This is a genomic window from Arcobacter sp. CECT 8985 (assembly GCF_004116495.1).
GTDB lineage: Bacteria > Campylobacterota > Campylobacteria > Campylobacterales > Arcobacteraceae > Malaciobacter.
Genome location: NZ_PDKC01000005.1, coordinates 1 through 104,199 on the forward strand (window position 1 = coordinate 1; position 104,199 = coordinate 104,199).

Consider the following 104,199-nt stretch of genomic DNA (forward strand, 5'->3'; position numbering starts at 1 on the left):
TGAGAACTTCTTTACCTGGTTTATATGCTGCTGGTGATGTTAGAATTGATGCTGCTAAACAAGTCGTTTGTGCTGCTGGTGACGGTGCTACTGCTGCTGTTGATATTATTGAATTTTTAGGATAAGAGGGAAAATTAGATTATGATAAATATAGGTATTGTTGGAAGTACAGGAAGAGTAGGGTCTCTTTTAATTGATGATTTAAAAAAAGATGAAGAAGCAAAATTAACAGCTGTTCATGTATTTGATAAATTAGAAAAAGATGTACCAGAAGATGTAGTTATTACAAATGATATGAAAACTTTATTAGAAAATGCAGATGTGGTAATTGATTTTTCTGCACCTGCTGCAACTGAAGAGTTATTAACTCAAGTAATAGAAAGTGATATAAAAAAACCATTAGTTATAGCTACAACTGGTTTTTCTAAGCATCAACAAAACTTATTAATTGAAGCAAGTAAAATTGTTCCAATTCTTTACTCAACAAATATGAGCTTAGGAGTTGCAGTTTTAAATAAACTTGTTTCATTAGCTTCTAAAACTTTGAAAGATTTTGATATAGAAATAGTAGAACAACACCACAGATATAAAGTTGATTCTCCATCTGGAACTGCATTGACTTTAGCAGAAAGTGCAGCAAAAGCAAGAGATTTAGATTTAGATAAGGTTAGAGTTTCAGGTAGAGATGGTGAAATTGGTGCAAGAACAAAAGATGAAATTGGAGTGATGAGTCTAAGAGGTGGAGATATTGTAGGTCGTCATACTGTTGGGCTTTATAATGATGGAGAATTTATTGAACTTCATCACACTGCAACTGCAAGAAATACTTTTTCAAAAGGGGCAATTAGAGTTGCCAAATGGCTTGTTGGTAAAGAACCAAATTTATATTCAATAAATGATGCTTTAGGTCTATAAGAATAATCAAATTTTAAAATAAAATTAAAGAGAAGAAATTTCTAGCGCATCAGGTTCACTTCTCTTTTTTTCATAAGGTTAAATAAATGTGTGCAATAGTTGGAATTTATGGTAATGAAAATGCTGCAAGGTTAGCTTCACTAGCTTTGTTTTCGATGCAGCATAGAGGTCAAGAAGCAACTGGAATATCATCTTCTTGTAATGGTAAAATTTATACTAAAAAAGATAGAGGTTTAGTATCTGAAGTTTTTGACGATGAAGCTCTATCTCATTTAAGAGGGAATATGGCAATAGGTCATAATAGATACTCAACTGCAGGTGGAGATTCTGTATTAGATGCTCAACCAGTATTTGCAAAGTATAAATTAGGAGAAATATCTATAGTTCATAATGGTAATTTAATTAATAAAAATGAAGTTAGAAAAGAATTAATTGATAATGGTGCAATATTTCAAACTGGAATGGATACTGAAAATTTGATTCATCTAATTGCAAAAAATACAAAAGATAGATTAAGAGATAGAATAAAAGAGGCTTTAAATAAAACTATTGGGGCATACTGTTTTATTATTCAATCAAGATCAAAACAGTTTGTTATAAGAGATAGATATGGAATAAGACCTTTATCTTTAGGTAAATTAAAAACTGGTGGTTATATTGTTTCAAGTGAAACTTGTGCATTTGATTTAGTAGATGCAGAGTTTATTAGAGATGTAAGACCAGGTGAGATGTTGATTTTTAGTGAAAAAAGTGATGAGCCAGAATCAATTCAACTATTTGAACCAGAATATAGACCTTGTGCATTTGAATATGTATATTTTGCTAGACCAGATTCAATGATTGATGGAAAAAATGTATACCAAACTAGACAAAATATGGGAAAAGCTTTAGCAAAAAATGATGCACAGAAAAATTTCAAAGCTGATATTGTTATTCCTGTTCCTGATTCTGGAGTTCCAGCAGCACTTGGATATGCAAGACAGAGTAATATTCCTTTTGAATTAGGGATTATTCGAAACCACTATGTAGGTAGAACATTTATTGAACCAACACAAGAGATGAGAAATATTAAAGTGAAAATGAAATTATCACCTATGAAATCGTTAATTGAAGGTAAATCTTTACTTGTAATTGATGATTCAATTGTAAGGGGAACTACATCAAAAAGAATAGTAAAAATGCTTAAAGATGCAGGAGCAAAAGAGGTTCACTTTAGAGTTGCAAGTCCAGAAATAAAATACCCATGTTATTATGGAATTGATACACCAACACAAGAAGAATTAATTTCTCATAGAATGACAAAAGATGAAATTTGTGAATATATTCAAGCTGATTCATTGGAATATTTATCAATTGAAGATTTAAAAAATTCAATAGGTAATGATAGAAATTATGCGCTTGAAAGCTTTGATGGAGACTATTTCGTAAAAAAATAATGAGTGATTTAAAAGAAGTATTAACAATAGGAAGATATTTTAGAAATAAATTTGGTGAAACTGTATATAAAGTTCCTATTTCAATTTCTGGATTTACTTGTCCAAATATAGATGGCACGGTTGCAAGAGGAGGATGTTCATTTTGTGAAAATGATTCCTTTTCCCCTAATTTACAAGGTAATAAGCCCAAATTTAAATTAAATCCAAAAGTAAAAGAGAATCCATATTTAAATAATCAATTAAAACAATTAGAAATGCAGTTTAGTGCAACAAAAAAGAGATTAGAAAATAAATTTGGTGCAAAGAAATTTTTAGTATATTTTCAATCTTTTACAAATACATATGCTCCTTTAGAGACGTTAAAATCACTTTATTCAAAAGCATTAAGTTATGAAAATGTTATTGGCTTATCAATAGGAACAAGAACTGATTGTGTAACGGAAGAAATCTTAGATTATTTAGTAGATTTATCTAAACATAAAGAAATTTGGGTTGAGTATGGAATTCAATCTTTTTATGATGAAACACTTGATGAAATAAATAGAGGTGATTCAAGTGATAACATGAGATATTGGATAAAAAGAACAAAAGAAAAAGGATTAAATGTTTGTGGACATTTGATATTTGGTCTTCCAAATGAAACTCAAGATATGATGTTAAATACTTTAGATCAAACAATAAAGTTAAATGTAGACTCTATTAAGTTTCATCCTTTGTATGTTGTTAAAAATACATTATTAACAGCAAAATTTAGGAATGGAAAATTTACACCTATTAGTGAAGATATGTATATAGATACAGTAGTTAAATCAGTAAAAAAACTACCTGGGAATATTTCAATTCAAAGAGTAACTGCTGGAATTGATGATAGTACACTATTATCACCTCAATGGTGTAAAAATAAACATCAACAAATATATAAAATTAGAGAAGCTTTATTAAAAGAAGGCTACGTTTATTAAGCTAAGAATATCTTAGCTTAATTTTAAAAGGTAATCTACTACATTTTCTACAAATGCATCGTGTTTTCTATCTTTTCTATAAGCAATATATAGTTTTCTAACCATTTTTTGTGTTCCAATTCTTGATTCATGTAGAACGCCTGCTTTAAGAAGTGATTCTATTGCATTTCTTGATACAATTGATACTGTTGGAATATCATCTTTGTCCGAGTGTAGAACTGTTTGTACAATTGTTGTTGCACTTGTTACTTCACTTGTTACATTAAAAGTATCACAATCTGGGTAATTTGCTTTTTCAAGTGAATCTTTAAAAATCAATCTAGTATGTGAATCTGGATTTCTACAAACCCATTTATAAGATAATAAATCTTTGGCTTTTGCTTTAGGTGGTAAAGGTTGATTCGAAAAAATTACTATTTCATCATTCATCCATTCTCTATATATAATATCTTCATTTGGAATATAGTTTTCAACTAGTGCCATATCAATTTTTTTATCTAATAAATCTTCAATTGCTTTATGAGAAACAGAAACATTTATTGAAACATCATTTTTTATATTCTCTTTTAAACTATTTAAAAATCTAGGTAAAATATAGTTTCCAATAATAAAAGATGCTCCAAAAACAAATGTGACATCTTTATTCATGATTTTTAATAACTCTTTTTCTGCATTATTAACACATCTTTCTATTTTTTGAGCAATAGAATAGAGCATTTGTCCCTCTTTTGTTAGCCTGATACCATTTTTCTTTCTATCAACAATTTGTACATCTAGATAATCTTCAATATATTTCATCTGTTGAGTAACTGCTGGTTGAGAAATTCCTAATTTTGAAGAAGCTTTTGAAAATGATTTTTCTCTAACTACAGTTAAAAACGTTTCGATTTTTGCAAAATCAGTTAACATTATTTTGAACCTTTAAATATTCTTTATTTAAATAATACCATTTGTTTATAAATAAATAAATTAAGTAAAAAGTTTATTTAACCAAATTATGTTATAATCTAATATAATTGGAGAGCAAATGTCAAATAATTTTTTATCATCATTAAATGAATCACAAAAAGACGCAGCCCAGCATATTGATGGCTCGTTGTTAATTTTAGCGGGTGCAGGATCTGGTAAAACCAAGACAATTACCACGAGGTTAGCTTATTTAATTTCAATTGGTATAGACCCTGCTTCTATTTTAACTCTTACTTTTACAAATAAAGCGGCAACTGAAATGAGAGATAGAGCATACTCTTTAATTGATCCTTCTATGCTCAATACACCACCGCTTTTATGTACATTTCACAAATTTGGATTGCTACTTTTAAAATTTTATATGAAAGAATTAAATAGAAATAATAATTTCATAATTATTGATACTGATGATAAAAAAAGAATATTAAAATCTATAGATAAAGAGTTGTCACTTCCTTTATTAGCAAGTGAAATTTCAAAATACAAAAACTCAATACTTTCACCAACTGAAGCAAAGGCTGCTGCTCAATTAAAAATGTATCAACAAATAGCAGATGTATATGAAAAATATGAGAACTACTTAGAAAAAAATAATTTAGTAGATTTTGATGATTTACTTTTATTACCTTATAAAATTTTATCAAAAAATAAAAAATTAGCAGAAGAAATAAGCCAAAAATACCAATACATAATGGTAGATGAGTATCAAGATACAAATGAGTTACAATATAAATTATTAAGAAAACTTTGTTGCACTCACAATAATTTATGTGTAGTAGGTGATGATGATCAATCAATTTATGGATGGCGTGGAGCTACTATTAAAAATATTTTAAATTTCACAGAACATTTTGATAATACAAAAGTAGTAAAACTTCAAGAAAATTATAGATCAACAAACACTATATTAGATCATGCAAATCAGCTAATTGAACACAATAGAGATAGATTAGGAAAAACTTTAGTTGGAACAAGAGAAAAAGGTAATAGTATTAAAGTTTATGAGTCTTCAGATGAAAATGAAGAGACAAGAAAAATTGTTGAAGATATTAAAAGCTTAATTGCAAGTGGTGAAAAAGCAAGCAATATAGCAATATTATTTAGAGTTAATGCCTTGTCAAGATCATTAGAAGAAGGATTTAATAAAGCAGGACTTGCATATAGATTGGTTGGTGGAATGAAATTCTATGAAAGAGCAGAAATCAAAGATTTGATTGCATATTTTAGAATTTTAACAAATAATAATGATAACTTCTCATTAAAAAGAATAATTAATAAGCCAAAAAGAGGAATAGGAAAAACAACAATAGAAAAACTTGATGCAAAATCAATTGAGTTACAAAAACCAATTTTTCAAATAATAGAAGAGTTTGAACCAGAAGAATTAGCTCAAGTAGTAGGTAAAAAAAATTCTAGAACATTAAAAGTATTTATGGCATCTGTTATGGATTTAAAAGATACTTTAGAAGAATCAAAAATGAGATTTTTAGATTTATTTGAAGATACATTTGATTATAGAAGTTCATATGATAATGCACCAGATGGGTTTGATAGACAATCAAATATTGATGAATTTTATGGGTATATTAGAGATTATTTTATACAAAATCCTTTTTTAGGATTAGAGGATTTTTTAAATGAAATTGCATTAGAATCAGAAAATAGTGAATTTACAGATGAAATGGTTTCAATGATGAGTATTCATGCTTCAAAAGGTTTAGAGTATAAACATCTATTTATTATTGGATTAGAAGAAGGTTTTTTCCCAATCATTGGAGATGGAAGTGATATAGAAGAAGAAAGAAGACTTGGATATGTTGCAATTACAAGAGCAATGGATAATCTTACTATGTCTTTTGTACATTCAAGATTTTACAAAGGTAAAAGAGCTCTTTTAGGTAAAAGTAGATTTTTAAGTGAATCTGGGCTTATTAAAGGTTCATTAACAATAGAAAAAAACTCGATGTACAAAAAAGGTGATTTAGTAAAACATAAAATTTTTGGTATGGGTAGAGTTCAAAAAGCTATGAAAGCTGGAAAAGATTATAAGCTTACTATTAACTTTAGTGGGCAAAGAAGAGATATTCTTTCTTCTTTTATAGAAAAAATATAATAACTTGATATTTTTCTATTAAGTATAAAAATAGATGAAAATAAAATAAAAAATTAATAATTGGAAAATTAAATAGATGCAGAAAAGACTTTATAATAAAGAGCCTTTAAATAAACTATTGGTTGTAAATAAGCCAATGCATATTAGTTCAAATTCATATTTAAATAGAATTAAAAGAAAATATAAAAATAAAAAAGCAGGTTTTAGCGGAACACTTGACCCTTTTGCTTGTGGATGTTTAATAGTAGCTTTTGGACAATACACTAAACTTTTTAACTATTTAAATAAAACACCAAAAAGATATAAAGCAGTTTTATGGCTTGGGACTACTTCTTACTCTGAAGATATAGAAAATATTATAGATATAAAAGATGAAAAAGTTTTAAATTTAAGAATACTAAAAAATGAAATCAATAAGCTAAAAGGTGATATTGAATATTTACCTCCTAAATATAGTGCAAAAAAAATAAATGGTAGAAGAGCTTATGAGTTAGTAAGAGCAGGAGTTGATATTGAGTTAAAAAAACAAATTATGACGATTTATGATATAAAATTAATTTCATATAATCATCCTTTTATTACATTCGAATCAACAGTTAGTGAAGGCTCATACATAAGAAGTTTAGCTCAAATACTTGCAAGAAATTTAGATGTAGTTGGAACTTTATCTTATCTTGAAAGATTAAATGAAGGAGAATTGTTTTTTGAAAATGAAAAAGACTTAAATCCTTTAAATTATATAAATTTGCTATATAACAAATATAGTGGAGAAAAAGAGTGGCTATATGATGGCAAAAAAATAAGTATAGAGTTTTTGGAAAATAAAAATGATGGAAAATATATTATACTATTTGAAGACTTTTTTAGTATAATCGAAATTTCACAAAATAGTGTTTCATATATATTAAATAAGGTAAAATTGTAAATGGAAGTAAGTATTAAATCTTATGCAAAAGTAAATATTTTTTTAAAAATAGCGGGCAAAAGAGATCATTACCATGAAATTGTATCTAGATTTGTAAGAGTAAAAAATTTATATGATACAATTAGATTTACCCCTGATAATAAAACTAATGAATTTAACTTAATTGGTGATTTTGGATGTGATGTTAAAAATAATTCTATATATAAAGCCTTTATAGAATTAAGAAAATATTGCCCAAAAATTGATGCATTCTTTAGAATCTATAATATAGAAGTTGAAAAAAACATTCCAGAGTTTGCTGGATTAGGTGGTGGAAGTTCAAATGCTGCTGCTTTCTTAACTTTGGCAAATAGGTATTTTAATTTATATTATAAAAAAGATAAATTAGCTAGAATAGGTGCTAAAATTGGTGCTGATGTACCTTTTTTTATTTATGAATATGATAGTGCAAATGTGACAGGAATAGGTGAAATTGTTGAAGAGTTTAAAGAAGAACCTTTAGATATTGAGGTAATTACACCAAAAATTAAGTGCCATACTGGAAAAATTTTTAATTCTTTTCGCGATAATTTTTATAAAGAGATAACAAAAGAACAAAGTGCAGAACTTTTAGTAATGAAAAGTAAAGATATTTTGAGTAAACTTTCAATTGAACAAGCAAATGACTTGTACTTACCAGCAATTAATCAATACCCCAAATTAGAAGAGTATGCAAAAAAAGATTGGTATTTTAGTGGAAGTGGAAGTTCATTTTTTAAGGTGTTATAAATGGCAAAAGAAAAAAATAAAAATTTAGTTTTTAAAAATAAAAAAGCATTTCATGATTTTTTTATTTTAGATACTTATGAAGCAGGAATAGCACTAGAAGGTAGTGAAGTTAAAGCAATTAGAGAAGGAAGAGTTAATTTAAAAGATAGTTTTGTACGAATTATCAAAGGGGAACTTTTTTTATTGAATGCCCATATTTCACATTTAAGTACTGCTCATAGCACATATAGACCAGATGAAAGAAGAAGTAGAAAACTATTACTTCATAAAAAAGAGATTGAAAAAATCTTTTCAAAAGTTACAAAAGATGGAGTTACTACTGTAGCATTAAAGATGTATTTTAATAGTAGAAATATGGTAAAAGTACAAATTGCTACTGCACAGGGTAAAAAACTTCATGATAAAAGAGAAGATTTGAAGAAAAAAACAATGCAAAGAGAAACACAACAAGCTTTGAAAAACTGGAAATAATCATTTCTTTTTGAGTAAAATCATTTCTTTTGGTATAAGTTAAAAAAACCTTAAAAAAAAATATCAATTATTAAGCTTAACTTTATGGAGTTTAGGCTAAGATTTTTTTTAAGTGACAAACCTGTGACTTGATATATAAAAAATTAGTAGGAGGAGATTGATGCAAAACGGTGCAAGAATTGAGTATGATTACTCAGTTGCAAAAGCCTTTACATTTGCAACAATTTTGTTTGGTATCATTGGTATGGTAATTGGTGTTATTTTAGCATTTCAATTAGCATTCCCTGGCTTAAATCATTTAGCTGGTGAGTATGGTACTTTTAGTAGATTGAGACCATTACATACTAATGGTGTTGCATTTGGGTTTACACTAAGTGGTATTTTTGCTACATGGTATTATGTTGGTCAAAGAGTATTGAAAGTTTCTTTAAAAGAATCTCCATTCTTAATGACAATAGCAAAATTACATTTCGTGTTATATTTCGTGACTATTCTTTTAGCAGTAGTAACTTTAATTATGGGTTATACTACATCTAAAGAATATGCAGAGTTGGAGTGGCCATTAGATATTTTAGTTGTATTATGGTGGGTACTTTGGGGTATTTCTATTTTTGGACTTATAGGTATAAGAAGAGAAAGAACATTATATATTTCGATTTGGTATTATATTGCGTGTTTTATCGCAGTTGCAATGCTTTATTTATTTAATAATATGGAAGTTCCAACATATTTTGTTTCTGGTGGAATTGGTTCATGGTTACACTCTGTATCTATGTATTCTGGTTCTAATGATGCATTAGTACAATGGTGGTATGGACACAATGCTGTTGCATTCGTATTTACTGTTCCTATTATTGCAATGATTTATTATTTCTTACCAAAAGAATCAGGTCAAAATGTTTATTCTTATAAATTATCGATCTTAGCATTCTGGGGATTATTATTCGTTTATTTATGGGCTGGTGGACACCACCTTCTTTATTCAACTGTTCCTGACTGGATGCAAACAATGGGTTCTGTAATGTCAGTTGTATTAATTTTACCATCATGGGGATCTGCTATTAATATGCTTTTAACTATGAAGGGTGAGTGGCAACAATTACAAACTAATACATTAATTAAATTTATGGTATTAGCTTCAACTTTCTATATGTTATCAACAATTGAAGGTCCAATTCAAGCAATTAAATCTGTTAATGCAATTGCGCACTTTACAGACTGGGTTCCTGGACATGTTCATGATGGTACTTTAGGATGGGTTACATTTATGGTAATGGCAGCATTATATCATATGGCACCAAGAATGTATGGAAGAGAAATTTATTCTAAATCATTAATGGATACACAATTCTGGTTACAAACAACTGGTATTGTTTTATACTTTACTTCTATGTGGATTGCTGGTATTACACAAGGTATGATGTGGAGAGCTTATGATGAATATGGTTCATTAGTTTATTCATTTATTGATACTGTTACTGTATTACATCCATATTATACAATTAGAGCTGTTGGTGGGTTATTATACCTAGTTGGTTTCTTTATGTTTGCATATAATATTTATAAAACTGCAACATCAGGTAGAATTCTTGATAAAGAACCAGTAAATGCTTCACCAGTTGCAGCTTAAGAGAAGGGGTAAATAATGTTTCATTGGTTAGAACAAAGACCGTTTTTCTTTGCGGTATTCGTATTTATATTTGTTGCATTTGCAGGTATTGTAGAAGCACTTCCTGACTTTGCAAAACAAAGTAGACCAACAGTTGGTACTAAGCCTTATACTGTATTAGAGTTAGCAGGTAGAAATGTTTATATAAAAGATTCATGTAATGCTTGTCACTCTCAATTAATTAGACCATTTAAATCAGAAACTGACAGATATGGTATGTATTCACTTTCTGGTGAGTATGCATACGATAGACCATTTTTATGGGGATCAAAAAGAACAGGACCTGATTTACACAGAATTGGTAATTATAGAACTACAGATTGGCATGAAAATCATATGTTAGATCCACAGTCTGTTGTACCTGGTTCAATTATGCCTTCGTACAAACATATGTTTAAAAATATTGCAGATTTAGACTCTGCATATGCTGAAGCTTTAACTGTTAAAAAAGTATTCAATACTCCATATGACCAAGATTTAAATGGTGATGGAAAAATTGATGTTAAATTAGGTGATTACAAATCTGCAATTGCAAATGCTAATGAACAAGCAAAAGCAATAGCAGCAGATATGAAAAACCAAAATGTAAAAGACGCCGTAGCAAACGGTAAAGTTCCTGAGATAGTTGCATTAATTGCATATTTAAATTCTTTAAAATAAGAGGATAAAATGGATTACGACGCTTTATTGAATCTTCAAGGTTATGTGAAGTTTTTTTTGGTACTTATTGTATTTATTTTATTTTATTCGTATGCTTATTCTATTTATAGAAGAGATAAGAAGGGTGAAAGAAATTTTGAAAAATATTCTGACCTTGTTCATGACGATTCTATAAAGTCAAGTCCTCTTGAAGATAGAAAAAAAGACAAAGATATAAACGAGAAGGAGAGTATCAAATGAAATCTATGGTAATAGGTGGAATTATTCTTATCGTTGCGTTAATAGCAGGAACTTACTTTATTGCAGGTGACGCTTTTAACAGCGATGATTATATTAATAGCTTAACAATGTTAGGTGCTATTGCAATTATTACTATTACAGTATTTGTAGCACTTAAATATATTAATCAAATGAAAAATGATACTGCTAGTGGTGAATTAGCAGAAGACAACTGGGATGGTATTGGTGAATATAGAAACCCTATTCCTACTGGTTGGGGATTAGCATTTATTGGTTCATTAATTTGGTTATTTTGGTATTATTCAGTTGGTTATCCAACAAATGGGTTTTCTCAAATTGGTCAATGGAATGAAGAGACAATTGAGTATAATAAAAAATTTGCTTCAAAATGGGAGAACCCTAGTCAAGATACATTAACTGCTATGGGTGAATCTATATTTTTGGTACAATGTGCACCTTGTCATGGTGTAGATGCTGAAGGTATTGAAGGTAAAGCACAAAATTTAACTCATAGAATGTCAAAAGATTCTATTATTCATGTTATTAAACATGGTGCAAATAACTTTAAGGCAAAATATCCTGCTGGAATGCCTCCAATGATGTTAACTGATGAAAAAGACATTGATGCTGTAGCTACTTATGTTGCAGGTGGATTTAAAGGTGAACAACCAGCAGCATTTGGTGTTTGTGCTGGATGTCATGGTGCAGATGGTAAAGGAATGGCTTACGTTGCTCCAAATATTGCTAATTATAGTAATGATTTAGTTCAAACTGTATTAACAAATGGTAAAAAAGGTGCAATTGGTGAAATGCCAAGTTTCAAAGGTAGATTAAATCCTACTCAAGAAAAAGCATTAGCTACATATATTAGAAGTTTAGGAGAGTAATATGTCTGGAAATACTCAAATGAATGAAAATGAAAGAGGAATTTTCTCTCTTCTTCATGGTATTACTGGAATGTTGATTGCTACTGTGTTATTACTTGCTATTTTAGTAGGTTTAACATATTTTGCTATCAATGTTCAACAAGATGAGTCAACTAATTTTTATAAAATTAATCAGAATTTGGATGGTTTAAAAGCTAATAGTCCTGATAATTATAAAGAATATAAATTAGTTGGAAAGAAATAAGGAGAAAGTTATGGACAAAATAATTGGAGTTTTACTATTAGCATCTGCATTTTATTCTATTTATCTAGCTTTCTTTGATTCTGCAAGAGTTTTTGTTGGATAAATGAAAGTTTTTAATTTTACTAAAATGATAGTGCTTTTTGCACTATCATTTTTTTTATCAACAAACTTATATGCTACAGAATATGTATTAAGTAATGATGGCTTAATAGATGAGCGTGCAGTAGGAAAGATAGATCAAATAGGTAATGAGGTTAAATCAAAGCTTGGCGTTAATATATATGTATATGTAAAAAGAAGTTTAGGTTTAAATGAAGATATATCTACAAAAGATAAAATTGATTTTATAAAAAAAGAAGAGTCAGAGTTAAAAAAGAGACTAAAAAAACCATATGTTGCATTAACAATGGCTGTTGATGAAACTCATGTAAATTTAATTGTATCTTCAAAACTAAAACAAATTGTAGATAAAGATGATATCTTAAATGGTTATGTAGTACCATTATTAGCTTCAAAAGATAAAAATACACTTCTCTCAAAAGTAAGTGCAGCAGTATTAAATGGTTATGCAGCTGTTGCTGATACTATAGCAAAAGATAGAAATATTAAATTAAAATCAAGTATTGGAAGTTCAGGAAAAGTTGCTGGAACTATTTGGAGAATATTTATGTATACTCTTATTGTGCTTGGGCTGTTAGTTTATGTGTATGCTATTTTGAAAAGAAGAAAATAATAGGATTATATAATGAAAAGAAATTATTGGCCACTGTTTTTTATAGGTATATTTAGTTTTACTTTTTTGATGATTGTATGGACTATTCATAATACATTAAAAGTACCTGTAAATGAAGATGATGCATTTTTAAGTAAATATCAATATATTGATGATAATTTTAATAATGTAGTAACATCAAATAAGAAGTTTTTATCAAAATATGATTTTAAACTATTTCTTAATGGAAAAGAAAAAAATCTTGATATTAGTGATGTTTTTTTATCTCAAAGAGTTATAGATAATAGAACAAAAAATAAAGATTTATTAAATGTTGGTAAAAATAAAATAAGAATAGAAATTTTTGATAAAAATACAAAAAAAATTGATTCTGGATTTGATATAAAATTTAGAATTACTCAAACAACAAACAATAACTCAAAAGAAGATTTTACAAATAAAAATTTCAAATTTGAAAAAGATGGGTATGTTTCTACTATTGATGTATCAAGAGTAGGATATTGGAATATAATTGCAACATTCCAAAAAAAGCAAGAAAAAGGCTACCTTTTTATAAAAACAAATGCAAAATAATCAAAGATTAATTGTATACCCAACTTCAAGGGCAATAAGACAAAATGTACTTTTGCAAAAGGATACAAATAAATTATTGCCTTTTTTTCTTACAATAGATGATTTTTTTAAAAAATCTTTCTCATACTCAAACAAAAAATCAATAGATGAAGAACAAAAGTTCATTTTTTTAAAAGAGTCAATAAAATTTGATGAGTTTAAAAAACTTGGAATATCATCAAATTTTACACAATTTTTGAAACAAAGTGATTATATATTTAGATTCTTCAATGAAATTTCAAGTGAAAAAGTATCAATTGATGATATTAAAGATGTTGATACATATGAATTTTATAATGAACACCTTGAAATTTTAAAAAAAGTTAAACAAAATTATATTGAAATTTTAGAAAAAAACAATTATATTGATAGAGTAAATGAGGTTAAATATCAAAAAATAAATTTAGATTTTTTAAAAAAATTTAGTGATATAAAATTATATTTTGAAGGGTATTTTACAAATGTAGAGTTTGATAAAATCATTGAAATATCAAAAAATATAAACTTAATAATAAATATTAATACAAATGAATATAATAAAAAGTCATATGAAATATTTAAAAATATTGGTATTGAATTAGAAAATGATTTTAATTATTCCCTAGATATAACAAATAAAAAAATTATCAAAAAACAAAAAAAAGAAAATAACTTTAGTAACTTTGAGATTAAAGGATTTAGTTCAAGAATATCACAAATTGCATATATTAAATCTTGTATTGTAAATAGTATTAACAAAGGAGTTGATCCTTCTAATATTGCTCTTATTTTACCTGATGAATCTTTTGCTACAAATCTTAGACTTTTTGATGATGAAGGTTATTTTAATTATGCAATGGGTATTGATATAAACAATTCTAATAGTTATAAATTATTATATAGTTTATATAATTATGCAAATGAAAAAGATATAAAAAATTCTCAAAGCATTGAATTTTATGCAATAGATATAAATTTTTTAAATGAAATACTATCTTTTTGGAATACACAAATAAACAAAAATAGTTTTTCAGTTTTATGTAATTATTTAATTGAGTATGAGAAAAATAAAGAAATTCTCAAAAAGTTAAAAGAAGTTATATATAAATTAGATAATTTACTATTTTCTAACAATACAAACATATTATTTAAAGAAGTAGTAAAAATCTTATTACAAAAAATATCAAATATTACAATTGATGATATTAATTCAGGTAAAATTACTGTAATGGGACTACTTGAAAGTAGAGCTATAAAATTCGAAACTGTTATAATTTGTGATTTTAATGAATCTTATATCCCTAAAATATCTTTAAAAGATAAATTTTTATCAACAAAAGTAAAAGAGTTTGCTAAACTTCCAACAGTAAAAGACAGAGAAAATCTGCAAAAATATTATTATAAAAGATTAATTGAAAACTGCAAAAATTTGTATGTTAGTTTTGTATCAAATGATACTTCAACTATAAGTAGATTTGCAAGTGAATTATTTGATAAAAGACTTGATGATTCAACTTATGACAATAACTATAAGCATATTTTATATAAAAAACAGAAAATAAATCATTTTGATAAACAAATAATTGAAAAAATTGATTTATCAAAACTTACTTGGTCAGCAACATCACTTAAAACATATTTACAATGCAAACGTAAGTTCTATTTTCAATATATATTAAGACTAAAAGAGCATGAAATATCTCTTAAGCCAAAAGGGTTTGAATTAGGTGATATAATACATAAAATACTTTATGAGTATTATGAATTAGGTTTTGATACAAAAGAGCGTTTACAGGCTTTATTTACTAAATATACAAATAAAAATCCATTTTTAACTTTAGAACTGGAAGTATGGAAGAAAAAAATAGAGCAATTTTATAATTTTGAAAAACAAAGAATTCAAAATATTCAAGTTTTACAAAAAGAGATGCCTTTTAATATTACATATCAAAATATAAATATAAAAGGTGTTATTGATAGAGTTGATAAAATAAATGATACTTATTTGGTAATTGATTATAAAACATCTGCTAATTTAAAAGTTGATTCACTGAAGAATTATGAAAAAAGTTGCGATTTTCAATTAGAATTTTATTTTCTTGCACTTCAAAATATTTATAAAACTTCAAATATTGAGAGTTACTATTATGATCTAAATAGTACAAAATTATTAAAAGAAGTTGCTATTAATGAAAAACTTGATTTATTAAATGAAACTTTTGCTGAACTTAAAACTACAAAAGTGAATTTTGAAAAATGTGAAGATAAATCTATTTGCAACTTCTGTTCATATAAAACTCTTTGCAACCGATAATTTTTTTTACTTATTAACCCACACTAAGGCCTTTTTCTGTAAAATGTTTTTTTACTTAAAGGACTATAATTGAATATAAATAAATTGATTGGTAGTACATTAATTATTGCAGGAACAACAATTGGTGCTGGTATGTTGGCTTTGCCAATTGCAAGTGCAACTTTTGGTTTTGTAACTTCTTGTATAATAATGACAATAATTTGGGCTTTTATGGCTTATACTGCATTACTTATGATTGAATTACATCAAAATGCAGATGTTGATGCGACACTGAATACTTTGGCTTATAATATACTTGGTAGAAAAGGTCAAGTAATAGCAATCTTTGCAATGCTTTTTCTTTTTTATGCTTTGTGTGCAGCATATATCTCTGGTGGTGGCGAACAAATATATGATAAAATAAAGCAGTATTTTGATTTTGAGATACCAATGCAATCAGGGGCAATACTTTTTGCTTTAGTAATTGGCCTTGTTGTTAGTACAAGTACACGAAGTGTTGATCTTTTAAATAGAGTTTTATTTTTGATTAAAATAGTTGTATTAGCAATTATGTTAACTTTTTTAATGCCTCTTACTTCAATTGAAAATTTAACTCATATGCCAACTCAACAAGCATTGGTTTTTGCAAGTTTACCTGTTATTTTTACATCTTTTGGTTTTCATGGTTCAATTCCATCAATTGTAAGATATATTGGAAAAGATATAAAAGCTTTAAGAATTATTATGATTTGTGGTTCTTTATTACCATTAATTGTTTATATATTATGGGAGTTAGTTTCACATGGCATTTTAACCCAAGAACAACTTGTAGCAAATAACTCCTTAACTTCTTTTATTAAAGCACTTAGTTTCGTTGCAAATAATGGTTATATATCAGTTTTAATCTCATTATTTGCTAATCTTGCACTTGCAACTTCTTTTTTAGGAGTTAGTTTAGGGCTATTTGATTTTTTACAAGATTTTTTATCAAAAAAAGATAAAAAAGCTTCAAGATTATTAACAGCACTTGTGACATTTCTTCCTCCTTTAGCTTTTGCTTTATTTTATCCAGAAGGATTTATAAAAGCACTTGGATTTGCTGGATTTGCATTGGTTATTTTAGCTTTGTTTTTACCTGTAGCAATGGTATATAAACAAAGAAAAACAAATTTAGATTATGAATACAAAGTATTTGGTGGAAATATAGGATTATTAGTTGTTGTATTATTTGGAAGTTTAATAATAGCTGTTCAAATTTTGCAAATGTTAAAAGTTATATAAATAAAAAAAGGTGAGATGAAATCTCACCTTTTAATAATAAACTACAAGTAGTCATGCAATATATATTCTTTATATTAGAAAGAGTATTGTACGTTTAATCTTCCAATTGTAGAATCTATATCTTTATCTGTGCTACCTCTTTCTTTATCTTTTGTAAATTGACCAAATTGTACATAAGTAGAGAAGTTTTTACTCATATCATAAGTAACTTTTGTATAAATTTCTTCTTGATCTCCAGTATCTACTGTTTTAGAACCTGTATCAATTGAAGAATATTTTAACGCAATATTTAATTTTGGTAATATTTGTGCACTAACACCAGCATAAATAGCATCTGCATCATTAATACCTGTTAAAGTAACTCTCCAGTGTGGGTCCATACCAGTTTCAGCACTATAATCTAATGCAGTTGTTCCACCATCTTCATCTGTGTGACCATAGTATAAGTATGCACCAAAGATTCCCATGTTTGCATCAATACCAATTTTAAATAATTTATTATCTTTTGATGTATCATCTAAATCTAAAGAAGAGTATCTTACAAATGGACTTAATTTTACATCACCAACATTATATGCTGCTTTTAATCCTACAGTATATGCATCAGCAATGTCTTGTAAATCAATATATGAAGCATCTACATTAATTCCAGCAAATGAAGCCATAGCACCAACAAATACTACATTCTCATCACCATTGATATCACCTATAAAATTACCTTTTGAATCTTTTCTATTTCTTGGATGTAATGTATCAGAAATTTCACCATAATCCTCACCTAAGTTTGTTTGGTTGAAATATGCTGCTGCTAATGTAACAGGTCCAACATTAGTAACTGCTAAAGCACCAGTACCTGTTTGTTCATTACCCATTGCATCTCTAGGCATTGTAAATGGAGTAGCTAAAGCTTGTTTCCCTAAAGTAATAGCAGTATTTTTAATTCCTGTATAAGTGAAGTTTACTTCAGATAAAGTTACATCAACTTGTTGATCACCATTATCATGAGTACTTAATGAAGCTTCACCAGCTTGAGCTCCACCAATAATAAATCTAGTATTTGCTGTAACATCTTCATTTACTTTTGATTTTAAATTTAATGCAATTTTGTAATTATTAGTTGATTTACTGTGATGTTTTTTTACTCCATTCACTTCACCATAGTTATCTTCATAATCATTATATCTGTATGTAACTGTACCAGATACATCTACATTTTTAATAGCATCTTCTAAAGCCTTTGCTGAAGAAGTAGTAGTTAATCCTGCAACTGCAACAGCTGCAACTAAACTCATCTTTGCGAATCTTTTCATTGTGTTTCCTTTTTGTAATTAAAGTGTAATATATTATATTTAAAATATTTTTAATATATATTAAAAAGTTGGTTAATTTTTAATCTTTTTAAATAATTTTATTTATTATTATGATTTAGATGTAGCAATTAAAACATCTTCTATTATTTTTGTTATATCACCATCTAAAATTGCAGATACATTTGAGTATCCAATATTACTTCTAGTATCTTTTACTTGTTGGTATGGTTGTAATACATATGATCTAATTTGATGTCCCCATCCAATTTCACTTTTTTCTACTCCATCACTTGCTACTTTTTGTTTTTCTAGTTCATATTCATAAAGTCTACTTTTAAGCATTTTCATAGCACTTGCTTTATTTTTGTGTTGACTTCTATCATTTTGACATTGAACTACTATATTTGTTGGAATATGAGTTATTCTAATTGCACTTTCTGTTTTATTTACATGTTGTCCACCAGCACCACTTGATCTGTATGTATCTATTCTAATATCTTTATCTTCAATATCAATATCAATATTATCATCAATTTCTGGGCTGACCATAACTGAAGCAAATGAAGTGTGTCTTTTAGCATTTGAATCAAAAGGAGAAATTCTTACTAGTCTATGAATTCCATTTTCTGCTTTTAAGTATCCATATGCATTTACACCTTTTATTATAAATGATACATCTTTTATACCTGCTTCATCACCATCTTGATGATCAAGAACTTCTACTTTAAAGTCATTTCTTTCTGCCCATCTAAGGTACATTCTATAAAGAATACTTGCCCAATCTTGTGACTCTGTTCCACCTGCTCCTGGGTGAATAGAAATAATGGCATTTAGTCCATCATCTTCGCCACTAAGCATTACTTCAATCTCAGTTTTTTTAACTATTTCTTCTATATCATTAGCCTCTTCATATAACATATTTAAAGTCTCTTCATCGTTATCTTCAAGGGCTAATTCGTAGATATCATTTGTATCTCTTAATGCATTATTTGCTTTATCGAATTTGCTTAATTTACTTAAAATTCTATTTTTTTCAATTCCTATTTTTGTTGCAAGTTCTACATTATTCCAAAAGTCTTGATCAGCTTCTTGAGCTTCTATTTCTTCAAGTCTTTTGTGTAATGCTTCAGGATTTAAAATAGACTTAATATTTTCAAGTTTTTTATTTAATAGTTTTAAAAGTTCACTATATTCGTAATTATCCATTATTTTTTAGATTCTTCTTTCTTTTTTTGATTTATACTTCTTAAGTATACATATACATTTTTTACATCTCTGTCATTCATTAGTGTAGCATAAGGTTTCATTACAAAAGCTGCTCCTCTATCATATGTTCCATTATTATAATCTCTAATAGAAATAGTAAAATCTTGAAGATTTAATTTATTTATTTGTCTAGATAGACCTTTTGCTTTTAATTCACCTTTTTTACCATGACATGATTGACATTTGTTTTTATAAAGTTTTTCACCGGATTTACTTTTTCTAATATATATTTGTTTTTTCTTTAAAGCAATCTCTTCTTTTTTTCTTTGTTCTAATCTTTGTAAGATTTTTGCTTCTAAAGCTGCTTCATCTATATTTGAAACTACAACTTGTTTTTGCATTGGCTCTTGGTGTTGTGCCATTGGTATAACTTGTTGTTTAACAGCTTGTTTTGGTTCAGGTTTTTTAAATATATAAATATAGTTATTTGCATTCTCTTTTGATGTGATTTTAATATCATCAATTTGCCAACCATCTTTTTTCATATCTTCTACTGATTTTTCACCTTTACATAAGCCTCCATCAAGCTTTGTTTTCTCAATTGTTGCCATATCTTTATGGTTCTCTTTAAAACACATAGTAGTTTGTGCTGCAGCCACACTTAAAGTTATCATTGAAGTTAAAGTAAGAGTTGAAAGTAATCTCATTTTTATCCTTTATTAAAATTAAGGATATTTTATCATAAATAAGTTAAATAAATTTTGAGTAAAAAAAAAGGTTAGGCAAAAAGCCTAACCTTTGAAGTAATATCTTTAGCTAATCAGCTGATTAGAAAGAGTATTGTACTTGAAGTCTTCCAACAGTACCATCATTGTCATTATCATGGTTATCTGCACTATTTTCAAATTCAGCGTGACCGAATCTGATATATCCACCAAAGTTTTTAGACATTTTGTAAGAAGCTTGTAAATAATAAGCTGTATCTGTTGTATCTTTTGCTCTAGAAGATGTTTCATCTTTATCTAATCTGTTATAATTAAGAGCAATGTTTAAGTTTGGTAATACTTGTGCATCTACTGATGTTTTTAAGAATTTAGCATCAGCAATACCATTTACAGTTAAAATCCATCCATTCATTGTAGTTTTAGCATCATTATCAAGTGCTGTTAAACCACCTTCTCTATCAGTCCAACCATATGCAACTTTTGCACCAAAGATACCCATGTTAGCAGCTAATTCAAGTTTTGTTAAAGAGTTATCTTCTCCATCAAATTTATGTGAATCAGTATGATCAACATTTTGTGCTAATTCTTGATCAACATCAAGTTCAGTATGTCTTGCACCAATAGATAATTTAACATCACCTACATTAAATTTAGCTAATGCTCCAATTGTATAAGTATCAAAACCTTCTGCCATATTTAAATACCAAGCATCAAGTGCAACTGGTCCAACATTTCCCATGATACCAATTGTAGCAACATCTTCGTCACCTTCAATTACATCTGTACTTTTATTTCCATCATAATATTTAGTACCATCAAGTGTTACTGCGCCAGATTCACCTAAGTTAGTTTGGTTAAAATAAGCAGCTGCTAATGTAACAGGTCCAACATTAGTTAATGCTAAGATACCAGTACCAGTTTGTTCATTTCCATCTGCATCAATTGCAACTGTCCATGGAGTTGTTAAACCTTGTTTACCTAAGTTAATAGTAGTATTTTTAAGTCCAGTATAAGAGAAATAAACATTTGATAAAGTAACATCTGCTTGTGCATCACCACCTTGAGTTGTATTTAATGATACAAAACCAGCATCAGTAGGTGAACCAACAATAAATCTTGTAACTGCAGTTACATCTTCATTTACTTTTGCTTTTGCAGTTAATGCAATTTTATAGTTGTTTTTACTTTGATCTTTATGTTGCTTATAATTACCATTTTTATCAATACCATTTCTTTGACTATTGTCAAATTGTCTATCATCATATCTATATACAACTGTACCAGATACGTCTACGTTTTTAATAGCATCTTCTAAAGCTTTCGCTGAAGAAGTAGTAGTTAAACCTGCAACTGCAACAGCAGCAACAAGACTCATTTTTGCGAATTTTTTCATTTGTTCTCCTAAAATTTCGAAATTTAATAATCAGTATTATCGGAGCGCGCGAACCATTCTAAAAAAGGGTTTAGAAACTATCCCGATACACCGTCATGCAAATTGTACATAAGTAAATTTTAAAGTTTTCTTAAAATGAGTTTTTTATGAGTCTTTAGCTGTAAATTTAAGGTATTTTTTACTTTACAACTGAAACTTTGCAATTACTTATGATATGGGGTTTGCAGATAGAAAGTTTCAATTTTGTGATATTATAGTTGTCATAAATGTGTCTTTTTATGTAAATAATAGCATCTTCAATAAGCTCAAACTTTCTTTTTTTCATAATTTTTTCTATATCATATGCTATTTTTGAATAGTCTATAAACTTTTCATTTTTAAAGTTATATTTAATTTTACAATTAATAATGACACTTTGTTCTTTCTTTCTTTCAAAAGGCAAGATTCCTATGATACATTTGAAGGTTAAATCTTCTATTTTTATTTTCATTTTCATTGTAATTAAAGGAAGAAAAAAGTTATTTAATTAAATAACTTTTTTCTCTTCTCCTTTTATTAATCTTACAATATTTGGAATATGTTTGTAGTATATTATAAAAGCTATAATATACATAGGAGCATTACTTCCTTCTTCAAGACCATTATTTAATACAATTGCACTTAATATTACAGCAGTTAATCCAAAAAGTGAAGACAATGATGACACTTTTAAAACTTTTGCACAAAACCCCCAAACTATTGCTCCAATTAAAGTAGGAATAGGAATAAGTACTATAAATACACCAAGTCCTGTTGCAACACCTTTTCCTCCCTCTAAACTTAAATAGATTGAATAGCAGTGTCCAAGTACACTTAAAACTGCAATTGCCCAAAGTGTTTCTTGTGGCATATTTAAACTTTTTGCTACTATTAAAACAAATGTACCTTTTAATGCATCAAGTAAAACTGTTGCAATTCCAAGTTTTTTTGCTAGTTTTGGATTAGTTTGTTTAACTACTCTTAAAACATTTGTTGCTCCAATAGAACCACTACCAGATTCTTTTACATTTACATTTGCAAAAGTTTTAGCAAGAATTAGACCAAATGGAATAGAACCTACTAAATATGCAAATATGTAAAATAGAACATTTGAATTTGTTAAAAAATCCATATATTACCTTTATTAATATTTTTGCTTATTTTGATTAAAAAGATTATAACAAAAATTTTGTTATATTCCCATTATCTATTTATGTAGTAAAATATAAACAAATAATATGTAATAAAAAGCCATAAAGGTTAAATTTTGAATTTAAAAGAAGAGATTTTAAAATTAAAAAAGAGACTTGATGTTACTGTAGTTGCACACTTTTATCAAAAAGATGAAGTTTTTGAACTTGCAGATATTGTTGGAGACTCTTTAGAATTAGCAAAAAAATCAATGCAAACACCTTCTAAATATATTTTATTCTGTGGTGTTGGTTTTATGGGTGAGGGAGTTAAGATTTTAAGTCCTCAAAAAAGAGTATTGATGCCAAAAATTGCATGTTGTGCTATGGCTAGAATGATTGATGGTGATTATTATGATGATAGTATCAAAAAATTAAATGAAGCTGGAATAGAAAGTGAAGATATTTTACCAATTACTTATATTAATTCAAGTGCAGCAGTAAAAGCAAGAGTTGGTAAAATGGGTGGATTAGTATGTACTTCTTCAAATGCTTATAAAATTATTGAAAAAGGTTTGCAATCAGGTAAAAAAATTCTATTTGTACCTGATAGATGTTTAGGACAAAACTTTGCAAAACAAATGAATCTAAAATCAGCAATTATAGGTGATGGATCTAATTTAAAACAAGCAGATATCATATGTTATGATGGTTTTTGTTCTGTACATCAACAATTTAGTGTAGAAGATGTAGAGTTTTATAAAGATAAATATGATGATATTTTGATAGCTTCTCATCCTGAGTGTGATCCAAGTGTTTGTGATGCATCTGATTTTGTGGGGTCTACTTCTCAATTAATTAAATTTATTAATGAATTACCAGAAGAACAAAAAGTTGCTGTGGGAACTGAATTTAATATGGTAAATAGATTAAGACAAAAAAATACATTTATCTTAAGTTCAACAAAGCCAGAGTGTCCAACAATGAATGAAACAACTTTAGAAGATTTATATAACTGTCTAAAACAGCTTGAAAATGAGCATGATGCGCCTTATGTTGGTGAAATTATTGTAGATGAAGATGACTCAAAGTGGGCAAGAATTGCTCTTGAAAGGATGTTTGAGATATGATTAATATTAAAAAGTTTGTAAAAAATGCCATCATTGAAGATAATGGTAGAGGAGATCTTTTTTTTGATGTTGCTCCAAAAGGAAGATTTACTGCAAAAGTTATATCTAAAGATGATGGAATTATAGCAGGTGTAAAATATGCAAAAATTTTGGCAAGAACAGAAAAATTTGATTGTAAGTTTTTGAAAAAAGATGGGGAAAGTGTAAAAAAAGGTGATGTAATAGCTGAAGTAGAAGGGAAAGCATCTGTTTTATTATCTAGTGAGCGAACTTTTTTAAATTTATTACAACATGCAAGTGGAATAGCAACAGTTGCAAATACTTATGCTCAAAAAATTAAAGATTATGATGTAGTTTTACTTGATACTAGAAAAACAAGACCTCAATTAAGAGATTTTGAAAAGTATGCAAGTAGAGTAGGTGGAGCAATAAATCATAGACTTGGATTAGATGATTGTTTGATGTTAAAAGATACACACTTAAAAACAATTGATAATTTAAAAGAGTTTATAATAAAAGCAAGAAAAAGAATCTCTTGGGTTACAAAAATAGAAATTGAATGCGAGACAATGCAACAAGTTCAAACTGCAATGGATGCAGGGGCTGATATTATTATGTGTGATAATATGGAAATTGAACAAATAGTTGATGTTGTTAAATATAGAGATTCAAATTACCCTCATATTTTACTTGAAGCAAGTGGAAATATAAATTTAAATACGATTGAAAATTATGCAAAAACTGGTGTTGATGCAATTAGTAGTGGAAGTATAATTCATCAAGCTACATGGCTAGATTTTTCAATGAAATTTAATTAATGATTAACTTTTTGTTAGTGAAAAATTGTTACAATCTACAAGGAGTGCAAAGATAATATGAAAAAAGATTTTATACTGGATAATAAACTGGATTTTTCTAATTATAAAGAAGCGTTAGAATTAATAGAAAATAGTAGATATATTCTAATAATTACACATGTGAATCCAGATGCGGATACGATATCTTCAGCATTAGCCCTTTCAAATCTTTTTTTTGAAAATAAAATAAAACATAAAGTTTTTAATGTAAGTAGTGATTTACCACAAAATTTAAATTTTATAAATAGATTTGATAAAATCACTGATCAATTACCAAAGTTTTATGATTTAGCAATTAGTGTAGATTGTGGTACTTCAAAAAGATTTGGATTTGAATTACCAGATAATATTCCACTTATAAATATCGATCATCATAAATCAAATGATGGTTTTGGAAAAGTTAATATTGTTGATTATCAAAAAAGCTCAACAGCAGAGATAATGTTTGATTTTTTCAAATTTAATGGATTATATATCACAAAAAATTCTGCAACAGCACTTTATACTGGAATTTATGATGATAGTCTTAGATTTAGTATAGCAAGATGTGATGAAAAGACTTTTGAAAAAGCAAATTTTTTAGTTAAATGTGGAGCAAATCCATCAGAAATTGCAAGTAAATTATTAAGAAGAGATTCTTTAGCAAAATATAGAGTTATTCCCAAAATATTAGATAGCTTAGAGTTATTTAAACAAGGAGAATTAGCTTTTATAAAAGCAGAGCCCCATTGGCTAAAACAAACAGGTGCACATCTAAGAGATTGTGAAGATGCACTTGATATGATAATGAGTATTTCAATAGTTAAAATAGCAGTATTTTTAAGGGTCTCAAATAATCATATAAGATTATCAATTCGCTCAAAAGGAGATATTGATGTTTCTAAAGTTGCTTCAACTTTTGGTGGTGGTGGCCATACAAATGCAGCAGGATGCTCTTTAGAAACAACAAATTTAGATGAAGCAAAAAATATAGTATTAAAGGAAATTCTTGAAACGAAATAAGTCGAATAGTTTAGTAAAGTTTTTAACAATTATAGTTTTAGTAGGAATAGTGGGTGTTGTTGGGTTTATATATTTATCACCACAATTTGAACAAAATAAGCCAGAGATTAAAATTACAGATAAAAAAGAGTTTTGGAATTTAAAAGATTCGTTAAATATAAACATTAGTGATGAAAGTGGAATTAAATATTATAAGATTACTTATAAAGATGATAAGAATAAAACAGTTTTAAAAGAGAAAATATTAAAAGATATAAAAAAAGATATTAATTTAAAAATAAAAGCTCCAAAATTGGATATGTTTTTTAAAGGTAAAAATGTATCAATTATAGTTGAAGCTGTTGATAAGAGTAAATGGAACTTTTTTGAAGGTAATTCAATAAAAAAAGAGTTCAAAATCAAAATTGATAAACAAGCACCAATTGCTAATGTAATAGGAAACTCTTTTGCAATAAGAAGAGGTGGAAGTGCAGTAGTAGTAGTTCAAGTAAAAGATAAAAATTTAAAAGATGCATATATATCATTTAATAATAAAGAAAGATTTGAACTAATTCCTTTTTATAAAAAAGATTATTATATTGCATTAATTGCTTGGCCAATTACTATTTCTAATTTTGATAGAGTAAATCTAGTAGCAACAGATAAAGCAAATAATAAAACATTTACAAAAGTTCCTTTATATATAAGAAAATTGAGACAAAAAGATGAAAATATAAAAATATCTGATAGCTTTGTAAATAATATAAGTAAAAATGTATTACTTAAAAGTGGACTTGAAGTTCCTGATAATATAAAAGATATTTTCATAAAAGAGAATAGAACATTAAGAAAAATGAATACTGATATTATAAAAGAAGTTAGTAGAAAATTTATGAATAAAGATAAAATTGATAATTTTTATATTAAACCTTTCAAAAGATTAAGTGGTTCAAAAACAGTTGCAGGGTATGGTGATAGAAGACACTATTATTATAATGGAGAAAAAATTGATGATGCATGGCATTGCGGTTTAGATTGGGCAAGTATAAAACATGCTACAATTAAAGTTTCAAATAAAGGAAAAGTTATTTTTAATGACTATTTAGGAATTTATGGACATGCAATTATAATTGATCACAAATTAGGTTTACAAACACTTTATGCACATACAAGTAAAAATAATGTGAGTGTTGGTGAAGAGTTAAAAGCTAATAGTGCGATTGCAAACACAGGTTCAACTGGAGCAGTTTTTGGAGATCATCTTCATTTTGGGGTTTTAATTCAAGGAATTGAAGTTAATCCTTTAGAGTGGATGGATAGAAATTGGATTAGAACAAGAATTACAGAAGTTATAAATGAAGCTAAAAAGGTAATTGATAGTAAATGAAACAAAGAACAATAGCAAAAAGTGTTGAAATTGTAGGTATAGGTCTTCATAAAGGTGTTCCTGTTAAAATGAGATTGGAACCCTTAGAAGAGAATATGGGTATAATTTTTTATAGAAGTGATGAAGGCGTATCTATTCCTTTAAAAATTGAGAATGTTGTTGATACAAGAATGGCGACTGTAATTGGAATAGATAAAGTTGTAATTTCTACTGTTGAACATATATTATCTGCAATTTATGCATATGGAATTGATAATATTAGAATTGTTGTAGATAATGATGAAATTCCTGTTTTAGATGGAAGTTCTTCTGGTTATTGTATGTTAATTGATGAAGCAGGTATAAAAGAGCTTAATGCATCAAAAAAAGCAATAAAAGTTAAAAAAGAAGTAGAAATTACAACTGATGAAGGGAAAAGAGTGGCGTTAAAGCCTTCATCTCATATAATTTATGATTTTTCTATTGATTTTGAACATCCAGTTATTGGAGAGCAAACCTTTTTATTCGATTATTCAATTGATGAGTATAAAGAGAATATTAGTAAAGCTAGAACTTTTGGTTTTTTACATGAAGTGCAATATTTAAGAAGTATGGGTTTAGCACAAGGTGCTTCAATGGAGAATGCTATTGTATTAGATAATTCAAAAATATTAAATCCTGATGGATTAAGATATGATAATGAATTTGTTAGACATAAAATTTTAGATGCTGTTGGAGATATGTCTTTACTTGGGTATACACTTGTTGGTGAATACAATGCCCATAAAGGTAGTCATCATTTAAATCATTTATTAACTAAAAAATTATATGAAAGTGCAGATAATTATGAAATAATTGATTTAGAAGAAGCAGATGAAGAGTCAAAAGTATTTGAAATTGCTTATGCAAGAGCTTAAGGAAAATAATTGATAGATATATTTGTTATTACTATTTCAAATCCTTTATTAATTGGAATTTATAAAGATAAAAAATTAATAAAACAGATAAAACAAGAGGGTAAAACATCTGATGCTTTACCTATTTTATTTGAAAGTTTATTAAAAGAGTACAAAAATATTAGTGGTTTGTATTTTATAAATGCTCCTGGATCTTATATGGCTATAAAGGTTTCTTATATATTTCTAAAAACATTAAGTATTTCAAAAAATATCCCATTATATGCTAGTAATGGCTTTAACTTTAATAAAAATTCACCAATAAAAGCATTGGGTAAAAAGTATTTTATAAAACAAAATGATACCATTAAAGTAGATTTTTTAGATAATGATATTAAAATACACGACTTTAAATTACCAGATAACTTAGATATTAAGTTATTTGATGAAAATAATACATTGCCAGAATATAATTTACCAGCAGTATAAAAAGGAAACAAGTTGAGAGTAAGTGTACCTGCTACAAGTGCAAATATGGGACCAGGGTTTGATACATTAGGTATTGCCCTTCAAATAAAAAATCAAGTAATGATTAAACCTTCAAAATTTCATAGTGTATCTTTAAAAGGTGAGGGTTCTAATAATCCGGCTTTAAAAGATAATAATATGTTCATTTCTATTTTTAATGATTTTTATCATAATTTATCTACAAAAAGAAGAAATTTTAGATTTGAATTTTATAATGAAATTCCAATGTCAAGAGGACTTGGTAGTTCTTCAGCTGTTATTGTAAGTGCAATTGCATCAGCATATGCAATTGAAGGTGTTGATTTACCAAAGAAAAAATTGTTAAACTTAGCATTAGCATATGAAAATCATCCAGATAATATAACACCAGCTGTTATGGGTGGATTTAATGTTGCTACTATTAAAGATAATGAAGTTAAGTTTATAAAAAAAGAGATGCCAAAACATCTAAGAGCAATTGTTGTTATTCCAAATAGACCAATATCAACTAATATGTCAAGAAAAACATTGCCATACAAATATTCAAAAGATGATGCTGTTTATAATCTTTCTCATGCATCTTTATTAACTGCTGCATTTATGAGTGAAAATTGGGAAATGTTAAGAGTTGCTGCATTTGATAAATTTCATCAAAAATATAGAATGAAACAAATGCCAGAACTTTTTGAAGTACAAAAAGCTTCTTTAAGAGCTGGGTCATTGATGAGTACTTTATCAGGCTCTGGATCAACTTTTTTCTCACTTGCATATGCAGATGATTGTAAAAAAATTGAAAAGGAATTAAGAACAAGATTTCCCCATTTTAAGATTTTTACAACTGATTTTGATAACTATGGTGTAAGAGTAGAAAAGTAATAATTTCAAAATTAAGAAAAAGTTGGATATAATAATTGGCTGAATTAAAAAGACCTTTGCGAACATGTATAGTTTGTAGGGCAAAATTAGAAAAAGAAGAGCTATTAAGATTAAAATGTGAAAATAAAAAACTTCTAAAATATGATAATTATGGAAGAAGTTTTTATATTTGTTACTCTTGTATGCAGCATCTAGATGCCAAAGAGCTTAATAGTAAAGAAAATAAAAAAATACAAAAAGCATTATGCTTTCAATGTAAAAATAAAGACGAGTACTTAGTACAACTTAAGGAGATATTAACAGATGTCAGATAAAGTAAGAGTATATGAAATTGCAGATGAGGCGGGAGCTAATAGTAACGAAGTTATCAGCAAAGCCAAAGAAATGGGAATAGAACTAAAATCACCTCAAAGTGCAGTATCATTAGAACAAGCAGAAGCAATTGTAAACCAGATGATGAGTAGAGCGAAAGCACCATCAAAAAACAATACTTCTGCAAAAAGTAAAAAGACTGTTTCACCAAAACAATCAGAAGAGCCAAAAGCGGCTGAAGAAACAAATAAAGAAGAAAAACAGACTGAAACAAAAGAAGATGAGAGTAAATCTAAAGCTGTACAAAAAGAAGAAGTGATAAAACAAGAAGAAAAAGAAGAAAAAAAATCTGCAGAAGATACTAAAAAGCCTGTTAATACTCAAAAAGAAGAAAAAACTAACAATAATAGAATAATTCCAAAAAGAAGAGGATTAAAAATTGTTAAAAAGAAAAAGCCAGTTAATAATCATAAAATAGAAGATGATATTAAAAGTAGTGCTACTTCTGATTCTTCAAAACATAAAATGAAATCATTAAGTGAAATTCTTGGTGGAAGTAATGAAGATGAAAAAGTAAGTACAGCAAAACCTTCTACATCAGTTCAAACAAAACCTAAAGTTAAAAAAGAGAAGAAAAAAATTCCTCCAAAAGCTCATACTCACGGTAAAAAACTTGAATTAGATAAAGAGTTTGCAGATAGTGATGATTCTTTACTTGGTGAAGAAGTTGTATTATTAGATATGGGAGTTTCAGATGAATCTAAATTATTCCAAGATCAAAAAAATAATAACAATAACAACAATAACTCTTCTCAAAAACACTCTAGAAGTTCAAAACCAGCGGCATTTGGTAATAGACCACAAGGTTTAAAAAGAAAGAAAAGAAAGAAAAGAATTAAAAGAGTTGAAGAAACAAAAGAGATAACTGAAGTTACAATTCCTGAAGATATTAGAGTATATGAATTTGCAGAAGCTTGTGGAAAATCTCCAGCAGAAGTAATTACTGTATTATTTGGTTTAGGAATGATGGTTACAAAAAATGATTTCTTAAAGCAAGATGAGTTAGAAATTCTTGGTGAAGAGTTTGAAATAGAAGTTCATGTAAAAGATGCACTTGAAGATGCAAATTATATTGAAGATTATCAAGAAGAAGAGATTGATGAGTCAAACTTTATTACAAGACCTCCAATTGTAACTATTATGGGACATGTTGACCATGGTAAAACAACACTTTTAGATAAAATTAGAAGTTCAAAAACAGCTGCTGGTGAAGCAGGTGGTATTACACAACATATTGCAGCTTATACAATTAAACAAAATAACAACAAAATTACTTTTGTTGATACTCCAGGTCACGCAGCGTTCTCAGCTATGAGATCAAGAGGTGCTAATATTACAGATATTGTAATTATTGTTGTTGCAGCTGATGATGGTGTAAAACAACAAACTGAAGAAGTTATTTCTCACGCAAAAGCTGCTGGTGGTCCAATTATTGTTGCAGTTAATAAAATGGATAAAGAGGGCGCTAACATTGATATGGTTAAAGCTCAAATGGCAGAAAGAGATATGACTCCTGTAGATTGGGGTGGAGATGTAGAGTTTATTCCAGTTTCTGCAAAAACTGGTGAAGGAATTGATGATTTATTAGAAAATATTCTATTACAATCTGAAATTTTAGAACTATCTGCTGATCCAGAAGCAAAAGCAAAAGCTACTGTTGTTGAAGCTAGTTTAGAAAAAGGTAGAGGACCAGTTGCCACTGTTATTGTTCAAAATGGTACATTAAGAGTTGGGGATAATATTGTTTGTGATACTACATACGGTAGAGTTAAAGCAATTACAAATGATTTAGGTAAACAAGTTAAAGAACTTGGTCTTTCTGAAACTGGTAGGGTTCTTGGATTAAATGATGTTCCTATTTCAGGTACTATTATGGTTGCACAAGATTCAGATAAAGAAGCAAAAGATATTGCTACTACAAGAGCTGAACATGCAAGAGCAAAAGAGTTATCAAAATCTACTAAAGTTTCATTAGAAGAGATGAGTGGACTTATTGCTGAAGGTAAAATCAAACAACTTCCAGTAATCTTAAAAGCTGATGTTTCTGGTTCATTAGAAGCAATTAAATCAAGTTTAGAAGAGATTCATAATGATGAAGTAAAAGTAAAAGTAATTCATGCTGGTGTTGGTGGAGTTACGGAATCAGATTTAATTTTAGCAAGTGCAAGTGAAGGTTGTATTATCTTAGGGTTTAATGTTAGACCTACAGGTGCAGTTAAAAATAAAGCAAAAGCTGATGGAATTACAATTAATACTTATTCAATTATTTATGATTTAATTGATGATATTAAAGATACACTTTCTGGTATGATGAGTGCAATTATTAGAGAAGAAAACACTGGACAAGCTGAAGTTAGAGATACATTTGTTGTACCTAAAGTTGGAACTGTTGCAGGTTGTTTAGTAACTGATGGTAAAGTAATTAGAGGTGGTCATGCAAGAATTATTAGAGATGGAGTTGTTACTTATACTGGTAAAATTTCAAGCTTAAAAAGATTCAAAGATGATGTTAAAGAAGTATCTAATGGTTATGAGTGTGGTGTGATGTTTGAAAAATTCAATGATATAAAAGTTGGAGATTTCATAGAAACATTTATTCAAATTGAAGAAAAAGCACATATAGACGACTAAAATGAAAAGTGTAAATTTACAAAGAACAGAGTCTTTATTAATGGAATTAGTTCCAGAGGCTCTTTCTACATTAAAAGATAGTAGAATAAATTCCCTTTCAATTACAGATGTTGATTGTAAAAATGGTAAATATGATGCAACTGTATATTATGATGGAAGTGACTATACAAAACAAGAAAAACAAGCTTTAAACTCTTTATTAAATAAAGCTAGTGGACATATTAAAACATATTGTTTAAATGCAACAGGTTGGTATAAATGTCCAAATTTCAAATTTAAAGCAGATGATACTTTAGAAAAAAGTATGAAAATAGAAGCTTTATTTGACCAAATCAAATCAAAAAAACAGGACTAATCTAAATGAGTTTAGAAGAATCTATAGAAATGACAGTAAAAAGTTGTGGTGTTGAATTATATGATATCACTACAGCTAAAGAGAATGATAAAAACATTTATAGAATATATATAACATCAAAAGATGGTGTATCACTTGATAAATGTGCTGAAGTGTCAAGACTTATCTCTCCTATTTTAGATGTTGAAGAGCCTATGAGTGGAAACTATAATCTAGAAGTTAGCTCTCCAGGAATTGAGAGAAAATTAAAAAAACTTTCTCACTTTAAAGCATCAGTTGGCGAAAAAGTAAAAGTAAAAGATATTGCAACTGAAGTTTATAAAGGTGAATTATTAACTGCAGATGATGAAAAGATTGTTATAAAAACTGAATTTGGTGACGAAACAATTTCTTATGATTCAATACTTTCTGCTGCTACATTTTTTGAATGGTAATAGAGCTTAATTTAACTCTATTACTTTATTAACTACATATTTACTACTTTTACTATATACTACAACTAAAAATTATTTGGAATAACGATGAAAATAAATGATAAATTTTTTATGAAATTAGCAATAGATGAAGCATGGAAATACCAGTTTTTAACATACCCTAATCCAGCAGTTGGTTGTGTTGTTGTAAAAGGTGATAGTGAAATATTAAGTATTGAAGCTCATAAAGAAGCAGGTAAACCTCATGCAGAAGTAAATGCTTTAAAAGAAGCATTCTTAAAATATCATCCTAATGATGTATTAAAAACATATAGTGATAGCTTTCAAATTCATGATTATTTAATTAGAAATCATAATGGTTTTTTTAATGATTGTAGAGTTTATGTAACATTAGAACCTTGTAATCATACAGGAAAAACTCCTTCTTGTGCAAATTTATTAAAAGAGTTAAAACCTAAAAAAGTAATAATTGCTCATAAAGATCTAAATGAACAAGCAAAAGATGGTCAAAAAACACTAGAAGCTGCTTCAATAGAGTGTGAAGTAGGGTGTATGCAAAAAGAAGCTTATAATCTTTTATATCCATTTTTAAAATGGAATAGCTCAACATTTATATTTTATAAAATGGCACAAACATTAAATGGCACAATTGATGGGGGAAAAATCTCTTCAAATCATGCACTTGCATATGTGCATGCTTTAAGAGACAGAGTTGATTTATTAGTTATTGGTGGTAATACTGTTAGAGTTGATAAACCGATACTTGATGCAAGGCATGTAATTGGAAGACCACCTAATGTAATGATTTATTCAAAAAGAAAAATATTTGATAAAAATATTCCTTTATTTAAAGTGCCAAACAGAGAAGTTACAATTTCAAATGATTTATTTAAACTATTAGATAATAAATTTGTTATGGTAGAAGGTGGATATAATTTATTAGAAAAATTGAAAGAAAAAATAGATTTTATAGTATTACTTGTAACACCAAAGATGAGAGCTGGTTTAAATATAGAAAATGAAATGGAAATGGATTTTGAAATTATTCATGAAAATTTTATAGGAAAAGATAAACTAATGTATTTAAAAAGAAAATAGTAAGGTATTCTTACTATTTTCCAATAAACTCTTTTTCATTTACACTAGCTAATATTTTATGTGCAATATTAGATGTTTTATGTGCAATATCTGTTGTATGTGTAGCCATAGTAGCATTTTCTTGAGTTTGTGCATCTAAGGTATTAATTGCATTGTTTATTTGCTCTATACCAATTAATTGTTCTTTTGATGCATTTTCTATATCTTTAATAATATCTATGGTTTTTTGTAAATCAGAATTTAATTCTTCATACCCTTCAATCATTTCAATACTTATTTTTTTCCCATCATTTGCTTTAACTGTTGCTTTATCAACTAATTCTTTGATCTCTTTTGCAGCTTGAGCACTTCTGCTTGCAAGGTTTCTTACTTCTTGTGCTACAATTGCAAACCCTTTGCCAGCTTCTCCTGCTGTTGCTGCTTCAACTGCTGCATTTAATGATAAAATATTTGTTTGAAATGCAATTTGATCAATGATTGTAATTGCTTCAGCAATTGAATTAGTTTCATTATCTATTTCTTCCATAGAAGAAGTAGTTTTAGTAGCTAATTTTTCACCTTTTGACGATGATTCTTTTAAAGAATTTGCAAAGTTAGACATTTTTATTATATTGTCTGTGTTGTTTCTAATATTTCCAGTTATCTGTTCTACTGCTGCAGATGTCTCTTCTAATGATGCTGCTGCGTTAGAAGAAGAACTGTTTAGATTATCCACGTATTTAAGTAAATTATTTGAAGATTCTTCTAACTGCATTCCATCTTTTTTATTCTCAATTAGCATATTGTTAATTAAATCAATTACACTATTTAAAGCATATGATATTTTACCATTGTTATCTGATATCTTATTTGTAAAATCATTTTTTGATAACTTATCTAATACTTCTAAAATAATATTTGTATTTTTACCTACATTTTTTGAGAGTACTTCTAGCATTTCATTGAAACTATTTCTTAATTTTTCTAGACTCTCATCATTCATTTTAGTATCAAGTCTTTTTACTAAATAACCTTTTTTTATCTCATTAACAATTTTTTCTACATCACCTAAAAAGTTTTTTCTTTTTTCTAATTTAATTTTTGTTTTATTAATATTATCATTTATAATTCTTGACATATTACCAATTTCATCTTTACTATTATTAGTTAATAGTTTAACTTCAGTTGTTTCATTATTTAAAAATTTAAAAAACGTTATTAATCCTGTTTGAAAAGAGTTAAGTTCTTTTTTTATATATTTTGAAACAAAATATGAAATTATAAGTAGAATTATAATAGATAATATTGCAATCGTTATTGTTAGATATCTGATGATATTTTTTATATTGTTAACTGCAGATGCATAACTTGATTCAATTTTTTTATTCATATCTGTTAAATATATACCAGTAATTATAACCCAATTCCATTGTTTGAATTTTTTACCTATTGCTAATTTCTCATTTAATTGTTTTGTTTTAGGATTAAAAAATACATATGGTACATATGTTATATCACTGTTATTATTTTCCAAATTATCAAGTATCTGTTTTCTGTATGCTCTTCCTTTTTTATCTTTATGTGTTAAATCCCACTGCTTACCAAATCTTTTAAATTTTGAACCATCAACTACATACCATGCACTTTTATCTTTTTTTACTTCAACACCATAAAAGTAACCATTACCAAGAAATTTCAAGTTTGATAAAACATTAGCAGCACTTTTTTTATAACTATTTTGAATATCATTTAAAAATGCTTTTAGATATATAGTTATATTCATTTTACTAAAATAGAAAGATTTTATAATTTGTAAATCATCTTTTTTTGTTTTAGAATTATAAGTAGTATTTTCACTATTTATAATATTATTCCCTTTTTTTATTACAACGTTTTTATTTGCTGTAACTGAGTTATTTAATAATTTTTCTAATTGGTTTAATGAAATAGAATTGTTAATTAAATAAAATTTATTTAGATTTGATTTTAAATTATTTAGATTTTCATTTAGTTCATTCTCTATTGCAGATTTTGTACTCTTTTTTAAATATGAGTCAATTGATGTTTGAGCTAATTGTGTATATGCTTTAAGCTCTTCTTTTGCTGTTTGATTTACTAGCTTTGTAAAATCATTTTTTTGATACTGTGCTAATTTTTTAAATTCAATTGCCATAATAATGACAGAAATTAAAAATGTTAAAACAATAGATATTGTAACTATAGAAAGTATTTTATTTTTAATTGATAAGTTCCTCATAATGCTCCTTTATAAAAAATTATACCCTAATAATAAAAAAATAATTATTAAGCAGTAAAAACATAATTTAAATTAAAATTAAGGAAAATAGAATATAGTTTAGTTGAGCATAAATATTTACAAAAAAATAATGTAATAAAATAAAAAATAAAATTTATATGAGAAAAAATATAATAAAAAAATGTAAAATTTGAGATTTAAAATTTGGAAGAAAATAAAAAAGAGTGAATTTCACTCCTTTTTATTATTTAACTTTTTCTAAATAATCACCAGTTTTTGTATCAACTCTGATTACATCACCTTCAACCAAGTGAAAAGGTATTTGTACAACTGCACCAGATTCAAGTGTTGCAGGTTTTTTACCACCTTGTGAATCACCTTTAAAGTTTGGTGGAGTTTCAACAATTTTAAGCTCAACCACTGCTGGGGCTTCTACTGTAATAGCATTTCCATTGAAGAACATCATTTCAACATTCATTCCATCAATAATCCATTTTTCAGTATCACCAACTTGGTCATATGTTAAACCAATTTGTTCATATGATACTGTATCCATGAATTGAAGCATTTCTCCATCATCATATAGATATTGCATAGCTTTTTGTTCTAAATCTGGAGTTTCACATTTATCTCCAGCATGGAAAGTTTTTTCAATAACTTTTCCATTTAAAAATGATTTTATTTTACATCTAACAAATGCAGCACCTTTCCCAGGTTTTACATGTTGATATTCAGTAATTTTATAAGGAATTCCATCGATTTCGATTTTTAATCCCTTTTTTAATTCATTCATTGAAATCGCCATTAATTCTCCTTAAATTTCAGCGTAAGAAACAGAAATTGCTGCTTCTAAATTAACTAATTTTTCTAATACATTACTTTTGATTTTTTCGTCTACAAGAATAACTGCTAATGCTACATCTTTACCTCTAGATAATCTAAAGTCAGCAATATTTATACCTTCATTTCCTAGAACTTTACCTACTTCTCCAATTACACCAGGAACATCAGAATTTCTAAGTAAAATCATATTTCCTTTTGGTTCGATATCAAATGCAAAGTTATTAATATTTATAATTCTTTGTTTATCTTCATCAAATACAGTTCCAGCAATTGTATTAAGACCTTTTTCTGTTGTTATTTTAATAATAACTTTATTACTATATCCACTGTTATGTGCTAATTCAGAAGTTTCAAATTTGATACCTTTTTCTTCTGCCCAAAATTGTGCATTTACATAATTAACTTCATCTCCAGCAGAAACAGATAGTGCTCCAACTGCTGCAAATGTAGATAATGAATCTAAATATTCTGAAATTGGACCTTCTGCACTAATATTGATTGATCTAATAGCACTTTTATCACTTTGCGCAAGTAAAAATGACATTTTTTGAGTTAATTCAATATAAGGTTTTACAAATGAAGGAATTTTACTTTCATCAATAGGTAGATTTAAAGCATTTGGATAAGAGCTTCCTCTTGCAGATTCAATGGCATTTTGAGCTGCTTGAACAGCAATTTTCTTTTGAGACTCTTTTGTATTTGCACCTAAATGCGCAGTTACTGTTACATTATTTAAATCTAATAATGGGTTACTTGTTGCAGGTTCTTTTTTAAATACGTCAATTCCTGCCATTGCAATTTTTCCAGATGTTAAACCTTTTACAAGGGCTTCTTCATTATATAATCCACCTCTTGCACAGTTAATTAATATAACACCATCTTTCATTTTTGCAATTTCATTATCACCTATAATATCAATAGTTTCTTTATTTTTAGGTGTATGAATTGTAATAATATCACAAGCTAAAATATCATCAAAATTAGTAGTATATTCAACTCCTAAATCAGTTGCTTTAGTTGAAGGGATATATGGGTCATAAGTTACAACATCCATTTCAAAAGATTTTGCTCTTAATGCAACTCTATGTCCAATATTACCAAAACCAATAACACCTAATTTTTTACCATAAAGTTCATTTCCATACCAATCTTCTCTTTTCCAGATTCTGTCTAGTTTTAACTGGTTATGAGCATAAGGGAATTTTCTCATACAAGATAGCATATGAGCCATTGTAAGTTCTACTGCAGCAATAGTATTTGCTGTTGGAACGTTCATAGCAATGATTCCTCTTTTGCTACAACCTTCCATATCAACATTATCGTAACCAACACCTGCTCTAACAACAGCTTTTAAATTCACTGCTGCATTTAAAAATTTTTCATCTACATCTGTAGAACTTCTTGTTATTGCAATATCAGCATCTTTTATTACATCTAAAAGTGCAGTTTTATCTATATCAGCGGCATATACATAGTTTACGTCTTCTGTATTCTTAAGGATGTTTAAACCATCCTCATGAATATGATCGCAAACAACAATTGTATGTTTACTCATTTTATCAATCCCTCTTAATTATAAATCTATTCTATTATTAGCTTATTTTATTTGATCTTTTAATAAATCACCTAAAGTCATATGTGAATCATCATTTACAGCTTTTAAAACTTCTCTTTCTTGTTGAATTTCTAATCTTTTAACTGATAATCTAACTCTATTTCTTTTAGTGTCAATATTTACTACAACTGCTTCAATTTCATCACCAATTTTTACTTCATCAGCTTTTAATGGTCCAAAATCTTCTGATCTAACTAATCCATCTAAATTATCTTCTAATTTGATAAATAATCCAAAGTCTTTAAGATCTTTAATTGGTCCTTTAATAATATCACCAATTTTATGCTCATCTTGGAATTTTTTTGCAGGAGAGTCAGTAATTTCTTTGATACTTAAAGAGATATTTTCTTTTTCTTTATCAATTTTAATAATTTTTACTTCTACTTCATCACCTTTTTTGAATAGGTTTTTGCATTTTGCATTACCTTCCCATGAAGCTTCTTCATTGTGTAATAGTCCATCAATTTCGCCAAGTGTTACAAATGCACCAAAGTCAGTTAAAGTTGCAACTTTACCAGTTATGATATCACCAACTTTATGCTCTTTTGTGAATTTTGCAAAAGGTTTTTCTTGTAGATTTTTTAAAGATACTCTTAATCTTTTTTTATCAATATCAAGTTCAATTACTTCAACATTAACTTCTTCACCTAAAGTTAAAATCTCTTTTGGATTTTTAATGTTTTTATTCCAAGTGATTTCAGAAATATGTAATAAACCTTCAATATCATTTCCTAAATCAACAAATGCACCGTATGATTCAAAATTAGAAACTGTAACAGTAATTGTATCACCAACTTCTAATTGATCTTTAATTTCTTCCCATGGATTTGGTAGTGCAGCTTTGATTGATAGTGATAAGTGTTGTTTTGTTTTGTCATAAGATAAAATTGCAACAGTAACTTCATCACCTTCTTCATAATAGTTTGCAGGGTTAACAGGCCCTTTATAAGAGATTTCATTGTAGTTTACTAAACCATCAATTCCACCTAAATCTACAAACATACCATATGAAGTGATTTTTTTGATTGTTCCATTTACAGGCTCTCCAGATTCTAAAATTTCAGCAATTTTAGTATCTTTTTGTGCTTTTGCTTCTTCTATAAGTTTTTTTCTAGAGATAATTATAGAGTTTTGGTTTTCATTTACTTTTAAAACTTTTGCTTTAATTTTTTTACCAATTGCTCCATGAGCTTTTAAGTAAGATTGCGCCATTGGCATAAAGTATTCACATCCATCTTCATCTTCAATAATGAATCCACCTTTATTCTTAACAGAAACAACTTTACCTTCAACTGTAACATCTTCAAGATCATCTTTATGTTGTGCTACAAATGCATCAAATTTCTCTTTTTGTAGAACTTTTCTATAAGAAATTGCAGGTCTTTCACCTCTATTTCCCATTAACATAACAGGGATAGTATCACCTTTTTTATACTTCACTTCACCATTTACAGTGATTTCAGAGATATTTAGTCTACCTTCTATCTTTTGACCAACATCTACAAGCGCACTATCATCAGTAATTTCTACAATTACACCATTTACTACAGAGTTATTTTCAGCATTCTCAAAAGACTCATTAAGCATTTGCTCAAAGTCAAAGTCTTCACCAATTTCAATATCATCGATACCCATATTATTCCTTCGTATTAACCATTGTTTATTAAATGGGACGATTATATCGAAAATTGTCTTAAAATAAAATGTCTATTATATTTTTTCTATCTTATTTACTACTTCTTGAATTATCCAGTCTGGAGTAGATGCACCAGCAGTTATTCCACATAACTTTTTATCTTTAAACCACGATTTATCAAGTTCTTTTGAGTTTTCAATTAAGTATGAATCTTTACAATATTCTAAACATATTGCTTGTAGTTGTTTTGTATTTGAAGAGTTTTTGCCACCAATTACAATCATAATGTCAACTTCTTTTGAAAGATCTCTTGCAGCATCTTGATTTTCAAAAGTTGCATCACATATTGTATTAAATACTCTTACTTCTTTATTTTTTAAAATAAGTGCATTTACTATTTCTAAGTATACTTCTTTTTTCTTTGTTGTTTGTGCAACTGTTGCAATACGATCATGTTTGAAGTTTATTTTATCTAAATCTTTAACACTCATTACAACATGCACATCATCTTGATTTTCACCATAAGACTTCACACCTTTTACTTCTGGATGTGTGCTATCTCCAAAAATAAGAATAGAGTAGTTTTCTTTTGACATTTTTTTTACAATTTGTTGAGGAGTTGTAACAAATGGACAAGTTGCATTGATGACTTTTGCATCTTTATTTTTTTTAAGGTTTTTTAAATCTTCTTTTGGAATACCATGAGTTCTAATAATTACAGTATCATTATTTTTAACTTCTTCAAGTGATGTGTATAAGCCAACATTAAAATTTTCTTTAAGCCTATCAATTTCATTTTGGTTATGAATTAAAGGACCCATAGTTGCTGAGTTTTTGTACGATTCTGCTATTTTAATAGCTCTTTTTACTCCAAAACAAAAGCCGTAACTAGAAGCTAATTTTACTTGCATAAATTTCCTTAATATAGTGAATCAAGTATACTTTTAAAATTTGGAAATGATGTTTGAATACATTGAACATCTTCTATTTGCATATTACAAATCGTTCCTGCAATTGCAAAACTCATAGCAATTCTATGATCTCCAAATGAGTTGATTTTTGCATTTTTTATTGTTCCACCTGTAATTTCATATCCATCATCAAACTCTTTATACTTAACATCACAAAGTTTTAAATTTTCTACAACAGAAGATATTCTATCACTCTCTTTTACTCTAAGTTCATGTGCATTTGAAACTTTAGAAGTTCCATTTGCTAAACTCATTGCAATTGATAATGCAGGCAGTTCATCTATTAACCAAGATATATTTTCACTTACATCAACGCCATTTAATTCATTATGCTCAACTATTATGTCACCAATTGGCTCATAAATATTCTCTTTTTGAATATATTGAACTTTCGCACCCATTCTTTCAAGAACTTTATATGCTTCTATCCTCGTTGGGTTTAATGTTACATTTTTTATAGTAACTTTTGAATCTTTATTAATTGCTGCTGCTACTGCAAAGAAAAAAGCTGATGAAGGATCAGTTGGTACTGTAATATTTAATGGTTTTAAATGAGAAGTTAAAGGCTTAATATTTATATAGCCTTCATCATCTATTGATATATCTGCACCCATTCCTTTTAGCATTCGTTCAGTATGATCTCTTGTTAACTCTTCTTCTTTGTATTTACATGTATCTTCTGCTTTTAAAGCTGCTAAAATCATAGCAGATTTTACTTGTGCAGAGTTTATAGGCGATTGGTACTTAAATGCTTTAAGTTTATTACCTCTTATAAATAAAGGTGCTTTATTCCCATTCTCTCTTCCATCAATATTTGCGCCAATACTTCTTAAAGGATTTGCAACTCTTTTCATAGGTCTTGCTCTTAAATATTTATCTCCACTTAGAGTAAATGCACCATTAACACTTGCAAGTAAACCACAAAAAAGTCTCATTGCTGTTCCAGAATTACCACAATCTAAAACATCACTTGGTTCACTTAGTTCATTAGTTGGAGTAATTTGTATTGATGAACCTTCTTTTTCTATTTTTGCTCCAAGTTGTTCTACAATACTTAAAGTATTTAATGTATCCTCAGCAGTTAAATAATTTTTAATATATGAAGTCTTATTTGAAAATAGTGAAAACATTGCACATCTATGTGAGATTGACTTATCACTACTTATATTGTCAATTACAATATTAAATGGTTTATTTAATTTTTGTATGTTTAATGTTTCCACTTTTTACCTTTTATCTTAATCCAATACCAAGTTCAGAATCAAGTTTTTCTAATATTTTATTCATTGTTGCTGTAATATCATCTTCTTCTAATGTTTTTTCATCATTTTGAAGAATAAATCTAATTGTTAAACTCTCATTATTTTCTAGTTTTTCATCACTATAAATATCAATTAAATTATATTGCTTGATATTTTTATCATTAATTGCATTTATAGCTTTTTTAATTTTTGAAAATGGCATATCTTTTGGTGCAATAATACTTAAATCTTTTCTTGATGATTGAAATTTAGATGTTGAATGAACTTTTACTAATTCATCTTTTATTAATTCAAAATCAATTTCAGCTAAAAATGTATCTGGTAAATCAAATTCATTTGCAACACTTGGATGAAGTTTACAAATATAACCTACATTTTTTCCATCAATAATTACATTCGCATTTTGATATGGATGAATAAATTTATTATCAATATTTGACATTGGTTCTAAATCAAATTTTCCAACAGAGTTTAATACTCTTTTTGCAAAATCAAAAAAATCAACATTTTCAGGTTTCCCTGCATTGTTTACTGATTCTTGCTCTTTTGCACCACTATGTATAAATGATATTTTTGTACTTTCATTTCGATTTTCATCTATAACTTTTCCAATTTCATAAAAAGAAGCTCTTTTTATACCTTGTTTAAAGTTATTTGAACAAGCCTCAACTAAGTTTAAAAGAATAGTTGTTCTTAAAGTATTTAATTCATTTACAATTGGATTTAATATATCTAACTCTTCTTTTACAACTTTAAAACCATATTTTTGTAAATTTTCTTTATTTGTAAATACATAACTCAATGTTTCAAAGAAACCATTTTCAATTGCTTTTCTTCTAATCTTATTTTTCTTGATTAAATTAATAGCTGTTTGATTGAATCTATTAACTTCTTGAATAGCTAGTGGTTTTGCTTTAATATTATCAATACCAACTATTCTTACTATCTCTTCTGTTACATCAGCCATATTTTTAATATCATGTCTATGACAAGGAATTTGAATAGAGAATACATCATTTAATCCCTCTTTAACTCCAAATCCTAAAGCATTTAAAATATTTTCAATTTCAGCTTTTTCAATTTCTTGACCAATTAATGAGTTAATTTTATTAATATTAATATCTAAATATTTTGGTTGAATATCTTCTACAAATGCTTCAGAACCATTATAAACTTTTGCTCCATATTTAGAAATAAATGTAGTAAAATTATCAATTCCAGCTTTGATGTTTGGTTCGCTTCCTCTTGATGTTTTATAATAAATATCTGCTGTTTTTCTTTTTGTTTCAAAAACTTTTTTTGAAAGTTTTTCTGGATTTATATATGAAGCTTCAATAATAAATATAGTATCATTTATATTCTCAAGTTTTTTGTGCTCAACACAAACTGTACTTAATAGTTCTTTTCCATATACATTATCAAAACCATCTTTGTCTTTTTTTACATGAATTACTGATAAATCATTTAATTTATCTGCATCTTCATTTGCATATGCATTTAAAATAACACCATGAGAGTGAATAGAGTAAGCTATAGCATCACTTATATCATTTTCTTCAAATTTATCTATTATTCCAACTCTAATTTTATATAAAACAGGAAGTTTAAAATTTGAAAAATCAATTGCTTTAAAAATAAGTGAACTATCAACTGCGCTATCGCATTCAACTTCTAAAAATTGGCCAATACCAACTTCTTTATTTTGTAATTTTTTTTCTTTTTTTATTATAGGAAGATTGTAAAATGCACTTAGTTCTCTTGCCACTCCATTTATACTTAGACAATCTCCTCTATTTGCTGTTAATTCAATTTCAATAATATCATCATTTAATAACGAATATTCATTTAATTCTTTACCTACAACTAACTCCCCAATTGAGTTATCAAGCTCTAATATTCCATCATTTAATTTTGCAAGACCTAATTCAGTTGAAGAGCAAATCATACCAATTGATTCTACACCTCTTAGTTTTGCTTTTTTTATTTTAAAATCTTTACTTAATTTACAACCAACAGTTGCAACAGGTACATATTGTCCCGCATCAACGTTTTTAGCTCCACATACGATTTGTACAGTTTCGCTTCCAATATCAACTTGACAAATATTTAATTTATCTGCATCTGGGTGTTTTTCTTTTTCTAATACTTTTCCAACTACAACTTTAGGCGCAATTCTTACTTTTTTTAAACTATCAACTTCTAATCCAATTGCATTTAACGTTTTGCAAATATCATCAGTTGAAATTTTTGAAATATCAATAAATTCTTCTAACCATTTTCTTGTAACTATCATTTAAACTGTCCTAATAATTTTAAATCACTTTCAAATAAAGATCTTAAATCACCAATGTTATGAATTAACATGGCAAATCTTTCTACACCTAAACCAAAAGCATAACCAGATACATTTTCATATCCTACAGCTTTAAATACATTTGGATCTACAACACCACATCCAAGTACTTCTAACCAACCTGTATGTGAACAAACTCTACAACCTTCACCTTTACAGAATACACATGAAATATCAACTTCTGCACTTGGTTCTGTAAATGGGAAGAAAGATGGTCTAAATCTAACTTCTACATCTCCAAACATATGTTGTAAAAATTCGACAAGTACATGTTTTAAATTTGCGAATGATACTTTATCTTCACTATCAACAACTAATCCTTCAACTTGATGGAACATTGGAGTATGAGTTAAATCAAAATCTCTTCTAAATACAGTACCAGGTGCTATCATTCTAATTGGTGGCTTTTGGTTTAACATTGTTCTAATTTGTACAGGAGAAGTATGAGTTCTTAATACAGTAAAATCTTTATTATAAAAAGTATCTTGCATATCTCTTGCAGGGTGGTATTTTGGTAAATTTAAAGCTTCAAAATTATGAAAGTCATCTTCAACAAGTGGACCTTCTTCAACTGCAAAGTTTAGGTTTTGAAAATATGTAATAATTCTATCCATAGTATCAATCACTGGATGTACTGCAGCTGAAGAAACTTCATTATTAAATCTTGTTACATCTATTTTCTCTGCTTCTAGTTTTTTATTTAGTGCATCTTCTTCAAGCACAACTTTTTTATTGTCAATAGCTTCTGTTATAGCAATCTTTTGCTCGTTTAAATTTTGAGCGAAAGCTTTTTTTTCTTCATTTGGGATTGTTTTTAGTTTTGCGAATTCTGCTGTTAAAACACCTTTTTTCCCAAGTATTTCAACTCTTAAAGATTCTAATTCTTCAAGTGAATTGGCATTAGTAATTTTTTCTATCCATTCTTTCACTTAATATTCTCCTGTTGTATATTCATCGTCTAATTTGTTGGGATTATACATAATAATTTATTAGAGTTTGGTTATAATAAAATCATAAAAAATAAAGGAATTAATATGTGTATATTTTGTAAAATTGTAAATGGTGAAATACCTAATAATACAATACTGGAAAATGAAGAGTTTTTATCATTTTATGATATTAACCCAGCAGCAAAAATTCATGCTTTAATAATACCAAAAAAACATTATGAATCTTTTGATGATATCCAACCAGAACTAATGGCAAATATGACAAAATTCATTCATGAAGTTGCACAAAAATTAAATGTAAGAGAAGATGGTTATAGATTAATTACAAATATTAAAGAGCATGGAGGACAAGAAGTTCCTCATTTACATTTTCATTTATTAGCAGGGGAATATGTGGGTAGATTAGTAGGAAATAAAAAGTAGTTTTCCTACTTTTTATCACTTTCAAATTTTCCTAGATTCATTAGTTTTTCATATCTTTTATTAAGTCTTTCTTCAACACTTAATTCTTTTAATTCTTTTAATGAATTTAAAAAATAATCACCTAAAGCTTGAATTGCAATCTCTTTTCTTTTATGTGCACCAATTAATGGTTCATTAATTACATCATCAATTAATTCTAGGTTTTTTAAAGCTTCCGCTGTAATTTTAAGTGAATTAGCTGCAGTTTCAGCATGTGATGGATCATTCCATAAAATTGCTGCACAGCCTTCTGGTGAAATTACTGCATAAACAGAATATCTCATCATTGCAAGTTTATCAGCAACTGAAATCGCAAGTGCACCACCAGAACCACCTTCTCCAATTACAACAGATATCGTAGGTGTTTTTAAATTAGAGAATTCATATAAATTTTTAGCAATAGCTTCACTTTGATTTCTCTCTTCTGCACCAATACCTGGGTACGCACCTGGAGTGTCAACTAGCATTAAAATTGGAATATCAAATTTTTCTGCCATTTTAGCACATCTTAAAGCTTTTCTATATCCTTCTGGACTTGGCATACCGAAGTTTCTTTTTAGCTTATTTTTTGTACCTCTACCTTTTTGCTCACCAATAACCATCACTTTTTGTTGACCTATATAGCCTAAAAAACAAACGATTGCATTATCATCTACATAATGTCTATCCCCATGAATTTCATATGCATCAGTTAATAAACCTCTTATATAATCTAAAGCGTATGGTCTATCTGGATGTCTTGCAAGTTGAAGTTTTTGATAATCATTTAAATTTTTAAAAGTTTTTTCAACTTCTTTTTCAAGTTTTTTTTCTAGTATTTCAACAGCATGATCATCTGAACGGCTTTTTGCAACTAAGATGTCTTCTTCAATTTGTTTTATCTTGTTTTCAAAATCTAAGTAAGTTGCCAAAATTTTCCTTTTTTCAAAGAGGAGAAACTCCTCTTTTAAGATTGTAAGTTAGTATTAAATCTTTTTGAATATAACAGAACCGTTAGTTCCACCAAATCCAAAATTATTACTCATAACAGTAGTTAATTGAGTTTCTCTTCCTTTTAAAGGAATAAAATCTAAATCGCAGTTTTCATCAGTATTTTCAAGGTTAATAGTTGGAGGAATTATACCTTCATTTAGTGCTTTAATTGTAAAAATTGCTTCAATTGCACCTGCTGCACCTAAGCAGTGACCAACTTGTCCTTTAGTTGAAGAAACAAGAGGTATTTCATTATCAAATAATTCTTTAATAGCTTTAACTTCATTACCATCTCCAACAGGAGTTGAAGTTCCATGAGCATTTATATAATCAATTTTAAGATCTTCACCAGCATTTGCTTTTGCCATAGAAAGTGCTGCTTTCATTGCTCTTAATGGACCATCAACTACTGGCGCAGTAATATGATTTGCATCTGCACTTTCACCAAATCCAATAACTTCAGCATAAATTTTTGCACCTCTTTCTTGTGCTGCTTCTAATGTTTCAAGAACTAAAGCACCAGCTCCTTCTCCCATTACAAATCCATCTCTATCTTTATCAAATGGTCTAGAAGCTTTTTTAGGATCATCATTTCTAGTAGATAATGCTTTCATTGATGCAAAACCACCAACACCAGCACCACAAATAGCACTTTCTGCACCAACTACTAAAATTCTATCTGCACCACCAGTTAAAATAGTTTTAACGCCATCAGCAAGTGCATGAGTAGAGGCTGCACAAGCAGTAACATGAGATAAACTTGGACCTCTTAATCCATGTTCAATTGAAATAAATCCACCTAACATATTAACTAACGAAGATGGAATAAAGAAAGGAGAAATTTTTCTTGGACCTCTATTATAACAAACAACAGAGTTTTTCTCAATTGTTCCTAATCCACCAATACCTGAAGCAGATATAATTCCAAATCTTTCTGATATAGAGTCATCAACTTTTTTATTATTATCATCTATGAATTTTGCATCTTTCATAGCTTCATTAGCTGCTTTTATACCTAATTGAATAAATCTATCAGCTTTTTTAACATCTTTTTTATCCATTACTTCTGTTGGATCAAAGTTTTTAACCTCTGCTGCGATTTGTACAGGATATTCAGAAGCATCGAATAGACTTATAGTATCAATACCACATACTCCGTCTACTACTGCTTTAAATGAATCCTCTACATTATGTCCTATAGAATTAATAGTACCTAAACCAGTTACAACAACTCTTCTCATTAATTATGCTCCGTTTCTTGTATTAAAATCAATTTATTTAAAATATTCAATTTTTCTAAATAAAAAACTTAATATTTTAAATAAAAAGCTAGAGACTAGCTTTTTATTCTAAAAGTTAAAATTATGCGTGCTCTTCGATGTATTTGATAGCATCAGCAACCGTTTGGATACCTTCTGCATCTTCATCAGGGATTTCGATATCAAATTTTTCTTCTAAAGCCATAACTAATTCAACTACGTCTAAAGAGTCTGCACCTAAATCCTCAATAAATTTAGAATCTTCTTTAATTTCTGCAATATCACAATCAAGTTGCTCTACTACTACTTCTTTTACATCATCTAATAATGCCATATTTTTTCCTTTTATAAAATTATCATCGTATTATAGCCAAAAAGATTTTAAAAAATCTTTTAAACCGATTTTTTAGAAAATATTAAACGTATAATCCACCGTTTACTTTTAATATTTCACCTGTAATATATGAAGAGTAATCACTAAGTAAAAATGCTACTGCGTCAGCAATTTCACTTGGTTGACCAAATCTACTTAACGGAATATTTTTTTCATATTCAGCTTTTATCTCATCTTTTAACTCATCTGTCATATCAGTTTGAATAAAACCAGGAGTAACAGCATTATATCTAATTCCTCTAGCTGCTGCTTCTTTTGCAAAAGATTTAGTCATTGCATTTAATCCACCTTTTGAAGCAGAATAGTTAGTTTGACCAGGATTTCCCATCTCTCCAACTATAGAAGAAATATTTACAACTGAGCCAAATCTTTTTTTACCCATAACTTTCAATGCACTTTTACATCCAATAAAAGCAGAAGTTAAATTTGCACTAAGTACATCTGTAAAATCATCAACTGACATTCTTAATGCTAATTTGTCTTTTGTTATTCCTGCATTGTTTACTAAGTATGAAAGTTCTCCATCTGCATCAACGACAGTTTTTATTGCAGCTGTAAACTCTTCTTCAGAAGTTACATCAGCTTTAATTACAGCAGCGCAACCACCAGCATTTTCAATCTCTTCTTTGATTTTTATTGCTGCATCTGCTCCGCTTCTATAGTTTATCCATACTTTTAAACCATGTGTTGCTAATGTTTTAGCTATTTGTGCTCCAATACCTCTACTAGCACCAGTAACTAATACATTTTTACCACTAAATTTCATTTAAATCCTTTGTTTATATGTTTTGTTGATGTGATGAAAATCTAAATCTTTTACATCTTTTGCAATTATATCACCATTTTTATAAATAAAAAACTATGGATATAAAAATTGATTAAACACCTCTTTTATTATCCCATACTCTAATGTGTAATCTGTCACAATATTTAAAACCGTTTTTTAAAGCTAAATTTATTACAGCTTCACTATTTTCTTGCATTTGTTTGGCATTGTCACCCATTGGCATTAAATATACTTCAACTTTTGGAATTTGAACTAAAATATCTTCAATTTCTTTTTTCGCATTATTTAAAAAATCTTTATTGATTACAAATTTTAGATATTTGTCTTCACAATTTTCAATTATATTTGTTAAAGTTTTTATATTTACTCTTTTTTTTAAAGGTTCAAGTGAGTTACTTAATTTTACACTCATAGAAAAAAGTATTTCTTTTTGATACTTTTCAACAATTTCAATATTTAATGAAGCATTTGTTTCAATTGTTACTTTATATTCATTCTCTACATAATATTTAAGTAATTTTTGAAACTCTTTATTCTTCCAATAAAGAAGTGGTTCTCCACCTGTAATTACAATATCACATTTATAAGAAGGAAGATATTTTTCTACTTCTTTTATTAAATCACTTGCATTTACAAAAGTATGCCATTGATCTTTAAATGCAGGATCAACTGCATAATATGAATCACATGCACACTTTTTCACTCCACTTGGAGTTTCGTATTCAACTGCAAAGCCTTCACATCTAAAATTACATTTCCCAAATCTAATAAATACAGAAGAAGTTCCAACTCTTTTACCTTCTCCTTGTATTGTTGGACCAAAAATTTCATTTACTTCAAGCATAAAAAGTACTCTTACTTTTTGGTGTTTCTAAAAATTCAATATGAGATACTTTTATTCCTAAATCCGTCATTTTTTCTTGAACAATAGATAAAAACCAAGCTGATAGGTTTTCACTAGTTGGAACAAAATCAACTAAAACATAACCTTCATATAACTCTTTTATATGAATTTCTTCTTTAGTGAAATTTTTTAAATTTACTAAATAATAACCTTGCTTATGTTTTATTAATTCTTCTTTTTTTACTTTAGGTAAAAGAGTATCAAATAATGGGTCGTTAATATCTAAAATAAACTTGTGATCAAGAACATTATCAATAAAAGCTTTAAACCAATTAAGATGTTTAAAGTCTGTTACCATACCATCTTTTAATTTATCTGCTTGTAAGTAGACTAATATTTTCCCTTGATGTCCATGTAGATGCCTACATTTTAAACATCCATCTAAAGAAAAATCAGTATTTAATGTTTGTGACCATACTCTATGACCATAACAAAAATCAAACTCTTTTGAAATTTTCCAATGCATTATTTTACCTTATATGGTATTTTGTCTTTACTATTTGCTTTTTCAAAACCATTTAATCTTAATCTACAGCTATCACATACTCCACAAGCTTGCTCTTCTTCTTTATAGCAAGACCAAGTAAGTTCTAATGGAACATTTAATTCTAATGCTTTTAAGACAATTTCACTTTTCATTAAATGAACAAGTGGAGTTTTTATTTCTATATTTGTTGTTTTTTTAGTTCCTGTATTTATTGTACTATTTATAGATTTTATAAATTCATCTGTACAGTCAGGATATCCTGAACTATCTTCTTCTACAACACCTATATAAAGAGCACTTGCATTTTCTTTTTCTGCAATTGCAGCTGCAATTGATAAGAAAATACCATTTCTAAATGGAACATATGTTACAGGAACACCATCTTCAACTCCATCTACTGGTACATCAATACTTTTATCTGTTAATGCACTTGCTCCTATTTGAGTAAAAAATGGGATATCAATTTCATATTTTTCTTTAATTTCTAAATCTTCACAAATATCTCTAAATGCTTTTAATTCTCTTTTTTCTGTTCTTTGTCCATAATTGAAATGAAGTGCAATAATTTCATAGCCTTCATTTTTTGCAATATAAGATGCTAACGTAGAGTCCATACCTCCACTTAATATACAAACTGCTTTTTTCATTTTGTTATAAAATCCTTTTTCTTATTTGTAAAAAATTTCCAATTTATTGGCAAGATTTTTAGCATATAATCTTTAGGTAATTTATCAACTGTATCATCTAAAACAATCATACTATTTGCTTTGCATAGTACATTTACCATCCCTGGACTTCTTTTTTCAATTACTTCAAAGTATTCACCATCAAACATTCCTGGAATAATAGTAACTCTTCCTTTTTTTATTTTAAGATCTTTTGATAATTTACCTAAAATAAAATTATGATGTAAGTTTTTTGAACCTATTAATTTTTGAACAATTAGTTTTCCAAATAATTCAAAAATTAAAGAAGATGCTAAAGGATTTCCTGGAAGGTTCAAAATATATGTATTTTTTATTTTTCCAAAAATTGTAGGTTTTCCTGGTTTTATATAAATACCATCAATAATTGTTTGAAAATCTAATGTTTGAAATGCCTCTTTTGTAAAGTCAGCATCACCAACACTAACCCCACCAGATGTTACAATTAAATCTGCATTTAAAGAGTTATTTATTAGCTCTTTGATTGCTTCAACACTATCCTTTGCTTGTCCCATAAATGTAACTTCGCAGCCTAACTCTTTAGCTCTTGCAATAAAAGTTGGAGTATTTGAGTTATATATTTGATAATCTTCAATTTTTTCATAATGAAGCTTTAACTCTTCTCCCGATGCAAAAACAGCAATTTTAGGTCTTTTATATACTTTTATATGTGAAATACCTTGTGAAGAAAGTAGGGTGATTTTAGAAAAATTAACTCTTTCACCTGTTTTTATTAAATGCTCATTTAAACTTATATCTTCACCAATAAATTTAATATGTTGAAACTCTTTTACTTTTGTTTTATCTAAAATTTCAATTTTATTTTTTTCTAGTTGTTTTGTCTCTTCTTTTGGTATTATAGCTGTTGTATTTGATGGAACTTTCGCTCCAGTCATTATTTTTGCACAAGTGTTTTGTTTTAAAAATATATTTGTGTTATCACCTGCAAAAACTGTATCTATAATATTTAACTGGTTATTCCTATCATCAAATCTTATTGCATAACCATCCATTGCTGAGTTATCAAATTTTGGAAGTGCAAAATCTGCATATAAATCTTGGGCACTAATCCTATTAATACTTTGCTCAATTGGAATGATTTCAAAGTCCAATTTTGGATTTAATTTTTCTATAATATTTAATGTATCTTTAATATTTAAAGCCATCAATTTCCTTTACTAATACCTTATGACAAGTTTGCTATAATACCAAAATTTTTTAAAAGTGAGATAAACATGGAAATTATGCAAGAAGCATTAACTGCTCATATATATGCAATTTATTTATTTATAATTATAATGATATTTAATTTATACAGTGTAATTACAGTAACAAATTTTATCAAATTAGCAAAAAGATTAAAGTTTATGACTCCTTTGTATCATTTAACAAATGCTATTATAATGTATAGTGGAGCAATTATTGCAGCATATGCTCACTCTTTTAGTTTAAAAGTTATAATAATGATACCAGCTTCGATTTTTTTATTAGTTATTGAAATAAAAAGATATAAAAAAATGAGAGTTATTAAAGCAGAAGATAATAGACTTCAAGAAGAATTTCGAACTTATGCAAAAAAAATATATATGATTGAAGCATTTGTTTTAATTTTTGTATTTTTACTAGTAAAGGTATTGTAGATGCAATTTACATATGATAATCTTGCAAAAGATGAAGTATTAAAAATTGAAAATGATAACTACAAACATATAATAAAAGCAAGAAGACATAAAGTAGGGGATATTTTAGCATTTAGAAATTTAATAGATAAGAATATTTACTATTATGAAATTTTTTCTATAGATAAAAGAAGTGCTATTTTAAAACTTAAATCTTTTGAAGAAAAAATTATTGATGTTAAAAAACAATTACATATTGGTTGGTGTCTTGTTGATCCTAAAACAGTTGAAAAAGAGTTACCTTATTTAAATGAACTTGGAGTAAAAACTATAACATTTATTCCAAGTGACTATTCTCAAAAGAATTTTAAATTAAATTTTGAAAAGATGCAGAAAATATTAATTAATTCTTCTCAGCAATGTGGACGAAGTTCAATTATAGATCTTCATATTTGTAAAAGTTTAGATGAGTTTATATCTTTAAATCCAGACTCATATATGATTAATTTTTCAAATAAAAGAGTTGATGATTACAAAGATGAAATAAAAACAGTAATTATTGGTTGTGAAGGTGGTTTTTCTAAAGCTGAGGTTGAAAACTTTAATGATCAAAAAATAGTAGGTTTTTCAACACCATTAATTTTAAAATCACAAACAGCTGTATCTGCTGTTGCTTCTAAAATATTAATTTAAAAGATAAACTTTTGTTTATCTTTTAAATCTTTTACCAATTTCTAACTATCGAGTGACATCTAGAACAGGCATTTAAAATATCAGAGTATGCATTTGCTGCATTTAAAAAGGCTTTATTTTCAAGATTTAATTGAAGAACAGTTATATCTAATGAAATTCTCTTTGCAGTGTATTCTGCTACATTAATCATGTGTTTTTTATTTGCAGGTAGATATTTTTCTATAATTTCTTTATTTGAAAAAAGTTTATTTCCTTTTTTTACAAGTTTAGTTCCATTATCAATTAGTTTAATGTTATTATTTAAAAAGCCTTGTTGAATTTGACTCATTCCTTTTTCCATTGTTGCCATTGATTTTTGCATAATATCTTGCGCATTTGATAGTGTTACAATTAATGCTGATAAAAGTAATAATTTCCCTAATCTCATTTAATTCCTTTAATATAAGTTGCAAAAATATTACAATTTTAATTATTAAAAAATAATTAAGATTATTAAAATTAGTTATTATATTATTTGAATGAAAAATAAGTTTTCAAAAAGTAGCAGTAGATATAAAAAAAGGAGGTTAAAAATTAACCTCCTTTTTTATATTTTTAAAGAAAAGTTCTTAATGAATATCTCTCCATTTACTAGCTTTCCATAACCAAGCAAAGATAGCAAAAATTACTAAGTAGATTAGGAATTTAGGTCCTAATTCTTCTCTTTGTGCTTTTTTAGAGTCACCAACTTTTTCTAAATAAGAAATTACTTTCTCTTCAGAAGCTTTAGATAAACCAACTCTAGGCATTGCTGTACCTTCTAAGTGTTTTTGAGGATCATTAATAAATTCATGTAAATATTTTGCTCCTCTACTTCTAATGTATTGTGATAAATCTGGTGGAACTTTCCCCATATATGCTTTAATATTTTCAGCAGGAGTATGAGCAGACATTGTTCCGCCTTTCATGTCACCATATTTTATACCATGACATCTTTGACAAGCATCTTGGAACACTTGTTTATCTGTCATTTTATCTGGAGCAATTGATTGTAAATATGCTACCATATCTGCAATATCTTGTGGTTGCATCCAAGAATAAGAAGGCATTGGATGAACTCTTCCATCAACAAATTTATGAGAAACTTTTTGACCTAATGTAGGTTCTTTAATAAATGCTACTAAATAATCTTTAGTGTATAGTTTACCAGAAGTACTTAAATCTGGTGGTACTACACCATATGCAGCAGCTGAACTTGCATCATCCATTACCTGAGGGAATCCCTGAGATTTGATTGAGTGACAAGCAGTACAGTTTGATTGTACTAGTGTTGCACCATTAGTTGCATTACCTTTAAGTTTTAATGTTGCATTATTTGATTCCCAAAAAGAATCAATTCTTTTTTGAAATTTTACTGCAGCATCATACTCTTTTTTTGGAAGATGCGTAACTTTTTCATTTCCAGTTTTTTTAGCTTCAGCTTCAGCTTTTTCTAAAGCTTCTTTTTTCTCTTCAACTTTTTCTTTTGCACTTACTTTATCAGCTTGTTCAAAATTATAGTTTGCTGGATCCACATGAGGATGCATTTGTGAATGAGCAAATGGTTCAACACCCCAGTAAGTAATTAATGTTAATACAACTACTACTGCTAATATTTTTAATTCTCTCATTATGCACCTCTCTTTTTAGCATCAAGTTTTGTAATAACTGGTAATAAAATAAATAGTAAGATAAATAGCGTAGCAGCTACAAATCCAACCCATGCATTAGCACCTGTTGGAGGTAATTTACCCCAAATAGTTAATACAATTAAATCAGCCATTAATATCCAGAACCATATAAAGAAACCAGGTCTTTTATGTGCTGGTAAAATTTCTGTGTCTCTATCTAAGAATGGTAATAATAGGAAAATAGCATTTGCAAAACCAAATGCAGCAAGACCAATATCAAAGGCTTTCATAGGACCAATATCAAAGAAGAAACCTCTTAATACTTCGTATGACCATAAGAAATACCACTCAGGATAAATATGTGCAGGAGTTGCCATATTATCTGCTGGATCAAAGTTTACTGGATCCATAGCAAAATCAAAGTGGAAGAATACTAAGTAAAAATAGAAAATTAAGAAAATCCCAAGAACAGCTAAATCTTTAGAGATAAATACTGGCCAGAAAGGAATAACTTTTGATTCTTTTTTATTACCACTTAAATATTTTTCAGCTTCTGCATCAAAATCAATTTCTTCAGAATTTTGATTATTAACATGTGGAACTCTTAGTGAATAAAAGTGTACTGCAATTAATGCCATTATAACAATAGGTAATAAGAAAACATGTAACATAAAAAATCTTGTTAATGTAGCATCTGCAACGTTAAAGTCACCTCTAATCCAAATAACTAATGAATCACCGATGAATGGAATACCACCAAAAAGGTTTGTAATAACCATTGCAGCCCAGTAAGACATTTGTCCCCATGGTAACATATATCCAGAGAATCCAGCAGCACTAAATACAACAAATAGTAACATACCAGAAATCCAAATCATTTCTCTACCTTGTTTATAAGAACCATAGTAAATACCAGTAAACATATGTATATAAATAATTAAAAATACTACTGATGCGGCAACACCATGCATATGTCTAAATAGCCAACCATATGCAACTTCTTGCATAATTGTATAGTTTACAGAATCAAATGCTAAATTAACATCTGGTTTGTAATACATCATTAAAAAAATTCCTGAAATTACTAAAATACCAAATGTAGCAGCAAGTAAAACACCCATTGCCCATAAGAAGTTAATATCTTTTGGAATCCAATACTCAGTCATTAATACTTTGTTTAGTGTAGTAGTATTTAATCTTTGATCTAACCACTCACCAACAGAGTTTGCTTTAGTAAATTTTGCCATTGCTTAACTCCTTATGCCTTCATCGCAGCAGCGATTTTCTTATATTCAGGACCATCTTCACCTAGAACAATTTTTGTGCCTTTAAGACTAAATGGAGGTAAGTCAAGTGGTCTTGGTGGTGGACCAAAAATCTCTTCTCCACTAGCATTAAATTCACCACCGTGACATGGACATTTCCATTTTGTCTTTTTCCATGCAGGGATACATCCTAAGTGTGTACATAATCCAATAGCTATTGTATATCTATCATTATTAATTACTAAATCTCTTTTATTAGATTCCATATCAGCAGTTTTTTTTAGTACAAATACGGGTTTTCCTCTCCATACGATTGTACTTGGTTCACCAGCTTTTACTGTACTTAAATCAAATTCAGTAAATCCGCTAGATAATACACTTGGAAGTGGATCCCACGCTCTTTTCATACCAACTAAAGAGGCAGCTCCACCAACTGCAGCAACTGCAGCAAATGTATAACCAAGAAAATCTCGTCTATTTGTTTCGTTAGACATATAACTTCCTTATTTTAAAATAAAATCTAACTATTATATTGAGAATTTTCTTAAATTGTTATGACATATGTCAATTCAAATAACTTTTATGTCACTTTATGAGAAAAAAATACACAAGATAGAGTAAAAATATTTATTAGAGAGATTAATTCTCTCTAATAAATTTTACAATTTCTTCTTCTATATTTTCTTTATTAATAATTGTTTTGTGTATAATTTTTGAAGTAAATAAGTTTTTTATATTTGCAGGAAGTTTAGCATTGTATTTTTTAGATATTTCATCTAAAGCATCTTTATCTGCATATTTTTCATTGTTTTGTTTTAATGCATTTAAAACTGTTGGAGAAAATTTTGTCCATTCTGCAGTTGAATAAATAACAGTTTTTAAATCTTTTTCTTTTAAGTGTTCATATGCTTTTAGACAAGTTGCTGTATGTGGGTCCATAAGGTAACCTTCATCTAAAAACTCTTTTATTTTTATTGCTCCATATTTATCATCTGAATTTATTGCTGAAAATTCAGTTTGTAATAAGTTTCTTTCATTTTCAGATAATTTAAACATGTTATTTGATGCTAAATCATCAAATAATTCTTTAGTTCTTTTTTCGCCAAATAAATCATACATTACTCTTTCAATATTAGATGATTTTAAAATATCCATAGCAGGAGATTTTGTAAGAATTAATTCTTTATCTCTTATATCATAAACACCAGTGTTTATCCACTCTGTTAAAATATTGTTTTCATTAGATGCAACTAAAAGTTTTTCTATAGGTAATCCCATCTTTTTAGCATAAAAAGCACCTAGAACATTTCCAAAGTTTCCACTTGGAACTACTAAATAGATTTTTTCATTATTTTTTATTTCATTTTGTCTAATTAATTCTAAGTATGAATGAAAGTGATATATAATTTGAAATATAATTCTTCCAAAGTTTACTGAGTTTGCAGCACTTAATTTTATGCCATCATTTTCAAGTTCTTTTTTAAATGTTTGAGAACTTAATAATTTTTTTAGTGCAGTTTGAGCATCATCAAAATTACCTTTTATTCCAATTACTTTTTGATTATCTCCATCTTCACATACCATTTGTAATCTTTGAACATCAGATGTCCCTCCATCTGGATACATACAAGCAATTTTTATATTTTCTTTATTTTTAAATGTATTAAGTGCAGCTGGACCTGTATCACCACTTGTTGCAGCTAATATTAAATATTTTTCATCTCTTTTTTTTGCAATTGAACTTAAAATAGAACCAAATGGTTGTAAAGCCATGTCTTTAAATGCCCTTGTTGGACCATGATATTGTTCATGCACAAATAAATCTTCTTTTACTTTTACTACTGGGCATGGATTTTCAGAATTATCAAAATTATCATACAATTTTAATGCATTGTCAATATCTTCATCACTAATATCTATTTCAAATGCTTTTAATATATCGTATGCAAGTTTTTTATAATTTTTATCTAAATGTTTTTGTATAAAATTATCTTCTAACTTTGGTAACTCTTTTGGAACATATAATCCACCAAATGAAGCGCTTGGATTTAAAATTGCTTCACTGAAACTAACTTCTTTGGGTTTTATACCATCATTTCCTCTTGTTTCTATAAAATTCATTAAATTTCCCTCTAAATTTCTTTTAATAATTTTTCTATGTCTATATTATTGTTTTTCCCATCTTTCCTAAGAAATTGTGTTCCTACTCCATCACTTGTAAATAGTTCAAGTAAAATTGAGTGTTCCACTCTTCCGTCAATAATATGAGCTTTATTTACTCCATTATAGATTGCATCAATACAAGAATCAACTTTTGGTATCATACCTCCAGCAATAGTTCCATCATCTTTTAGATTTTGAACATCTTCTTTATCAAGCGAGTTTAATAAATTCCCTTCTTTATTTAATACACCTTTTGTGTCTGTTAAAAAAAGAACTTTTTGTGCATTTACGGCAATTGCTACTTTACTTGCTGCAACATCTGCATTGATATTAAATCCTGGGTGATTTGGTTTTAGGCTATCTGCAATAGGAGCAATTACTGGAATATATCCTTGTTTTACAAGATTATTAATTAACTCTCCATTAACATTTGTTACAACACCTGTATAACCAAATTTTCCATCTTCTTTAGGTTTTGCATTTATTATTGATGAATCTTTACCTGAAATCCCAATGGCTTTTGCCCCATGGTGATTTAATAATGATGTGATATTTTTATTAATATCTCCACTTAAAACCATCTCAACAATTCTCATAGTCTCTTGACTTGTAACTCTATGTCCATTAACAAATTCCGTTGGAATACCTAGCTTTTCTAAAAGATCAGATATTCTTGCTCCTCCACCATGAACAATAATTGGATTCATACCTACAAGTTTTAATAATACTATATCTTCTGCAAATTTTTCTTGTAAGTCAGGACTAGTTTGAGCTGAACCACCATATTTAATTACTATAGTTTTTCCATAAAATTTTTTAATATGAGGTATCGCATCAAGCAACACTTGAACTTTATGTTGTTTTTTATGCATAATATTTCCCTAGATTATTTTAAGGTAAAAATTATATCTAAAAGATGCTTAATAGGTGAAGAAGTAGAAACTCTACTTCTGTAATAGTTCTTTATTAAAAGCAATAACTTTATTTCTTCCTGTCTCTTTTGCTTCATATAAAGCAAGGTCTGCATATTTTATACAATCTTTTACATTATCAGAATCATATGGGAACATACTTGTTCCTATACTCATTGTTTTTGAAATTGTAGTATTTCCTGCAGGAATTTTTTTAAGGGCAAAAGCCTCTTTTATTTTGTGTGCTAATTCATTTACTGAATCTTTATCACAATTATATAGTAAAACAATAAACTCTTCTCCTCCATATCTTATAACAATATCAGATTCTCTACAGTTTTCATTTAATGTTTCTGCTACTATTTTTATTGCATTATCTCCAACATCATGGCCATAAGTATCATTTACTTTTTTGAATAAGTCAATATCTACCATTAAAATACCATATGGAATATTAGCTCTATTTGCTTGTGCAACAATTTTAGAAATAGAATCTTCTAAATACTTCCTATTATAAAGACCAGTTAATGGATCAGTTCTTGCATTTAATTCTAATATATTCATCAATTTTTTACTCACAATTACTGTTTTTGCTGTGTCAATATAATCTTTGATATATGGAATTAATTCTCTTACTCTTTTAGTCTCTTCTTCTGTTTGTGTGTAAATTGATACAACTAAGTCTACTTCATTTGATATTGAATATGGAATACAAAAATAGTTTATATCATTGCATTTGCTACAAATTGTACAAACATTTTTAAATTGTGTGGAATCAATTACTGTATTTGTTCTATCAGCTCTGCATCCTTTTTCTAATATATCACAATAAAGCTCTTTTTCTACATACACAGCTGTTATTTTATTATGAATTGTATCTGATTCAAAAAAGTTAAAATTAGTTAATCCTAGTTTTTCTTTAAATACTTGAGCAAGTCTAGAATAAACCTCTTCTAATGTATCATCATACTCAATTGTTTTTCTAAATTTATAAACATCTGATAATCTATCAACAGTATTTTTTACATTTATTAAATGATCTTTTTCATCTTTACTATTTTCTGTTAAGAAAACAGATATTTTAGAGTCCATTGCATCTAATGAATTTTCTAATTTTTCTAAAAGACTATTAATCCATGAAGCTACATCTTTTGATTCTTTACCTTCTGGATTATCAACTCTTTGAGAATAATCACCATCTTGAGCTTTCCTCATAACTTTTTTTATCTCATCAAAAACATTTAAAAATGGTGAAATAAGCATATTAATTAAAAATATAATAATTATCATAAGTACAAGTGCAATTACTGCAGTATGTGCAACAGTAGTAATACCTACTTCTTTTGAATCATCAATAGACATAGTAATAGTTATTGCACCTAATGTATCTCCCTCTTTTGCATTTGTATGGCATTGCATACAATTAATTTTGCCATGGGAAGTTGCATTATATGGAATTGTGATTCTATAATGACTTTTAGAAAAGACATTTTCACTTATTACTCTTTTTAATTTTCCAGTTTTTAGGACCTCTTTATCTATTTCATCTCTTGCTATTTCATTATTAAATCCAATACCAAACATATCAACTACATCTTTGCCTCTACTTAACCAGATTTTATCAATATTAGGAAGATCTTCTAATTGGCTTAAAAATAGTTCTCTGTTTTCAATAACTCCTGTAACCATTTGGGAAGTTAAGGAGTGTTCTATTGTTTTTGCTAGTACATGAGCTTTGTCATCAATGTTTTTTACTCCATAATCTCTAAAGTTGTAAATTAAATTTACAATTAACAATACAAACATTGAAAAAGTTATAAAGATTACTAGAAATATGATTTTATTTTTAGTTTGCATATATGATTCCCCAAATTTTTTAACCTTAATAGTAACACAATAATAACATTAAAAAAATAAAATAAGCAAATCTTAAATTTGATAATATTGCAAATTTTAATAATTCTTTTGTATTATTAACTTATGAAACAATTTTTAGCATTAAAAGCCAGTGCAGGTAGTGGAAAAACCTTTGCACTTACAGTACGATATATAACTCTTTTATTAAAAGATGCAAATCCTAGTGAAATTTTAACACTTACCTTTACAAATAAAGCTGCAAATGAAATGAGTGAAAGAATTTATAAAACACTGCAAACTTTAGGGGATGATGAAGCATATTTAAATGCAATTCAAGTTCAGTCAGGTTTTTCAAAAGAGCAAATCTTAGGTAAAAAACATCAATTAATAAAAAAGTTTGTGAATGCAACATTATCTATTTTTACAATTGATAAATTTGTAAACAAAATATTAAGAGAGTTTTGTGGATATGTAGGTATTAGTGATGATTTTGATATAAAAGAAGATGACATTGATACCTTAAGTTACAAATTTTTACAATCACTTGATTTAGAAAAATTTGAGAAATTAATAGAATTCTCTTGGTATGAGAATAAAAAATTTAACTCTTTATTTGATTTATTTAAATTATTGTTGGAAAAAAATGAAGATATTGATGTTGTCAATGTTCAATCAGAACTTATTCCACTACAAAAACAAGAAGCTTTAAAGCATGCATTTAAAATTAAGCAGATAGTTCTAAATACTGATATTGCATCTAATTCTGCAAAAAAAGCAGTTGATTTTGAAACATTTGATGATTTATTAGGAAGAACATGGCTTACAAAAGATAGTGTACATGAATACAGTTATTTTAAAAAATTTGCAGATGATGTGATGAATGCACATTTTTTAAAATTAAAAGAAGAATTAGAAAAATATTATAAGTTAAGAAGTGCTTACTCTTTAAATAAGCTTTTTGAACTATTTCATACTTTTAAAGCATTTAAAATATCGTATAATAAAATTAAAAATTATCTAGAATTTAATGATATTTCAAATTTAGTATACGAACTATTATCTACAAAAATTGATAAAGAGTTTTTATACTTTAGACTAGATTCAAAATATTCTCATATTTTAATTGATGAGTTTCAAGATACATCTTTACTTCAATATAGAATTTTGCAACCACTAATTGAAGAAATATTATCAGGAAGTAATGAAAAATTTAAGTCATTTTTCTATGTTGGTGATACAAAACAATCAATTTATAGATTTAGAGGTGGAAAAAGAGAGTTATTTGATTATGTGTCTAAAAGTAATCCTTTAATTGAAGTTGAGGTATTAAATACAAACTATAGATCTTGTGAAAATATTGTTAATTATGTTAACTCACTATATACTCCTTTGCCAAATTATGAATATCATGATCAATTATCAATAAATAAAGATGGATATGTTGAAGTTATGGAAGATGAAGCTTTAAGTGAAGAAAATGATAAGTTTAAAAATATAGCTTCAAAAATAGCAACACTACTTCAAAATGGAGTAAATAGTAATGAAATTGCAATATTAACTTATACAAATTCAGATGTTTTATCTTTATATTCATATTTGACAGAAAAATTTCCAAATTTAAAAATAACAACGGAAATGACATCTAAATTAATCAATCAAGAGAATGTAAAAGCTTTAATCAATATGATTAAATATCTATATTTCAAAGAAGATATATACAAAGAGAGTGTAAATGCAATAATAGGGAAAGAACCCTTAAGCCCTTTAGATATTAAAGTTGATTTATATAAAAACAGTATACAAGAATTAATAAAAACAATCGCTACAACATTAAATATTATGGATGAAAATGTAGTTAAACTTATTGAGGAAAGTTATAGTTTTGAAACAGTAGTTGATTTTGTATTTGAAATAGATAAACTTGAAGCTGCAATGCAAAATAGTGAACAAGTTGGATTACAAATATTAACTATTTTCAAATCAAAAGGGTTAGAATTTCATACAGTGTTACTATTAGATAGAATTAAAAGAAAAAATGCTGATAAGAGTTCTCTTCTTTTTGAATATGATGAGGTCTTTTTAAAAAATATTTATTATAAAATTAAGGATTTGGAACATTATAATCTAAATTATAAAAATGCTTTAAAAAAAGAAAAAATATTAACTTATGATGATGAATTAAATATTTTATATGTTGCTATAACAAGAGCAAAAAAGAATCTTATAATCTTTAAAAAACAAAAAAGCTCTGTTTTTGATATACTAGGAGTAAATAGTTTAATAATTGGTTCAATTATTCCAAGTTCAAATAAATCAATTAATTATGACAAAGTAGATAAAATTGATTATACACCTTTGAATTTAGGTAAACAAGATAATATTATTAAAAAAGATGAAGATGATGAAAAAGATTATTCTGATTCACTTTATAATAGATATTTTGGTTTAGCAACACATTATTGTTTAGAAATGTTAGCAAGTTTTGATAAATCAAGTTTAAAAAAATCAATTGATTTTGCAAGATTTAAATATTCTTTATATTTAAATGAAGAAGATTTTGAAAAAATAGAGTATAGAATTAGCTTAATGTTACAAAATAAGCAATTTCAACAGTTAATAAATAGTGCATCATTTACAAGTGAACAATCAATAATATACAATCAAGAAATTAAAATTATTGATCTTTTTGTACAAAAAGGTGATGAGTATTATATTTTTGATTATAAAACTACTAAAGAGCAAATGATTGAACACGAAGTTCAAGTGACAAATTATGTTGATGCAATAAAAGATATAATGCAAACATCAAAAGTCAAAGGTTATTTATTATATTTAAAACCTACAGAATTTATTTTGAAAAAGGTTATATAAAATATCTAATTGAAGCAAAGCCATATGGTTTTGCATGCTCTATTTTTTTTACTTGTTCTTCATTTATAATTCCACCTAGTGCAATAATATCTATATCTTCAAAAACTCTTATTGCTTCTTTTAATTTTTGTACACCTTTTGCCTCAGGTTTATTTTTAACTTCAAAAATAGGAGAATATGTTACGCAGTTTGCATGTAGCTTTTGTGCTTTTTCAATATCACTATAACTGTGGCAAGAAATTATTGTATAAAGATCATTTTCTTTTGCTTCTTTGATATTATCAAATTGAGTAGAAGTTAAGTGAACACCTGTTGCATTTAACTGTTTTGCTAATTTTATATGTGAGTTAATCAATGTAATTGGTATTTCAAATTCCTTGCATACCTCAATAAATATTTTTGCTAATTCTTTGTAGTTTGTAGATTGTTTATCTCTAAAACATGCAATATCAATATTATGTTTAGTTAAAACTTTAGTTAGATTTTTTCTGAAAAGTATAACATTATCTGAGTAATACTTTGGGTCAGTTATTAAATACTGCTTCAATCTTTTCTCTTTTTATAAATTTTACAAATTTTACAATATAAAGATTGAAAAAATCAAGAAAAAAACAGAAAAACTGTTTTTTTCAATATTAAATTTTTGCTTTTTTTGCTTCTTGTACAATAATATTTGCTATGTTATTTGTATCTTTTGAAATCTCAGATGCTTTTCTTGCAACATTTGCATTTGTTTGAGTGATTTTATCAAGATCATTAACTGCATGATTTATCTGTTCTACACCTTTTAACTGTTCATTTGAAGTGCTAGTTACTTGATTTATAATTTGTGTAGTCTCTTTTATATTTTCCCTAAGTTTTTCATATCCTGTTATCATTTGTGCAGCAATTTGTTTACCTTCATTTGATTTAACAGTTGCATTTTCAACAATTGCTTTTATTTGGTTTGCTGCTTCTGCACTTCTATTTGCAAGGTTTCTTACTTCTTGTGCTACAACTGAAAAACCTTTTCCTGCTTCACCTGCAGTTGCTGCTTCTACAGCTGCATTTAATGATAAAATATTAGTTTGGAATGCAATTTGATCAATTATAGTAATTGCTTCTGCAATGTCATGTGTTTGTTCATTTATTTGATCCATTGCAGTTGAAGTGTTTGCTGCAAGTTTTTCACCATTTGTTACTTCATTTGATAAATTTTCAGAATTATTTCTCATTTGAATCATTGATTGTTGAGAGTTTTTCATAGTTGATGTAATCTCTTCAAGAGAAGCTGCTGTTTCTTCAAGAGAAGCTGCTTGTTCATTTGAACTATTGCTTAAATTTGAGATTATATTATTTAACTCATTTGAACTTTGTTGTAAGCTTTGACCTGTTTGTAAATTTTGTTTTAATAAATTAGTACTTGATTCTCCTAATATATTACTATTTTCATATAATTTTTTAATCTGAGCTTCAATATTTTTAACTTCAAGTCTTTTTGTATAGTCATAATTTGTAAAAGAATTTAAAACACCTTGTACATTATCAATATGAGTTAAAATATTATCAAGCATTTGATTTACTACATTTTTTAATTCATTTAACATTATATTATTTGAAGATATGTCTATTCTTTTGTCTAAATAACCTTTATTTACTAAGTTTGCCACTTCAACAGTATTTTTAATTAACTCATTATCAATTTTCATATTTTCTTTTGTTGTATTTATATTTTCATTAATAATTTTTGACATCATTCCTATTTCATCATTTGATAATATTTTTATAGGATTAGTAGTATCTTTTTTTCTTGATAAATATTCAAAGAAGTCATTTAAACCTATTTGCAAATTATGTAGTGGCTTAATTACTAATTTTCTTATTATAAATAAGATTAAAATTGCTATTAATATAATTGAAACAGCACTTAATATTCCCAATACAATTGAAAAGTTTTTACTCTCTTCTAAAAATTCATCTTTAGTAGTTCCAATAACAATTTTCCAACCTCTTGGTTTATAATTTTCATATATTGTTATTTTCTTTTTTACTTCACCAGTTTTTGGATTAGTCCAATTATAAGTAATTACACCTTTATCGTTTTCAAACATTTCCTTGATTGATTTATCTTTATTTAGATTAAAAATATTTTCATTTTTCCCATGTATTGGATGAAGGACAAAATTACCTTTTGTTTTCTTTTTAGTACTTAATATATAAACATACCCTGTTTTACCAATAACTTTTTTCTTGATACTTTGTATATACTCATTATAACTTTCTGTATAGTTATAACCCACATACAAAATACCTATAACTTTACTATTTTTAATGATTGGGTCATATACAGCCATATATTCTTTGCCAAATAGATGTGCTGAACCAAAGTATTTTTTGCCATTTATAATTGCATTATAAGCAGGTGAACTTTTTCCTAAAAATGTACCTACTGTTCTTGTCCCATTAGGTCTTTTTAGTGAAGTTGTAACTCTTATAAAATCATCACCTTTTCTTGCAAACACTGTTGCAGTTGAGCCTTTAATTTTTGTATAATTATCAACTATATTTTTATTATTATTTAACATAATTCCATTATTTGTAATTATTGGGGTATCAATGCCATTAACTTTAACTGTTTTATTTTCATCTATTTGAATATCATTAAATTGAGACTTAAAAGCAGAGTATAAACTATTTGCTGTTGTTTCTAGTAGATGATCATAAGTTCTTATTGTTTCTTTTGTTTCATGTACTCTTTGTTCTAATTGTTTTATAACTTTATTAGAAATAATATTTTTACTATACATTGCACTAAATACATTTAAACTTATTAATAAAATAGAAAGTACTATTGTCAAAAGAAGGCTAGTTTTAGTTACTAAATTCATATTTTTTAAATTCATATTAATTCTCCATAAAAAGGTAAAAATAATTTTACTTTAAAATAAATAATAACTTAATTAAAAAAACTAAATTTATATCTGAACTTTCATTAATAATAAAAAAAGGGAGATAAAGCAAGTTGCTTTATCTCCCTTTTTAAAAAACATCAAGAACTAATAATTGATTAGTGGTCTTCATGCTCCATCATAATTGAACCTGCGATATATACATAAGTTAATATCATGAAAATAAATGCTTGTAGGAAACCAAAAGCAGTTAACATGAAGAAACCTGAAATAGGAACAATCCATGGTACTAACATTAAAAGTACCATTGTAAACATATCATCACCTTTGATTGAACCAAAAAGTCTGAATGATAATGAGATAATTCTTGATAAATGAGAAATTATCTCAATAGGGAACATTAATGGTGCAAGTATAGGCATAGGACCCATAAAGTGTTTAAAATATGCTCCTACACCATTTTTCTTAATACCTAAGAAGTTGTAGTAAACAAAAACAATTAATGCTAGTGAAAGTGTAAAGTTGATATTTGCAGTAGGAGATTCAAAACCTGGTACAATACCTATCATATTACTTACAAAAATTACTAAACCTAAAGATGCAATTAGAGGCATGTATCTTCTTGCATTTTCTTCACCCATTGTGTCAGTACCCATAGATATAACACCACCAATATATGCTTCCATAACATTTTGTGAACCCGTTGGAACTAATTGCATTTTTCTTGTAGCTGCTCTTGCAACTAAGAAAACTATTGCAATTACTAGAATGTAATGTGATAAAATGATCCATTCTTGTCCGTGCCCGCCGATAGCACCAAAGAATGTAAACAATCTTCCTTCCATCTTCTTCCTTTTCTTATTTTCTTTTGTGTTTGCACTTTTTTGTGGTGTATTATATGATTTGTTTTCTAAAATCTTTATAAATAACCAAAAAAAAAATTAGATTTGTTTAAATCTGTAACCATTACCTTTAAGTTTATCTTTGATTAATTTTTGGTGCTCTTCACCTTTTGTTTCTAAAGACATTGTAATTTGCGCATCACCAAATTCAAGTTGAATAGAATCTCTATCATAATCAATTTGAACAATATTTGCTCCACAATCTTTAAAAATATCACTAAGTTCTGTTAATGCACCTGGTTTATCCCTTAATTTAATTATTAAGTTCATTTTTCTATATGACTTAACTAAACCTTTTTCAATAATTTGAGAAATCATAGTTACATCAATATTCCCACCACTAACAATTGCACAAACTTTTGAATCTTCAATTTCTACTTTTCCATGCATGATTGCAGCTGTAGAAGCGGCACCTGCACCTTCTACTACTAGTTTGTGTTTTTCTAGTAAAAATAAAATAGCATTTGCAATTTCATTATCACTAACTTCAACTATGTGGTCTACATAATCTAAAATAATATTTAAAAGTTTTGGATTTACATCACGTACAGCTATTCCATCAGCAATAGTTCTAACTGATGCTGAATCAATTGGAGTTTGAGACTTATATGATTCTTTCATACCTCTTGCTCCACTTGCAACAACACCAATAATTTTAATATCTGGATTTATAGCTTTTGCTGCAATTGCAATTCCTGAGATTAAACCTCCACCACCAATTGGCACTATAATTTGTTTCATATCTGGAATTTTTTCTAAAATCTCTAATGAAATTGTTCCTTGACCTGCAATTACATCATCATCAGCAAATGGGTGAACAAATTCACACTCATTTTCTTCTCTAAATTTCATTGCTGCACCATATGCTTCATCAAAATTTTCACCATATAAAACAACATTTGCTCCATATGATTTTACACCAGTTACCTTAGTAAGTGGTGTTGCCTCAGGCATAAAAATTGTTGCTTCACAACCAAATTTATTTGCTGAATATGCTACACCTTGTGCATGGTTTCCTGCACTTGCAGCAACAACACCTTTTGCTCTTTGTTCCTCTGTTAAGTTAGCAATTCTATTATATGCACCTCTTAGTTTAAAACTTCCAGTTAATTGAAGATTCTCTTTTTTTAAGTATACATCTGCATTAAAAGTTTCACTTAAAGAAGGGGCTTTTGTAATTGGAGTTTTTTCTCTTATTTTTTCCAAATTTGTTTTTGCTTCTCTTATATCATCTATTGTAATCATTTTTAACTCTATTCTTTAATTTTGAGCAATAATACCGAAAATTTGTTTTTATGAGAATTAAAGAATTCATTTATAGCCTTTATAATAAGCTTTATGATATAATCACAAAAAATTTAAAGGCTATTATTGAAGTTTACTTATGTGACTCTTTTTTCTAATTTGATAGAACCCTATTTTTTTGATTCTATATTGAAAAGAGCTGTTGATTCAAATTTGCTGGAGTATGAATTTTATAATCCAAGAGATTTTACTAAGAATAAACATAACAAAGTTGATAAAGCTATGGTTGGTGGAGGAGCAGGAATGCTTATGACTCCACAACCTTTGTTTGATTGTTTAGATGAAATAAAAAGAAAAAATGAAGATGCTTATATTGTATTTCCATTAGCAGCAGCAAAACCTTTTAAGCAAAATGATGCTAAAAGATTGGCAAAGAAAAAAAATATTGTTTTTGTTAGTGGAAGATATGAAGGAATTGATGAAAGAGTTATTGAAAAATATGCAAATGAAGTATTTTCAATAGGAGAATTTGTACTAACAGGTGGAGAATTACCATCTTTAGTTATGAGTGATGCAATTTCTAGAAATATTGATGGTGTACTTGGGAATGCCCAATCTTTGGAAGTTGAGAGCTATGAAAATAATCTTTTAGAAGCACCATCTTTTACAAAACCTGAAATTTTCCAAAATTTAAGTGTCGTTAAAGAATTCTTAAAGGGAAATCATAGTAAAATTTCCGACTTAAAATTCCAGATGTCAATTTGTAAAACAAAATATTATAGACCCAATAAGGAAAAGAGATGAAAAATAGATATATTGCTAGCTTCGAAGCAGCTCAAATAGAGTCTAAAGAAATTCCTCAGTTTAGAGCAGGAGATAACGTAAGACTTGGTGTTGAAATTAAAGAAGGTGAAAAAACTAGAGTTCAATCTTACGAAGGTGTTGTTATTGCTAGAAGTGGTGAAGGTGCGTCTGCAACTTTTACTGTTAGAAAAATAGGAGCAAATTCTGTAGGTGTTGAAAGAATTTTCCCACTATATTCAGAGTCAATTAAAACTTTTGAAGTAACTAGAAGAGGTAGAGTAAGAAGAGCTAAGTTACATTACCTAAGAGGACTTAAAGGTAAAGCAGCAAGAATTAAAGAACTTAAAAAGTAATTTAACTAAGGCTTGTCCTTAGTTTTACTTTTATGAAAAATAAAACTTTAATTCATAGTGCACTTCTTTGCGAGTGCCAATGCGTAATTAACTTCTTCAAACTTAAACAAGATAAATCTTGCAGTGCATTTAAACTTTATCATAATGAAAAAATCGTATTAGTCGTATCTGGAATAGGAAAAGAAAACACAATAAATGCACTTAGATTTGCTTTTGATAATTTTATTATAAGTAAAGCTATAAATATTGGAATTGCAGGTTGTAAAGATCAATCAATAGATATTGGAACACTTTTTACTACCAATAAAAAAATTAAAAATCTAAATTTTACTACATTAACTACAATAGATAAACCACTAGACAATAAACTTAACCTAAAAACTACATTAGTTGATATGGAAGCTTTTTATTTTGAAGAGTATTGTAAACAATATTGTGAGAATATTATAGTTTTAAAAGTTGTATCTGATTATTTAGATACAAATATACCTAAAAAGTCATTTATAATTGACTTAATGCAAAATAATTTTAATCAATGGAAAAGTTTAATATGAGTTATAATGAAAAATTTAATTTAAATATAGAAAAAACAAACTATAAACAACTTGATGAAAAAACACAACAATTTTTAAAAAACCTTGCTTTTACATATCAATTTTCTTTTCAAGAATTAAAGCAAATAATTGATTTTGCAATTGATTTTAAAATTTGGCATGAAAAAGAGATTTATGTCGTTTGTAAAGAAGAATATTCAAATAGAAAAGAGTGTTTTAATCATATAAGAAGTATTTGGGAAGATTTAAGAAAAAGCCCAAATTCCTATGCAAAGTTTACAAAAAAGCTTTATAAAGATGATGTAAGAAAAATATCTTTTAAAAATTTTAAAGCACAAAAAGCTGCTTTAGGTTCATGTCCTGTTGCAAGTCCTAATACAAGATGTTGTAATCTTTTAACTTTAGATGCAGTTCAATCATGTGGTTTTGATTGTTCTTATTGTTCTATACAATCTTTTTATAATCAAGATAAAGTAGGGTTTGATATAAATTTTAAAGAAAATTTAAAAAATCTAAAACTTGATCCAAATGAGATTTATCATATAGGAACAGGTCAAAGTTCTGATTCACTTATGTGGGGAAATAAAGAGGGTATTTTAGATGCGCTTTTTGAGTTTGCTAGAACTAATTCGAATGTAATACTAGAGTTTAAAACAAAATCTAATAATATAAAATACTTTATGGAAAATGATGTTCCTGCAAATATAATTTGTACATGGTCTTTAAATACTCCTACAATTATTGAAAATGAAGAACACTTAGCCGCAAGCTTAGAAAAAAGAATTCAAGCAGCAAAACAAGTAAGTGATAAAGGTGTTTTAGTTGGTTTTCACTTTCATCCAATAGTTCATTATGAAAATTATTTAAGTGAATATGAAGAAGTTTATAAAACTTTAATAAATACATTTGATGCAAAAAAAGTTGCACTTGTTTCTATGGGTACACTTACTTTTATAAAACCAGTAATAAACAAAATAAGAAGTAGAAACTTTAAATCAAAAATTTTGCAAATGCCTATGGTTGATGCAAATGGAAAACAATCTTATCCATTAGAGATAAAAAAAGAGATGTTCAAACATGCATATGATACTTTTAAGCCATGGCATAAAGATGTATATTTTTATCTTTGTATGGAAGATGAGTCTTTATGGAAAGATGTATTTGGTTATGAATATTCAAGCAATAATCAAATGGAAGATTTTATGAAGATGTCATATATGAATAAAATCAAACAAAACTCGAATATATAGGCTTTATAGTAAAATACATAAAAAACAATATTTTCACTTTGATACATTAAAATCCAAAAAAGTCTAAAATAAAGTGTATAAAAATAAGTATAAAAGTTTTTTAGGTGTATAATTTATAAGAAAATCAAATTGAGGTTATTATGGATAAATATAAAGGAATAAGTGAAAAAACTTTAAAGAATGGAACAAAAGCAATTTATGTTCGTTTTAAATATTTAGGAAAAATATATCCAGTTAAAAATTTTACTAAACTTTTTGGGTGTACAAGTAAAAGCCAAGCGTATGAAAAATTAAAAGAAGTAAGAATATCTTTATCTAAAGGAATTGATCCTTTTAATACTCAAGGGAACAAACTTAATGATTATTTTTATAAAAGATTGGATTCTAAAAATAGATCTGGAGAGTGGAAAGAAAATACAATAAATCAATATAGAGATTTTTATGAAAAACATATTAAAAAACCAATTGGACATCTAAAATTAGACAAAATAAAATATGAACATTTAGAGAAAATTTTAGATGAAATAATTCATACGAAAGGTAGTTATAGAAATAGGGTATCTAGGATATTATCACCTCTATTTCAAGAATCTATTAAACGAGGAGAAATAATTAATAATCCTTGTGATTTTATAGATTTTGTAGAAGTAAAAGAAAAAGAAAAATTATCAAAAAGAGTTTTTGATGATAGATTAACAATTGCAAGAACATTATATAAAGCATTTAAAGAGCATAAGGCTAGATATAGTATTCATAAAGATGAAATAAATGTTTTCTTTTTAATGGTTCTTCTTACGGGCCATCGTTATGGAGAAATATTACAATTAAAAAGAGAAAATTGTTATTTAGAAGAAAATTTAATAATCTCTCCAGAAGAAATTACAAAAACTAAAAAAGAATATGAATTTCCACTACCTAAAGAATGTAGAGAGTGGATTGCAACTAAATCTAAAAAAGAACTTTTATTTCCAAATATAAATTATGATAGTGTTTATTATCAATTTCAAAATATATTAAAAACTACAAATTTGAAAATAAGAGAAAATAAAAAGTTTTCTCCTCATGATCTGAGATCTATTATGTTAAATGTTATGAGAAAAGATTGTAAAATTGATACTTTATTGGCCGATTATTGTTTAGAACATAAAATTCCATCTACATTAAAGCATTACATTGATTTTGATTATGATGATAAGAAAAAAGCATTTAAAAAATATTGGAAAAAGATTAGAAATTAAAAAGTAATATTAAAATCGTTTAGATAAAATATAAAAAGTTTACTTATATAATTCAAAACTAATATCTAAAATGATATTATTTTTTTAAAGGAATTACATGAAAATTCAGAGTATACAAATAGCACTATTTTTTAAAGATTTATTGATCGAGAGACCTGATTTAAAATTTAGAGCATTAATTGATAATTTTAGCGATGTGTTTGATACTATGCCAACTCAATTTGAATTACCTCCAGGTACACCAAATGATGTACCTTTTTTGATATTAAAGTCTAAAAATAATCTAACAAATTGTAATGTATCAAGAAGTAGAATAGATTTTTTTAGTGAAGATTTAGATTATGTAGAAAATCAAGATAAATTATTGTCATATATTAATGAAGTTACAAATGTAATTGAAATAATAAATTTTGGATTTATAACTACTCATTTTGAAAAAGATGAAAATGCTTCAAGTGACATAGTAAAAAAATATTTTAAAAATGTTAATGCAGACTTAAAAGAAGTTTCATTAAGTTTTAATACTCTTATAAAATTAAATAGAGAAACATATAATTGCAATATTGCAATTAGTGATATAAAACAACAAAATCTACATACAAAAGTTGTAAGAAAAGGTTTATTGATTCAAAAAGATATAAATAGTATAAATTTAAATGTTAAAAACGAAGTTTATACAGGTACAAAAATACAATCATTATTTAAGAGTGCACATCAAAATTTATATTCAAGTAAAGTAGATGTTTAATAATATGAATGGTAGTATGTTTGGGGGGAGTGGAACTCCACGTGGGAATTTTGGAAATACTAACCCCTTAGATGATATGTTATCTTATTCTTCAAGTGCACAAAATTCTAATGAACCTATGATTCCTTTAAGTAGTATTAATAAATTAAAATATAATAGTGATACTCCAAAAGGTGAACCTACATTTTCTGTGGGAACACTTCTCACACTAGTTGGTGCAGCTTTTTTAGCTGCTACATTAGTGGTAGGGACATATTATAATTTTCAATCAGATATTAAAGATGTTAAATATGATTTTGAGAATAGAACAAAAGATATAAAATATAAACTTAATAATATTGAAACGAAAATTGATGATATAGATTTAAAAGAGATTAAAAATCAAATTGAGAATATTAAAAATAATATTAATGATTTGAATAATGATTTATCTAAATATAATCTCAAAACAATTAATAAAAACCTTGAACAAATTAACAAAGATATTAAAGATATTAAAATAAAAGTTGATTTTAATCGTGAGAATATTTTATCAAATAAGAAAGAATTAAACAAAAAATAATTATTTTTTATAAAATAAAATTCTATAATTTTGGGCTTTAGCCTAAAATCTTGATTATCTTAAACAAAAGTGTCTAACTCAAAAATACATCAAAATTAATTTTCAAAAGTTTTTAATAAAAATCGTAAAAAAAACGTAAAAAAAAATATTTTTATTTTTTTGACTTATAATTAAGTAGTAATAAACAAAAAAGGTTATTGCTATGGGTTATAAAAGTTTTATCAAAAATCAAACACAAGAATATATAAAGTTTTCAAAAGATGTTGAAGCAAGAGCAAAAAACTATAAAGAAAATTATATTGAGATTGTTAATAGAAAAAACTATATTTCTTGTGGTTTAACTCATAATCCAGTTGCCGCTGCAAAAGATAATTATCTATGGTTCTTAAATAATTGCATGCAAATGCAAAAAATACATGATAATGATGAATATATAAGTATTTTTTTAACTCTAACATTAGATTCTCAATATCATAGATATATTAAAAAATCAAAAAGATTAAACAAAAAATTTAAAGAAGAAAATACAATTGAAAAAGGCTATAAACTATTAAATGATAGCTTTAGGGAAATTTATAAAAACTTTAGAGTTAATAGAAAACATACAAAAATACATTATTGTAAAGCGATTGAGTTTACTCATTGTTTTACATCTCATCTTCATGCAATTATTTTTGTTAAAAAAGAGCATTTAGACAAATTAATAAATCATATTAAAAACATAGTTAAAAAAAATAAACTTGGAAAAGAATATAAAATAGATGTAATAGATAATATAAAAGCTACAACTTATTATGTAATCAAATACATCAATAAAGAACAAAATAACGAAGATGAAAACTCGTTTCATCTTGCTAATGGTTGGAAAAAGAAACATAGAATTAGAGCTTATACTTTTTCATATTCTGCATTAGAAAGATATGTTTTTAAAAAAGTTAATACAATTTTAAATCTATCAAAAAATCTAAAAAATGAAGTTGAAAAAAATGTAATTGATGAAGTATTAGAAAAATGTAATATAAGAATTACAACAAAAAAGATGAATGAAGATAAAACATATAATTTAAAAATAAAAAGATACTTTAATGATGATTCAAAATATGATGTAATAGTCAATAGAACTAGAACAACAAAGATGAAAATAGATAGTGATAAGTTATTAGAACTAGAAGAAAAACTTGATGTTATTAAAAGTTATAAAGCAAATAAGAGTTTTTTTTATATTAACTATCAATTCTTCGATTTAGAAAAGTATGAGAAACAACTTGAAAAACTAGAAAATGATTACAATGATTTTTATAATAGCTTTGATTTTTTTGATGATGAAATCGAAAATAAGTTAAAAAGATTTGAGAGAATTATTAGTAGACATAAAGCTAAAAAAGGTTTTTACAATAGTATGTTAACAAAAGATGAGTTTATCAAAAAATTTAGATCTGAACTAGAAGTAAAAACTTACAACTATAAAATTGACAATTTCACAATTATAGATAAAGAAACAAATGAAGTTATCTACAACAAAAAAGATTATGTTTTATTTGAAAAGTTAGAAGATAAAGAACTTGAAGAATATACAAAAGAAAACGCAAAAAAAATCAAAGTTGGTGCATAAGATGAAAGATTTTATAAGTGTAAATGCAAAATATTATAAGAGTGCTAACATTGAACATACAAGCAATCATAATACAAGAGCTAGTGAGATAGATTATTTACTAGATGATAAAAACATCAAATATGAAAATACTTCTAAATTATATACTTCAAATGATTCAAATTCTCAAAAAGTAAACTTAGATGAAAATGACGCAAAATTAGGTGGAAAAGGTACTTATAGCGATAATTTAAAGACATTTGTAAGTAAAAAAGATGAAGCGATAAGAAATTCTAAACTAATGCAAAAACAATTTTATTATTTACAACAACAAAAAAAAGAAATATTAAGCAAAAAATATAATTATAAAGAAAATGAAAACGAAAACACAATCGTAGAAATGTGTTTGAACTTGAGCGAAGAGAAAGCATTAGAGTATTTAGGAAAAGGTTTAAGTTTCGATGCAGCAATAGATCAGTTTATGTTTGATATTCAAAAGAGATATGGTTTAACTAAGCTTTCATTCGATTGTCATTTCGATGAAGGTTATGTGAAAAATGGGAGAACTTATTTGAACGTTCATGTGCATTGTGTGTTTGTTAATTTTTCATTTGAAAAAGAAAGAAGTGTATTAAGAAGAATGAAAAAAAAAGATTGGTCTAAAATTCAAGATATAGCCCAGGATTCATTTGAAAAACACGATTTCAATTTTAGAAGAGGAATTAGCAAAAAAATCACTAAAAAAGAGCATTTAGAAAGAATAGATTTTATTACAAAGAAGAAAGAAGAAGAGTTAAAAAATCAAGAAAAATCACTAAAAGCTCTAAAAAACGACATCAAAAAACATAGTGATTTTACAACTTCAATGAAGTTTACATCACAAAAATTAAAAAACGACAAAAAAACACTACTTAATGAAGTAAAAATCAAAAAAGAAGAAGTAAAAAAAATAGATAATGAACTAAAAATCAAAAATCTTGAACTTGAAGAACTAAACGAATTTAGAGAAGAACTTAAAGATTTTACAAAAGATTTCATAAAAAATCATACTAAAAAAATTAATAATAAATATATAATAAAAAATATAAATAATTTTTATAATAGTTTAAAAAATGAATTTTTTGAATTTAGTTCTATTAACATAATTAATGAAAAAATCGAAGAATTACAACTAAATTTAAAAAAAGAAAAAAATAAAAATATTAATTTAGAAGAAAAAAATAACAACTTAGAAAAAGAATTAGAGAAAATTGATCTGTTTCAAACAAAAATTGACGAGTTAATAAGCGTTAAAAACACTCTTGAAGATGAGAACTATGAACTTATGCAATTTATAAAATCTCAAAATCTTCAAGAAAAGTACGAAAAATTTAGAGAAATTGAAGAAAAAGAGAGAGAAATAGATAGGTAGTATTGCTTTAGATGGGGGATTGGGGTCTCCCCAACGAACAATTTTCCCCTGGAAAATTTCACCTTGCGTGATTTAGTGAGCTAGAAGCAAACTATCTATCTAAAAAAGAAAAATATAAAAAATAGAGCTCGTGATTGAGCTCGTAGCCTTTTAGCGTATTTATTTATATTTAAATTTAACAATTTCTCTAATTTTTTTGTAAGAAAAACGTAAAACAAAAATCTCTTACCTAAAATAGTATATATACCAAAAAGGTAAAGGGGAAAATTATGGAAAAGAAAGTTGTTAAAGTGGAAAAGATAGACAATGATATTTATTCAAGCACAAAGAATTTAACAAAGCTAAATATAAATAAAAAGTTTTTAGATTTTGCATTAGAAAAAGCACATTTAGAACAAGTATTAAAGCAATTAGTTATAAATGTTTTCAACGAGGACAATTTATATAACAAGCAAAAGATAATCGCATTTACTAATTTAATAAGAAGTATTAAAAGATTAGTAGATAAAAAAGAAGAATTTACTTTAAATGTGATTATTAAAATGTTAAATGAACATCATAAGACTCAAAAGAATATCAAATATTTTGTAAATAATAAAGAGTTAGAGAGTGTTAATACATTTATAAAATTAGCATTTGATAAAGATTTACACTTAACTTTAAAAAATGTTTATACATCAAAAAAGGACTAAGTTATGCTTGGTCCCAGAAATGTAATTCAAAATTTTAGAGATTTTGAAATAAAAGAGTTAAAGAAAAAAATGAAATTTAAAGATGATTCTCAAAAATTCAATTCTGGTGTTGAGATTGTTAAGTTTGTTCATGAAGATGAAAAAGAGAAAAAAGGGGTTTAAATGTTAATATTGCTAATTTTAGAGAAGTTTTTAGACAAAGACTTTGATATATATGCTTTAAAGAAAGCATTAAAAGCTTATAAGCTTGAAGAAGAGAAAAGACATCAATTACTATTAAATAAGCTTGAAAAGCTTTTAAAAGACATTGAAATGACTAAAAGGCTAGAAAACGAAGAAAGAGCAAAAATTTCAAGAGTTTTGAGAGAGATTGATGAATTATAAAATATATGAAAGACTAAAAGAAGAAAGTAGAGACATTTCTCTATTGATGAATAGTAAAGAATATTTAGATCTGAAAAAAAAATTTAACTTAAGATATTTAGAAATCAAAGCAAACATCAAATTAATCAAGGAAATTCAAACACATTCACATTACTTTATTTCAAATTCTAGCCTAGTTGCGAAGCAACAAAAGAAAAGTATTAATGTCGATGAAATTGACAAGAGTATTAATAAAATGAATAGAGAAATAAACAAATTTAATAAAAATAATAGATATAAAAATAGATATAGAGAAAGAGAGAGATAAAAATGAAAAAAGAGAAAGTAAATATAAATTTCAGGGTTGATGAGAAAGTGAAGTTAAAATTGCAATTTTTAGCAAATTTGGAAAATAGAACATTAAGTTCGTATTTGAGAAATGTTGCTAAAAAAGAGAGTGAAAGATTGAAAGTATAGTTTTAAATTTCATTTTTTATGATGTTTACATCGTAGAAAATGAAAAAACATACTTTTTTGATGTGTTTTATTCCTTTTCAATTTATTTTTATTATAATATTCCTTGTTTTTAAAGGAATAAAATGAATTTAAATAGTAATCAAGAAGTATTTAATATGTTCTTTGAATTTAAAAATATTTATAAACATCAAATTTACAATAGATATAAAAGAATGAGTTCTAAAAATTTAGAAGAACTAATTGAATACTTACAAAATAACGATATAAAAGAAGAAGATTCAAATATACAAGTTGAATTAAATTATTATCTTGAATTTATAGCAAAAAGAGAAAAATATAGAAATAATTCTTTTAATAGTGATCTGATTATTTTAAAATTAGTTAAATTAAAAATGGATATATTACATGAAATTTTAAATAATCTTGATAATGAAGAAGTAAATTATATGTCAAAAATTCAAGCAAAAAAATATATCAATGTAAAAGAGTTTGAAGAAATTTATGATATTTCAAAATCTTCACAAAGAGATTATCGAGGACGATTAAATAATCCATTACCTTATCATCAAAAAGTTTTTCGAGGTAAGATATTATATGATGTAGATGAGATTGAAAAGTGGTTTGAAAATGAATATAAATAAAAATATACATATTAAATTGCAATATAGAGTGTATAAAATAGTGTATAATAATATTTTATTTCTTTTAAAAGTCCTAATTAATGGTATTTTATTTAAAATATTCAAATATTCAAGCAATAATCAAATGGAAGATTTTATGAAGATGTCTTATATGAATAAAATCAAACAAAATACTGCTTCTCATAATTTCACAAATAATACAAGTCTAAACTTTTAGACTTGTATTAAATATTGGATGAAGCGACTTTTATTCCTAATGCTATAAGTATAATACCTATTGCTTTTTCTATTTTAGCTTTGTAAGATTTGAATCTATTTAAAATTATAGGGTGGCTTAAAAATAAAGATACTAAACTAAACCACATAAAATGCGCTGTACTAATTATAACTCCATAAATAACTTGAACTAAAATAGGTGTATGTACATCTACAAATTGAGTGAATATACTAAGAAAAAATATAGTTGCCTTTGGATTTAATACATTTGTAAAAAAGCCAATTTTAAATGATTTGAAATTAGATATCTCTTTTTTTGTACCTTCAATATTTAAATCTAATTTTGAGTTAGATTTTAAATTTTTATATCCAATATAAATAAGATATGCAGCAGCAAGATATTTTATTATAGAAAATAAAATTATTGAATTTGAAATAATAATCGCAAGTCCTGCAATACAATATAATAAGTGAATCCAAATAGCTGCACTAATTCCTAATGCAGAATAAAGACCTGATTTCTTTCCATGTAATAAAGTATTTCTTGTTACCATAACAAAATCAACACCAGGACTAACAGCCATAAATATTGCAATTGTAGAAACTGCAATTATTTGTGGTAAATAGTTTAAAACTTCCATATTTTTCCTTTTTAACTATTTAAATATTTAGATAAAGATAAATTCCAATCATCATTTTGTAAAAGATTTTTATACTCATTTGCTTTTTTTTCTAGTTCTTTATCAGTGATTTTCAAAGCTTTATAAACATAAAAAGGCATAGTATACGTCATTCTTGTAAATTTTGCCATTGTTTCAAATGGTTTTAAAAGTTCATTCATACTTACTTGCATATAAGAACCTGATTGATAAGCAAACTCAGGTGAGCCCATTGTTGTTACAATTTTAAACTCTTTTGTTAAAAGTTTTCCACCTTCACTTCCATATGCAAATCCATACTCTAAGACTTTATCTTGCCAATCTTTTAAAAGTCCTGGTGAACTAAACCAATAAAATGGAAATTGAAATATGATTCTATCATGTTCTAGTAATAACTTTTGTTCTTCTTTTACATTGATATCTTTAAAAGAACTATATTTTGAATATATATCATTTATTGTAATATTTTTATCGTTTTTAATATTATCTATTAATACTTTATTTAGTCTTGAATTTTCAAAATCTGGATGAGCTAAAATAATAAGTGTTTTTTTCATAAGTTTTCTCCTTTTTGTATTATAGATATTTTTTACTTAAAGTATTGTTACATTACTTTTGGTAAGTATTGTAATTAAATTAATTAAATAAGATGAAAAAAAAGACAACTTTGATACAATCGAAAAAAAACAGAGGCTAGTTATGAGAAATTTTAGTTATTACAATCCTACTCGAGTTGAGTTTGGAAAAAATAAAGAGAGTAATATAGGTAAATATATCTCTCAGTATAATATAAAAAAAGTATTATTAGTTTATGGTAGTAATAGAATTAAAAAAGATGGACTTTTTTTTAAAGTTGAACAGAGCTTAAAAGATTTTGGTATTGAATTTATTGAGTTAGGAGCAGTTCAGAGCAATCCGCTTTTATCAAAGATAAATGAAGGAATCTCTTTAGCTAAAGAAAATAAAGTTGAAGCTATTTTAGCTGTTGGAGGAGGGTCTGTTTTAGATTCATCTAAAGCAATAGCAGCAGGCAGTACAACAGATGATGATGTTTGGGATTATTATAATAAAACAAAAGTTATAAAAGATGCTTTACTTATATTTGATATTATAACTTTAGCTGCAACAGGAAGTGAGATGAATTGTGTATCTGTTGCAACAAATGAGACTACAAGTGAAAAATACTCAGTGTCTTCTCCATATTTATATCCTACTGTTTCAATAGTTAATCCAGAACTTCAAACAACAGTATCAAGAAATTATTTAGTATATTCAGCAGTTGATGTTATTTCACACTTAATTGAAGGCTATTTTACAGCTTCACATTTCCCTGATATAATATCATCATATGTAGAAACAAATATAAAAACAATAATAAAAACAACAGAAAAATTATTAGAAAATAGGGATGATTATAATGCAAGATGTGAATTTGCATGGGTTGCAATGCAAGCAGAAAATGGTTCAACAACAATTGGTGTAGAGGGTGGACAATATCCTAATCATATGATAGAACATGCAATATCTGCTCTTTATAATGTTCCTCATGGTGCAGGACTTTCAGTTGTTATGCCCGCATGGATGAAGTGGTATTATAAAAATAATATTACTCAATTTGATAGATTTGCAAGAGAGGTTTTTAAAGTTGAAGATGCACTTTTAGGAATTGAAAAATTAGAAAAGTGGTTTGAAAAAATTGAATCTCCTACTAAATTATCTCAATTTAATATACATGAAGATGATTTGGACAAAATATCTGAAAATGCATATAAAAACGCAATATCTTTTGGTATTGAACAACAATATACAAAAGAGGTAATAAAAGAGATTTTATTAAAAGCTTTATAGATAAAACATATAAACGATTGATATTCTATTGATTAACAAAATTTTTGATAATATTTCACAAATTAAAATAAAGAGTGAGTATTGTTAGAACCAATTATAAATTATATTGTTCATACTGTTGGAACATTGGGATATTTAGGCATATTTATTATGATGTTTTTGGAAAGTTCATTTTTCCCTTTTCCTAGTGAAGTAGTTATGATCCCTGCTGGGTATTTAATATATAAAGATGAGATGAATTTGGCATTAGTGTTATTTAGTGGAATTGCAGGAAGTTTATTTGGAGCATTATTTAATTATTATTTAGCAATTAAATATGGAAGAGCTTTTTTGATTAAATATGGAAGATATTTTTTTATAAGTGAACAAACGATACAAAAAGTTGAATATTTTTTTAAAGAACATGGACATATTTCCACTTTTAGTGGTAGATTAATACCTGCTGTTAGACAATATATATCTTTTCCTGCTGGATTAGCAAAGATGAACTTGAAAACTTTTAGTTTTTATACTACTTTAGGTGCTGGAATTTGGGTTATAATTTTAACTACACTTGGTTATTTTATTGGTGGAAATGAAGAGTTATTAAAACAGTATTTGCATTATATTTTATTTATCATATTTTGTTTTTTAATTATATTGGGGTATTTTTATATTAAAAGAAGAAAAAAATGAAAGCAATAGTTACAGGATATAGTTCAGGAATAGGAAAAGCAATATCATCAATTCTTGAAGAAAATTCATATGAAGTTATTAGATTAAAAAGTAGGCTAGATGATAAAAAATCATTAGAATTAGAAATAAAAAATATACTAAAAAATAGTGATCTTAACCTTTTGGTTAATTGTGCAGGTGTAGGAGTTTTTAGGCCACACGAAGAGATAAGTTTAGAAAAAATTCAAGAGTTAATTGATGTTAACTTAACAGCACCTATTATTCTTTCAAATTTATGTCTTAGAAGTTTGAAAAAAACAAAAGGGCATATTATAAATATATCTTCTATTGAAGCAACAAGACATTCTAAATTTTCTGCTTTATATTCTGCAACAAAAGCTGGTCTTAGAAGTTTTTCATTAGCTCTTTTTGAAGAGTTAAGAAAAGCAGATGTAAAAGTAACAAATGTAAATCCTGATTTAACAAAGACAAATTTTTTTGATGAGTTTAGTTTTGAGCCAAGTGATAATAAAAATGCATATTTAACTCCTGAAAATATTGCAAAACAAATTTTAGAAATAGTAAATTTTGGTGGGGTTATAACTGATATTACTTTAAGACCTCAAAGATTAGAAATAAAGAAAAAATAAGTCATCAATTTGATGACTTAAATAATTGGTCTATTGTATCTAATAAAATAAAGAGATGGTAGAGCAAGCCCAAAACTAATAGCTCCTAAAATAGATACAGCTTTTAGTCCATCTTCAATGAATAGTGCAATATGTGCAGGAGTTACACCGTGAGTGTTCATCTCTACAAGTGTAATAACAGCATCAAATGCATATGTTCCTGGAATCAAAGGAATGATAGCTGCAACTGTATAAATAGGTCTAGGAACTATATATTTTCTTGACCAATAAACTGCAAGTGTACCAAAAATTAAACTTGCAAGAAAAGTTGAAATTTCTATATAAATTCCTAAATCTAAAAATAGTGTTCTTAGAGTATAAACTATTGCTCCACCTAATGCACAAAACTTTAATGCAAATTTTGGTACATTAAAAATCATTGCAAAACCAACTGCCGGAATTGCTGCAAAAATGGCATCTAAAATATATTTTGTTATTATATCATGCATTTTACCATCCTTTCATATTTAAAACTGCCATAGCAAAAATAATTCCCATACTTGTTGCTAAAGTCAATAATGTTGCTTGCATCCAACGACCCCAACCCATACTTAAATAGCCTTTTACCGCATCCAAAAAAGAGTTAATAAAAGGAAACCCAGGAACTAGTAATAAAACACTAGCAGATAGTGCAATACTAGGAGTTGTACTAATTTTTGAAGCTAAACTTGCAATAAGTGTTGCAAAAAATGCAGTAGTTGCAAAGCTTATTATTAAAATAAATTTTTGCTTTGCAAGTTGTTGTCTTATAAACATTGCAATAGAAGAAGCTAAAAATGTAATTGTAAATGCTTGCCAATCTGCACCTCTTAAGTAAGAAAATGATGCACATGAAAGGCCTATCATAAAAACAACTAACCATTTATTGTAATAGTTGGGTTTTATTTGTTTTAGTAAAAGAATTGCTTTTTCTGCACCTAATTCATAGTTTTCTAAATCTATGCACAATCTTTGAACATCATAAACAATAGACATATTTATTGGTTTATGATGTGATTGTCTAGTTGTGGTAACTGATTGATTTGTATTTGATAGTGTTGTTAATACAATTGCAGAGGGAATAAGAGATATTTCTACTGATTTTACACCTAATGCTTTTCCCATTCTTTTTGTTGTTTGTTCAATTAGTTTGCTTTCTGCACCATACTCAAGCATTAAAACTGCTGCTTTAATTATTGCTTGAGTTATTTTCGTTTGATATTCGTAAGTTAAATTCTTCATTTATTTTTTTCCATTTATGTATTTTATCATTTTTATTAAAAAAGAAAGAAATAAAACTGCATAAATCAGATACAATTTTTGATATAATGAAAAAAAATTAAAGTGATAATTATGAATTATTTTTTTACAAATTGGAATAAAGTATTATTAGTTATATTTACATTAATAGCATTATCTTTAGCTCTTAATTTAAGTATTGATGAAAATGCAAAAAAGCTAGTTGATGAGTCTTTTAAACAAGCAGTTGTTGTCTTTGGTAGTGCAAAAGCTTTAAATGCAGTAATATCATTAGCTCAAGGAACTCAACTTGATTTGCCATTAGTAATTGTATCAATTGGTGAAGTTTTAGATCCAATTAATGATTTAGTTGAACAGTTTTCCCTTGTGATGTTAGCAAGTCTTACTTCTCTTGGAATACAAAAAATATTATTAAATTTTGTTACAACTGATATATATAATTATACACTTACATTTTTTATTATTATTTTTAATATTTGGTTATTTAAAAGATTTAAAAAAGATGAAAAAATAAGACATATATTTTTTAAAATCACTATAGTTTTACTTTTTTTAAGATTTGCTATTCCTTTTATAAGTTATATAAATAATATTTCTTATAACTACTTTGTAAAACCACAATATAATATAGAAATACTGAATAAAGATATTGAAAAAGTAAAAGATGAAGTTAGTAAAGTAAATCAAAATACAATAAAAGAGAAAAATGATAGTTCAATTTTGGAAAAAATAAAAGAAAAATTTGATGTTTCGTATTATGAAAATAAAGTTAATGAGTACAAAAATGCAGTTGATAGTTCAAGCGAATATATTGTTGATTTGATAATTGTATTTATCTTTCAAACTATATTTTTACCAATACTATTTTTATTTAGTTTATATTGGTTTATAAAATCTATTTTTAATATAAGAAGAGCTTAATAGAATAAAAGATTTTAACTTTTTTTCTATTCTTCTTAAAATATACTTTTTAAAAAGCTTGGCTTATAATATATATATATAAATATTATTATTAATATAATTAGCCATGATAAAATATAAATTGTCATAGATTTTTTTGCTATTTCTTTTTTATCCCAAAGAGTAGGTCGAATACCTTTTATAAGAAATATTACTTTACTAGCTAAGTTTATAGAAGTAATATTAATTAAAAGTAAAATACCTGCACCAATTGCTAATTCACTATTTCCAGAACCAATCATAAGGCCTAGCACTGCAGCAGGTGGTAAAAGTGCAGCTGATACCATTACTCCAACTAATATGCTAGATAAACCTGCTGTAATTGATAGGGAAGCAGCAGCACCAGAAGCAAGGGCAAGAATAAAAGAATCATAGCTAACTTCTGTTTTTGATACTAATTCATATGTATCAAGATTTTGTCCAAAAAATAGTGCAAAAATTAAAGGAAGCATTATTGCTATAAAAAAACCTAATAATATTGTTTTTATTGATGAATACATTAATTTTCCATCTCCAATGGAAGCTGCAAAACTAAATGCCATATTAGGACCTAATAATGGCGCAATAACCATGGCACCAATTATAATGGCTAAATTATTATGAATAAGTCCTATTGTTGCTACTATTGTTGAAAAAACCAACAAAAGAATGAAGTTTGAATTAATATTACTATTTTTTTTCAATTCATTATATATTGCTTCTTTTGAGGCATTAGCTTTTTCTTCTTTTTTTTCTTCTTTTTCTGAATTTTTAGGTAAATAAGCTTCTATTGGTAAAATTATTATTTTTGATGTTACTTGATCTCCCATAATATGAGAAAAACTATTTATAGCTTTTTGTAAATAGTGATCTGTTACAATCATTCGTGATATTTGCATACCATCTTTGTCAACAGGATAAAATCTTAAATCTTTAGCTTTTACATTTTTAGCAATTTGTTTTATAATTTCATTGCTTGATTCATTTAAGACAATTTCAAGATATTTCATTTGTTCTCTTTTTTATGATGTATCATATTATAAATAAATATTTCTATAATTGAAGAATTTTAGCTCTCAACATAAAATTTTTATTAAATGAAGGCTTTACACACTTATTCATTTTTTTGTTTTTTATTATATCAGATATAAAAGCAAACTTTTTAATAGTATATTAAATCACATAAATATATTAGTATGTACAAGTTTTTTAAGATTTTGTTGATAAGTAAAAATTGTAAATTAAGGAAATAACTGTATCTTTATTAGTATTATTCTTAAAAAAATAGAAAAAAACACAATAAAATACATCTTTATAATATATTTTTGATTATAATTTGGTGATTGAAAAAAGGACAGCTATTTGAAAAATCTTACAAACTATTTTTTAAAAAAAAATATATTATTTAAAGAAATAAGTGAAGTTATCCCAAAAGATTTAGGAAGTCGAAAAAAAATACAAATTTATACAGCAACAGATATAAAATCTACTTATTATGCTATTTTTATTATTGATGCAAAAAGTAGATTTATTAGAAAAAATGCAAATGATTTATTAGAACTTTTTGATAAACTTGTATCTTATAAAGATCATAATTTTAAACATAAAGAGTTACTTATTAGTTCACCTTTATGTTCAAAAGCAAAAGAGTTCTTAAAACAAAATGGGTGGAGTGTTAGAGTTGATTTTATGTGATATAGGTAATACTACTTTTCATCTTTTAGTAAATGAAAATGAAAAAAGATATTTACTGAATGAAAAGCTACCAGCATTTAATGAAAAAGTTTACTATATTTCTGTAAATGACAAGGGTCAAGATAGTTTAAAATCAACACATAATGATATTGTCAATTTAGAAAATTATATCGATTTTAAAACACCATATAAAGGTATGGGAATAGATAGAAAAGTAGCTTGTTATGGAATTACTAATGCAATAGTTGTAGACGCAGGAAGTGCAATAACTGTTGATATAATGGTAGATAACATACATAAAGGTGGGTTTATTCTTCCAGGATTTAAAAAAATAGAAAATTTATATACTCAAATATCTTCTAAGCTTGACTTTGATTTTAATACAAAGGTAAATTTAGATAAAATCCCACTTTGTACACAAGATGCGATATCATACGCAATCTTACAATCAATAATAGAACCAATCAAAAATATAAGAAAACAACAACAAATCATATTTACTGGTGGAGATGGAGAATTTTTAAGTAAATATTTCGAAAACAGTATCTATAAGAAAGATTTGATTTTTGAAAATATGAAAAGGATAATTGATGCTAACAATTGCATTGCCTAAGGGAAGAATTGCAAAAGAGACTTTGGATAAATTTAAAAAAGCTTTTAATGAAAAGTTTATATTTGAAGATAGAAAACTTATACTTGAAAAGAGTGGATTTAGATTTTTAAATGTAAGAAATCAAGATGTACCAACATATGTTATGCATGGAGCTGCTGATTTAGGTGTGGTTGGACTTGATGTTTTAGAAGAGAAAGAGTATGACTTAATTAAGTTATTAAATTTACAATTAGGTAAATGTAAAGTTGCATTTGGACTTAGAAAAGGTGAAGAGTTAGATTTTTCTAAAAGCGAAATTAAAGTTGCAACAAAACATGAGAAAATAGCAAAAAAATATTTTGAGCAAAAAGCAATGGCTGTTGAGATTATTAAACTATATGGTTCAATAGAACTTGCTCCTTTAGTTGGCTTAAGTGATTGTATTGTTGATATTGTTGAAACTGGAACAACAATGAAGCAAAATGGACTTGAAGTAGGGCCTACAATTATGGAAAGTTCTGCACATTTAATTGCAAATAAAAACTCTTTTTATGCAAAAAAAGACAAAATATTAGATTTGAAAAATAGAATAGAAGAAGTACTTTAATGGGATTAGATCTATATTCAAGAATAGAACAATATTTAGATTTTGAAGATGAGGTTTATTCACTGCATAAAGAGTTTATGACTTTTGTAATGATGAATGAACTTGATAATATTATTGATATTGGGTGTGGTCAAGGATATTTTCTTGAAAACCTTAAAATAAATGGTAAAAAAGCATTTGGAATTGACTTAAGTGCTGAGCAAATTAAAGTTTGCGAACAAAGAGGTGTAGATGCTAAATGTATGCCTTTAAATAAAGTAGAAAAGAAATTTGATTGTGCAACTGCTATTTTTGATGTAGTAAATTATATACCTAAAAATCATTTAAAAGAGTTCTTTATAGATACTTATAATGTATTAAATGAAAATGGATATTATATGTTTGATGTAAATTCTTTATATGGATTTAGTGTAGTTGCTGATGGAAGTTTGACTATAAATAAAGAAGAAAAATTTATATCAGTTGATGCAGTTTATGATGAAGATGAATTAAATACAAATATTGTTTTATTTGATAAGCAAAAAAATGGCTTATATAAAAAAGAAGAAGATATGATAACTCAATATTATCATGATATACCAAGTTTAAAAAAAGTTTTAAATGAAGTTGGTTTTGTTGTTGAGTCTGTAACGGATTATAATTTACATGATTTTGATAAAGCAGATAAACATATGTTAATTTGCAAAAAAGTATCAAAATAAAAAAGGCAGAAGCCTTTTTTATTAAGTATTAATATTTTCTCCAAGAAGATTGTAAATCACTCTTTTACCATAAATTTCATCTGTGGCTCTTTCATTGCCTTTTATTGAAGGTTTATTAACTAGATTGAAATCAGAAGAGTGATGAATAAATTTTTTTCTTAGTTTTTTATACTTTAAATCATCTATTTTTTCAAAAGCTTGTATTTTTTTATTTATATCACTTAATAAATCAAAATCCTCATCTTCTAGTTTTGATATTTTATCTTTATTTTTATCCTTATCTTTATCTTTTTTATTTTGTTCTAATGTTTCATCTTTTTGTTTTTGTAAATCTTTTTGTTTTTGTTTTATTTTTGATAATTGATATTTTTCATCTAAGTTTCTTTTTAGTGGTACTCTATCTTCTTCTTTTCTTTTTTTATCTTTATCTGTAGCAATTTTATGAAGTAGATTTAAAATAACTAATTCATATTCCCATGAAAGATTCGTTCTACACATATAAGCACCACTTGTATTGATTTGATTATAATTTCTTGATTTTTCATAAAATATACCATCTTGTTCTAACTCGTAAAAGCTATTAGTGCCTTTTATTAATTTATCACTATTTTCTAACCATCCATATTTATTATTCCATGCTTTTATTTTATTATTATTTCCTGAATAATATTCTAAAACTTTTACACTTTCTATGTTTCCAAAGTTTTCGTATCCTCCACCCACATCAGCATGCGCTCAGGTACAATAAATTCTTTAAGGTTACCATCTTCTTTTAAAATAGCTTTGTTTTTATCTTTAAAAATTGAGTATGCCTCAAAGTTATATCTATATTCATCTGCTGCCATAAGATGAAAAACAGAACCAATCTTATTTTTATCAAACTCTAATCTTAAATCTTTCCAATCATCTGATTGTCTTACTCCATAATGTGTAACAGTATCGACTATATTAGCATGCCTAAAAGAGATAGCATCAATAGAGATTTCATCTTCACCAAAATATGGATTTTCTTCATATATTGTAGCAGTTCTTGACCCTGCACTTATTGTTCTTTTTATTTGTTTTATATCAGTTCTTAAGGGATTAAAAAAAACTCTATTTTCTATTTTTGTATATAAACCATCTTGATATGGGAAAAAACAAGAAAATATATCTTTTTCTTTTGTATTTAGTGCATATTTTAGATATTCATCTTCTTTTTTTATTAATTCAAACTCTTTTTGAATAGAGCAGATAAAATGTCTAGCTTCTGTAGCACCTCTACTAAATCCAAAAATATCAAATACAAGTTCATCGATTTGTTTTATTTTTTCTTTTCTTAATTCTGTTGCTATTTTATGACAAATATATAAAATATGAGCATCAATGCCAGTTTTACCAACTCCTAATCCTAGACCAAAGATAGAATCTTTATCTAGTGAACTATTTTCAAAAGGATCAACAGTACCAGAACCTGCTGCATAAACTTTGAATCTTTTTAAATCATACTTGTGGGCATTTTCATTTTTTTCTAAACTATCTTTCCCTTCATAGTGTTCATAAAGTCTTTTTACATTAGTATATCCATTTGTATAACTACTACTTTTACTATTTGAAGGAAGTATTTTTTTTATGATTAGTTCTTTTATCTCTTTTTCTTTTCCTGTTACTGCATCTATTCCTTCTATCTTTTCTATCATATTTTCAACAAATGAATCTTCATCTTTTAAAGTATTTCTAACTTCAAGTAAAAACTTAAATACTTCTTTTGCATCTTTTGAAGCATTGTTATCATCTTCATAGTTATCTTTATAATTATATTTTATTTTAGATTTTGGTTCAAAATATGTTATTTTATCAATTATTTCATTTCTTATAAGCTTCATAATATTTGGATAATTTTCAGGGTCTGGGTGGTGAGTTATTACTTTAATGGACGAATCATATTCAAATTCTTTATTTAATGCAATATCTTCATTTATATTTTTATTAATATACTCACACTGGCTAGTTACATAATCTTTATAATCTTGATAAAACTTTACATTATACATATTGTTATTTGTTCCATCAAAAAAGACTCCATATTCAATTTGCGTTTTTGGCATCAAAGTTACTGAGTCAGTGTTTTCTTCTACTGTTAGTATTATCTTATTATTCTCTTTATTATAAACATAAGGTACCATTATCAAAGCATAGGCTTGTTTATCTATATCTTTTATATTCTTATTAAATCTATTTATCTCTTCTTTTATTATATTATTACAACTATTTTTTGATTTATTTAAGTATGCTACACCTAAATTTATCTTTTCTTGCTTTTTTTCATTTTCTAAGTTTTTACAAGCACTATAAAACTTTAAAGATTTTAAAAAACTTTCAAACTTTTTTCCATACCTTATTGGTATAGATTGAAGATAAACTATCTTTTTATCTATATTTACACTACTTAAAAAACTATCTTTATTTGTTTTTTTATATTTTTCTTCTTCTTTTATAGCTTCTCTTACTATTTTGCCATATTTATCTTTTATACTATTTAAGACTTTTTGTTTATCATCTAAATTTTCACAAAGATTTTTTGCTTCACTTTTAGAAATAATCATATATGCACATCTACTTCTTTCATCATCTATATAAACTTCATTAGAATCAACTAATGAAAAAGATTCTTTTATGATAAACTCATCATTGTTATAATATACCTCTCCAATAAAATTTTTATTATTCATCATAACACTCCCAGCTTTTTAAGTTTTTTTTCTAAGGATTTATCTCCTAAATCATAAGCTTTTTTAAACCATATTTTTGCATTTTCTTTATCTTTTAACTCTTTTTCATAAAGCCATGCTAGATTTTGTGCTGCTGTAGCATCTCCTAATTTAGCTGCTTGTTTATATAATATTATTGATTTATCATAATTCTTTTCTATAACATCATAATAAACTGCAAAATTTATCATCGCATCACTACTTCCTAAATTCACACCAATTTTATATATCTCTTTTGCTTTTTTATAATCTTTTAATCTATAATACATTGCCCCTAACCCAGCAGCACAATCGCCATAACCTTTATTGATACATTCTGTAAAGATTTGCTCAGCTTTTTTATAATCTTTTTTCTTTTTATAATATATTGCTAAATCAGAGTATCCTCCACTTTCTCCAAGTTCTTGCAATCTTTTTAAAACTTTAATCATATTTTTTTCATTGTCTGTTTTTCTATATAAATATACTAAAGACTCTAAAGGATTTACTTCTTTATACTCTATTGGAAACTCTACTTTTTTTGCTTTTATTGCTTGAACTAACCAATATACTGCATCATCATATCTATCTATACTTATATACTCTGCACCTAAATTAAGCATTGAAAGTACTTTTCTTTCATTTTTATCTTTTAACTCATTTGCAGCTTTGGTATAATTATAAATGGCTCTGCCTTTTTTAAGTAAATATGCTGAATATAAATTACCTAAATAATAATATGCCTCTTTATCTCCTAAACTAAGTAGCTTTTCATAAGAGTCTTTTGCATCATAATAATCTCTTTGTTTTATATGAAGTAATCCTTGACAAATATATGCTTTGTTGTTTGCTTTTTTAATTTGTTGTTCATAAAAATCAAATGCATCATCATCGTCTTTTAAAGCAAGTATTCCTCCAACTTGACAAGTTGAATCTTTATAATCTTTTATACTCATAAAAAGTTTTTTTGCTTTATCTCTTTGTTTAGTTTGTTCATTGTATAAACCAGCTAGTAAATAAGTAGCTTTTTTACTACCTTTTTTAATTGCTTGTTTATATATTTTAATGGCATTACTAAAATCTCTTCTTACTACATAAACTCCAGCAAGAAATTCTAAGTTTTTAATAGATGGATTATTATTTACTTCTTTTTTTATACATTGTAAAAACTCTTGTTTTTTATTTAACAAATCTTTGCATAAAATATTTGTATCTTTTTTATTAAAGTTTTTTAATACATTATCAAGATTGATATTTGATATATCTTTTTGCTCTTTTTTTAAAGCAATGTCTTCTATCTTTTTATTACAGCCAGTTAATATTATTATTGTTATGATGATTGAGAGATATTTCATCATAACACTCCCAGCTTTTTAAGTTTTTTTTCTAAGGATTTATCTCCTAAATCATAAGCTTTTTTAAACCATATTTTTGCATTTTCTTCATCTTTTAACTTTCTTTCATAAAACCTAGCTAGATTTAAAGCTGAAGTGCTTTCTCCTAAATAAGAAGCTTTCTTATACCAATATATTGCTTTTTTATAATCTTTTTTGATTCTTTTATAATATCGAGCAAGATTATTCATCGCAGCACTACTTCCTAAATTCACACCAATTTTATATATCTCTTTTGCTTTTTTATAATCTTTGAGGTTCTCTTCATACATTATTCCTAACCCAGCAGCACAATCGCCATAACCTTTATTGATACATTCTGTAAAGATTTGCTCAGCTTTTTTATAATCTTTTTTCTTTTTATAATATATTGCTAAATCAGAGTATCCTCCACTTTCTCCAAGTTCTTGCAATCTTTTTAAAACTTTAATCATATTTTTTTCATTGTCTGTTTTTCTATATAAATATACTAAAGACTCTAAAGGATTTACTTCTTTATACTCTATTGGAAACTCTACTTTTTTTGCTTTTATTGCTTGAACTAACCAATATACTGCATCATCATATCTATCTATACTTATATACTCTGCACCTAAATTAAGCATTGAAAGTACTTTTCTTTCATTTTTATCTTTTAACTCATTTGCAGCTTTGGTATAATTATAAATGGCTCTGCCTTTTTTAAGTAAATATGCTGAATATAAATTACCTAAATAATAATATGCCTCTTTATCTCCTAAACTAAGTAGCTTTTCATAAGAGTCTTTTGCATCATAATAATCTCTTTGTTTTATATGAAGTAATCCTTGACAAATATATGCTTTGTTGTTTGCTTTTTTAATTTGTTGTTCATAAAAATCAAATGCATCATCATCGTCTTTTAAAGCAAGTATTCCTCCAACTTGACAAGTTGAATCTTTATAATCTTTTATACTCATAAAAAGTTTTTTTGCTTTATCTCTTTGTTTAGTTTGTTCATTGTATAAACCAGCTAGTAAATAAGTAGCTTTTTTACTACCTTTTTTAATTGCTTGTTTATATATTTTAATGGCATTACTAAAATCTCTTCTTACTACATAAACTCCAGCAAGAAATTCTAAGTTTTTAATAGATGGATTATTATTTACTTCTTTTTTTATACATTGTAAAAACTCTTGTTTTTTATTTAACAAATCTTTGCATAAAATATTTGTATCTTTTTTATTAAAGTTTTTTAATACATTATTAAGATTGATATTTGATATATCTTTTTGCTCTTTTTTTAAAGCAATGTCTTCTATCTTTTTATTACAGCCAGTTAATATTATTATTGTTATGATGATTGAAAAATAAGTTTTTATATGCATAATTTTCCTTTTAAATTGTAAATTATACAAAAAACAAATTATAATTAAATAAATTATTTTTATAGTGGATAGTTAATCAAAAAAAAGTATCAAAATAAAAAAGGCAGAAACCTTTTTTATCTTATAATTTAAGACCGATAATATCTCTTACTTGTTCCATTTTTGCTTGAGCAATTTTTCTTGCTTTAGAAGCACCATGTGCTAAGATATCTCTTACTTCATCTTTATTGTTTAAGTAATACTCTCTTTTTTCTAAATATGGCTCAAAGTGTTCGTTTATTTTATCAAGTAGTGTTAATTTAAAATGTCCATAACCTTCACCTGGAGTTTCATATCTTTTTTGTAAAGCTAATAATTCATCTTCATTCATAAATAGTTCACAAAGTTTATAGATATTACATCCATTCCACTCTTTTACTTCATTAAGCTCTTTAGAGTCAGTTACAATACTCATTACTTGTTTTTTTATTTTTTTCTTACTAGCAAACATATCAATAGTATTTCCATACGATTTTGACATTTTAGCTCCATCCGTTCCAGGAACTGTTGCAACTATTTCATCAACTTTTGCTTCGGGAAGTACAAAAATATCTTGTTTATAAGCGTGATTAAATGAGTTTGCAATATCTCTTGTCATCTCTACATGTTGTATTTGATCTTTTCCTACTGGCACTACATTTACATCATAAAGTAAAATATCTGCAGCCATTAAAACAGGATAAGAAAATAGTCCATGATTTGCTTGAATTCCTCTTGAAGTCTTATCTTTATATGAGTGTGCTCTTTCTAATAATCCCATTGAAGTGTGATTTGATAATATCCAGTATAATTCAAGTACTTCTTTTACATCATGTTGTACCCAAAAAGTAGATTTCTCTGGGTCCATTCCTAAAGCTAAAAAGTTAACAGCTGCTTCAAACATATTGTTTTGTAAAGCCTCTTTATCTTTTACTGATGTTAAAGCATGATATGATGCTAAAAAAGCAAATAGTTCACCATCATTTTGTGACTCTATCATCTTTTTTATCATACCAAAATAGTTACCTATGTGTATAGTACCTGATGGTTGAATTCCTGATAATATTCTCAAAATAAATCCTTCAAATTTTTTTGAAAATTATATCGAAATTCGCCTAAAATACATAATTAACAAAGCTTTTTATCTATTGCAATTTAGTGTTGATTTTTTGTTCAATCATGTTTATGTGCATAATTAAATTATAATATTCACCCATAAAGGATAGGGGAACTTTAGTCTCTTTTGAAACTTCATCTTGCAGTTGTTGTATTTTTTTTAGTTCTTTTTCTAATTGTTGTTTATTTTGTATTGAGATTGATTTCTCTATTTGTTTTACTTCATCATACCATCTATAAATTTTTGAACGCATACTCCATTGATAAAGTGGGAATGCTCCTTTAAGTAAAGGAATCATCAAAGTAATTAGAGGAATTAGAAATATTTTTAATCTATCAATATTTGCTGCTATCCAATAAGGAAATATTTTTTCAAGCCAAGTGTCTCCATTTTTGAAATAAATTTTAGCCTCTTCATTTGATTCAATTTTTAAATTAGTTAGATTTGGGAATTCATTTTCTTTTTCAAATAGGCCTTTTTTACTGTGAATCTCTTTTACTTTTTTTAATAATATTCTTATTAACTCTTGTGAAAACCCATCTTTTGCAACCAAATTAGCAGTTGTTGCAAGAAGATTTATATTCTCATCTGGTAGATTTTTATATAAATCAATTGTTCCTTCATATAATTTTATTGATTGTAAATATGAGTATTTTCTACTATAAGCTTTTGCTCTTTTGAAACTAATTAGATTTATATTTGGATCTGCTAATAATTGATTAATTATTTTGGAGTTAGGAGAAGATACTATAAACATTGCATCAATCTTTTTATTTATTAGTGCATTTTTTGCTTCATTATTTGATAGTGTAAGTATTTTTGAATTATCTTTTGATATTCCATTATCTTTTAGAAGTTGTGAACTTAAATCGTAAGTTCCACTTCCTATTTCTCCAATTGAAATTCTTTTTGTAATAAGTTGAATTAAATAATCAATTTTATATCCATCATTTCTATAAAATACCCATAAAGGCTCATAATATGTAGAAGCTATAGCTTTTATATTTTTTGTTTCATCTGAGGTTATAGTTCCATTTTGAATAAAAGCTACATCTGCTTTATTTTCATTTAGTAGCTTAATATTTTCAATAGAACCTTTAGATGTTAGTAGATTAACTTTTACTTTTACTTTTTCTAAAAGTTGCTTATATTTTAAAGCAGTTTTATAATAATTCCCATCTTTAGAGCCAGTTACAATCGTAATTTCTTTTTTAGGTGCAGGTTTGACAAATTTTGAAGTTACATAAAATGAAGCAACAATCAAAAGCAAAATAGGAATTGAAATTGTAAAAAATCTATTTTTCATAAATATACCTTTTATTGATATACTTATGATATTATAAATTTTCTAATAATATTTTAAATCCTATAAATATTAATACAATCCCACCAAAAATCTCTGCTTTACTCTCATATTTTGACATACTTTTGGAACCAAGCATAACTCCAATGAAACTAAAAATAAATGTAGTAATACCAATAATTAAAAGTGATAAATATACATTTAAATTAAACAAATGAAGTGAAAAACCAGCTGCCATAGCATCAATACTTGTAGCAATTGCAAGTGTTAGTAGGATTTTATTTGAAACTTTTGAAATATCTTCTTCTGTATTATCCCCATATGCTTCATAAATCATTTTTCCACCAATTACTATTAGAAGAAAAAATGCAACCCAATAATCAAAACTACCAATATACTCTTTTAGACCAACACCACCAAAATATCCAATAAAAGGCATCAAAGCTTGAAAAAAACCAAAATATAAACCAGCTTTTAAAGCTAATACTTTCAAATTTTCATTACTTTTTATTCCAAGTCCAATAGATACTGCAAATGCATCCATACTAAGTGCAATTGCTAATATAATAACTTCTAACAATAAATAACTCCTATTTTAATTGAGAAATTATAATGAAATATTTTAAATTAACTTCTTAATTCTTTTAAAATACTTCTTGCTCTTTTTTTATGATAAGGGTTATTAACTGCTTTTTTTAGTGTTCTTATACTTTGCTTTTTGTCATTTAGTTCATAAAAACAAAGTGCTTTTAATATCTGTTTTTTCCCATCTGTTTTACTATTCTTTTTTGCTTTAATTTGATTTAGTGTTTCAATGCTTTTTTTGAATTCTTGTTTGTTATAATATAAATTTGCAAGTATTATTTTATATTTGTTTTTATCTGCAAATTTTGAAGATTCAAGTTTATTTATTGCTAAATCAATCTCTTTTGAGTTTATATAACAATTAACTAATATTTCAAATATTTTTTTATCTTCTTTTATTAATTTTCTATCTATAGCTTTTGTTAAAAGAACACCTGCTTTATTATAAACATCATTTTGTAATAAAATATTTATAAAATATAAAATATTATCTTTCTTTGTTAAAACATTATTTTTATATGCTAATTCTAAAGTTGAAAGAGATTTTTTTAGTCTATTTTTTTGTTGATACAGTGAAGCTAATTGAACCCAATATTGTTCATTTGAATTAAATAACTTAACCATCTTTTTCATTGTTTTTAAAGCACCATTATAATTTTTAATTTCAATATAAGATGAATATAAAATTTTATACCAAGACTCTTTTATCTGTTTTTTTGATGACATATATCTATTTGAATATTTTATTGCACTTTTGTACTTTTTATTATAATAATAGCCAAGAATTAAGTTTTCATAAATTTCTTGTTTTTTTAAATACTTACTATTTATTAAACTCTTAGATAGTTTTAAACTCTTTTCATATTTTTCAGTTGATAGATATAATTTTGCTAAAGAAAATTTAATATTATCAATACTTTTAGGTTCAAACGCATTAAGTTTTATTATCTGTTCATATGCACTTGTAACTTTTTCATATTTATTATTTGTAATATAGATATTTGAAAGTGTTTGTAAAATATATGATTTTTCATACGCATTTTTATCTTCTTTTAGTAATTTATCTAAAATGTTTTTCGCTTTTTTGAACTTATTTTCTTGTATAAGTTTTTGAGCACTTGTTAAACTATTGTATGTGCTTTTTGACATATGTTGTTTTGCATACAAACCAGAACTTAAAGTAATTATTAAAACGAAAAGTATTTTTTTTATCATCTTGCCAACCTAAAATTAAATGTTATTGTTGCATTTTTGAATTCGCCTGAATTACTATTTTTTGATGGTTTAAATCTCCATCTTTTTATAGCTCTTATTGAAGCTCTTTCAAACAGACCTTTGGGCTTAGAAGCCACAACTTTTACATCACTTACATATCCTTCTGAATCAATTTTAAATGCTAATTGAACGAAACCTTCTTCTCTTCTTATTTTTGCTTTTCTTGGGTATCTTGGATTTACTCTCCTAAGAGCTGATAACATATTTGCATCTAACAAATTTGAGCCAAGCTCAACTTGTGCACCAGATAAAGAATTAATAGCAGAAATATCAATATTTGTATTTACTGATAATGGTTTTATTTTTACATTTTTATCAAGCTTTTTATTTAAATTTGTTTTGATATCAAGTTTTTTGGGTTCAACTTTTTTTATTTTTTCTTTTGGTTTTATTCTTTTTTTCTTTTCAATATTAGTGTCTTTTTTATCTCTTAAATAAGTAAGTTGAATTGGTTCACTTCTTTTTTGTAATTTTTTACTTTCAGTTGATGTCATTTCATTCATTAAAATAAACATAGAAATAGAAATTACAAAAGATAACGCAACTGCAATAATAATTCTCATATTAATTCTTTAATGTTGAAATTGATATATTTGTTATTCCTGCAAGTCTTATTTGATCCATAACTTTTACTAAAACTCCAGTTCTTGAATCTTTGTCTGATTGAACAACAACGCTATTTTGAGAATTACTTGCTTTTAATCTTTCAATATTTGATCTAACTGCTCTTAAGTCAACCATTCTTTTATCTATCCAAATTTCATCATTATTTTTTATTGCAATTAATATATTTGCTTGTGATTTTTGATGACTTGTTTTAGCACTTGGTCTATTTACTTCAACTCCTGCTTCTTTTACAAATGATGTAGTTACAATAAAAAAAATCAACATAATAAAAACTACATCAAGCATTGGAGTTAGGTTTATTTCTGTCTCTTCTCTTTGTTGCTTATGGGAAAATCTTCTCATTATAAAACCTTTGAAATTTCTAAATATAATTTATCTGTGTGGTATTTGATTGAAAGCTCTAGTTTTTTCTCAAAAAGTATTCCACTTAGTGCTACAATCATTCCTGCCATTGTAGGAATAGTTGCCATTGATACTCCATTTGCCATAGATTTTACATTACTTGTGCCATTTATTGCCATTACATCAAATACTTCAATCATACCTGTAACAGTCCCTAAAAGACCAACTAATGGGCAAACAATAATTAAAGTTTTAATAAAACTAAGACCTTTTTTTAGTTTCATATTTGAGTCTTCAATTAGATATCTTTTTATTTCTTCTTTAAATTTTTTTTCATACTGATTCTTTTTTAAATCTTCAAAAAGTGATTTTTTAAACTTTTTATACTCGATACTTATATACATATATCTTTCTATTAGCAATGCCCATAAAAATAGGGCTATAGCAAACACAATATACAGTACAAAACCACCTTTTGTAAAAAAGCCAAGTAAATTATCTATATATATATCAATCATGTTATTTTAAATTTTTTGCTAACATTCCTATACTTTGCTCTTCTAAAATTGATACAATTGTTTCTGATTTTGAAGAAATATATGTATATGCAAAAAGTAATGGAATTGCTGTAACTAAACCTAAAACTGTTGTAATTAATGCAGTTGAAATTCCACCTGCCATTAGTTTTGGGTCACCTGTACCAAATAGTGTAATTGCTTGAAATGTTGCAATCATTCCTGTAACAGTTCCTAAAAGACCAAGAAGTGGAGTAACTGCAGCTAGTAGTTTTACAAAACTTTGACCTTTTTTTATCTCATTTGTCTCTTTTAAAATAGCTTCACTTATTTTTATTTCTAAGTCATTTATTGAGTCATTTTGATTTTTATAAAAAACGCCAGCAATTTTTCCTAATGAATTTGAATCATCATAAGTAGAAATATCTTTTTCTTGTTTTTTGATTTTATTATGAATAATATTTAGTGTAACCATTTTATAAATAGCAAAAATTAGACCTAAGCCTCCAAGAACTAAAATAATATAACCAACAATTCCACCTTGATTTATTCTATCTAATAAAGTAGGGTTGTTCCCTAACATCTCAAATAGTGTTCCTTTTGTTGGATCGATTAAAACTTGTTTTATTTCATTTGAACTCTTTTGGAACTCTTTTGCTTCATTTTGATAACTAGAACTTGGTTGAACAGAAAGTTCAACAAGTGAATTGATGTCATCTGAATATTTTAAAAAGTTTCCATTTGAAAATGCAGAAAAAAGTCCAACTCTTGTTACTTCTTGAATAGATTTTTTACCATCATGTGCGATTACACTTGCTTTATAATTTGATATATTTCCACTTTGAATAATCTCATCTAGCATTGTATGCCAAAAAGTAGTTAATTCATCAATTGTAGGAAGTTTTTTTGAATCAGAGAATTTTTTAAATATTTGTTTTTTCTGAGGAAATTGTGAAGCTGTAAAACTTCTTTTATAATTTGTTAAAAAATCAGCTGATGTTTGTCTTACACTTCCAAACATTTCACCTAAATCACCAATTTTACTATTTAAAAGTGTTTGTTTTTTTGTTAAAACATTTTCTTGTTTTTCAATAATATCTTTTAATTGTTTTGTTAAAATATTTTCTTCTTTTAACTCTTTTTTTGTTTGTATAAGAAGTTGTTTTTGTTTTTGCTTATTATTAATAAACTCTTCTAATCTTTTTTGCTCAGCAACTAATTCTTTACTTGAGCTATTCTTTACATTATTTAAAAGATTATTTAAATCAAGAGCAAATGCAAGGTTTGAGACTAATATAGCAGTTAATATATATTTAATCATTTACTATCCTTAAGTGTTAAAAATGGTAGATTTAAGAAGTCTACATTTTGTTGTTTTTTGGCAATTTTTATAGCTTTTCTTATATTTGACTTTGCATTACTATCATCTATTTTTACCCAATCTTTTTTATTTTTATTCCAATATCCATAATTTGTCAGATCTAAACTTTGGTAATATAGTCCTGTTCTTCCAACTCTTAAAATATTGTATGTAGTATTGTTGATTTTATCTTGGTAAGTTTCTATGCTATTTGCATAGTCATACTCAATTTTAAATGCTTCTAAAATAATTCTATATTTTTCAGCAGTTTTAATATCAGATTTATTTAAAGCACTTTCTAGTTTTTTTACTCTATTTGTTCGCTCTTCAAGTAAAAAAGGAGTATCCATTTTTACTAGTTCTTTTAAACTTGCAACCATTTTTAACATAAGAGGAAAAATATTTTTTTGAGTTTTTTCTATATCTACTAATTGTTGATTTATATCTTTTAATTCATTTTTTTGAGAATTAATAATTTTTTTTAGTTGATTATTATAGATTCTTGTATTTTTTAATTCAGAGTTTGTATATTTATATTTAGATAAAAGCTCTTCTCTATCATTTTCAACTTTATCAATTTTAGTTTGATAATTTTTTAATTTGTTATTTGTATTTTCAATAATATTCATCGATTTGTCAATTTGATCAGCAAAAATTGAAGTAGATAATATTAAAGAAAAGAAGATAACTTTAGATTTCTTATGCATCTTTTTCCTTTTGTAAAT

General features: G+C 26.6%; 108 protein-coding genes and 1 pseudogene. 57 read left to right on the top strand and 52 right to left on the bottom strand.

Going from position 1 to position 104,199, the window contains the following annotated elements; all coding sequences use genetic code 11:
• The 4 genes and pseudogenes from CRU93_RS03630 to CRU93_RS03645 form a co-directional block, all read left to right on the top strand.
• Nucleotides 1-125, top strand: a pseudogene (locus CRU93_RS03630) (thioredoxin-disulfide reductase); the annotation flags it as partial.
• A 16-nt stretch (nucleotides 126-141) separates the two neighbouring features.
• Nucleotides 142-915 carry a 4-hydroxy-tetrahydrodipicolinate reductase gene (gene dapB, locus CRU93_RS03635; protein WP_129102825.1) on the top strand — a complete coding sequence of 258 codons (774 nt, stop codon included), beginning with the start codon at nucleotides 142-144 and terminating at the stop codon, nucleotides 913-915.
• Nucleotides 916-1,001: 86 nt separating this feature from the next.
• A complete protein-coding gene (gene purF / locus CRU93_RS03640; RefSeq protein WP_129102826.1) occupies nucleotides 1,002-2,351 on the top strand; it encodes an amidophosphoribosyltransferase in 1,350 nt (449 codons plus the stop codon).
• Nucleotides 2,351-3,313 carry a TIGR01212 family radical SAM protein gene (locus CRU93_RS03645; RefSeq protein ID WP_129102827.1) on the top strand — a complete coding sequence of 321 codons (963 nt, stop codon included), beginning with the start codon at nucleotides 2,351-2,353 and terminating at the stop codon, nucleotides 3,311-3,313. The genes purF and CRU93_RS03645 overlap by 1 nt, the downstream gene beginning before the upstream one ends.
• Before the next feature lie 12 nt (nucleotides 3,314-3,325).
• Here CRU93_RS03645 and CRU93_RS03650 read toward each other — a convergent pair whose 3' ends face one another.
• On the bottom strand, nucleotides 3,326-4,222 hold the full coding sequence (locus tag CRU93_RS03650) for a LysR family transcriptional regulator (RefSeq protein WP_129102828.1): 897 nt from the start codon (nucleotides 4,220-4,222) through the stop codon (nucleotides 3,326-3,328).
• 118 nt (nucleotides 4,223-4,340) lie between these two features.
• Here CRU93_RS03650 and CRU93_RS03655 point away from each other — a divergent pair, with 118 nt between their 5' ends.
• The 13 genes from CRU93_RS03655 to CRU93_RS03715 all read left to right on the top strand — a co-directional run bounded on the left by CRU93_RS03655 (nucleotide 4,341) and on the right by CRU93_RS03715 (nucleotide 17,157).
• A complete protein-coding gene (locus CRU93_RS03655; RefSeq protein WP_129102829.1) occupies nucleotides 4,341-6,395 on the top strand; it encodes an ATP-dependent helicase in 2,055 nt (684 codons plus the stop codon).
• A gap of 76 nt (nucleotides 6,396-6,471) precedes the next feature.
• Nucleotides 6,472-7,320, top strand: coding sequence for a tRNA pseudouridine(55) synthase TruB (truB, locus tag CRU93_RS03660; protein WP_129102830.1), 849 nt, complete (start codon nucleotides 6,472-6,474; stop codon nucleotides 7,318-7,320).
• Nucleotides 7,321-8,088 (top strand): 4-(cytidine 5'-diphospho)-2-C-methyl-D-erythritol kinase, encoded by a 768-nt coding sequence (locus CRU93_RS03665; RefSeq protein WP_129102831.1) that lies wholly within the window; start codon nucleotides 7,321-7,323, stop codon nucleotides 8,086-8,088.
• Nucleotides 8,089-8,559, top strand: coding sequence for an SsrA-binding protein SmpB (gene smpB / locus CRU93_RS03670; RefSeq protein ID WP_129102832.1), 471 nt, complete (start codon nucleotides 8,089-8,091; stop codon nucleotides 8,557-8,559). It begins immediately after the preceding gene.
• A 160-nt stretch (nucleotides 8,560-8,719) separates the two neighbouring features.
• Nucleotides 8,720-10,189 carry a cytochrome-c oxidase, cbb3-type subunit I gene (gene ccoN / locus CRU93_RS03675; RefSeq protein WP_129102833.1) on the top strand — a complete coding sequence of 490 codons (1,470 nt, stop codon included), beginning with the start codon at nucleotides 8,720-8,722 and terminating at the stop codon, nucleotides 10,187-10,189.
• Nucleotides 10,190-10,204: 15 nt separating this feature from the next.
• Nucleotides 10,205-10,888 carry a cytochrome-c oxidase, cbb3-type subunit II gene (gene ccoO / locus CRU93_RS03680; RefSeq protein ID WP_129102834.1) on the top strand — a complete coding sequence of 228 codons (684 nt, stop codon included), beginning with the start codon at nucleotides 10,205-10,207 and terminating at the stop codon, nucleotides 10,886-10,888.
• 9 nt (nucleotides 10,889-10,897) lie between these two features.
• Nucleotides 10,898-11,128 (top strand): CcoQ/FixQ family Cbb3-type cytochrome c oxidase assembly chaperone, encoded by a 231-nt coding sequence (locus CRU93_RS03685; RefSeq protein WP_129102835.1) that lies wholly within the window; start codon nucleotides 10,898-10,900, stop codon nucleotides 11,126-11,128.
• Nucleotides 11,125-12,015, top strand: coding sequence for a c-type cytochrome (locus CRU93_RS03690; protein ID WP_129102836.1), 891 nt, complete (start codon nucleotides 11,125-11,127; stop codon nucleotides 12,013-12,015). The genes CRU93_RS03685 and CRU93_RS03690 overlap by 4 nt, the downstream gene beginning before the upstream one ends.
• A 1-nt stretch (nucleotide 12,016) precedes the next feature.
• A complete protein-coding gene (locus tag CRU93_RS03695) occupies nucleotides 12,017-12,259 on the top strand; it encodes a DUF4006 family protein (RefSeq protein ID WP_129102837.1) in 243 nt (80 codons plus the stop codon).
• 103 nt (nucleotides 12,260-12,362) lie between these two features.
• Nucleotides 12,363-12,992, top strand: a complete 630-nt coding sequence (locus tag CRU93_RS03700) for a hypothetical protein (protein WP_129102838.1) — start codon at nucleotides 12,363-12,365, stop codon at nucleotides 12,990-12,992.
• Between the two features lie 12 nt (nucleotides 12,993-13,004).
• Nucleotides 13,005-13,565 carry a hypothetical protein gene (locus tag CRU93_RS03705; RefSeq protein WP_129102839.1) on the top strand — a complete coding sequence of 187 codons (561 nt, stop codon included), beginning with the start codon at nucleotides 13,005-13,007 and terminating at the stop codon, nucleotides 13,563-13,565.
• A complete protein-coding gene (locus CRU93_RS03710) occupies nucleotides 13,555-15,897 on the top strand; it encodes a PD-(D/E)XK nuclease family protein (RefSeq protein WP_129102840.1) in 2,343 nt (780 codons plus the stop codon). Before CRU93_RS03705 ends, CRU93_RS03710 begins: the two co-directional genes overlap by 11 nt.
• Before the next feature lie 69 nt (nucleotides 15,898-15,966).
• Nucleotides 15,967-17,157 (top strand): aromatic amino acid transport family protein, encoded by a 1,191-nt coding sequence (locus CRU93_RS03715; RefSeq protein ID WP_129102841.1) that lies wholly within the window; start codon nucleotides 15,967-15,969, stop codon nucleotides 17,155-17,157.
• A 74-nt stretch (nucleotides 17,158-17,231) separates the two neighbouring features.
• Here CRU93_RS03715 and CRU93_RS03720 read toward each other — a convergent pair whose 3' ends face one another.
• From CRU93_RS03720 to plsY, 6 genes are all read right to left on the bottom strand, one after another.
• On the bottom strand, nucleotides 17,232-18,467 hold the full coding sequence (locus CRU93_RS03720) for a porin (RefSeq protein ID WP_129102842.1): 1,236 nt from the start codon (nucleotides 18,465-18,467) through the stop codon (nucleotides 17,232-17,234).
• A gap of 108 nt (nucleotides 18,468-18,575) precedes the next feature.
• Complete coding sequence (prfB, locus tag CRU93_RS03725; RefSeq protein WP_129102843.1) at nucleotides 18,576-19,673, bottom strand: peptide chain release factor 2; 1,098 nt, start codon at nucleotides 19,671-19,673, stop codon at nucleotides 18,576-18,578.
• Entirely contained in the window at nucleotides 19,673-20,380 is a 708-nt protein-coding gene (locus CRU93_RS03730) for a cytochrome c (RefSeq protein ID WP_129102844.1), read from the bottom strand. Before CRU93_RS03730 ends, prfB begins: the two co-directional genes overlap by 1 nt.
• A gap of 121 nt (nucleotides 20,381-20,501) precedes the next feature.
• A complete protein-coding gene (locus CRU93_RS03735) occupies nucleotides 20,502-21,791 on the bottom strand; it encodes a major outer membrane protein (RefSeq protein ID WP_129102845.1) in 1,290 nt (429 codons plus the stop codon).
• 178 nt (nucleotides 21,792-21,969) lie between these two features.
• Nucleotides 21,970-22,281 (bottom strand): dihydroneopterin aldolase, encoded by a 312-nt coding sequence (locus tag CRU93_RS03740; protein WP_129102846.1) that lies wholly within the window; start codon nucleotides 22,279-22,281, stop codon nucleotides 21,970-21,972.
• 36 nt (nucleotides 22,282-22,317) lie between these two features.
• A complete protein-coding gene (gene plsY, locus CRU93_RS03745) occupies nucleotides 22,318-22,941 on the bottom strand; it encodes a glycerol-3-phosphate 1-O-acyltransferase PlsY (protein WP_129102847.1) in 624 nt (207 codons plus the stop codon).
• 135 nt (nucleotides 22,942-23,076) lie between these two features.
• Here plsY and nadA point away from each other — a divergent pair, with 135 nt between their 5' ends.
• From nadA to ribD, 12 genes are all read left to right on the top strand, one after another.
• Nucleotides 23,077-24,069 carry a quinolinate synthase NadA gene (nadA, locus tag CRU93_RS03750; RefSeq protein ID WP_129102848.1) on the top strand — a complete coding sequence of 331 codons (993 nt, stop codon included), beginning with the start codon at nucleotides 23,077-23,079 and terminating at the stop codon, nucleotides 24,067-24,069.
• A complete protein-coding gene (gene nadC / locus CRU93_RS03755; RefSeq protein WP_129102849.1) occupies nucleotides 24,066-24,887 on the top strand; it encodes a carboxylating nicotinate-nucleotide diphosphorylase in 822 nt (273 codons plus the stop codon). The genes nadA and nadC overlap by 4 nt, the downstream gene beginning before the upstream one ends.
• Before the next feature lie 57 nt (nucleotides 24,888-24,944).
• Nucleotides 24,945-25,928 carry a bifunctional oligoribonuclease/PAP phosphatase NrnA gene (locus tag CRU93_RS03760; protein WP_129102850.1) on the top strand — a complete coding sequence of 328 codons (984 nt, stop codon included), beginning with the start codon at nucleotides 24,945-24,947 and terminating at the stop codon, nucleotides 25,926-25,928.
• The gene (locus CRU93_RS03765; protein ID WP_129102851.1) at nucleotides 25,915-27,294 is read left to right on the top strand and encodes a M23 family metallopeptidase; all 1,380 of its coding nucleotides are present in this window, start codon (nucleotides 25,915-25,917) and stop codon (nucleotides 27,292-27,294) included. Before CRU93_RS03760 ends, CRU93_RS03765 begins: the two co-directional genes overlap by 14 nt.
• The gene (lpxC, locus tag CRU93_RS03770) at nucleotides 27,291-28,190 is read left to right on the top strand and encodes a UDP-3-O-acyl-N-acetylglucosamine deacetylase (RefSeq protein ID WP_129102852.1); all 900 of its coding nucleotides are present in this window, start codon (nucleotides 27,291-27,293) and stop codon (nucleotides 28,188-28,190) included. Before CRU93_RS03765 ends, lpxC begins: the two co-directional genes overlap by 4 nt.
• A gap of 9 nt (nucleotides 28,191-28,199) precedes the next feature.
• Complete coding sequence (locus CRU93_RS03775) at nucleotides 28,200-28,658, top strand: hypothetical protein (RefSeq protein ID WP_129102853.1); 459 nt, start codon at nucleotides 28,200-28,202, stop codon at nucleotides 28,656-28,658.
• 12 nt (nucleotides 28,659-28,670) lie between these two features.
• On the top strand, nucleotides 28,671-29,552 hold the full coding sequence (gene thrB, locus CRU93_RS03780) for a homoserine kinase (RefSeq protein WP_129102854.1): 882 nt from the start codon (nucleotides 28,671-28,673) through the stop codon (nucleotides 29,550-29,552).
• A 35-nt stretch (nucleotides 29,553-29,587) separates the two neighbouring features.
• The gene (locus CRU93_RS03785) at nucleotides 29,588-29,866 is read left to right on the top strand and encodes a DUF448 domain-containing protein (protein ID WP_129102855.1); all 279 of its coding nucleotides are present in this window, start codon (nucleotides 29,588-29,590) and stop codon (nucleotides 29,864-29,866) included.
• Entirely contained in the window at nucleotides 29,856-32,555 is a 2,700-nt protein-coding gene (gene infB / locus CRU93_RS03790) for a translation initiation factor IF-2 (protein WP_129102856.1), read from the top strand. The genes CRU93_RS03785 and infB overlap by 11 nt, the downstream gene beginning before the upstream one ends.
• 1 nt (nucleotide 32,556) lies before the next feature.
• Nucleotides 32,557-32,910 (top strand): 30S ribosome-binding factor RbfA, encoded by a 354-nt coding sequence (rbfA, locus tag CRU93_RS03795; protein ID WP_129102857.1) that lies wholly within the window; start codon nucleotides 32,557-32,559, stop codon nucleotides 32,908-32,910.
• Between the two features lie 5 nt (nucleotides 32,911-32,915).
• Complete coding sequence (gene rimP / locus CRU93_RS03800) at nucleotides 32,916-33,344, top strand: ribosome maturation factor RimP (RefSeq protein ID WP_129102858.1); 429 nt, start codon at nucleotides 32,916-32,918, stop codon at nucleotides 33,342-33,344.
• Nucleotides 33,345-33,431: 87 nt separating this feature from the next.
• A complete protein-coding gene (gene ribD / locus CRU93_RS03805) occupies nucleotides 33,432-34,442 on the top strand; it encodes a bifunctional diaminohydroxyphosphoribosylaminopyrimidine deaminase/5-amino-6-(5-phosphoribosylamino)uracil reductase RibD (protein WP_129102859.1) in 1,011 nt (336 codons plus the stop codon).
• A gap of 13 nt (nucleotides 34,443-34,455) precedes the next feature.
• Here ribD and CRU93_RS03810 read toward each other — a convergent pair whose 3' ends face one another.
• The 8 genes from CRU93_RS03810 to pheS all read right to left on the bottom strand — a co-directional run bounded on the left by CRU93_RS03810 (nucleotide 34,456) and on the right by pheS (nucleotide 46,287).
• The gene (locus CRU93_RS03810; RefSeq protein WP_129102860.1) at nucleotides 34,456-36,678 is read right to left on the bottom strand and encodes a methyl-accepting chemotaxis protein; all 2,223 of its coding nucleotides are present in this window, start codon (nucleotides 36,676-36,678) and stop codon (nucleotides 34,456-34,458) included.
• A 244-nt stretch (nucleotides 36,679-36,922) separates the two neighbouring features.
• On the bottom strand, nucleotides 36,923-37,483 hold the full coding sequence (efp, locus tag CRU93_RS03815; RefSeq protein ID WP_129102861.1) for an elongation factor P: 561 nt from the start codon (nucleotides 37,481-37,483) through the stop codon (nucleotides 36,923-36,925).
• A 9-nt stretch (nucleotides 37,484-37,492) separates the two neighbouring features.
• Nucleotides 37,493-39,076, bottom strand: coding sequence for a phosphoglycerate dehydrogenase (gene serA, locus CRU93_RS03820; RefSeq protein ID WP_129102862.1), 1,584 nt, complete (start codon nucleotides 39,074-39,076; stop codon nucleotides 37,493-37,495).
• Between the two features lie 42 nt (nucleotides 39,077-39,118).
• Nucleotides 39,119-40,771 (bottom strand): 30S ribosomal protein S1, encoded by a 1,653-nt coding sequence (locus CRU93_RS03825; RefSeq protein ID WP_129102863.1) that lies wholly within the window; start codon nucleotides 40,769-40,771, stop codon nucleotides 39,119-39,121.
• Between the two features lie 75 nt (nucleotides 40,772-40,846).
• Nucleotides 40,847-41,683 carry a 4-hydroxy-3-methylbut-2-enyl diphosphate reductase gene (locus CRU93_RS03830; protein ID WP_129102864.1) on the bottom strand — a complete coding sequence of 279 codons (837 nt, stop codon included), beginning with the start codon at nucleotides 41,681-41,683 and terminating at the stop codon, nucleotides 40,847-40,849.
• Nucleotides 41,684-41,691: 8 nt separating this feature from the next.
• Nucleotides 41,692-42,966: a 3-phosphoshikimate 1-carboxyvinyltransferase gene (aroA, locus tag CRU93_RS03835; RefSeq protein WP_129102865.1), complete on the bottom strand. Its 1,275-nt coding sequence runs from the start codon at nucleotides 42,964-42,966 to the stop codon at nucleotides 41,692-41,694.
• A 10-nt stretch (nucleotides 42,967-42,976) separates the two neighbouring features.
• Nucleotides 42,977-45,298: a phenylalanine--tRNA ligase subunit beta gene (gene pheT, locus CRU93_RS03840; RefSeq protein ID WP_129102866.1), complete on the bottom strand. Its 2,322-nt coding sequence runs from the start codon at nucleotides 45,296-45,298 to the stop codon at nucleotides 42,977-42,979.
• Nucleotides 45,295-46,287, bottom strand: a complete 993-nt coding sequence (gene pheS / locus CRU93_RS03845) for a phenylalanine--tRNA ligase subunit alpha (RefSeq protein ID WP_129102867.1) — start codon at nucleotides 46,285-46,287, stop codon at nucleotides 45,295-45,297. Before pheS ends, pheT begins: the two co-directional genes overlap by 4 nt.
• Nucleotides 46,288-46,392: 105 nt before the next feature.
• On the opposite strand from pheS, the gene CRU93_RS03850 reads away from it, so the two are divergent.
• Entirely contained in the window at nucleotides 46,393-46,731 is a 339-nt protein-coding gene (locus CRU93_RS03850) for a histidine triad nucleotide-binding protein (RefSeq protein ID WP_129102868.1), read from the top strand.
• Nucleotides 46,732-46,736: 5 nt separating this feature from the next.
• Here the strand turns inward: CRU93_RS03850 and accA are convergent, their stop codons facing one another.
• The 3 genes from accA to acpP all read right to left on the bottom strand — a co-directional run bounded on the left by accA (nucleotide 46,737) and on the right by acpP (nucleotide 49,335).
• Nucleotides 46,737-47,681: an acetyl-CoA carboxylase carboxyl transferase subunit alpha gene (gene accA, locus CRU93_RS03855; RefSeq protein WP_129102869.1), complete on the bottom strand. Its 945-nt coding sequence runs from the start codon at nucleotides 47,679-47,681 to the stop codon at nucleotides 46,737-46,739.
• Nucleotides 47,682-47,735: 54 nt separating this feature from the next.
• Nucleotides 47,736-48,983: a beta-ketoacyl-ACP synthase II gene (locus tag CRU93_RS03860; protein WP_129102870.1), complete on the bottom strand. Its 1,248-nt coding sequence runs from the start codon at nucleotides 48,981-48,983 to the stop codon at nucleotides 47,736-47,738.
• A gap of 121 nt (nucleotides 48,984-49,104) precedes the next feature.
• Nucleotides 49,105-49,335, bottom strand: coding sequence for an acyl carrier protein (acpP, locus tag CRU93_RS03865; RefSeq protein ID WP_079578278.1), 231 nt, complete (start codon nucleotides 49,333-49,335; stop codon nucleotides 49,105-49,107).
• Here acpP and CRU93_RS14405 point away from each other — a divergent pair.
• The gene (locus CRU93_RS14405; RefSeq protein WP_375153642.1) at nucleotides 49,280-49,411 is read left to right on the top strand and encodes a hypothetical protein; all 132 of its coding nucleotides are present in this window, start codon (nucleotides 49,280-49,282) and stop codon (nucleotides 49,409-49,411) included. The two genes, acpP and CRU93_RS14405, sit on opposite strands and share 56 nt — an antisense overlap.
• A 6-nt stretch (nucleotides 49,412-49,417) precedes the next feature.
• On the opposite strand, the gene fabG is transcribed toward CRU93_RS14405, so the two are convergent.
• The 5 genes from fabG to CRU93_RS03890 form a co-directional block, all read right to left on the bottom strand.
• Entirely contained in the window at nucleotides 49,418-50,161 is a 744-nt protein-coding gene (fabG, locus tag CRU93_RS03870) for a 3-oxoacyl-ACP reductase FabG (protein WP_129102871.1), read from the bottom strand.
• A gap of 112 nt (nucleotides 50,162-50,273) precedes the next feature.
• A complete protein-coding gene (locus CRU93_RS03875) occupies nucleotides 50,274-51,026 on the bottom strand; it encodes a 7-carboxy-7-deazaguanine synthase QueE (RefSeq protein WP_129102872.1) in 753 nt (250 codons plus the stop codon).
• Nucleotides 51,019-51,552 carry a 6-carboxytetrahydropterin synthase gene (locus CRU93_RS03880; RefSeq protein ID WP_129102873.1) on the bottom strand — a complete coding sequence of 178 codons (534 nt, stop codon included), beginning with the start codon at nucleotides 51,550-51,552 and terminating at the stop codon, nucleotides 51,019-51,021. Before CRU93_RS03880 ends, CRU93_RS03875 begins: the two co-directional genes overlap by 8 nt.
• Complete coding sequence (queC, locus tag CRU93_RS03885; RefSeq protein ID WP_129102874.1) at nucleotides 51,552-52,220, bottom strand: 7-cyano-7-deazaguanine synthase QueC; 669 nt, start codon at nucleotides 52,218-52,220, stop codon at nucleotides 51,552-51,554. Before queC ends, CRU93_RS03880 begins: the two co-directional genes overlap by 1 nt.
• Nucleotides 52,217-53,443: a molybdopterin molybdotransferase MoeA gene (locus CRU93_RS03890; protein ID WP_129102875.1), complete on the bottom strand. Its 1,227-nt coding sequence runs from the start codon at nucleotides 53,441-53,443 to the stop codon at nucleotides 52,217-52,219. Before CRU93_RS03890 ends, queC begins: the two co-directional genes overlap by 4 nt.
• Nucleotides 53,444-53,512: 69 nt before the next feature.
• Between CRU93_RS03890 and CRU93_RS03895 the strand changes: the two genes are divergently transcribed.
• Both CRU93_RS03895 and CRU93_RS03900 read left to right on the top strand, forming a co-directional pair.
• The gene (locus tag CRU93_RS03895; protein WP_129102876.1) at nucleotides 53,513-53,917 is read left to right on the top strand and encodes a hypothetical protein; all 405 of its coding nucleotides are present in this window, start codon (nucleotides 53,513-53,515) and stop codon (nucleotides 53,915-53,917) included.
• Nucleotides 53,918-54,589: a 16S rRNA (uracil(1498)-N(3))-methyltransferase gene (locus CRU93_RS03900; protein WP_129102877.1), complete on the top strand. Its 672-nt coding sequence runs from the start codon at nucleotides 53,918-53,920 to the stop codon at nucleotides 54,587-54,589.
• Between the two features lie 31 nt (nucleotides 54,590-54,620).
• Here the strand turns inward: CRU93_RS03900 and CRU93_RS03905 are convergent, their stop codons facing one another.
• The 7 genes from CRU93_RS03905 to CRU93_RS03935 all read right to left on the bottom strand — a co-directional run bounded on the left by CRU93_RS03905 (nucleotide 54,621) and on the right by CRU93_RS03935 (nucleotide 62,434).
• Nucleotides 54,621-55,016 carry a hypothetical protein gene (locus tag CRU93_RS03905; protein WP_129102878.1) on the bottom strand — a complete coding sequence of 132 codons (396 nt, stop codon included), beginning with the start codon at nucleotides 55,014-55,016 and terminating at the stop codon, nucleotides 54,621-54,623.
• Between the two features lie 181 nt (nucleotides 55,017-55,197).
• Nucleotides 55,198-56,238: a c-type cytochrome gene (locus CRU93_RS03910; RefSeq protein ID WP_129102879.1), complete on the bottom strand. Its 1,041-nt coding sequence runs from the start codon at nucleotides 56,236-56,238 to the stop codon at nucleotides 55,198-55,200.
• Nucleotides 56,238-57,485, bottom strand: coding sequence for a cytochrome bc complex cytochrome b subunit (locus CRU93_RS03915; protein ID WP_129102880.1), 1,248 nt, complete (start codon nucleotides 57,483-57,485; stop codon nucleotides 56,238-56,240). Before CRU93_RS03915 ends, CRU93_RS03910 begins: the two co-directional genes overlap by 1 nt.
• Before the next feature lie 11 nt (nucleotides 57,486-57,496).
• On the bottom strand, nucleotides 57,497-57,997 hold the full coding sequence (locus CRU93_RS03920; RefSeq protein WP_129102881.1) for a Rieske 2Fe-2S domain-containing protein: 501 nt from the start codon (nucleotides 57,995-57,997) through the stop codon (nucleotides 57,497-57,499).
• A 145-nt stretch (nucleotides 57,998-58,142) separates the two neighbouring features.
• Nucleotides 58,143-59,624: a threonine synthase gene (thrC, locus tag CRU93_RS03925; RefSeq protein WP_129102882.1), complete on the bottom strand. Its 1,482-nt coding sequence runs from the start codon at nucleotides 59,622-59,624 to the stop codon at nucleotides 58,143-58,145.
• 11 nt (nucleotides 59,625-59,635) lie between these two features.
• Nucleotides 59,636-60,538 carry an acetylglutamate kinase gene (gene argB, locus CRU93_RS03930; RefSeq protein WP_129102883.1) on the bottom strand — a complete coding sequence of 301 codons (903 nt, stop codon included), beginning with the start codon at nucleotides 60,536-60,538 and terminating at the stop codon, nucleotides 59,636-59,638.
• Between the two features lie 72 nt (nucleotides 60,539-60,610).
• Entirely contained in the window at nucleotides 60,611-62,434 is a 1,824-nt protein-coding gene (locus CRU93_RS03935) for a GGDEF domain-containing protein (RefSeq protein WP_129102884.1), read from the bottom strand.
• Between the two features lie 123 nt (nucleotides 62,435-62,557).
• Between CRU93_RS03935 and CRU93_RS03940 the strand changes: the two genes are divergently transcribed.
• On the top strand, nucleotides 62,558-65,305 hold the full coding sequence (locus tag CRU93_RS03940) for a RecB-like helicase (RefSeq protein ID WP_129102885.1): 2,748 nt from the start codon (nucleotides 62,558-62,560) through the stop codon (nucleotides 65,303-65,305).
• Here CRU93_RS03940 and CRU93_RS03945 read toward each other — a convergent pair.
• The 4 genes from CRU93_RS03945 to ilvA form a co-directional block, all read right to left on the bottom strand.
• Nucleotides 65,298-65,852 (bottom strand): thiamine phosphate synthase, encoded by a 555-nt coding sequence (locus CRU93_RS03945; protein WP_129102886.1) that lies wholly within the window; start codon nucleotides 65,850-65,852, stop codon nucleotides 65,298-65,300. The two genes, CRU93_RS03940 and CRU93_RS03945, sit on opposite strands and share 8 nt — an antisense overlap.
• Before the next feature lie 88 nt (nucleotides 65,853-65,940).
• A complete protein-coding gene (locus CRU93_RS03950; protein ID WP_129102887.1) occupies nucleotides 65,941-68,187 on the bottom strand; it encodes a methyl-accepting chemotaxis protein in 2,247 nt (748 codons plus the stop codon).
• 164 nt (nucleotides 68,188-68,351) lie between these two features.
• Nucleotides 68,352-69,038 carry a F0F1 ATP synthase subunit A gene (locus tag CRU93_RS03955; RefSeq protein WP_129102888.1) on the bottom strand — a complete coding sequence of 229 codons (687 nt, stop codon included), beginning with the start codon at nucleotides 69,036-69,038 and terminating at the stop codon, nucleotides 68,352-68,354.
• A 96-nt stretch (nucleotides 69,039-69,134) separates the two neighbouring features.
• The gene (ilvA, locus tag CRU93_RS03960) at nucleotides 69,135-70,340 is read right to left on the bottom strand and encodes a threonine ammonia-lyase (protein WP_129102889.1); all 1,206 of its coding nucleotides are present in this window, start codon (nucleotides 70,338-70,340) and stop codon (nucleotides 69,135-69,137) included.
• A gap of 126 nt (nucleotides 70,341-70,466) precedes the next feature.
• Here ilvA and trmD point away from each other — a divergent pair, with 126 nt between their 5' ends.
• From trmD to CRU93_RS04030, 15 genes are all read left to right on the top strand, one after another.
• Nucleotides 70,467-71,144 carry a tRNA (guanosine(37)-N1)-methyltransferase TrmD gene (gene trmD, locus CRU93_RS03965; protein WP_129102890.1) on the top strand — a complete coding sequence of 226 codons (678 nt, stop codon included), beginning with the start codon at nucleotides 70,467-70,469 and terminating at the stop codon, nucleotides 71,142-71,144.
• Nucleotides 71,141-71,497 (top strand): 50S ribosomal protein L19, encoded by a 357-nt coding sequence (rplS, locus tag CRU93_RS03970; protein WP_129102891.1) that lies wholly within the window; start codon nucleotides 71,141-71,143, stop codon nucleotides 71,495-71,497. The genes trmD and rplS overlap by 4 nt, the downstream gene beginning before the upstream one ends.
• 32 nt (nucleotides 71,498-71,529) lie before the next feature.
• Nucleotides 71,530-72,051: a nucleoside phosphorylase gene (locus CRU93_RS03975; RefSeq protein WP_129102892.1), complete on the top strand. Its 522-nt coding sequence runs from the start codon at nucleotides 71,530-71,532 to the stop codon at nucleotides 72,049-72,051.
• The gene (locus CRU93_RS03980) at nucleotides 72,048-73,301 is read left to right on the top strand and encodes a spore photoproduct lyase family protein (protein ID WP_129102893.1); all 1,254 of its coding nucleotides are present in this window, start codon (nucleotides 72,048-72,050) and stop codon (nucleotides 73,299-73,301) included. The genes CRU93_RS03975 and CRU93_RS03980 overlap by 4 nt, the downstream gene beginning before the upstream one ends.
• A gap of 140 nt (nucleotides 73,302-73,441) precedes the next feature.
• Nucleotides 73,442-74,539, top strand: a complete 1,098-nt coding sequence (locus CRU93_RS03985; RefSeq protein ID WP_129102894.1) for a tyrosine-type recombinase/integrase — start codon at nucleotides 73,442-73,444, stop codon at nucleotides 74,537-74,539.
• A gap of 97 nt (nucleotides 74,540-74,636) precedes the next feature.
• Entirely contained in the window at nucleotides 74,637-75,287 is a 651-nt protein-coding gene (locus tag CRU93_RS03990) for a hypothetical protein (protein ID WP_129102895.1), read from the top strand.
• Entirely contained in the window at nucleotides 75,280-75,849 is a 570-nt protein-coding gene (locus CRU93_RS03995; RefSeq protein ID WP_129102896.1) for a hypothetical protein, read from the top strand. The genes CRU93_RS03990 and CRU93_RS03995 overlap by 8 nt, the downstream gene beginning before the upstream one ends.
• Nucleotides 75,850-76,051: 202 nt before the next feature.
• Entirely contained in the window at nucleotides 76,052-77,461 is a 1,410-nt protein-coding gene (locus tag CRU93_RS04000) for a hypothetical protein (RefSeq protein WP_129102897.1), read from the top strand.
• A gap of 1 nt (nucleotide 77,462) precedes the next feature.
• Nucleotides 77,463-78,851 carry a hypothetical protein gene (locus CRU93_RS04005; protein ID WP_129102898.1) on the top strand — a complete coding sequence of 463 codons (1,389 nt, stop codon included), beginning with the start codon at nucleotides 77,463-77,465 and terminating at the stop codon, nucleotides 78,849-78,851.
• A 269-nt stretch (nucleotides 78,852-79,120) separates the two neighbouring features.
• Nucleotides 79,121-79,543 carry a hypothetical protein gene (locus tag CRU93_RS04010; protein ID WP_129102899.1) on the top strand — a complete coding sequence of 141 codons (423 nt, stop codon included), beginning with the start codon at nucleotides 79,121-79,123 and terminating at the stop codon, nucleotides 79,541-79,543.
• A gap of 3 nt (nucleotides 79,544-79,546) precedes the next feature.
• Nucleotides 79,547-79,705, top strand: coding sequence for a hypothetical protein (locus tag CRU93_RS14110; RefSeq protein ID WP_164967611.1), 159 nt, complete (start codon nucleotides 79,547-79,549; stop codon nucleotides 79,703-79,705).
• Nucleotides 79,706-79,927, top strand: a complete 222-nt coding sequence (locus CRU93_RS04015; protein ID WP_129102900.1) for a hypothetical protein — start codon at nucleotides 79,706-79,708, stop codon at nucleotides 79,925-79,927. It begins immediately after the preceding gene.
• On the top strand, nucleotides 79,917-80,234 hold the full coding sequence (locus CRU93_RS04020) for a hypothetical protein (protein WP_129102901.1): 318 nt from the start codon (nucleotides 79,917-79,919) through the stop codon (nucleotides 80,232-80,234). The genes CRU93_RS04015 and CRU93_RS04020 overlap by 11 nt, the downstream gene beginning before the upstream one ends.
• Nucleotides 80,235-80,236: 2 nt before the next feature.
• On the top strand, nucleotides 80,237-80,383 hold the full coding sequence (locus CRU93_RS04025) for a CopG family transcriptional regulator (protein ID WP_129102902.1): 147 nt from the start codon (nucleotides 80,237-80,239) through the stop codon (nucleotides 80,381-80,383).
• Between the two features lie 122 nt (nucleotides 80,384-80,505).
• Entirely contained in the window at nucleotides 80,506-81,024 is a 519-nt protein-coding gene (locus CRU93_RS04030; RefSeq protein ID WP_129102903.1) for a hypothetical protein, read from the top strand.
• 224 nt (nucleotides 81,025-81,248) lie between these two features.
• Here CRU93_RS04030 and CRU93_RS04035 read toward each other — a convergent pair whose 3' ends face one another.
• Together CRU93_RS04035 and CRU93_RS04040 are read right to left on the bottom strand one after the other, a co-directional pair.
• Complete coding sequence (locus CRU93_RS04035) at nucleotides 81,249-81,881, bottom strand: LysE family translocator (RefSeq protein WP_129102904.1); 633 nt, start codon at nucleotides 81,879-81,881, stop codon at nucleotides 81,249-81,251.
• Nucleotides 81,882-81,892: 11 nt separating this feature from the next.
• The gene (locus tag CRU93_RS04040; protein ID WP_129102905.1) at nucleotides 81,893-82,456 is read right to left on the bottom strand and encodes an NAD(P)H-dependent oxidoreductase; all 564 of its coding nucleotides are present in this window, start codon (nucleotides 82,454-82,456) and stop codon (nucleotides 81,893-81,895) included.
• A 142-nt stretch (nucleotides 82,457-82,598) separates the two neighbouring features.
• On the opposite strand from CRU93_RS04040, the gene CRU93_RS04045 reads away from it, so the two are divergent.
• The 3 genes from CRU93_RS04045 (at nucleotide 82,599) to CRU93_RS04055 (ending at nucleotide 85,051) form a co-directional block, all read left to right on the top strand.
• Complete coding sequence (locus CRU93_RS04045; protein WP_129102906.1) at nucleotides 82,599-83,747, top strand: iron-containing alcohol dehydrogenase; 1,149 nt, start codon at nucleotides 82,599-82,601, stop codon at nucleotides 83,745-83,747.
• 81 nt (nucleotides 83,748-83,828) lie between these two features.
• A complete protein-coding gene (locus CRU93_RS04050; RefSeq protein WP_129102907.1) occupies nucleotides 83,829-84,422 on the top strand; it encodes a DedA family protein in 594 nt (197 codons plus the stop codon).
• Complete coding sequence (locus CRU93_RS04055; protein WP_129102908.1) at nucleotides 84,419-85,051, top strand: SDR family oxidoreductase; 633 nt, start codon at nucleotides 84,419-84,421, stop codon at nucleotides 85,049-85,051. The genes CRU93_RS04050 and CRU93_RS04055 overlap by 4 nt, the downstream gene beginning before the upstream one ends.
• 17 nt (nucleotides 85,052-85,068) lie before the next feature.
• Here CRU93_RS04055 and CRU93_RS04060 read toward each other — a convergent pair whose 3' ends face one another.
• On the bottom strand, nucleotides 85,069-85,539 hold the full coding sequence (locus CRU93_RS04060; RefSeq protein WP_129102909.1) for a threonine/serine exporter family protein: 471 nt from the start codon (nucleotides 85,537-85,539) through the stop codon (nucleotides 85,069-85,071).
• A 1-nt stretch (nucleotide 85,540) separates the two neighbouring features.
• Nucleotides 85,541-86,311: a threonine/serine exporter ThrE family protein gene (locus CRU93_RS04065; protein ID WP_129102910.1), complete on the bottom strand. Its 771-nt coding sequence runs from the start codon at nucleotides 86,309-86,311 to the stop codon at nucleotides 85,541-85,543.
• Between the two features lie 111 nt (nucleotides 86,312-86,422).
• On the opposite strand from CRU93_RS04065, the gene CRU93_RS04070 reads away from it, so the two are divergent.
• A complete protein-coding gene (locus CRU93_RS04070; RefSeq protein WP_129102911.1) occupies nucleotides 86,423-87,250 on the top strand; it encodes a hypothetical protein in 828 nt (275 codons plus the stop codon).
• 35 nt (nucleotides 87,251-87,285) lie between these two features.
• Here the strand turns inward: CRU93_RS04070 and CRU93_RS04075 are convergent, their stop codons facing one another.
• Nucleotides 87,286-88,278: a TIGR00341 family protein gene (locus CRU93_RS04075; RefSeq protein WP_129102912.1), complete on the bottom strand. Its 993-nt coding sequence runs from the start codon at nucleotides 88,276-88,278 to the stop codon at nucleotides 87,286-87,288.
• A gap of 352 nt (nucleotides 88,279-88,630) precedes the next feature.
• On the opposite strand from CRU93_RS04075, the gene CRU93_RS04080 reads away from it, so the two are divergent.
• The 4 genes from CRU93_RS04080 to CRU93_RS04095 are packed head-to-tail and all read left to right on the top strand — an operon-like array spanning nucleotide 88,631 to nucleotide 90,863.
• Nucleotides 88,631-88,963, top strand: coding sequence for a hypothetical protein (locus tag CRU93_RS04080; RefSeq protein WP_129102913.1), 333 nt, complete (start codon nucleotides 88,631-88,633; stop codon nucleotides 88,961-88,963).
• Nucleotides 88,932-89,576: a type III pantothenate kinase gene (locus CRU93_RS04085; protein ID WP_129102914.1), complete on the top strand. Its 645-nt coding sequence runs from the start codon at nucleotides 88,932-88,934 to the stop codon at nucleotides 89,574-89,576. The genes CRU93_RS04080 and CRU93_RS04085 overlap by 32 nt, the downstream gene beginning before the upstream one ends.
• Complete coding sequence (gene hisG / locus CRU93_RS04090) at nucleotides 89,554-90,162, top strand: ATP phosphoribosyltransferase (RefSeq protein WP_129102915.1); 609 nt, start codon at nucleotides 89,554-89,556, stop codon at nucleotides 90,160-90,162. The genes CRU93_RS04085 and hisG overlap by 23 nt, the downstream gene beginning before the upstream one ends.
• Nucleotides 90,162-90,863, top strand: a complete 702-nt coding sequence (locus CRU93_RS04095; protein ID WP_129102916.1) for a class I SAM-dependent methyltransferase — start codon at nucleotides 90,162-90,164, stop codon at nucleotides 90,861-90,863. The genes hisG and CRU93_RS04095 overlap by 1 nt, the downstream gene beginning before the upstream one ends.
• Nucleotides 90,864-90,884: 21 nt before the next feature.
• On the opposite strand, the gene CRU93_RS04100 is transcribed toward CRU93_RS04095, so the two are convergent.
• The 13 genes from CRU93_RS04100 to CRU93_RS04160 form a co-directional block, all read right to left on the bottom strand.
• On the bottom strand, nucleotides 90,885-91,586 hold the full coding sequence (locus CRU93_RS04100) for a hypothetical protein (RefSeq protein WP_129102917.1): 702 nt from the start codon (nucleotides 91,584-91,586) through the stop codon (nucleotides 90,885-90,887).
• A complete protein-coding gene (locus CRU93_RS04105; RefSeq protein WP_129102918.1) occupies nucleotides 91,553-93,577 on the bottom strand; it encodes a phospholipase effector Tle1 domain-containing protein in 2,025 nt (674 codons plus the stop codon). Before CRU93_RS04105 ends, CRU93_RS04100 begins: the two co-directional genes overlap by 34 nt.
• A complete protein-coding gene (locus CRU93_RS04110) occupies nucleotides 93,574-94,950 on the bottom strand; it encodes a sel1 repeat family protein (protein WP_129102919.1) in 1,377 nt (458 codons plus the stop codon). Before CRU93_RS04110 ends, CRU93_RS04105 begins: the two co-directional genes overlap by 4 nt.
• Complete coding sequence (locus CRU93_RS04115) at nucleotides 94,947-96,332, bottom strand: sel1 repeat family protein (protein ID WP_129102920.1); 1,386 nt, start codon at nucleotides 96,330-96,332, stop codon at nucleotides 94,947-94,949. Before CRU93_RS04115 ends, CRU93_RS04110 begins: the two co-directional genes overlap by 4 nt.
• A gap of 121 nt (nucleotides 96,333-96,453) precedes the next feature.
• The gene (trpS, locus tag CRU93_RS04120) at nucleotides 96,454-97,422 is read right to left on the bottom strand and encodes a tryptophan--tRNA ligase (RefSeq protein WP_129102921.1); all 969 of its coding nucleotides are present in this window, start codon (nucleotides 97,420-97,422) and stop codon (nucleotides 96,454-96,456) included.
• Nucleotides 97,423-97,495: 73 nt separating this feature from the next.
• A complete protein-coding gene (locus CRU93_RS04125; protein WP_129102922.1) occupies nucleotides 97,496-98,773 on the bottom strand; it encodes a TAXI family TRAP transporter solute-binding subunit in 1,278 nt (425 codons plus the stop codon).
• Between the two features lie 31 nt (nucleotides 98,774-98,804).
• Nucleotides 98,805-99,350 (bottom strand): manganese efflux pump MntP family protein, encoded by a 546-nt coding sequence (locus tag CRU93_RS04130; RefSeq protein WP_129102923.1) that lies wholly within the window; start codon nucleotides 99,348-99,350, stop codon nucleotides 98,805-98,807.
• 47 nt (nucleotides 99,351-99,397) lie between these two features.
• Complete coding sequence (locus CRU93_RS04135; protein WP_129102924.1) at nucleotides 99,398-100,570, bottom strand: lipopolysaccharide assembly protein LapB; 1,173 nt, start codon at nucleotides 100,568-100,570, stop codon at nucleotides 99,398-99,400.
• Nucleotides 100,567-101,193 (bottom strand): energy transducer TonB, encoded by a 627-nt coding sequence (locus CRU93_RS04140; protein ID WP_129102925.1) that lies wholly within the window; start codon nucleotides 101,191-101,193, stop codon nucleotides 100,567-100,569. The genes CRU93_RS04135 and CRU93_RS04140 overlap by 4 nt, the downstream gene beginning before the upstream one ends.
• A 1-nt stretch (nucleotide 101,194) precedes the next feature.
• The gene (locus CRU93_RS04145) at nucleotides 101,195-101,599 is read right to left on the bottom strand and encodes a biopolymer transporter ExbD (RefSeq protein ID WP_129102926.1); all 405 of its coding nucleotides are present in this window, start codon (nucleotides 101,597-101,599) and stop codon (nucleotides 101,195-101,197) included.
• A complete protein-coding gene (locus tag CRU93_RS04150) occupies nucleotides 101,599-102,117 on the bottom strand; it encodes a MotA/TolQ/ExbB proton channel family protein (protein ID WP_129102927.1) in 519 nt (172 codons plus the stop codon). The genes CRU93_RS04145 and CRU93_RS04150 overlap by 1 nt, the downstream gene beginning before the upstream one ends.
• A 1-nt stretch (nucleotide 102,118) precedes the next feature.
• Nucleotides 102,119-103,435: a MotA/TolQ/ExbB proton channel family protein gene (locus tag CRU93_RS04155; RefSeq protein WP_129102928.1), complete on the bottom strand. Its 1,317-nt coding sequence runs from the start codon at nucleotides 103,433-103,435 to the stop codon at nucleotides 102,119-102,121.
• The coding region (locus CRU93_RS04160) for a DUF3450 domain-containing protein (RefSeq protein ID WP_258238822.1) at nucleotides 103,432-104,199 on the bottom strand (768 nt) is incomplete at its 5' end. The genes CRU93_RS04160 and CRU93_RS04155, both read right to left, overlap by 4 nt.

Excerpts from the sequence above, each read along its gene's own strand:
- dapB (WP_129102825.1), top strand. The coding sequence starts at position 142 with ATGATAAATATAGGTATTGTTGGAAGTACAGGAAGAGTAGGGTCTCTT.
- purF (WP_129102826.1), top strand. The coding sequence starts at position 1,002 with ATGTGTGCAATAGTTGGAATTTATGGTAATGAAAATGCTGCAAGGTTA.
- CRU93_RS03645 (WP_129102827.1), top strand. The coding sequence starts at position 2,351 with ATGAGTGATTTAAAAGAAGTATTAACAATAGGAAGATATTTTAGAAAT.
- CRU93_RS03650 (WP_129102828.1), bottom strand. The coding sequence starts at position 4,222 with ATGTTAACTGATTTTGCAAAAATCGAAACGTTTTTAACTGTAGTTAGA.
- CRU93_RS03655 (WP_129102829.1), top strand. The coding sequence starts at position 4,341 with ATGTCAAATAATTTTTTATCATCATTAAATGAATCACAAAAAGACGCA.
- truB (WP_129102830.1), top strand. The coding sequence starts at position 6,472 with ATGCAGAAAAGACTTTATAATAAAGAGCCTTTAAATAAACTATTGGTT.
- CRU93_RS03665 (WP_129102831.1), top strand. The coding sequence starts at position 7,321 with ATGGAAGTAAGTATTAAATCTTATGCAAAAGTAAATATTTTTTTAAAA.
- smpB (WP_129102832.1), top strand. The coding sequence starts at position 8,089 with ATGGCAAAAGAAAAAAATAAAAATTTAGTTTTTAAAAATAAAAAAGCA.
- ccoN (WP_129102833.1), top strand. The coding sequence starts at position 8,720 with ATGCAAAACGGTGCAAGAATTGAGTATGATTACTCAGTTGCAAAAGCC.
- ccoO (WP_129102834.1), top strand. The coding sequence starts at position 10,205 with ATGTTTCATTGGTTAGAACAAAGACCGTTTTTCTTTGCGGTATTCGTA.
- CRU93_RS03685 (WP_129102835.1), top strand. The coding sequence starts at position 10,898 with ATGGATTACGACGCTTTATTGAATCTTCAAGGTTATGTGAAGTTTTTT.
- CRU93_RS03690 (WP_129102836.1), top strand. The coding sequence starts at position 11,125 with ATGAAATCTATGGTAATAGGTGGAATTATTCTTATCGTTGCGTTAATA.
- CRU93_RS03695 (WP_129102837.1), top strand. The coding sequence starts at position 12,017 with ATGTCTGGAAATACTCAAATGAATGAAAATGAAAGAGGAATTTTCTCT.
- CRU93_RS03700 (WP_129102838.1), top strand. The coding sequence starts at position 12,363 with ATGAAAGTTTTTAATTTTACTAAAATGATAGTGCTTTTTGCACTATCA.
- CRU93_RS03705 (WP_129102839.1), top strand. The coding sequence starts at position 13,005 with ATGAAAAGAAATTATTGGCCACTGTTTTTTATAGGTATATTTAGTTTT.
- CRU93_RS03710 (WP_129102840.1), top strand. The coding sequence starts at position 13,555 with ATGCAAAATAATCAAAGATTAATTGTATACCCAACTTCAAGGGCAATA.
- CRU93_RS03720 (WP_129102842.1), bottom strand. The coding sequence starts at position 18,467 with ATGAAAAGATTCGCAAAGATGAGTTTAGTTGCAGCTGTTGCAGTTGCA.
- prfB (WP_129102843.1), bottom strand. The coding sequence starts at position 19,673 with ATGGATAATTACGAATATAGTGAACTTTTAAAACTATTAAATAAAAAA.
- CRU93_RS03730 (WP_129102844.1), bottom strand. The coding sequence starts at position 20,380 with ATGAGATTACTTTCAACTCTTACTTTAACTTCAATGATAACTTTAAGT.
- CRU93_RS03735 (WP_129102845.1), bottom strand. The coding sequence starts at position 21,791 with ATGAAAAAATTCGCAAAAATGAGTCTTGTTGCTGCTGTTGCAGTTGCA.
- CRU93_RS03740 (WP_129102846.1), bottom strand. The coding sequence starts at position 22,281 with ATGAAAATAAAAATAGAAGATTTAACCTTCAAATGTATCATAGGAATC.
- plsY (WP_129102847.1), bottom strand. The coding sequence starts at position 22,941 with ATGGATTTTTTAACAAATTCAAATGTTCTATTTTACATATTTGCATAT.
- nadC (WP_129102849.1), top strand. The coding sequence starts at position 24,066 with ATGATTAATATTAAAAAGTTTGTAAAAAATGCCATCATTGAAGATAAT.
- CRU93_RS03760 (WP_129102850.1), top strand. The coding sequence starts at position 24,945 with ATGAAAAAAGATTTTATACTGGATAATAAACTGGATTTTTCTAATTAT.
- lpxC (WP_129102852.1), top strand. The coding sequence starts at position 27,291 with ATGAAACAAAGAACAATAGCAAAAAGTGTTGAAATTGTAGGTATAGGT.
- infB (WP_129102856.1), top strand. The coding sequence starts at position 29,856 with ATGTCAGATAAAGTAAGAGTATATGAAATTGCAGATGAGGCGGGAGCT.
- rbfA (WP_129102857.1), top strand. The coding sequence starts at position 32,557 with ATGAAAAGTGTAAATTTACAAAGAACAGAGTCTTTATTAATGGAATTA.
- rimP (WP_129102858.1), top strand. The coding sequence starts at position 32,916 with ATGAGTTTAGAAGAATCTATAGAAATGACAGTAAAAAGTTGTGGTGTT.
- ribD (WP_129102859.1), top strand. The coding sequence starts at position 33,432 with ATGAAAATAAATGATAAATTTTTTATGAAATTAGCAATAGATGAAGCA.
- CRU93_RS03810 (WP_129102860.1), bottom strand. The coding sequence starts at position 36,678 with ATGAGGAACTTATCAATTAAAAATAAAATACTTTCTATAGTTACAATA.
- efp (WP_129102861.1), bottom strand. The coding sequence starts at position 37,483 with ATGGCGATTTCAATGAATGAATTAAAAAAGGGATTAAAAATCGAAATC.
- serA (WP_129102862.1), bottom strand. The coding sequence starts at position 39,076 with ATGAGTAAACATACAATTGTTGTTTGCGATCATATTCATGAGGATGGT.
- CRU93_RS03825 (WP_129102863.1), bottom strand. The coding sequence starts at position 40,771 with ATGGGTATCGATGATATTGAAATTGGTGAAGACTTTGACTTTGAGCAA.
- CRU93_RS03830 (WP_129102864.1), bottom strand. The coding sequence starts at position 41,683 with ATGCAAGTAAAATTAGCTTCTAGTTACGGCTTTTGTTTTGGAGTAAAA.
- pheT (WP_129102866.1), bottom strand. The coding sequence starts at position 45,298 with ATGATAGTTACAAGAAAATGGTTAGAAGAATTTATTGATATTTCAAAA.
- CRU93_RS03850 (WP_129102868.1), top strand. The coding sequence starts at position 46,393 with ATGTGTATATTTTGTAAAATTGTAAATGGTGAAATACCTAATAATACA.
- CRU93_RS03860 (WP_129102870.1), bottom strand. The coding sequence starts at position 48,983 with ATGAGAAGAGTTGTTGTAACTGGTTTAGGTACTATTAATTCTATAGGA.
- acpP (WP_079578278.1), bottom strand. The coding sequence starts at position 49,335 with ATGGCATTATTAGATGATGTAAAAGAAGTAGTAGTAGAGCAACTTGAT.
- fabG (WP_129102871.1), bottom strand. The coding sequence starts at position 50,161 with ATGAAATTTAGTGGTAAAAATGTATTAGTTACTGGTGCTAGTAGAGGT.
- CRU93_RS03875 (WP_129102872.1), bottom strand. The coding sequence starts at position 51,026 with ATGCTTGAAGTAAATGAAATTTTTGGTCCAACAATACAAGGAGAAGGT.
- CRU93_RS03880 (WP_129102873.1), bottom strand. The coding sequence starts at position 51,552 with ATGCATTGGAAAATTTCAAAAGAGTTTGATTTTTGTTATGGTCATAGA.
- queC (WP_129102874.1), bottom strand. The coding sequence starts at position 52,220 with ATGAAAAAAGCAGTTTGTATATTAAGTGGAGGTATGGACTCTACGTTA.
- CRU93_RS03890 (WP_129102875.1), bottom strand. The coding sequence starts at position 53,443 with ATGGCTTTAAATATTAAAGATACATTAAATATTATAGAAAAATTAAAT.
- CRU93_RS03895 (WP_129102876.1), top strand. The coding sequence starts at position 53,513 with ATGGAAATTATGCAAGAAGCATTAACTGCTCATATATATGCAATTTAT.
- CRU93_RS03900 (WP_129102877.1), top strand. The coding sequence starts at position 53,918 with ATGCAATTTACATATGATAATCTTGCAAAAGATGAAGTATTAAAAATT.
- CRU93_RS03905 (WP_129102878.1), bottom strand. The coding sequence starts at position 55,016 with ATGAGATTAGGGAAATTATTACTTTTATCAGCATTAATTGTAACACTA.
- CRU93_RS03910 (WP_129102879.1), bottom strand. The coding sequence starts at position 56,238 with ATGAGAGAATTAAAAATATTAGCAGTAGTAGTTGTATTAACATTAATT.
- CRU93_RS03915 (WP_129102880.1), bottom strand. The coding sequence starts at position 57,485 with ATGGCAAAATTTACTAAAGCAAACTCTGTTGGTGAGTGGTTAGATCAA.
- CRU93_RS03920 (WP_129102881.1), bottom strand. The coding sequence starts at position 57,997 with ATGTCTAACGAAACAAATAGACGAGATTTTCTTGGTTATACATTTGCT.
- thrC (WP_129102882.1), bottom strand. The coding sequence starts at position 59,624 with ATGAATTTTATAGAAACAAGAGGAAATGATGGTATAAAACCCAAAGAA.
- argB (WP_129102883.1), bottom strand. The coding sequence starts at position 60,538 with ATGCATAAAAAACAACATAAAGTTCAAGTGTTGCTTGATGCGATACCT.
- CRU93_RS03935 (WP_129102884.1), bottom strand. The coding sequence starts at position 62,434 with ATGCAAACTAAAAATAAAATCATATTTCTAGTAATCTTTATAACTTTT.
- CRU93_RS03940 (WP_129102885.1), top strand. The coding sequence starts at position 62,558 with ATGAAACAATTTTTAGCATTAAAAGCCAGTGCAGGTAGTGGAAAAACC.
- CRU93_RS03950 (WP_129102887.1), bottom strand. The coding sequence starts at position 68,187 with ATGAATTTAAAAAATATGAATTTAGTAACTAAAACTAGCCTTCTTTTG.
- CRU93_RS03955 (WP_129102888.1), bottom strand. The coding sequence starts at position 69,038 with ATGGAAGGAAGATTGTTTACATTCTTTGGTGCTATCGGCGGGCACGGA.
- ilvA (WP_129102889.1), bottom strand. The coding sequence starts at position 70,340 with ATGATTACAATAGATGATATAAGAGAAGCAAAAACAAATTTGGAAAAA.
- rplS (WP_129102891.1), top strand. The coding sequence starts at position 71,141 with ATGAAAAATAGATATATTGCTAGCTTCGAAGCAGCTCAAATAGAGTCT.
- CRU93_RS03975 (WP_129102892.1), top strand. The coding sequence starts at position 71,530 with ATGAAAAATAAAACTTTAATTCATAGTGCACTTCTTTGCGAGTGCCAA.
- CRU93_RS03980 (WP_129102893.1), top strand. The coding sequence starts at position 72,048 with ATGAGTTATAATGAAAAATTTAATTTAAATATAGAAAAAACAAACTAT.
- CRU93_RS03985 (WP_129102894.1), top strand. The coding sequence starts at position 73,442 with ATGGATAAATATAAAGGAATAAGTGAAAAAACTTTAAAGAATGGAACA.
- CRU93_RS03990 (WP_129102895.1), top strand. The coding sequence starts at position 74,637 with ATGAAAATTCAGAGTATACAAATAGCACTATTTTTTAAAGATTTATTG.
- CRU93_RS03995 (WP_129102896.1), top strand. The coding sequence starts at position 75,280 with ATGTTTAATAATATGAATGGTAGTATGTTTGGGGGGAGTGGAACTCCA.
- CRU93_RS04000 (WP_129102897.1), top strand. The coding sequence starts at position 76,052 with ATGGGTTATAAAAGTTTTATCAAAAATCAAACACAAGAATATATAAAG.
- CRU93_RS04005 (WP_129102898.1), top strand. The coding sequence starts at position 77,463 with ATGAAAGATTTTATAAGTGTAAATGCAAAATATTATAAGAGTGCTAAC.
- CRU93_RS04010 (WP_129102899.1), top strand. The coding sequence starts at position 79,121 with ATGGAAAAGAAAGTTGTTAAAGTGGAAAAGATAGACAATGATATTTAT.
- CRU93_RS14110 (WP_164967611.1), top strand. The coding sequence starts at position 79,547 with ATGCTTGGTCCCAGAAATGTAATTCAAAATTTTAGAGATTTTGAAATA.
- CRU93_RS04015 (WP_129102900.1), top strand. The coding sequence starts at position 79,706 with ATGTTAATATTGCTAATTTTAGAGAAGTTTTTAGACAAAGACTTTGAT.
- CRU93_RS04020 (WP_129102901.1), top strand. The coding sequence starts at position 79,917 with ATGAATTATAAAATATATGAAAGACTAAAAGAAGAAAGTAGAGACATT.
- CRU93_RS04025 (WP_129102902.1), top strand. The coding sequence starts at position 80,237 with ATGAAAAAAGAGAAAGTAAATATAAATTTCAGGGTTGATGAGAAAGTG.
- CRU93_RS04030 (WP_129102903.1), top strand. The coding sequence starts at position 80,506 with ATGAATTTAAATAGTAATCAAGAAGTATTTAATATGTTCTTTGAATTT.
- CRU93_RS04035 (WP_129102904.1), bottom strand. The coding sequence starts at position 81,881 with ATGGAAGTTTTAAACTATTTACCACAAATAATTGCAGTTTCTACAATT.
- CRU93_RS04040 (WP_129102905.1), bottom strand. The coding sequence starts at position 82,456 with ATGAAAAAAACACTTATTATTTTAGCTCATCCAGATTTTGAAAATTCA.
- CRU93_RS04045 (WP_129102906.1), top strand. The coding sequence starts at position 82,599 with ATGAGAAATTTTAGTTATTACAATCCTACTCGAGTTGAGTTTGGAAAA.
- CRU93_RS04055 (WP_129102908.1), top strand. The coding sequence starts at position 84,419 with ATGAAAGCAATAGTTACAGGATATAGTTCAGGAATAGGAAAAGCAATA.
- CRU93_RS04060 (WP_129102909.1), bottom strand. The coding sequence starts at position 85,539 with ATGCATGATATAATAACAAAATATATTTTAGATGCCATTTTTGCAGCA.
- CRU93_RS04065 (WP_129102910.1), bottom strand. The coding sequence starts at position 86,311 with ATGAAGAATTTAACTTACGAATATCAAACGAAAATAACTCAAGCAATA.
- CRU93_RS04070 (WP_129102911.1), top strand. The coding sequence starts at position 86,423 with ATGAATTATTTTTTTACAAATTGGAATAAAGTATTATTAGTTATATTT.
- CRU93_RS04075 (WP_129102912.1), bottom strand. The coding sequence starts at position 88,278 with ATGAAATATCTTGAAATTGTCTTAAATGAATCAAGCAATGAAATTATA.
- CRU93_RS04085 (WP_129102914.1), top strand. The coding sequence starts at position 88,932 with ATGGGTGGAGTGTTAGAGTTGATTTTATGTGATATAGGTAATACTACT.
- hisG (WP_129102915.1), top strand. The coding sequence starts at position 89,554 with ATGCTAACAATTGCATTGCCTAAGGGAAGAATTGCAAAAGAGACTTTG.
- CRU93_RS04095 (WP_129102916.1), top strand. The coding sequence starts at position 90,162 with ATGGGATTAGATCTATATTCAAGAATAGAACAATATTTAGATTTTGAA.
- CRU93_RS04105 (WP_129102918.1), bottom strand. The coding sequence starts at position 93,577 with ATGATGAATAATAAAAATTTTATTGGAGAGGTATATTATAACAATGAT.
- CRU93_RS04110 (WP_129102919.1), bottom strand. The coding sequence starts at position 94,950 with ATGATGAAATATCTCTCAATCATCATAACAATAATAATATTAACTGGC.
- CRU93_RS04115 (WP_129102920.1), bottom strand. The coding sequence starts at position 96,332 with ATGCATATAAAAACTTATTTTTCAATCATCATAACAATAATAATATTA.
- CRU93_RS04125 (WP_129102922.1), bottom strand. The coding sequence starts at position 98,773 with ATGAAAAATAGATTTTTTACAATTTCAATTCCTATTTTGCTTTTGATT.
- CRU93_RS04135 (WP_129102924.1), bottom strand. The coding sequence starts at position 100,570 with ATGATAAAAAAAATACTTTTCGTTTTAATAATTACTTTAAGTTCTGGT.
- CRU93_RS04140 (WP_129102925.1), bottom strand. The coding sequence starts at position 101,193 with ATGAGAATTATTATTGCAGTTGCGTTATCTTTTGTAATTTCTATTTCT.
- CRU93_RS04145 (WP_129102926.1), bottom strand. The coding sequence starts at position 101,599 with ATGAGAAGATTTTCCCATAAGCAACAAAGAGAAGAGACAGAAATAAAC.
- CRU93_RS04150 (WP_129102927.1), bottom strand. The coding sequence starts at position 102,117 with ATGATTGATATATATATAGATAATTTACTTGGCTTTTTTACAAAAGGT.
- CRU93_RS04155 (WP_129102928.1), bottom strand. The coding sequence starts at position 103,435 with ATGATTAAATATATATTAACTGCTATATTAGTCTCAAACCTTGCATTT.